118 protein-coding genes and 2 pseudogenes are annotated in these 110,812 nt (G+C 62.6%); 77 read left to right on the top strand and 43 right to left on the bottom strand.

Annotation, left to right across the window (positions count from 1 at the left end):
- Positions 1–244: 244 nt before the first annotated feature.
- A complete protein-coding gene (locus AC244_RS25090; RefSeq protein ID WP_053251543.1) occupies positions 245–1,051 on the bottom strand; it encodes a class II glutamine amidotransferase in 807 nt (268 codons plus the stop codon).
- A 280-nt stretch (positions 1,052–1,331) separates the two neighbouring features.
- Here AC244_RS25090 and AC244_RS25085 point away from each other — a divergent pair, with 280 nt between their 5' ends.
- The 7 genes from AC244_RS25085 (at position 1,332) to AC244_RS25055 (ending at position 10,226) form a co-directional block, all read left to right on the top strand.
- Positions 1,332–2,462: a Gfo/Idh/MocA family protein gene (locus tag AC244_RS25085; protein ID WP_053251542.1), complete on the top strand. Its 1,131-nt coding sequence runs from the start codon at positions 1,332–1,334 to the stop codon at positions 2,460–2,462.
- A 116-nt stretch (positions 2,463–2,578) separates the two neighbouring features.
- The gene (locus AC244_RS25080; RefSeq protein WP_053251541.1) at positions 2,579–3,442 is read left to right on the top strand and encodes a MurR/RpiR family transcriptional regulator; all 864 of its coding nucleotides are present in this window, start codon (positions 2,579–2,581) and stop codon (positions 3,440–3,442) included.
- Positions 3,443–3,557: 115 nt separating this feature from the next.
- A complete protein-coding gene (locus AC244_RS25075) occupies positions 3,558–5,495 on the top strand; it encodes a bifunctional 5-dehydro-2-deoxygluconokinase/5-dehydro-2-deoxyphosphogluconate aldolase (RefSeq protein ID WP_053251540.1) in 1,938 nt (645 codons plus the stop codon).
- An 88-nt stretch (positions 5,496–5,583) separates the two neighbouring features.
- Complete coding sequence (iolD, locus tag AC244_RS25070; protein WP_053251539.1) at positions 5,584–7,437, top strand: 3D-(3,5/4)-trihydroxycyclohexane-1,2-dione acylhydrolase (decyclizing); 1,854 nt, start codon at positions 5,584–5,586, stop codon at positions 7,435–7,437.
- Positions 7,438–7,679: 242 nt separating this feature from the next.
- Positions 7,680–8,579 carry a myo-inosose-2 dehydratase gene (gene iolE / locus AC244_RS25065; protein WP_053251538.1) on the top strand — a complete coding sequence of 300 codons (900 nt, stop codon included), beginning with the start codon at positions 7,680–7,682 and terminating at the stop codon, positions 8,577–8,579.
- Between the two features lie 213 nt (positions 8,580–8,792).
- Positions 8,793–9,593, top strand: coding sequence for a 5-deoxy-glucuronate isomerase (gene iolB / locus AC244_RS25060; protein ID WP_053251537.1), 801 nt, complete (start codon positions 8,793–8,795; stop codon positions 9,591–9,593).
- 228 nt (positions 9,594–9,821) lie between these two features.
- Positions 9,822–10,226: a GFA family protein gene (locus AC244_RS25055; protein WP_053251536.1), complete on the top strand. Its 405-nt coding sequence runs from the start codon at positions 9,822–9,824 to the stop codon at positions 10,224–10,226.
- A 6-nt stretch (positions 10,227–10,232) separates the two neighbouring features.
- On the opposite strand, the gene AC244_RS25050 is transcribed toward AC244_RS25055, so the two are convergent.
- The gene (locus tag AC244_RS25050) at positions 10,233–10,937 is read right to left on the bottom strand and encodes a DUF2268 domain-containing putative Zn-dependent protease (protein ID WP_053251535.1); all 705 of its coding nucleotides are present in this window, start codon (positions 10,935–10,937) and stop codon (positions 10,233–10,235) included.
- A gap of 221 nt (positions 10,938–11,158) precedes the next feature.
- Here AC244_RS25050 and AC244_RS25045 point away from each other — a divergent pair, with 221 nt between their 5' ends.
- The 4 genes from AC244_RS25045 to AC244_RS25030 all read left to right on the top strand — a co-directional run bounded on the left by AC244_RS25045 (position 11,159) and on the right by AC244_RS25030 (position 14,343).
- Positions 11,159–11,971 carry an AraC family transcriptional regulator gene (locus tag AC244_RS25045; RefSeq protein WP_053251534.1) on the top strand — a complete coding sequence of 271 codons (813 nt, stop codon included), beginning with the start codon at positions 11,159–11,161 and terminating at the stop codon, positions 11,969–11,971.
- 182 nt (positions 11,972–12,153) lie between these two features.
- Entirely contained in the window at positions 12,154–13,056 is a 903-nt protein-coding gene (locus AC244_RS25040) for a DMT family transporter (RefSeq protein ID WP_053251533.1), read from the top strand.
- A 35-nt stretch (positions 13,057–13,091) separates the two neighbouring features.
- Positions 13,092–13,820, top strand: coding sequence for a B3/4 domain-containing protein (locus AC244_RS25035; protein WP_053251532.1), 729 nt, complete (start codon positions 13,092–13,094; stop codon positions 13,818–13,820).
- A gap of 154 nt (positions 13,821–13,974) precedes the next feature.
- Entirely contained in the window at positions 13,975–14,343 is a 369-nt protein-coding gene (locus AC244_RS25030; protein WP_053251531.1) for a hypothetical protein, read from the top strand.
- 48 nt (positions 14,344–14,391) lie between these two features.
- Here the strand turns inward: AC244_RS25030 and AC244_RS25025 are convergent, their stop codons facing one another.
- Complete coding sequence (locus AC244_RS25025; protein WP_053251530.1) at positions 14,392–15,975, bottom strand: peptide chain release factor 3; 1,584 nt, start codon at positions 15,973–15,975, stop codon at positions 14,392–14,394.
- 96 nt (positions 15,976–16,071) lie between these two features.
- Here AC244_RS25025 and dut point away from each other — a divergent pair, with 96 nt between their 5' ends.
- A complete protein-coding gene (gene dut, locus AC244_RS25020; protein WP_152976092.1) occupies positions 16,072–16,539 on the top strand; it encodes a dUTP diphosphatase in 468 nt (155 codons plus the stop codon).
- Positions 16,540–16,603: 64 nt separating this feature from the next.
- On the opposite strand, the gene AC244_RS25015 is transcribed toward dut, so the two are convergent.
- On the bottom strand, positions 16,604–17,041 hold the full coding sequence (locus AC244_RS25015; protein WP_053251528.1) for an Lrp/AsnC family transcriptional regulator: 438 nt from the start codon (positions 17,039–17,041) through the stop codon (positions 16,604–16,606).
- Between the two features lie 133 nt (positions 17,042–17,174).
- Here AC244_RS25015 and AC244_RS25010 point away from each other — a divergent pair, with 133 nt between their 5' ends.
- Both AC244_RS25010 and AC244_RS25005 read left to right on the top strand, forming a co-directional pair.
- Complete coding sequence (locus AC244_RS25010) at positions 17,175–18,089, top strand: DMT family transporter (RefSeq protein WP_053251527.1); 915 nt, start codon at positions 17,175–17,177, stop codon at positions 18,087–18,089.
- Positions 18,086–18,391 (top strand): NIPSNAP family protein, encoded by a 306-nt coding sequence (locus AC244_RS25005; RefSeq protein ID WP_053251526.1) that lies wholly within the window; start codon positions 18,086–18,088, stop codon positions 18,389–18,391. Before AC244_RS25010 ends, AC244_RS25005 begins: the two co-directional genes overlap by 4 nt.
- Positions 18,392–18,479: 88 nt before the next feature.
- Here the strand turns inward: AC244_RS25005 and AC244_RS25000 are convergent, their stop codons facing one another.
- The gene (locus AC244_RS25000; protein WP_053251525.1) at positions 18,480–19,112 is read right to left on the bottom strand and encodes a LysE family translocator; all 633 of its coding nucleotides are present in this window, start codon (positions 19,110–19,112) and stop codon (positions 18,480–18,482) included.
- A gap of 217 nt (positions 19,113–19,329) precedes the next feature.
- On the opposite strand from AC244_RS25000, the gene AC244_RS24995 reads away from it, so the two are divergent.
- Together AC244_RS24995 and cysK are read left to right on the top strand one after the other, a co-directional pair.
- Positions 19,330–19,947, top strand: coding sequence for a LysE family translocator (locus AC244_RS24995; RefSeq protein ID WP_053251524.1), 618 nt, complete (start codon positions 19,330–19,332; stop codon positions 19,945–19,947).
- Between the two features lie 137 nt (positions 19,948–20,084).
- Positions 20,085–21,053: a cysteine synthase A gene (cysK, locus tag AC244_RS24990; RefSeq protein ID WP_053251523.1), complete on the top strand. Its 969-nt coding sequence runs from the start codon at positions 20,085–20,087 to the stop codon at positions 21,051–21,053.
- Positions 21,054–21,145: 92 nt separating this feature from the next.
- Here cysK and AC244_RS24985 read toward each other — a convergent pair whose 3' ends face one another.
- Positions 21,146–21,343: an SRPBCC domain-containing protein gene (locus AC244_RS24985; RefSeq protein WP_152976091.1), complete on the bottom strand. Its 198-nt coding sequence runs from the start codon at positions 21,341–21,343 to the stop codon at positions 21,146–21,148.
- A 131-nt stretch (positions 21,344–21,474) separates the two neighbouring features.
- Positions 21,475–23,007, bottom strand: a complete 1,533-nt coding sequence (locus AC244_RS24980; RefSeq protein ID WP_053251521.1) for a YifB family Mg chelatase-like AAA ATPase — start codon at positions 23,005–23,007, stop codon at positions 21,475–21,477.
- Between the two features lie 448 nt (positions 23,008–23,455).
- Here AC244_RS24980 and AC244_RS24975 point away from each other — a divergent pair, with 448 nt between their 5' ends.
- Together AC244_RS24975 and AC244_RS24970 are read left to right on the top strand one after the other, a co-directional pair.
- Positions 23,456–24,124 (top strand): TylF/MycF/NovP-related O-methyltransferase, encoded by a 669-nt coding sequence (locus AC244_RS24975; RefSeq protein WP_234717028.1) that lies wholly within the window; start codon positions 23,456–23,458, stop codon positions 24,122–24,124.
- Between the two features lie 62 nt (positions 24,125–24,186).
- The gene (locus AC244_RS24970; RefSeq protein ID WP_053251520.1) at positions 24,187–24,561 is read left to right on the top strand and encodes a hypothetical protein; all 375 of its coding nucleotides are present in this window, start codon (positions 24,187–24,189) and stop codon (positions 24,559–24,561) included.
- 220 nt (positions 24,562–24,781) lie between these two features.
- Here AC244_RS24970 and gshB read toward each other — a convergent pair whose 3' ends face one another.
- The 8 genes from gshB to rsmI form a co-directional block, all read right to left on the bottom strand.
- The gene (gene gshB / locus AC244_RS24965) at positions 24,782–25,729 is read right to left on the bottom strand and encodes a glutathione synthase (RefSeq protein ID WP_053251519.1); all 948 of its coding nucleotides are present in this window, start codon (positions 25,727–25,729) and stop codon (positions 24,782–24,784) included.
- Positions 25,730–25,920: 191 nt separating this feature from the next.
- A complete protein-coding gene (locus AC244_RS24960) occupies positions 25,921–26,913 on the bottom strand; it encodes an endonuclease/exonuclease/phosphatase family protein (protein WP_053251518.1) in 993 nt (330 codons plus the stop codon).
- On the bottom strand, positions 26,910–28,025 hold the full coding sequence (locus tag AC244_RS24955) for a sn-glycerol-3-phosphate import ATP-binding protein UgpC (RefSeq protein ID WP_053251517.1): 1,116 nt from the start codon (positions 28,023–28,025) through the stop codon (positions 26,910–26,912). Before AC244_RS24955 ends, AC244_RS24960 begins: the two co-directional genes overlap by 4 nt.
- 63 nt (positions 28,026–28,088) lie before the next feature.
- Positions 28,089–28,931: a sn-glycerol-3-phosphate ABC transporter permease UgpE gene (gene ugpE / locus AC244_RS24950; RefSeq protein WP_053251516.1), complete on the bottom strand. Its 843-nt coding sequence runs from the start codon at positions 28,929–28,931 to the stop codon at positions 28,089–28,091.
- Between the two features lie 10 nt (positions 28,932–28,941).
- Entirely contained in the window at positions 28,942–29,937 is a 996-nt protein-coding gene (locus AC244_RS24945; RefSeq protein WP_152976090.1) for an ABC transporter permease subunit, read from the bottom strand.
- Positions 29,938–29,942: 5 nt separating this feature from the next.
- A complete protein-coding gene (locus tag AC244_RS24940; protein WP_053251515.1) occupies positions 29,943–31,241 on the bottom strand; it encodes an extracellular solute-binding protein in 1,299 nt (432 codons plus the stop codon).
- 265 nt (positions 31,242–31,506) lie between these two features.
- On the bottom strand, positions 31,507–31,875 hold the full coding sequence (locus AC244_RS24935) for a YraN family protein (RefSeq protein WP_053251514.1): 369 nt from the start codon (positions 31,873–31,875) through the stop codon (positions 31,507–31,509).
- Positions 31,865–32,794, bottom strand: coding sequence for a 16S rRNA (cytidine(1402)-2'-O)-methyltransferase (rsmI, locus tag AC244_RS24930; RefSeq protein ID WP_053251513.1), 930 nt, complete (start codon positions 32,792–32,794; stop codon positions 31,865–31,867). Before rsmI ends, AC244_RS24935 begins: the two co-directional genes overlap by 11 nt.
- 255 nt (positions 32,795–33,049) lie before the next feature.
- On the opposite strand from rsmI, the gene dnaN reads away from it, so the two are divergent.
- The 7 genes from dnaN to AC244_RS37665 all read left to right on the top strand — a co-directional run bounded on the left by dnaN (position 33,050) and on the right by AC244_RS37665 (position 38,230).
- Positions 33,050–34,168, top strand: a complete 1,119-nt coding sequence (dnaN, locus tag AC244_RS24925; protein WP_053251512.1) for a DNA polymerase III subunit beta — start codon at positions 33,050–33,052, stop codon at positions 34,166–34,168.
- A 221-nt stretch (positions 34,169–34,389) separates the two neighbouring features.
- Complete coding sequence (pmtA, locus tag AC244_RS24920; RefSeq protein WP_063934144.1) at positions 34,390–34,992, top strand: phospholipid N-methyltransferase PmtA; 603 nt, start codon at positions 34,390–34,392, stop codon at positions 34,990–34,992.
- A gap of 12 nt (positions 34,993–35,004) precedes the next feature.
- Positions 35,005–35,589, top strand: coding sequence for a histidine phosphatase family protein (locus tag AC244_RS24915; RefSeq protein WP_053251511.1), 585 nt, complete (start codon positions 35,005–35,007; stop codon positions 35,587–35,589).
- Positions 35,590–35,596: 7 nt separating this feature from the next.
- Positions 35,597–36,301: an orotidine-5'-phosphate decarboxylase gene (gene pyrF, locus AC244_RS24910; protein WP_053251510.1), complete on the top strand. Its 705-nt coding sequence runs from the start codon at positions 35,597–35,599 to the stop codon at positions 36,299–36,301.
- Positions 36,302–36,441: 140 nt separating this feature from the next.
- Positions 36,442–36,729, top strand: coding sequence for a DUF1330 domain-containing protein (locus AC244_RS24905; protein WP_053251509.1), 288 nt, complete (start codon positions 36,442–36,444; stop codon positions 36,727–36,729).
- A 120-nt stretch (positions 36,730–36,849) separates the two neighbouring features.
- Positions 36,850–37,830: a complex I NDUFA9 subunit family protein gene (locus AC244_RS24900; RefSeq protein ID WP_053251508.1), complete on the top strand. Its 981-nt coding sequence runs from the start codon at positions 36,850–36,852 to the stop codon at positions 37,828–37,830.
- A 238-nt stretch (positions 37,831–38,068) separates the two neighbouring features.
- Positions 38,069–38,230 (top strand): hypothetical protein, encoded by a 162-nt coding sequence (locus tag AC244_RS37665; RefSeq protein WP_115418676.1) that lies wholly within the window; start codon positions 38,069–38,071, stop codon positions 38,228–38,230.
- A gap of 198 nt (positions 38,231–38,428) precedes the next feature.
- Here AC244_RS37665 and AC244_RS24895 read toward each other — a convergent pair whose 3' ends face one another.
- A complete protein-coding gene (locus AC244_RS24895; RefSeq protein WP_053251507.1) occupies positions 38,429–39,235 on the bottom strand; it encodes an undecaprenyl-diphosphate phosphatase in 807 nt (268 codons plus the stop codon).
- A gap of 162 nt (positions 39,236–39,397) precedes the next feature.
- Between AC244_RS24895 and AC244_RS24890 the strand changes: the two genes are divergently transcribed.
- From AC244_RS24890 to AC244_RS24845, 10 genes are all read left to right on the top strand, one after another.
- Complete coding sequence (locus tag AC244_RS24890; RefSeq protein ID WP_053251506.1) at positions 39,398–40,090, top strand: glutathione S-transferase family protein; 693 nt, start codon at positions 39,398–39,400, stop codon at positions 40,088–40,090.
- 10 nt (positions 40,091–40,100) lie between these two features.
- Positions 40,101–41,273 (top strand): tRNA epoxyqueuosine(34) reductase QueG, encoded by a 1,173-nt coding sequence (gene queG, locus AC244_RS24885; RefSeq protein WP_053251505.1) that lies wholly within the window; start codon positions 40,101–40,103, stop codon positions 41,271–41,273.
- On the top strand, positions 41,261–42,136 hold the full coding sequence (locus AC244_RS24880; RefSeq protein ID WP_053251504.1) for an SDR family oxidoreductase: 876 nt from the start codon (positions 41,261–41,263) through the stop codon (positions 42,134–42,136). The genes queG and AC244_RS24880 overlap by 13 nt, the downstream gene beginning before the upstream one ends.
- 472 nt (positions 42,137–42,608) lie before the next feature.
- On the top strand, positions 42,609–42,983 hold the full coding sequence (locus AC244_RS24875) for a septal ring lytic transglycosylase RlpA family protein (RefSeq protein ID WP_053251503.1): 375 nt from the start codon (positions 42,609–42,611) through the stop codon (positions 42,981–42,983).
- 512 nt (positions 42,984–43,495) lie between these two features.
- A complete protein-coding gene (locus AC244_RS24870) occupies positions 43,496–44,785 on the top strand; it encodes an RsmB/NOP family class I SAM-dependent RNA methyltransferase (RefSeq protein ID WP_053251502.1) in 1,290 nt (429 codons plus the stop codon).
- A 210-nt stretch (positions 44,786–44,995) separates the two neighbouring features.
- Positions 44,996–46,276: an imelysin family protein gene (locus AC244_RS24865; RefSeq protein WP_053251501.1), complete on the top strand. Its 1,281-nt coding sequence runs from the start codon at positions 44,996–44,998 to the stop codon at positions 46,274–46,276.
- Between the two features lie 48 nt (positions 46,277–46,324).
- Positions 46,325–47,866 (top strand): di-heme oxidoredictase family protein, encoded by a 1,542-nt coding sequence (locus tag AC244_RS24860; RefSeq protein WP_053251500.1) that lies wholly within the window; start codon positions 46,325–46,327, stop codon positions 47,864–47,866.
- Positions 47,866–48,990, top strand: coding sequence for an imelysin family protein (locus tag AC244_RS24855; protein ID WP_053251499.1), 1,125 nt, complete (start codon positions 47,866–47,868; stop codon positions 48,988–48,990). Before AC244_RS24860 ends, AC244_RS24855 begins: the two co-directional genes overlap by 1 nt.
- Positions 48,991–49,196: 206 nt before the next feature.
- Positions 49,197–50,186, top strand: a complete 990-nt coding sequence (locus AC244_RS24850) for a magnesium transporter CorA family protein (protein WP_053251551.1) — start codon at positions 49,197–49,199, stop codon at positions 50,184–50,186.
- 82 nt (positions 50,187–50,268) lie between these two features.
- Positions 50,269–51,390 (top strand): DUF1513 domain-containing protein, encoded by a 1,122-nt coding sequence (locus tag AC244_RS24845; RefSeq protein WP_053251498.1) that lies wholly within the window; start codon positions 50,269–50,271, stop codon positions 51,388–51,390.
- Between the two features lie 83 nt (positions 51,391–51,473).
- On the opposite strand, the gene AC244_RS24840 is transcribed toward AC244_RS24845, so the two are convergent.
- Complete coding sequence (locus tag AC244_RS24840; RefSeq protein WP_053251550.1) at positions 51,474–52,028, bottom strand: GNAT family N-acetyltransferase; 555 nt, start codon at positions 52,026–52,028, stop codon at positions 51,474–51,476.
- An 84-nt stretch (positions 52,029–52,112) separates the two neighbouring features.
- Here AC244_RS24840 and AC244_RS24835 point away from each other — a divergent pair.
- The 4 genes and pseudogenes from AC244_RS24835 to guaA all read left to right on the top strand — a co-directional run bounded on the left by AC244_RS24835 (position 52,113) and on the right by guaA (position 55,398).
- A pseudogene (locus AC244_RS24835) lies at positions 52,113–52,564 on the top strand (TspO/MBR family protein).
- Positions 52,565–52,653: 89 nt separating this feature from the next.
- Entirely contained in the window at positions 52,654–53,106 is a 453-nt protein-coding gene (locus tag AC244_RS24830; RefSeq protein ID WP_025425594.1) for a PaaI family thioesterase, read from the top strand.
- The gene (locus AC244_RS24825) at positions 53,103–53,741 is read left to right on the top strand and encodes a 5'-methylthioadenosine/S-adenosylhomocysteine nucleosidase (RefSeq protein ID WP_053251497.1); all 639 of its coding nucleotides are present in this window, start codon (positions 53,103–53,105) and stop codon (positions 53,739–53,741) included. Before AC244_RS24830 ends, AC244_RS24825 begins: the two co-directional genes overlap by 4 nt.
- Positions 53,742–53,835: 94 nt before the next feature.
- Positions 53,836–55,398 carry a glutamine-hydrolyzing GMP synthase gene (gene guaA / locus AC244_RS24820; protein ID WP_053251496.1) on the top strand — a complete coding sequence of 521 codons (1,563 nt, stop codon included), beginning with the start codon at positions 53,836–53,838 and terminating at the stop codon, positions 55,396–55,398.
- Positions 55,399–55,529: 131 nt separating this feature from the next.
- On the opposite strand, the gene AC244_RS24815 is transcribed toward guaA, so the two are convergent.
- Positions 55,530–56,093, bottom strand: coding sequence for a TetR/AcrR family transcriptional regulator (locus AC244_RS24815; RefSeq protein WP_234717027.1), 564 nt, complete (start codon positions 56,091–56,093; stop codon positions 55,530–55,532).
- A 137-nt stretch (positions 56,094–56,230) separates the two neighbouring features.
- Between AC244_RS24815 and AC244_RS24810 the strand changes: the two genes are divergently transcribed.
- From AC244_RS24810 to AC244_RS24785, 6 genes are all read left to right on the top strand, one after another.
- Positions 56,231–57,286, top strand: coding sequence for an SDR family oxidoreductase (locus AC244_RS24810; RefSeq protein WP_053251494.1), 1,056 nt, complete (start codon positions 56,231–56,233; stop codon positions 57,284–57,286).
- A gap of 76 nt (positions 57,287–57,362) precedes the next feature.
- Positions 57,363–57,767 carry a nuclear transport factor 2 family protein gene (locus AC244_RS24805; protein ID WP_053251493.1) on the top strand — a complete coding sequence of 135 codons (405 nt, stop codon included), beginning with the start codon at positions 57,363–57,365 and terminating at the stop codon, positions 57,765–57,767.
- A 183-nt stretch (positions 57,768–57,950) separates the two neighbouring features.
- Positions 57,951–58,280 (top strand): ArsR/SmtB family transcription factor, encoded by a 330-nt coding sequence (locus tag AC244_RS24800; protein WP_053251549.1) that lies wholly within the window; start codon positions 57,951–57,953, stop codon positions 58,278–58,280.
- Positions 58,277–58,741 carry an SRPBCC family protein gene (locus AC244_RS24795; RefSeq protein ID WP_053251492.1) on the top strand — a complete coding sequence of 155 codons (465 nt, stop codon included), beginning with the start codon at positions 58,277–58,279 and terminating at the stop codon, positions 58,739–58,741. The genes AC244_RS24800 and AC244_RS24795 overlap by 4 nt, the downstream gene beginning before the upstream one ends.
- A 171-nt stretch (positions 58,742–58,912) precedes the next feature.
- On the top strand, positions 58,913–59,326 hold the full coding sequence (locus AC244_RS24790; RefSeq protein ID WP_053251491.1) for a GFA family protein: 414 nt from the start codon (positions 58,913–58,915) through the stop codon (positions 59,324–59,326).
- Between the two features lie 139 nt (positions 59,327–59,465).
- Positions 59,466–60,041, top strand: a complete 576-nt coding sequence (locus AC244_RS24785) for a 2'-5' RNA ligase family protein (RefSeq protein ID WP_053251490.1) — start codon at positions 59,466–59,468, stop codon at positions 60,039–60,041.
- Between the two features lie 146 nt (positions 60,042–60,187).
- Here the strand turns inward: AC244_RS24785 and AC244_RS24780 are convergent, their stop codons facing one another.
- On the bottom strand, positions 60,188–60,814 hold the full coding sequence (locus AC244_RS24780) for a glutathione S-transferase family protein (RefSeq protein WP_053251489.1): 627 nt from the start codon (positions 60,812–60,814) through the stop codon (positions 60,188–60,190).
- A 165-nt stretch (positions 60,815–60,979) separates the two neighbouring features.
- Here AC244_RS24780 and AC244_RS24775 point away from each other — a divergent pair, with 165 nt between their 5' ends.
- Positions 60,980–62,041 carry a succinylglutamate desuccinylase/aspartoacylase domain-containing protein gene (locus AC244_RS24775; protein ID WP_053251488.1) on the top strand — a complete coding sequence of 354 codons (1,062 nt, stop codon included), beginning with the start codon at positions 60,980–60,982 and terminating at the stop codon, positions 62,039–62,041.
- A gap of 51 nt (positions 62,042–62,092) precedes the next feature.
- Here the strand turns inward: AC244_RS24775 and AC244_RS24770 are convergent, their stop codons facing one another.
- On the bottom strand, positions 62,093–62,566 hold the full coding sequence (locus AC244_RS24770) for an Lrp/AsnC family transcriptional regulator (RefSeq protein ID WP_234717026.1): 474 nt from the start codon (positions 62,564–62,566) through the stop codon (positions 62,093–62,095).
- Between the two features lie 229 nt (positions 62,567–62,795).
- Here AC244_RS24770 and tatA point away from each other — a divergent pair, with 229 nt between their 5' ends.
- From tatA to AC244_RS24745, 5 genes are all read left to right on the top strand, one after another.
- The gene (tatA, locus tag AC244_RS24765) at positions 62,796–63,965 is read left to right on the top strand and encodes a tyrosine aminotransferase (RefSeq protein ID WP_053251486.1); all 1,170 of its coding nucleotides are present in this window, start codon (positions 62,796–62,798) and stop codon (positions 63,963–63,965) included.
- 28 nt (positions 63,966–63,993) lie between these two features.
- Positions 63,994–64,614, top strand: a complete 621-nt coding sequence (locus tag AC244_RS24760; RefSeq protein ID WP_053251548.1) for a YitT family protein — start codon at positions 63,994–63,996, stop codon at positions 64,612–64,614.
- 84 nt (positions 64,615–64,698) lie between these two features.
- Positions 64,699–65,058, top strand: coding sequence for an ArsC family reductase (locus tag AC244_RS24755; protein WP_053251485.1), 360 nt, complete (start codon positions 64,699–64,701; stop codon positions 65,056–65,058).
- A 16-nt stretch (positions 65,059–65,074) separates the two neighbouring features.
- Positions 65,075–65,548: a Cys-tRNA(Pro) deacylase gene (ybaK, locus tag AC244_RS24750; protein WP_053251484.1), complete on the top strand. Its 474-nt coding sequence runs from the start codon at positions 65,075–65,077 to the stop codon at positions 65,546–65,548.
- Positions 65,549–65,615: 67 nt separating this feature from the next.
- Positions 65,616–66,203, top strand: coding sequence for a dual specificity protein phosphatase family protein (locus AC244_RS24745; RefSeq protein ID WP_152976089.1), 588 nt, complete (start codon positions 65,616–65,618; stop codon positions 66,201–66,203).
- 4 nt (positions 66,204–66,207) lie between these two features.
- Here AC244_RS24745 and AC244_RS24740 read toward each other — a convergent pair whose 3' ends face one another.
- Entirely contained in the window at positions 66,208–66,663 is a 456-nt protein-coding gene (locus AC244_RS24740; RefSeq protein WP_053251546.1) for a MarR family winged helix-turn-helix transcriptional regulator, read from the bottom strand.
- Between the two features lie 85 nt (positions 66,664–66,748).
- On the opposite strand from AC244_RS24740, the gene AC244_RS24735 reads away from it, so the two are divergent.
- From AC244_RS24735 to AC244_RS24720, 4 genes are all read left to right on the top strand, one after another.
- Positions 66,749–67,423, top strand: a complete 675-nt coding sequence (locus tag AC244_RS24735) for a glutathione S-transferase family protein (RefSeq protein ID WP_053251483.1) — start codon at positions 66,749–66,751, stop codon at positions 67,421–67,423.
- Positions 67,424–67,517: 94 nt separating this feature from the next.
- A complete protein-coding gene (locus AC244_RS24730; RefSeq protein WP_053251482.1) occupies positions 67,518–68,396 on the top strand; it encodes an MBL fold metallo-hydrolase in 879 nt (292 codons plus the stop codon).
- Positions 68,397–68,476: 80 nt separating this feature from the next.
- On the top strand, positions 68,477–69,730 hold the full coding sequence (locus tag AC244_RS24725) for an aminopeptidase (RefSeq protein ID WP_053251481.1): 1,254 nt from the start codon (positions 68,477–68,479) through the stop codon (positions 69,728–69,730).
- The gene (locus AC244_RS24720) at positions 69,666–70,529 is read left to right on the top strand and encodes a pyrroline-5-carboxylate reductase family protein (RefSeq protein WP_321166232.1); all 864 of its coding nucleotides are present in this window, start codon (positions 69,666–69,668) and stop codon (positions 70,527–70,529) included. Before AC244_RS24725 ends, AC244_RS24720 begins: the two co-directional genes overlap by 65 nt.
- Positions 70,530–70,605: 76 nt before the next feature.
- On the opposite strand, the gene AC244_RS24715 is transcribed toward AC244_RS24720, so the two are convergent.
- Complete coding sequence (locus AC244_RS24715) at positions 70,606–71,484, bottom strand: EamA family transporter (protein WP_053251479.1); 879 nt, start codon at positions 71,482–71,484, stop codon at positions 70,606–70,608.
- Positions 71,485–71,582: 98 nt separating this feature from the next.
- On the opposite strand from AC244_RS24715, the gene AC244_RS24710 reads away from it, so the two are divergent.
- Positions 71,583–72,077: a MarR family winged helix-turn-helix transcriptional regulator gene (locus AC244_RS24710; protein WP_053251478.1), complete on the top strand. Its 495-nt coding sequence runs from the start codon at positions 71,583–71,585 to the stop codon at positions 72,075–72,077.
- Between the two features lie 9 nt (positions 72,078–72,086).
- Here the strand turns inward: AC244_RS24710 and AC244_RS24705 are convergent, their stop codons facing one another.
- The 3 genes from AC244_RS24705 to AC244_RS24695 form a co-directional block, all read right to left on the bottom strand.
- Positions 72,087–72,677 carry an NAD(P)H-dependent oxidoreductase gene (locus tag AC244_RS24705; protein WP_053251477.1) on the bottom strand — a complete coding sequence of 197 codons (591 nt, stop codon included), beginning with the start codon at positions 72,675–72,677 and terminating at the stop codon, positions 72,087–72,089.
- A 156-nt stretch (positions 72,678–72,833) separates the two neighbouring features.
- Positions 72,834–74,432 carry an exodeoxyribonuclease VII large subunit gene (gene xseA / locus AC244_RS24700; RefSeq protein ID WP_053251476.1) on the bottom strand — a complete coding sequence of 533 codons (1,599 nt, stop codon included), beginning with the start codon at positions 74,430–74,432 and terminating at the stop codon, positions 72,834–72,836.
- 83 nt (positions 74,433–74,515) lie between these two features.
- Entirely contained in the window at positions 74,516–76,330 is a 1,815-nt protein-coding gene (locus tag AC244_RS24695) for a hypothetical protein (protein WP_053251475.1), read from the bottom strand.
- A 167-nt stretch (positions 76,331–76,497) separates the two neighbouring features.
- Here AC244_RS24695 and AC244_RS24690 point away from each other — a divergent pair, with 167 nt between their 5' ends.
- From AC244_RS24690 to AC244_RS24675, 4 genes are read left to right on the top strand one after another with little or no spacing between them, the layout of a single operon-like run.
- Positions 76,498–77,496, top strand: coding sequence for a glycosyltransferase (locus AC244_RS24690; RefSeq protein ID WP_053251474.1), 999 nt, complete (start codon positions 76,498–76,500; stop codon positions 77,494–77,496).
- A gap of 28 nt (positions 77,497–77,524) precedes the next feature.
- Complete coding sequence (locus AC244_RS24685; protein ID WP_053251473.1) at positions 77,525–78,220, top strand: class I SAM-dependent methyltransferase; 696 nt, start codon at positions 77,525–77,527, stop codon at positions 78,218–78,220.
- Positions 78,221–78,240: 20 nt separating this feature from the next.
- Positions 78,241–78,603, top strand: coding sequence for a transporter (locus tag AC244_RS24680; protein WP_053251472.1), 363 nt, complete (start codon positions 78,241–78,243; stop codon positions 78,601–78,603).
- Positions 78,604–78,628: 25 nt separating this feature from the next.
- On the top strand, positions 78,629–78,835 hold the full coding sequence (locus AC244_RS24675; RefSeq protein WP_053251471.1) for a hypothetical protein: 207 nt from the start codon (positions 78,629–78,631) through the stop codon (positions 78,833–78,835).
- 4 nt (positions 78,836–78,839) lie between these two features.
- Here the strand turns inward: AC244_RS24675 and AC244_RS24670 are convergent, their stop codons facing one another.
- Positions 78,840–79,619: a helix-turn-helix domain-containing protein gene (locus tag AC244_RS24670; protein WP_053251470.1), complete on the bottom strand. Its 780-nt coding sequence runs from the start codon at positions 79,617–79,619 to the stop codon at positions 78,840–78,842.
- Positions 79,620–79,815: 196 nt separating this feature from the next.
- On the opposite strand from AC244_RS24670, the gene AC244_RS24665 reads away from it, so the two are divergent.
- On the top strand, positions 79,816–80,223 hold the full coding sequence (locus AC244_RS24665) for a hypothetical protein (RefSeq protein ID WP_053251469.1): 408 nt from the start codon (positions 79,816–79,818) through the stop codon (positions 80,221–80,223).
- A 300-nt stretch (positions 80,224–80,523) separates the two neighbouring features.
- On the opposite strand, the gene AC244_RS24660 is transcribed toward AC244_RS24665, so the two are convergent.
- Entirely contained in the window at positions 80,524–81,510 is a 987-nt protein-coding gene (locus AC244_RS24660) for a Gfo/Idh/MocA family protein (RefSeq protein ID WP_053251468.1), read from the bottom strand.
- 177 nt (positions 81,511–81,687) lie between these two features.
- On the opposite strand from AC244_RS24660, the gene AC244_RS24655 reads away from it, so the two are divergent.
- Positions 81,688–82,638 (top strand): aldo/keto reductase, encoded by a 951-nt coding sequence (locus AC244_RS24655; protein WP_053251467.1) that lies wholly within the window; start codon positions 81,688–81,690, stop codon positions 82,636–82,638.
- 16 nt (positions 82,639–82,654) lie between these two features.
- Entirely contained in the window at positions 82,655–83,128 is a 474-nt protein-coding gene (locus tag AC244_RS24650; protein WP_053251466.1) for a GNAT family N-acetyltransferase, read from the top strand.
- On the opposite strand, the gene AC244_RS24645 is transcribed toward AC244_RS24650, so the two are convergent.
- Complete coding sequence (locus AC244_RS24645) at positions 83,080–83,715, bottom strand: hypothetical protein (RefSeq protein ID WP_053251465.1); 636 nt, start codon at positions 83,713–83,715, stop codon at positions 83,080–83,082. The two genes, AC244_RS24650 and AC244_RS24645, sit on opposite strands and share 49 nt — an antisense overlap.
- 109 nt (positions 83,716–83,824) lie before the next feature.
- A complete protein-coding gene (locus tag AC244_RS24640) occupies positions 83,825–84,715 on the bottom strand; it encodes a LysR family transcriptional regulator (protein ID WP_053251464.1) in 891 nt (296 codons plus the stop codon).
- A gap of 200 nt (positions 84,716–84,915) precedes the next feature.
- On the opposite strand from AC244_RS24640, the gene AC244_RS24635 reads away from it, so the two are divergent.
- The 3 genes and pseudogenes from AC244_RS24635 (at position 84,916) to AC244_RS37830 (ending at position 86,776) form a co-directional block, all read left to right on the top strand.
- On the top strand, positions 84,916–85,911 hold the full coding sequence (locus AC244_RS24635) for an aldo/keto reductase (RefSeq protein ID WP_053251545.1): 996 nt from the start codon (positions 84,916–84,918) through the stop codon (positions 85,909–85,911).
- Between the two features lie 105 nt (positions 85,912–86,016).
- A complete protein-coding gene (locus AC244_RS24630) occupies positions 86,017–86,376 on the top strand; it encodes a nuclear transport factor 2 family protein (protein WP_053251463.1) in 360 nt (119 codons plus the stop codon).
- Positions 86,376–86,776: pseudogene (locus AC244_RS37830) on the top strand (VOC family protein). Before AC244_RS24630 ends, AC244_RS37830 begins: the two are co-directional and overlap by 1 nt.
- 47 nt (positions 86,777–86,823) lie before the next feature.
- Here AC244_RS37830 and pheT read toward each other — a convergent pair.
- The 8 genes from pheT to AC244_RS24585 all read right to left on the bottom strand — a co-directional run bounded on the left by pheT (position 86,824) and on the right by AC244_RS24585 (position 94,474).
- Entirely contained in the window at positions 86,824–89,250 is a 2,427-nt protein-coding gene (gene pheT / locus AC244_RS24620; RefSeq protein WP_053251461.1) for a phenylalanine--tRNA ligase subunit beta, read from the bottom strand.
- A gap of 133 nt (positions 89,251–89,383) precedes the next feature.
- Positions 89,384–90,466, bottom strand: a complete 1,083-nt coding sequence (gene pheS, locus AC244_RS24615; RefSeq protein ID WP_053251460.1) for a phenylalanine--tRNA ligase subunit alpha — start codon at positions 90,464–90,466, stop codon at positions 89,384–89,386.
- A 52-nt stretch (positions 90,467–90,518) separates the two neighbouring features.
- Positions 90,519–90,998 (bottom strand): hypothetical protein, encoded by a 480-nt coding sequence (locus tag AC244_RS24610; RefSeq protein WP_053251459.1) that lies wholly within the window; start codon positions 90,996–90,998, stop codon positions 90,519–90,521.
- A 91-nt stretch (positions 90,999–91,089) separates the two neighbouring features.
- A complete protein-coding gene (gene rplT, locus AC244_RS24605) occupies positions 91,090–91,494 on the bottom strand; it encodes a 50S ribosomal protein L20 (RefSeq protein WP_025425551.1) in 405 nt (134 codons plus the stop codon).
- Between the two features lie 39 nt (positions 91,495–91,533).
- Positions 91,534–91,737 carry a 50S ribosomal protein L35 gene (rpmI, locus tag AC244_RS24600; protein WP_025425550.1) on the bottom strand — a complete coding sequence of 68 codons (204 nt, stop codon included), beginning with the start codon at positions 91,735–91,737 and terminating at the stop codon, positions 91,534–91,536.
- A gap of 172 nt (positions 91,738–91,909) precedes the next feature.
- On the bottom strand, positions 91,910–93,277 hold the full coding sequence (locus AC244_RS24595; protein WP_053251458.1) for a sensor histidine kinase: 1,368 nt from the start codon (positions 93,275–93,277) through the stop codon (positions 91,910–91,912).
- Positions 93,274–93,939, bottom strand: a complete 666-nt coding sequence (locus AC244_RS24590) for a response regulator transcription factor (protein WP_053251457.1) — start codon at positions 93,937–93,939, stop codon at positions 93,274–93,276. The genes AC244_RS24595 and AC244_RS24590 overlap by 4 nt, the downstream gene beginning before the upstream one ends.
- A gap of 7 nt (positions 93,940–93,946) precedes the next feature.
- Positions 93,947–94,474 carry a PepSY domain-containing protein gene (locus AC244_RS24585; RefSeq protein ID WP_234717025.1) on the bottom strand — a complete coding sequence of 176 codons (528 nt, stop codon included), beginning with the start codon at positions 94,472–94,474 and terminating at the stop codon, positions 93,947–93,949.
- Between the two features lie 216 nt (positions 94,475–94,690).
- Here AC244_RS24585 and AC244_RS37660 point away from each other — a divergent pair, with 216 nt between their 5' ends.
- Positions 94,691–95,437: a hypothetical protein gene (locus AC244_RS37660; RefSeq protein WP_053251455.1), complete on the top strand. Its 747-nt coding sequence runs from the start codon at positions 94,691–94,693 to the stop codon at positions 95,435–95,437.
- A 206-nt stretch (positions 95,438–95,643) separates the two neighbouring features.
- Here AC244_RS37660 and infC read toward each other — a convergent pair whose 3' ends face one another.
- A complete protein-coding gene (infC, locus tag AC244_RS24575; RefSeq protein ID WP_077503129.1) occupies positions 95,644–96,180 on the bottom strand; it encodes a translation initiation factor IF-3 in 537 nt (178 codons plus the stop codon).
- A 218-nt stretch (positions 96,181–96,398) separates the two neighbouring features.
- Between infC and AC244_RS24570 the strand changes: the two genes are divergently transcribed.
- Both AC244_RS24570 and AC244_RS24565 read left to right on the top strand, forming a co-directional pair.
- On the top strand, positions 96,399–97,208 hold the full coding sequence (locus AC244_RS24570; protein ID WP_053251453.1) for an alpha/beta hydrolase: 810 nt from the start codon (positions 96,399–96,401) through the stop codon (positions 97,206–97,208).
- A gap of 286 nt (positions 97,209–97,494) precedes the next feature.
- On the top strand, positions 97,495–98,115 hold the full coding sequence (locus tag AC244_RS24565) for a transglutaminase-like cysteine peptidase (RefSeq protein WP_053251452.1): 621 nt from the start codon (positions 97,495–97,497) through the stop codon (positions 98,113–98,115).
- A 178-nt stretch (positions 98,116–98,293) separates the two neighbouring features.
- Here the strand turns inward: AC244_RS24565 and mbfA are convergent, their stop codons facing one another.
- Positions 98,294–99,277: an iron exporter MbfA gene (gene mbfA, locus AC244_RS24560; protein ID WP_053251451.1), complete on the bottom strand. Its 984-nt coding sequence runs from the start codon at positions 99,275–99,277 to the stop codon at positions 98,294–98,296.
- 163 nt (positions 99,278–99,440) lie between these two features.
- Between mbfA and AC244_RS24555 the strand changes: the two genes are divergently transcribed.
- The gene (locus AC244_RS24555) at positions 99,441–100,250 is read left to right on the top strand and encodes a lipo-like protein (protein ID WP_053251450.1); all 810 of its coding nucleotides are present in this window, start codon (positions 99,441–99,443) and stop codon (positions 100,248–100,250) included.
- Positions 100,251–100,265: 15 nt separating this feature from the next.
- Here AC244_RS24555 and AC244_RS24550 read toward each other — a convergent pair whose 3' ends face one another.
- Together AC244_RS24550 and efp are read right to left on the bottom strand one after the other, a co-directional pair.
- On the bottom strand, positions 100,266–101,507 hold the full coding sequence (locus AC244_RS24550) for an SAM-dependent methyltransferase (RefSeq protein WP_053251449.1): 1,242 nt from the start codon (positions 101,505–101,507) through the stop codon (positions 100,266–100,268).
- A gap of 299 nt (positions 101,508–101,806) precedes the next feature.
- The gene (efp, locus tag AC244_RS24545; protein WP_053251448.1) at positions 101,807–102,376 is read right to left on the bottom strand and encodes an elongation factor P; all 570 of its coding nucleotides are present in this window, start codon (positions 102,374–102,376) and stop codon (positions 101,807–101,809) included.
- Between the two features lie 177 nt (positions 102,377–102,553).
- Between efp and epmA the strand changes: the two genes are divergently transcribed.
- The 6 genes from epmA to AC244_RS24520 all read left to right on the top strand — a co-directional run bounded on the left by epmA (position 102,554) and on the right by AC244_RS24520 (position 108,424).
- Positions 102,554–103,606, top strand: a complete 1,053-nt coding sequence (gene epmA / locus AC244_RS24540) for an EF-P lysine aminoacylase EpmA (RefSeq protein ID WP_053251447.1) — start codon at positions 102,554–102,556, stop codon at positions 103,604–103,606.
- A complete protein-coding gene (locus AC244_RS24535) occupies positions 103,603–104,655 on the top strand; it encodes a lysine-2,3-aminomutase-like protein (RefSeq protein WP_053251446.1) in 1,053 nt (350 codons plus the stop codon). The genes epmA and AC244_RS24535 overlap by 4 nt, the downstream gene beginning before the upstream one ends.
- An 88-nt stretch (positions 104,656–104,743) precedes the next feature.
- Entirely contained in the window at positions 104,744–104,866 is a 123-nt protein-coding gene (locus AC244_RS38635; RefSeq protein ID WP_268750778.1) for a hypothetical protein, read from the top strand.
- Position 104,867: 1 nt separating this feature from the next.
- Positions 104,868–105,761 carry an RNA polymerase sigma factor SigJ gene (gene sigJ / locus AC244_RS24530; RefSeq protein ID WP_053251445.1) on the top strand — a complete coding sequence of 298 codons (894 nt, stop codon included), beginning with the start codon at positions 104,868–104,870 and terminating at the stop codon, positions 105,759–105,761.
- 196 nt (positions 105,762–105,957) lie between these two features.
- Complete coding sequence (locus AC244_RS24525; protein ID WP_082367095.1) at positions 105,958–107,400, top strand: MFS transporter; 1,443 nt, start codon at positions 105,958–105,960, stop codon at positions 107,398–107,400.
- Positions 107,401–107,608: 208 nt separating this feature from the next.
- Positions 107,609–108,424, top strand: a complete 816-nt coding sequence (locus tag AC244_RS24520) for a class I SAM-dependent methyltransferase (protein WP_053251444.1) — start codon at positions 107,609–107,611, stop codon at positions 108,422–108,424.
- A 162-nt stretch (positions 108,425–108,586) separates the two neighbouring features.
- Here the strand turns inward: AC244_RS24520 and AC244_RS24515 are convergent, their stop codons facing one another.
- Positions 108,587–109,252 carry an OmpA family protein gene (locus AC244_RS24515; protein WP_053251443.1) on the bottom strand — a complete coding sequence of 222 codons (666 nt, stop codon included), beginning with the start codon at positions 109,250–109,252 and terminating at the stop codon, positions 108,587–108,589.
- Between the two features lie 206 nt (positions 109,253–109,458).
- Between AC244_RS24515 and AC244_RS24510 the strand changes: the two genes are divergently transcribed.
- Positions 109,459–110,097 (top strand): exopolysaccharide biosynthesis protein, encoded by a 639-nt coding sequence (locus AC244_RS24510; RefSeq protein WP_053251442.1) that lies wholly within the window; start codon positions 109,459–109,461, stop codon positions 110,095–110,097.
- Positions 110,098–110,179: 82 nt separating this feature from the next.
- On the opposite strand, the gene AC244_RS24505 is transcribed toward AC244_RS24510, so the two are convergent.
- A complete protein-coding gene (locus AC244_RS24505) occupies positions 110,180–110,533 on the bottom strand; it encodes a hypothetical protein (RefSeq protein ID WP_053251441.1) in 354 nt (117 codons plus the stop codon).
- Positions 110,534–110,812 lie beyond the last annotated feature (279 nt).

Raw genomic sequence — 110,812 nt, 5'->3', positions numbered from 1 at the left:
ATCGGGCTTCGCTTGCGCAAGCGGCCCTGGCGACTGTTCGGGTTCGATGGAACGGCGGGCGAGGACCCAAGCTCTCCCACGGGCTTGCTGTCCCAAAGGTGCTTCGGTCTTTCGCCCGCTACCGCATTGTCCATTACACCTGCGAATGCGGTGATAGGGAAGTTACAAAGGTGGCGGCAGCCGGATGAGGGGCAGCGCCCCCACCTACGCGGCAGCGTTGACGCGACACACGGAAAGCAACACCTCAGGCCGAACGATGCTTCCGCACCGGCGCGCCCTGCGTTGAGAACAGTCGAACGTCGACGCCGTTTTCGCCGACGATCACCGCCGTGCCGTCAGGGATTTCGACCCAGGCGCTGTCGTCGTCGTTGAGCGGTTCGGAGACAAGACAGTAGCCGCCGCTCGGGCCCATGGGCGCCGCATAGAGCGTCGGCGCCTTCCAGTCGGAGGCATAGCGCACGGCATAGAGATCATGACCGTCGGAAAAGGCGGCGGTAAAGCGCACCAGCACCTGGCGCTCCAGATGCGATGCCAATTGTTCGACGAAGGCCAGCGCCTCGGCAATCGCGCCGAGCGGATTGTGGTCGAGGCCAAACTGCATGGCGAGCAGGAACAGGAGTTCGGAATCCGTCGTGCCGGTGCGCGCCGAATAGAGGTCGTTGTCGAGCATGCTCTCCATCGGCCGGCGCAAATGCTCGAAATCGCCGATCTGGCCGTTGTGCATGAACGACCAGCGGCCGAAGACGAAGGGATGACAGTTGTCGCGCCGCGTGCCGCCGCCGGTCGCGGCGCGCACATGGGCAAGGAACAGCGGCGAGCGGATCTGCCGGGCGATGCTCTTCAGGTTGCAGTCGGACCAAGCGGGGAGAATGTCGCGGTAGCGCCCGGGTTCGGGGTGATCGCCGTACCAGGCAATGCCGAAGCCGTCGCCGTTGGTCGCCGTCTTCGCGCGGGTGGCGCAATGGGACTGCTCGATCAGCGAGTGCGCCGGAGAGGTCACCAGTTCCTCGAGATAGAGCGGCTCCCCGCGATAGGCTGCCCAGCGGCACATACTGAAATCACTCCGGCTTCGCCCTGTTCATACGGACGCGATTCGTTAACCATGAGGGATGTTCCGACGAAACATGGTAAAAATGCGTTAACAAATTCGTCCAAGCTCTGCAGTCATACTATCTCCGGACACTCGATCCGGCTGTTTCGACCGAAACATCAGCCAAGGCGCCTCCGTGGAGCCTCAATGCGTTTTCGAACAAATATTCCATATTGACAAATCTTGCACATTTCATTTCATTCTGCGCCACGACACAGGTCGTTGACCCCGGAGGAATGGCATGAGCAGCAAGAAGAAACTGGGCGTCGGCCTGATCGGCACGGGCTTCATGGGCAAGGCGCATGCGCTCGGCTTCACCATCGCCGCGCGGGTGTTCGACCTGCCCTTCGAGCTGGACCTGGTTTCGGTTGCCGATGTCACCACCGAAAGCGCGGAAAACGCCCGCCGGCGCCTCGGCTTTCGCAAGGCGACGGCCGACTGGCGCGAACTTTTGACCGACCCGGACATCGACATCATCGACATCACCACGCCGAACCTGCTGCACAAGGAAATGGCGCTGGCGGCCATCGCCCATGGCAAGCATGTCTACTGTGAAAAGCCGCTGGCACCGACGGTCGCCGACTGCGCCGAAATGGTCGCCGCCGCCGAGAAGGCCGGCGTCGTCACCCAGGTCGGTTTCAACTACCTGAAGAACCCGCTGATCTTCCTCGCCAAGGACATCATCGAAAGCGGCGAGATCGGCGAGATCCGCTCGATGCGTGGCGTCCATGCCGAAGACTTCATGGCCGATGCCTCCGTGCCGTGGGGCTGGCGGCTGAACCCGGCGAGCGGCGGCGGCGCGCTTGCCGATATCGGCAGCCACATCATCGCCTCCATGCGTCATCTCGTCGGGCCGATCAAATCGGTGCTCGCCGAAACCATCATCCAGATCCCGCAACGTCCCGTCTCAGTCGGCGCGAGCGAGATGCGCGCCGTCGAGGTCGACGACATCACCCGCGCCTTCGTGCGCTTCGAAAACGGCGCGACCGGCAGCTTCGAGGCAAACTGGATCGCCACCGGCCGCAAGATGCAGCACGATTTCGAAATCTACGGCTCCAAGGGCAGCATCGTCTTCACGCAGGAACGCCTGAACGAGATTCGCGTGTATTACAGCGGCGACGATATCCGCGCCCGCGGCTTCCGCACCATCTGGGCCGGGCCCGAGCATCCTCCCTATGGTGCCTTCTGTGTGGCACCCGGACACCAGATCGGCTTCAACGATCTGAAGGCCATCGAGGTCAACGAGTTTCTGGAGGCGATCGCCAAGGGCAAATCGCCATCGACCGATTTCCGCGAGGGCTATGAAGTTCAGAAGGTGCTCTCGGCCACCTATCAGTCGGCAAAGACCAACGAATGGGTGCAGATCGGCTGACGAAAGGCTAGAATGGAAGAGGCAGGAAAAAATGGAATGCCTGTTCTATCCCAGTGGTCACTAATCGATTAGTGTGAGGTCATAACGCAACACGGTCAGACTGGAGACGGACAAGAATGGCGACGCCTGAAACGACGACGGAGGTCCCGCAGGATTTCGAAGCGCTGAAGGCAGTTATTCTGGAGCGAAAGGCGCAGCTGCCGAAACGGCTGAAGCAGGTGGCCGCCTATTCGCTCGACAATCCCGACGAGATTGCCTTCGGCACCGCCGCAAGCATTGCCACCTCGGCCGACGTCCAGCCGTCGACCCTGGTGCGCTTTGCCCAGCACTTCGGCTTCGAGGGCTTCTCCAGCCTGCAGCAGATTTTCCGCGCCCGCCTGCGCGAGCGCACGCCCGGTTACGAAGACCGGCTGAAGGCGCTCAGCGAGAACGATCACAGCAAGCTCGAGAGCGGCTCGATCTTCAACGGCTTCGTCGCCGCCGCCCACCGCTCGCTCGACAACATCGCAACCTCGGTCGACCCGGAAGCCTTTGAACGGGCGGTCGATATTCTCGCCAAGGCCGAGACGATCTACCTGATCGCCAAGCGCCGCTCCTATCCGATCTCCAGCTACATGGCCTATGCCTTCGGCAAGTTGAAGGTGAAGTATCAGCTGGTCGGCACGGCCGCCGGCATCGACGACGACATGCTGGCGATGGCCGGCAAGAACGACGCCGCGTTTGCGGTCAGCTTCTCCCCTTACGCCTCCGAAAGCGCCACCCAGGCGCGGCTGCTCGCCGAGCGCAAGGTGCCGGTCGTGTCGCTGACCGATTCGGCGTTCTCGCCGCTGGCCGAATCCTCCAAGGTCTGGTTCGAACTGGTCGAGGCGGACCATGCCGGCTTCCGCTCGCTTTCCGCCAGCATGGCCTTCGCCATGGCGCTGACGGTCGCCATTGCCGAGAAGCGCCGCCGCCTGATCGACGAGGCCAGGACGGAATAGAACGGATAGAATGAAAATTCTATATTGACGAAACGCCGGAATTTATGTTTCATACCTGCATCACCCACAGAACGAGAATGGTCGGGGCCGCAAAGGCGTCCGCGGGGAGGAAGCAGTGAGCCAGAACGTTTCGTCACAGGGAGCAAAGCCGCTCGACCTCATCACCATAGGCCGGGCCTCGGTCGACCTTTACGGCCAGCAGATCGGCACCCGGCTTGAGGACGTTTCGAGCTTTGCCAAATCGGTCGGCGGCTGCCCCTGCAACATCTCGGTCGGCACGGCACGCCTCGGGCTGAAGTCGGCGCTTTTGACCCGCGTCGGCGACGAGCAGATGGGCCGCTTCATCCGTGAGCAATTGACCCGCGAGGGCGTCGAAACCCGCGGCATCGTCACCGACCCGGAGCGTCTGACCGCACTCGCCATCCTCGCCGTCGAGAACGACAAATCCTTTCCACTGTTGTTCTACCGCGACAACTGCGCCGACAATGCGCTGTGCGAAGACGACGTTTCCGAGGACTTCATCCGCTCGGCCCGGGCCATCCTGGTTTCCGGCACGCACTTCTCCAAGCCCAACACCGATGCCGCCCAGCGCAAGGCGATGCGGATAGCCAAGGAAACCGGCGCGAAGATCGTCTTCGACATCGACTATCGCCCGAACCTCTGGGGCCTTGCCGGCCATGACGCCGGCGAAAGCCGCTATATCGCCTCCGACCGCGTGTCGGCGCACCTCAAAACCGTTCTTGCCGATTGCGACCTGATCGTCGGCACCGAGGAAGAGGTTCTGATTGCATCAGGCGAAAGCGACCTGCTCCAGGCACTAAAGACGATCCGGGCGCTGTCGCAGGCGACCATCGTCCTGAAGCGCGGCCCGATGGGTTGCATCGTCTATGACGGCCCAATCTCCGACAATCTCGAGGACGGCATCGTCGGCAAGGGTTTTCCGATCGAAGTCTACAACGTGCTGGGTGCCGGCGACGCCTTCATGTCCGGTTTCCTGCGCGGCTGGTTGAAGAACGAACCACACGCGACCTCCGCCACCTGGGCGAACGCCTGCGGCGCCTTTGCCGTTTCCCGCCTGCTCTGCGCGCCGGAAATCCCGACCTGGACCGAACTGCAGTTCTTCCTGGAGAAGGGCAGCAAGGAACGGGCGCTGCGCAAGGACGAGGCGATCAACCACGTGCACTGGGCGACCACCCGTCGCCGCGAGATCCCGCTGTTGATGGCGCTGGCGATCGACCATCGCAGCCAGCTGGAAGATGCGGCTGCCGGCAACCCCGAACTGCTTGCCCGCATCCCGGCCTTCAAGGTGCTGGCCGTCAAGGCTGCCGCACAAGTGGCCGCCGGCCGCTCCGGCTTCGGCATGCTGATCGACGACAAGTACGGCCGCGACGCGCTTTACGCCGCCGGCGCCCACCGCGACTTCTGGATCGGCAAGCCGATCGAGCTTCCGGGCTCGCGGCCGCTGCAGTTCGAATTCAGCCAGGATCTCGGCAGCCGCCTGATCGACTGGCCGGTCGACCACTGCATCAAGGTGCTGTCCTTCTACCACCCGGATGATCCGGCCGAGATGAAAGCGACGCAGGTTGCCAAGCTGCGCTCGGCCTTCGACGCGGCGCGCAAGGTCGGCCGCGAAATCCTGATCGAGATCATCGCCGGCAAGCACGGCAAGCTTGATGACCAGACCATTCCGCGCGCGCTCAACGAGCTTTACGATGCCGGCCTCAAGCCCGACTGGTGGAAGCTGGAGCCGCAGGCAAGCCGAAGCGCCTGGGCGGCGATCGATGCCGTCATCGAAAAGCGCGATCCGCTGTGCCGTGGCGTCGTGCTGCTCGGCCTCGAAGCACCCTATGAGGCGCTGAAGGACGGCTTTGCGGCGGCCCGCACGTCGAAGACGGTGAAGGGTTTTGCCGTCGGCCGCACGATCTTTGCCGATGCCAGCAAGGCCTGGCTCGGCGGCACCATGACCGACGAGCAGGCGATCGCCGACATGGCTGGAAAATTCAAGGCGCTGGTGGATCTCTGGCTGCAGCTGGGTGAAACAAAGGCGGCATAGGATCGGCGGGGTTCTTGGACCAATACCGATCTAAGGAATGATGCAGTGGGCGAAACGGGATGATTTCGCCACGAGGAGGAAACAGAGTATGAGCCAGAAGACCGTGCGCCTGACCATGGCACAGGCCGTGGCGCGGTTCCTGACCCGCCAGATGACTGTCATCGACGGCAACAAGGTGCCGATCTTCGGCGGCGTCTTCGCCATCTTCGGCCACGGCAATGTCGCCGGCGTCGGCGAAGCACTGCATGGCATCAAGGACACGCTGCCGACCTACCGCGCGCAGAACGAGCAGGGCATGGCCAATGCGGCGATCGCCTTTGCCAAGGCGAGCTTCCGCCGCCGCTTCATGGCCTGCACCACCTCGATCGGCCCCGGCGCCCTCAACATGGTGACCTCGGCAGCCCTTGCCCATGTCAACCGCCTGCCGGTCTTGTTCCTGCCCGGCGATGTCTTTGCCAATCGCCGGCCCGATCCGGTGCTGCAGCAGGTGGAGGGCTTTGCCGACGGTACGATCTCGGCCAATGACTGCTTCCGTCCGGTTTCGCGCTATTTCGACCGCATCACCCGGCCGGAACAGATCATCCCGGCGTTGCGCCGCGCCATGCAGGTGCTGACGGATCCGGCCGATTGCGGCCCGGTCACGCTCTCGCTTTGCCAGGACGTGCAGGCGGAAGCCTATGACTATCCGGAAAACTTCTTCGACGAGAAGGTCTGGTCTTCGCGCCGCATCGAGCCCGATGCCAACGAGCTGGCAGCGGCGATCGCGGCGTTGAAGGCGGCGAAAAAGCCGGTGATCATCGCCGGCGGCGGCGTGCTTTATTCGGAGGCCAGCAAGGCGCTTGCGGCGTTCGCGGAAAAACACGGCATTCCTGTCGTCGAGACCCAGGCCGGCAAGTCCTCCCTGCCGCACAGCCATGCGCTCAACATGGGCTCCGTCGGCGTCACCGGCACGTCGGCCTCCAACCAGCTGGCGGAAGCAGCCGACGTCGTGCTCGCCGTCGGGTCACGGTTGCAGGACTTCACCACCGGCTCCTGGTCGCTGTTCAAGAACGAAGGCCTGAAGATCGTCGGCCTCAATGTCCAACCCTTCGATGCGGCCAAGCATGAGGGGCTGCCGCTGGTCGCCGATGCGCGCGTCGGCCTCGAACGGATTTCCGCCGGGCTCGGCAATCACAAGGTCGATGCCGCCTGGACCGACAAGGCCAAGGCCGGCAAGACGGAGTGGCTGAAGGCCGCCGACAAGGCGACGGCGACGACCAATGCGGCTCTGCCTTCGGACGCACAGGTGATCGGCGCCGTGCAGCGCGCGCGCGGCGGATCAGATACGGTCCTCGTCTGCGCTGCAGGCGGGCTGCCCGGCGAGTTGCACAAGCTCTGGCAGGCGGAAACACCCGGTGGCTACCACATGGAATACGGCTTCTCGACCATGGGCTATGAAGTCGCCGGTGGCCTCGGCGCCAAGCTCGCCCGTCCCGACAGCGATGTCATCGTCATGGTCGGCGACGGCAGCTACATGATGCTGAATTCAGAGATCGCCTCGTCGATCATGCTCGGCGCCAAGATCACCATCGTTCTCTTGGACAATGCCGGTTATGGCTGCATCAACCGACTGCAGATGGAAACCGGCGGTGCGAACTTCAACAATCTGCTCAAGGACACACACCACGTCGAGCTGCCGCAAATCGACTTCGCGGCGCACGCCGGCGCAATGGGTGCGGTCACCCGCAAGGTCGGCTCGATTTCTGAGCTCGAAACGGCGCTCATGGAAACGGCCAGCGAACCGCGCACGACGGTGATCGTCATCGATACCGATCCGCTGATCACCACCGAGGCCGGCGGCCACTGGTGGGATGTCGCCGTGCCCGAGGTCTCGGGCCGCAAAGAAGTCAACGACGCGCGCCAGGGCTACGAAAAGGCTCTGCTCTCCCAGCGCTTCGGCTGAGATTGCCCTTTCGGCACCCGCGTTATCCGCGCGGGCGTCGTTTAGTATCTATGCCCCTCACACCCTAACCCTCTCCCCGCCTGCGGGGAGAGGGAACTTCGGAGAGCGCGGCACATCCCTTCTCCCCGCCGGCGGGGAGAAGGTGGCGGCAGCCGGATGAGGGGGCAAGCGCCTCCCGTTCTGCATCCACGAGACAAAACGAACGATCCGCTTGCGCGGACAATGCTATAGGAGGCAAGAAAATGATCCGCTACGGAACCAACCCGATCGCCTGGAGCAACGACGACGATCATTCGATCGGCGCGCATCTGACGCTCGAGGATTGCCTCTCCGATTGCCAGAAGATCGGCTTCGACGGCATCGAGAAGGGCCACAAGATGCCGAACGATCCAGAAGCGCTGAAGGCGAAGCTCGCCTCCTACGACCTCGTCTTCGTTTCCGGCTGGCACTCGACCAACCTGCTCACCCATGACGTCGAGGCAGAGAAGAAGGCGATCCAGCCGCATCTCGACCTCCTGAAGCACAATGGCTGCAAGGTGGCGATCGTCTGCGAGACCTCGAACGCCATCCACGGCGACGACAGCAAATCGGTCGCCAACGACAAGCCGGTGCTGCCGGCGGACCAGTGGAAGAAATTCGGCGCCGATCTGGAAGCAATCGCGCAATATTGCGCCGACCAGGGCATCGATCTCGTCTACCATCACCACATGGGCACGATCGTCCAGACCGGCGAGGAGATCGACCTGCTGATGCAGAACACCGGTCCGGCGACCAAGCTTTTGCTCGACACCGGCCATGCGTGGTTCGGCGGTTCCGATCCGGCGGAAGTCGCAAACAAGTACATGCCCCGCGTCCGCCATATCCATTGCAAAAACGTGCGCACCACTGTCCGCAAGGTCGTCGAGGGCGAAGGCCTTTCCTTCCTCGAAGGCGTGCGCCGCGGCGTCTTCACCGTTCCGGGCGACAGCGAAGGCGGCGTCGATTTCCTCCCCGTCCTGAAAATTGCCGCCGAGCACAACTACGATGGCTGGCTGGTGATCGAGGCGGAGCAGGATTCGGCCGTGCGCAATCCCTTCGAGTACCAGTCGCTGGGACTGAAGTCGCTGAAGGCGTTCGCCAAGGAAGCCGGGCTCGACAAGTAAAGCGCCCTATCGATCATCGGCAGCCCCTCATCCGGCTGCCGCCACCTTCTCCCCGCCTGCGGGGAGAAGGGATATGCCGCACCGTCCAACCCGTCTTGGTAAGAGCGGGGAGAAACACGCTCCAAAGTCCCCTCTCCCCGCCTGCGGGGAGAGGGCTAGGGTGAGGGGCAGGCCGCGAGTGCGGCCGCCAAGAAAAATTCAGGAGACCGTCACATGTCCAAGCTGCTCGTCAAACCAAAAGCCAAATCCGGCCTGATGCAGAACGTCACGCCGGAAAGCGCCGGCTGGACCTATGTCGGCTTCGCGCTCAATCGGCTGAAGCCGGGCGAGACGGCGCAAGGCGAGGCAGGCGACAAGGAAATCTGCCTTGTGCTGGTTTCCGGCAAGGCGAAGGTTTCCGTCGACGGCGAGGATTTCGGCGAGCTCGGCGAGCGCATGACGCCGTTCGAGGGGCAGCCCTATGCCGTCTACGTGCCGAAGGGCAGCCGCTGGCAGGCGACGGCGACAACCGATCTCGATCTCGCGATCTGCTCGGCCCCCGGCGGCGAAGGTTTCAAAGCCAAGGTGATCAAGCCTGGAACGCACCCGCAGATGACCCGCGGCAAGGGCACGAACACCCGCTATGTCACCAACATCATGCCGGAGGACGACAGCTCGGCCCAATCGCTGCTGGTGGTCGAAGTGATCACGCCCGGCGGACACACCTCCTCCTACCCGCCGCACAAACACGACCAGGACGATCTGCCGGCCGAGAGCTACCTGGAAGAGACCTATTATCACCGCCTGAACCCGCCGCAGGGATTTGCCATGCAGCGCGTCTATACCGACGATCGTTCGCTGGACGAGACCATGGCGGTGGAAGACGGCGACGTGACGCTGGTGCCGAAGGGCTATCACCCGGTTGCCGCCGTTCACGGCTACGACGTCTACTATCTCAACGTCATGGCCGGGCCGAAGCGGGTGTGGAAATTTCACAACGCCCGCGAACACGAGTGGCTGTTTACCGGCGTTTAGCAGCGATACCGCGCACCCGGCCGTCAGGACCTAGATCATGTCGCGCAAAAGTGCGTAGCGGTTTTGCGATAACGACATGCGCAGGAACAAGCACTCAAAGCGCAGTCAGCGAATCCTAGAGATCGCGACGCGCTTCAGGGTGTGCGCCGATCGGCCCAGCATGTTGGGTCATCGATGGACGGATGCGTCCGACTGCCCTATTTTACCGCCTCTCAGGGAGGTTGTGCCATGCGGATCGACGGACAATGCCATTGCGGCTTCGTGACCTATGAGGCGGACATCGATCCGGACGATGTTTCGGTCTGCCACTGCACCGATTGCCAACGACTGACGGGATCGGCTTACCGGGTGACCGCGGGCACTGCCCGGGAGAATTTCCGGCTGACCGGCGGCGAGCCAAAACTTTACATCAAGACTGCGGAGAACGGCCGCAAGCGCCTACAGTTCTTCTGCCCGAATTGCGGTTCGCCTATTTACACCACCGGCACGGACGAAGATGCCGAGGAGGTCGGCATCCGCCTCGGGACGATCAACCAGCGCCGCGAGCTTGCGCCGAAATCACAGATCTGGCGCTCTTCCGCCCTGCCCTGGATCGGCGACGTCGGCGCGCTGCCCGGTCACGACAGGGATTAGATTCCGTTAGGCTGCGGCCGTTATCCTGGCTTTCAGCTGCGCCCAGGCTTGGCCGATCACCTCGGGCGCCGGGGTTCCTGTCATCTGCGACGGGCGGGCATCGGGGTTCGCCGCCAGGTAGGCTTTGACCAGATGGTAGCCGATCGAATAGCCAGCCCAGCGCGGAAGCTGCTTGCCATGGCCGCTCCAACCGAAGAACCAGGCGCTGTGGTTATAAGCGTCAGCCCAGAGTTCCAGCTCGGCTTGCTCCATCACCACCAACCAATCCTCGGCAGCGATGGCATGGTTCCACGGATTGCCGTCGCCACCGTTGATCTCCGCGTCGAAGGCGTCTGCCAGACCCTCGGTGACCAAGACTTCTCCCAATCTGAAACCATAACCGCACGTCGCGTGGCGGAAGGAGTGGTGAAGTTCGTGCGTGAGCGTCCTTCGCAGTTCGCCCCTGGCGAGGCTGGTGCCGAAGTTGAGGTTATCCGGATCCAGCGTGACCGTCACGAGCCCACGGCGGTAGCAGGCCCCCGACAACCCAAGCTCAGGGATTGTTTCACCCGGCCGGCGCTCGACGATGACGTCGACGGGCATAGCTCCGTCGGCTGCGGAAACGCTGCCACCGACACGCTCGGCCGTCGACTGCACGTCGGCGAGAATTTGTTCACGCCACGGTGCAAGTGATCCATCGGCTTCGAGGAAGTGAACGCGCAGGTCCAGCATTCGGCAATTCTCCGGTCGTCATCGTCATTCGACGCCGGAATTTAAGCATGCGGCCACCGATTGCAACGCCGGAAGGGCGAAAGCACCGACCCATGCGAGCGCCCTTTGTCGCACCGACCTTGCGGATGTGGCAGACGGTTACAGGTCGAACCCCATGGCCGGAAAGCCGCGACCGTTGTAAGGACATCCGACGGGCCACCTGTGCCCGAACAGGCGAGGCAATGGCAAAGGGCCAGTTCACGATATTCCCCTGCCGCATTGGTGGCGTCGAGGCCGTCGAGGCCGCGTCGGGGCACGTCTTCGCACGCCACACGCATGAGCAATTCGGCATCGGCCTCATCGACCAGGGCGCCCAGAAATCGCTGAGCGGTCGCGGCATGGTCGAAGCAGGCGCCGGCGACATGATCACGGTCAACCCCGGCGAGGTCCATGACGGCGCGCCGATCGGCGATGCCGGACGGTCCTGGCGGATGCTCTATTTCGAGCCTTCCGTGATCGGCGATGCCATGGAGGATATCAGCCAGGGCAGGACGCGGATTGCCGAATTCACCGCCCCCGTCTTCCATGATGTGCGAACGTCGAAACACTTCCAGGCACTCTTCAACACGATCACCGCCGCCGATGGCAATCCGCCGGGGATGCTCGGCGAAGAGTGCGTCCTGACCTTGCTTGCCGACGTTATGCGTGCGCATGACGGGCAAAGGCATGGCGGGCACGTGCCGTCTGCGATGCGCAGAGCGCAATGCCTGATCGACGACGATCCGACAGCGGCCGTCACCCTGTCCGACCTTGCTCAGGCGGCAGGCCTCAGCCGGTTTCAGGTGGTGCGGGGTTTTTCGAGAAGCTTCGGGTTGACGCCGCATGCCTACCTCGTGCAACGCCGCATCGACCTTGCGCGACGGCTGATCGCGCGTGGCGTCCCGCTCGCAGAGGCGGCGGCGGAAGGCGGGTTTGCCGACCAGAGCCACATGACCCGGATTTTCGTGCGCAAGTACGGAATTTCGCCGGGCGCCTACGCCGAAGCCTTCCACTAACCTGAAAGCGCGTCGCGACCTCTCAGATTCGGTTGAAGCGCCTTAAGCTCTTGTTTTTGCGCGCATGTCGTTATCGCAAAACCGCTTCATACTTTTGCGCGACCTGCTTTGACGCCTGCAATTCCGTTCAAGACCGAAAGATCCGGATGAGGTCTCTTGCGCGCCAACGCAGGAGTGACCGCATGACGGAGAAAATTCAGGGATACCTCTATCTCTCACTGGCGATGATCATGGTCGGCAGCACGGTGATCGCCAGCAAATTGATCGCTTCCGGCCTGCCGCCCTTTACCGCAACCGCCTTGCGCTTCGCGGTCGCCTTTCCGCTGTTCGTCGCCTTGATGCGACTGACGCGAACGCCTTGGCCACGGCTGGAGCGGCGCGAATGGCTGATCCTGACGCTGCAGGCAGGCGCCGGCAGCGTCGGCTACACGGTGCTTCTGATTGCCGGGCTGCGCTTCAGTTCGGCGACGGATGCGGGCGTCGTCATCGGCACCCTTCCTGTGGTCTCCGCCGGCATCGCCATCCTGCTGCTCGGGGAACGGCCCAGCCGCTCGACCCTGATTGCGATTGGGCTGGCCGCAACAGGCGTTCTGACCATCGTGCTGCGGCCCGAGGACGGTGCGCCCCATTCGTCGCTCGGCATTGCGCTCGTCTTCGGCGCAGTGGTCTGCGAAGGGCTGTTCATCCTGATCAACAAGCGCATTCGAACGCCGATCGCACCTCTGGCCCTGTCCACCGTCATGGCCGGCATGGGCGTTGCGGTGGCCATCGTACCCGCCCTGTTCGAAGCCCCCTCCGTACACGGCGCCACAACGCATTCGCTTGCCGCTGTGCTTTATTATGCTCTGATCCCGACCGTTGCCGGCTTCATACTCTGGTACGCGGGCTCAGCCAGGGTGAGCGGAACGGAAGCCTCGGTCTTTACCGCTCTCGCGCCCGTCTCCGCCGTGCTGCTGGCATTCGTTCTTCTCGGCGAACCCGTCAGCATCAACCAACTCGCCGGAATCGGCTGCGTGCTTGTCGCCGTCCTCAGTCTTGCCGTGCCCCATTTCTGGTCCAAGACTGCCGGTCAACCGCAGATCTGACGCCGTCATCATCCCCTTCCATTTCGAGGCATCCCATGCATTTCCAGCATTCAGACATCATCTGGCGCGATTTTCCCGAGCTTGCGGCCGGCGCGCTCCATATCGAGCGCATCCGCAGCGATGTTTCGGTCGCCGACGCCGTGGACCGGTTTCAGGCCATTGCCAGGGATGTTCTCGCAGCGAACTCAGAGGGCGAGCTTGCGGGAATTCAGGCGTGGCGCCGGACCTTCACCCGGATGGGATTGAAGCCGACGCAGTACCGCTGCGCATCGGAAGCCTTGCTGCGCCGCTTCAGGAAAGAGGGCGACCTGCCGTCGATCCACCCGCTGATCGACCTTTGCAACGCGGTGTCGCTCGCCTTTGCCATCCCCATCGCCGTCTTCGACCTTTCCCGCATCTCCGGCGATCTCGAAGTAACCCGCGCGGGCGGACACGAGGTCTACACGACCTTCTCCGGTGAAACGGAACACCCCGAACCTGACGAGGTGATCTTTCGCGACGCGGAGGGACGCGCCCATGCGCGGCGCTGGACAAACCGGCAAAGCGGACATTCGGCGATCCGCGCGCAGACCACTTCGGCGCTCATCGTCGCGGAGGCGCTGCATGAAACCGCCGCGGCGGATGTGGCCGAGCTCGTTGCGGCATTGGAGGAAGCCATCGGCGCGACCTGGCATATTCGCCCGACGTCGGCGCTGCTCAGCCGATCGGCGCCGCGCTTTGCCTTTGCCGCACATGAAGATGTCGCTCGCACCGAAAGTCTTTGACGCAGGAGCAAGCGGTCATACTATCGCAGCCTCCCGGCAGCTTGCAGCGCCCACGTCAACAAGGGCGCGATGCTGCCGTTCTTTAAATTTGCCGCATAGTTCCGCCTTTAAATCGACCGGGATTTGAGGATCATGCAGCGAGCAAGAGGTAGCGATGACAGAAGGCACCCGATCGAAACTCGGCCTGGCGCGGCGAATGCTGTTCGACAATGGCGGCCTCGAGGAGATCTTTCGCCATGTGCGCAACCTGGTGGTGGCGACCGTTGTGATTGCCGCGGGCATGCATGCGATCGAGAATGGCCGCAGCCTGGAGATCAAGGGGCTGCCGAACACTGCCTTGGCGGGTTACATCGTCACCGCGATCGGCATCGCCCTGTTCCTGCTCAATCTGGTTGACGGTCTGCACAGGCTGTCGAAGGTGCGGCGGCATCTGGCGCTGCAGATCCTGCTTTTGGCGATCTATGCCTTCGTAACCCTCAGGGTGACGCAGCTGGTGCTGGCTTTGCGCATGTCGACCCTCTGAACGGCCAACGGTCAGCCGGCGCGCGCCGCCGGCTGATATCATCATCGCTCACGCCGCCTTGGCGACGTGGTATTCCTTGATTGCGACCATCTTGATCGCCGGATAACGTTCTGCCTCGTAGCGCAGCGAGAAGCTGTCCTGCGCCAGGAAGACCGGGTCGCCGTCGAGATCGCGGGCAATATCGCCGCGCCGGGCGGTGACGAACTTGTCAAGGTCAGCAGCCTGGTCGGCGGAGATCCAGCGGCAGACGGAAAAGCGCGACATTTCGAAGGAAACCGGCAGGCCATATTCGCCCTGCAGGCGCTCCTTCAGAACGTCGAGCTGCAGCGCGCCGACGACGCCGACGATCGCCGGCGAGCCGTCTTCCGGCGAGAAGAGCTGGACGACGCCCTCTTCGGCCATCTGCTGCAGCGCTTCCTTGAGCTTCTTGGCCTTCATCGCATCTTCCAGACGCACGCGGCGCAGAATTTCCGGCGAGAAGTTCGGCACGCCCTGGAAGACAAGATGTTCGCCTTCCGTCAGCGTGTCGCCGATGCGCAAGGTGCCGTGGTTGGGGATGCCGACGACGTCACCGGCATAGGCCGTGTCGGCCAGCTGGCGTTGCGAGGCGAAGAAGAACTGCGGCGCGCTCAAACCCAGTTGCTTGCCGGTGCGCGCCAACCGCGCCTTCATGCCGCGCTCCAGCTTGCCGGAGCAGACGCGCGCAAAGGCGATGCGGTCGCGGTGGTTCGGGTCCATGTTCGCCTGGATCTTGAAGACGAAGGCCGTCATCTTGTCGTCGGTCGCATGCACCGTCCTGCTGTCGGCAACCTGGTCGCGCGGCGGCGGAGCGATCTCGCCGAGCGCGTTGATCAGGTCGCGCACACCGTAGTTGCGCAGGGCCGAGCCGAAGAAGACCGGCGTCAGGTGACCTTCGAGGAAGGCTTTCTTGTCGAACGGCTTGCAGGCCTCGATCGCCAGCGACGTTTCCTCGATGAAGGCGTCGCGCTCGTTTTCCGGCAGGCGGTGGGCCGCCATCTCAGGGTCGCTGACCTTGGTCAGCACTTCCTGCGTGTCGGACCCGCGCACGGTGTTGTCGGCGAGATGGTAGGAACCGCAGAAGGTCTTCGAACGGCCGATCGGCCATGTCACCGGCGCGCAGTCGAGCGCCAGCTTTTCCTCGACCTCATCAAGGATCTCGAAGGGATCGCGGCTCTCGCGGTCCATCTTGTTGATGAAGGTGATGATGGGGATGTCGCGCATGCGGCAAACTTCGAACAGCTTCAGCGTCCGCGGCTCGATACCCTTTGCCGCATCGATGACCATGACCGCGGCATCGACCGCCGTCAGCGTGCGGTAGGTATCGTCAGCGAAGTCTTCGTGGCCGGGCGTGTCGAGAATGTTGAAGACGTTGCCGCCATATTCGAAGGTCATCACCGAGGTGACGACCGAGATACCGCGCTCGCGCTCGATCTTCATCCAGTCCGAACGGGTCTGGATGCGATCCTTCTTGGCCTTGACTTCGCCGGCGAGCTGGATGGCGCCGCCGAACAGCAGCAGCTTTTCGGTGAGCGTGGTCTTACCCGCGTCCGGGTGGGCGATGATCGCAAATGTGCGGCGGCGGGAGACCGCCTCGGCGAGACTTTCAGCCATACTGTAGATTCCTGTGAGTTGCGGCGTCTTTACAGGCTCGGCCCTCATTATGCAATTGACCGGCGCAGTGAGCGCCCGGCTTATGAATGGATGACCATGCACACGCCCCAGACAAAACCCGCCTTGACCCTCATTCGGCTGCCGCATGCCGAGGCATTGGAGCTACCTGCCTATGAGACCGAGGGCGCCGCCGGCATGGACCTGCGCGCCGCCGTTACGGCCGGCGAGCCGATGACGCTTGCGCCGGGAAAACGGGCACTGGTTCCGACCGGCTTCATCTTCGAGATTCCGGCCGGTTACGAGGCACAGATCCGCCCGCGTTCGGGCCTTGCCTTCAAGCATGGCATCACCTGCCTCAACACCCCGGGCACGATCGACAGTGATTATCGCGGCGAAGTAAAGGTTCTGCTGATCAATCTCGGCGATGAGGATTTCGTCATCGAACGCGACATGCGCATCGCGCAGATGGTGATCGCGCCGGTGACCCAGGTGAGCGTCCGCGAGGCCGACAGCGCCAGCGAGACCACACGCGGCGCCGGCGGCTTCGGCTCCACCGGCGTCTAAAGCATTTCCAGGAAAAGTGCGAAGCGGTTTTCCGTCAGGGAATGCATGACTTCGAAAAGTTCGATCAGATAAGCGGCGGCAGACGCCGCTTGACCGGCGTTGACTTGACGATCGACGTGTTGGTCTGCGCTTTTTCGGCGATACGGTCGAGCAGCGTGTCCAGCTCCCCCATGTCGCGCACGAACAGCTTGGCGATGAAGCAGTCATCGCCAGTGACCTTGTCGCATTCGACGATTTCGGGCGTCTCCTGAATCAATTTCTCAACGATATGCAGCATGCCCGGCATCGGCCGCACGCGAACGATCGCCTGCAGGGGATAGCCGAGCTTCACCGGATTGATGGCGATGGTGAAACCGTCGAGGACGCCGCGTTCTTCAAGCTTGCGCAGGCGGTCGGCAGCGCTTGGCGACGAGAGGCCCGCCTCCTGCGCCAGTTCCTTCAGCGAGACGCGCGCATTTGCCGCCAGAATATCCAGAATGCGGCGATCGACTTCATCGAGCATCGGCAACCTCAAAAGCCAAAATATCGAAATTATCTTCGATGATTAGGAATAATAGTCGAAATGCCTGCGATCTTCCATATAAACCGTCGTGGACGCCGATTAATCTTGGGCCATCAACCGAGGAGCGATCACCATGGGCGCAGACATTAAACGAGGCAGTGCGGAGATGACGGCAGCCATGCTGATATCGGGCACGATCGGCTGGTTCGTGCTGATGTCCGGCCAGCCGGTGACGAGCGTCGTCTTCTGGCGCTGCGTGTTCGGCGCGGCGACGCTGATCGCGATCGCGGCGATGCTTGGTCTGCTCGACCGCCGCCATTTCACCCGGCGGGTCGTGCTTCTGTCGATCGCCGGCGGTATCGCCATCGTCGTCAACTGGTTGCTGCTGTTCGCGGCCTATTCGCATGCCTCAATCTCGATCGCGACGATGGTCTACAACACCCAGCCGTTCATGCTGCTGGGGCTCGGCGCGCTGTTTCTCGGCGAAAAGATCACCGCGACCAAGGTCTTCTGGCTTTCGATCTCCTTTGCCGGCATGCTGGCGATCATCTCGGCCAAGCCCGGCGGCGGCTTTGCGCCGGAGGATTACCTGATCGGCATCGCCCTTGCGATCGGCGCCGCCTTCTTCTACGCGATCGCGGCCCTGTTGACGAAGCTGCTCAAGGGAACGCCACCGCATCTGATCGCGCTGATCCAGGTCGTGACCGGCACGCTGATGCTGGCGCCGATGGCCCTTGCCGCCCCCGCCCCTTCCGGCGGCGAACAATGGTCGATCCTGATCGCCGTCGGCGTCATCCATACGGGCATCATGTATGTGCTGCTCTATGGCGCCATCCAGCGGTTGCCGACGCACATGACCGGGGCGCTTTCCTTCATCTACCCGATCGCCGCCATCGTCGTCGACCGGCTGGCCTTCGGCCATGCGCTGCAGCCGATCCAGATCTTCGGATCGATCGCCATCCTTATCGCCGCCGCCGGCATGAATCTCGGCTGGAAACTTCGGCTGCCCTCCCCTATCAAGCGGAGACGCGAAGGGAGAACCGCATGATCACCTGCTATCTGAAATACGTCATCGATCCTTACAAGCTGGCCGAGTTCGAACATTACGCCAAGCTCTGGATTCCGCTGGTCAACCGGCTCGGCGGCACGCATCACGGCTATTTCATGCCGCACGAGGGCGCAAACAACATCGCGTTGGCGCTCTTCACCTTCCCGAGCCTGGCCGAATACGAGATCTATCGCGGGAAAATGGCCAAGGACCCGGAATGCCTGGAGGCCTTCGCCTTTGCCGAAAAGACGCGCTGCATCGTCAGCTACGAGCGCAGCTTCATGCGGCCGGTGCTCGAATAGGACCACCGGGCCGCGCGACACGGCAAAGTGGCGCGCGGCAGCCACCATCGACAGCGGCTTGTCTGAAGCCTGATAGAGGCATGCTCCCTTACCTACGCGCTTCGGCGGCCATGCTGAGGGCGAAGCCGAACAGTGCCGTGCCCATGGCCCAGCGCTGCACCACCATGAACAAGGGGCGCCCGGCCAGGAAGGCGGCGATCGAGCTTGCCGCCAGCGCGATCATCGCATTGACCGACACACTGGTGGCGATCTGGATCGAGCCGAAGATCATCGACTGCGCCAGCACGTTGCCCGCCTCCGGGCGGATGAACTGCGGCAGCAGCGAGAGATAGAGCACGGCGACCTTGGGGTTCAAGAGGCTCGTCAGGAAGCCCATCAGGAACAGCTTGCGCGGGCCGTCCTTCGGCAGGTTCTTGACCTGGAAGGGCGAGCGCCCGCCGGGTCTGACCGCCTGCCAGGCGAGATAGACGAGATAGCCGGCACCGGCCAGGCGCAAAGCGTCATAGGCAAAAGGCACGGCAAACAGCAGCGCTGTGATACCGAGGGCCGCCGAGACCATGTAGACGACGAAACCGAGCGCGACGCCGCCGAGCGAGATCAGCCCCGCAGCCGGCCCCTGGCTGATCGACCGGGAGATCAGGTAGATCATGTTCGGCCCAGGCGTCAGCACCATGCCGAGGGCAATGAGGGCAAAGCCGATGAGGTGTTGTATCTCGGGCATGACGCGCGCCTTTGTTGCGGATTTCCTACAGCGCCGCGCGTCTTATCAGACGCGCAAAGGTTGCTGCCGTAGAGCTCTACGCATCTGCCGAATCCGGGCAACGCCGGACTTGTCACCCGATCAATTTTGTCGCGAAATTGCCGCTCGCGTGCCGATCCGGATTTCCATTTTCGACGCTCTGCGCTAAGAAACGGCGTCGCCACCGGGAGGAACGATCATGACGCTTGCAGCCCTGCTTGCCTATAGCGGCGCTCTCTTCATCGCAGCCATCATTCCCGGTCCCGGCGTCACCGCCCTCGTCGCGCGGGCGCTCGGCTCAGGCTTTCGCGAGACGTTCTTCATGGGGCTCGGCCTGATCCTCGGCGACATGGTTTACCTGACTGCCGTGGTGCTCGGCCTGGCGCTGATCGCCCAGACCTTCACCACCGTTTTCCTGATCGTCAAGTTCGCGGGCGTGCTCTACCTCGGCTACATCGCCTGGAAGCTCTGGACGGCTGGCCTCCTGCCGCAGGATATCAAGGCGAAGACGTCGGCAAACGCGTCGATGTCGTTTCTTTCGGGCCTGCTGGTCACGCTCGGCAATCCCAAGACGATGCTGTTTTACGTGGCGCTCGTGCCGACGCTGATCGACATTGCGGTGATCGGGCCGCGCGAATACGGACTGTTGCTGATGGCCACATTCCTCGTACTGCTGACCGTGCTTCTGCCCTATATCTTGCTTGCCGCGCGGGCGCGCACGCTGCTCAAACAGCCGAAGGCGTTGCAGGCGCTGAACCGCGTCGCCGCGGGCGTTCTCGCCGGTACCGCCGCCTATATCGCCACCCGCGCCGCCTGAAAAAACATTCCCCGGACAGCGCTTCCGCCGGTGTTTTTTCCTCCGGCGGATCGTCGCGTCGCGTTTACCGTTCTGGAATAGAACGGGCATTGTCCCTATTGTCACAACCAAACGGTTCAAATCCAAGGGAGAAACCCATGTCTGACACGCGCAAGCCCGGCCGCGGCCGCGTCTATTCCTCGATCACGGAAACGATCGGCGACACTCCCATCGTGCGGCTGGACAAGCTTGCCAAGGAGAAGGGCGTCAAGGCCAACCTTCTCGCCAAGCTCGAATTCTTCAACCCGATCGCCTCGGTCAAGGATCGTATCGGCGTTGCCATGATCGAAGCCCTGGAAGCGCAGGGCAAGATCGTACCCGGCCGCACGACGCTGGTCGAGCCGACCTCGGGCAACACGGGCATTGCGCTTGCCTTCGTCGCCGCTGCCAAGGGCTACAAGCTGATCCTCACCATGCCGGAAACCATGTCGGTCGAGCGCCGCAAGATGCTGGCGTTGCTCGGCGCCGAGCTGGTGCTGACCGAAGGCGCCAAGGGCATGAAGGGCGCCATCGCCAAGGCACAGGAACTGGTCGAGACCCTGCCGGACGCGATCATCCCGCAGCAGTTCGAAAACCCGGCAAATCCGGAAATCCATCGCAAGACGACGGCCGAGGAAATCTGGAACGACACCGACGGCAGCGTCGACATTCTCGTCTCGGGCATCGGCACCGGCGGCACCATCACCGGCGCCGGCCAGGTACTGAAGGCACGCAAGCCGTCGATCAAGGTGATCGCGGTCGAGCCGGAGGAATCGCCGGTGCTTTCGGGCGGAAACCCCGGCCCGCACAAGATCCAGGGCATCGGCGCCGGCTTCGCGCCCGCGATCCTCGACACCGGCATCTACGACGAGGTCGTGACCGTCAACAGCGGCGAAGCTGTCGAGATCGCGCAGCTGGTTGCCAGGCTCGAAGGCGTGCCGGTCGGTATCTCCTCGGGTGCTGCGCTAGCCGCTGCCATCGAGATCGGCCAACGCCCGGAAAACGCCGGCAAGAACATCGTCGTCATCATCCCGTCCTTTGCCGAACGGTATCTTTCGACGGTGCTGTTCGAAGGCCTCGGCGGCTAATCAACCTGCTGTCTCTTACGATCGGAAAGGGCGCGCCGCGGGCGCCCTTTTTTAACCTGTGCATCGATCAGCAGTCTCGCTTCAGGGTTCCCTTACTCAGTGAAGCTCGCAAGGTTGGCGAGCGTCGAGCGCAGGCCCGCGTCGTGATCTTCTTTGGAAATCCCTTCGGGCACGTTTTCGCAGGTCACGCTGACACGCGTTCCGTCCGGCATCGGGTCCAGCGCCCAGATGGGACGCATCGTTCCGGCAAGGGCCGGATCGTCGGATTGGAACTCCGTTTCCTGGACCACGCGCCGATCCGCCTCGAGAAAAGGTGCCCCCGCTAAGCACGTTGGCAAGATGAAGCGCGGAATGTCATTGAAATTGAGCACGATACCAGCGTTCCAGAGAAACATCGCATTCGCGAGGGAGCAGACGAGCGCTACGCCGCCGCCTGCAGGCGTTCGCCGGCGATGCGGTAGGAGATCGCTTCGGCGAGATGCAGCCGACCGACGGTTGCGGCTCCGTCGAGATCGGCGAGCGTGCGCGCAACCTTCAGGACGCGGTGATAGCCGCGCGCTGAAAACTTCAGCTTCTCCGCGGCGTCCCGCAGCAATTGCAGCCCCGAAGCGTCGGGCTCGGCGATCCGCTCGATCATCGCCGTCGAGCAGCGGGCGTTGCTGGATGGCTCGCGACTGCCGAGCGCCATAAAACGATCGATCTGCAATTCGCGGGCGCGGGCGACACGTCTTGCCACCGCCGCACTTGCCTCTGCCGCCATCGGCCGGATCAGGTCGGCGGCGCTGACCGCCGGCACGTCGATGCGCAGATCGATCCGGTCCATCAACGGGCCGGAGATGCGGGCCTGGTAATCGGTCAGGCAGCGCGGGCCACGGGCGCAGGTGCGGCCGGGCTCGCCCGCCATGCCGCAGCGGCAGGGATTCATGGCCGCCACCAGCTGGATGGCCGCGGGATAACTGACCCGGTGATTGGCACGGGCGATGATGCATTCGGCCGTTTCGAGCGGCTGGCGCAGCGCATCGAGCACCTGCGGCGCGAACTCCGGAAACTCGTCGAGAAACAGCACGCCGTTGTGGGCAAGCGATGCCTCGCCGGGTCTTGCCCGCATGCCGCCGCCAATCATCGCCGCCATGGTGGCGGAATGATGCGGGGTGCGGAATGGGCGCCGGTCGGACAGCTTGCCGCCCGGCAGTTGCCCGGCAATCGAGTGGATCATTGAAACTTCGAGCAGTTCGGCCGGCGTCAGCGGCGGCAGGATCGATGGCAGGCGCGCCGCCAGCATCGATTTGCCCGAGCCTGGCGGGCCGACCATCAGCAGATTGTGGTTGCCGGCGGCCGCGACTTCGAGCGCCCGCTTGGCGCTTTCCTGCCCCTTGATATCGGCAAGGTCAGGCAGATCGGCAGCACCGGCACGAATGGCGGGTTCCGGCCGGGAGAGAACCTGCGTCCCTCTGAAATGATTGGCAATGGCGATCAGGCTGCGGGGTGCGAGAATATCGATCTCGGCGCCGGCCCAGGCCGCCTCCGGACCACTTTCGGCCGGACAGATCAGCCCCTTTCCAACCGCATTGGCGCCTATCGCCGCCGGCAGCGCGCCGGCGACAGCCGCGACCGCGCCGTCGAGATTGAGCTCGCCGATCACGACATAACCGTTCAGCGCATCGCCGGGAATGGCGCCGAGTGCGGCCATCAAACCGAGGGCGATCGCCAGATCGAAATGGCTGCCTTCCTTCGGCAGGTCCGCGGGCGCAAGATTGACCGTGACTTTCTTGGCCGGCAGCGCCAGGCCTGAGGCATGAAGGGCTGCCTGCACCCGCTCGCGGCTCTCGGCGACGGCCTTGTCAGGCAGGCCGACGATCTGCATGCCGACCCGTCCGGGCGCGACCATGACCTGAACATCGACCGGAACACCCTCTATCCCCTGGAATGCAACCGTACTGACACGCGCAACCATGACCGCCTCTTCGACCAGGGCGGCCCGCCACGCCGCCGCAACCCCTCTCGGTTGCAGCGAAAAATCTTGCACGGATCACGCACAAAAACAAGAACAATAATAGAACATAGCAACACCACGCCGCGCACGCGCCTCATCAGTTAAATCGGCTGATCGTGCCAATTCTTCATTCTTCCATCATTAGACGTGCTGAAACGTAGAGATGGCCCAGCGGCCATGGGCGCGGTAGCCGTCGGTCTCGACGCGTATCGACCGCTTGCGCTCAACTTGGATCCAAGTGGCCACGGTCGGGTTGCCGAAGCTCTTAGACCGACTATTTTATCCTCAAGTTTTCTAAACGAATCAGGGATTGATGATGGTTGGCATCCGCGAACTGAAAAAGCGCACTCGATACTTTCTACATGGGGACAAAACGCTGCCTGGGTATGCCGCTGACGGCTTCAGGACGATGAACAAGAACACGTCGTTCATGGACGAGCCGCGGTTTGCAGCAGCATGGGCCTTTGCCGAGGAAGGCAACCGGGAGGCCTGGAGGAAGCGCGGCCGCGTTCCCGATGTCCGCTGGCGCGCGCACACGTGCTGTTGGGCAGCATCGCGGGCGCTTCGCCTGGAAGGCGACTTCGTGGAGTTCGGAGTGAATGCCGGTCTTCTATCAATGACGGTATGCCGGTATCTCGGCTTTGAAGCGCTGGATCGCAAATTCTGGCTGTTCGACACTTTCGGCGGCATCCCGCATGGGCACATGACGGACGTGGAGCGCCGGCTGGCAACGGAGCGAAACACCGGCATCTACGAGAATGTTTTTGAGATCGCGAAGCACAACTTTGCATCTTTCCCCAATGCACATCTCGTTCGCGGCATGCTGCCCGATACCCTCGAAGGCGTGCCGCTCGCAAAAATTGCCTATCTTTCGATCGACCTAAACGTCGCTCAGTACGAGAGGGATTGCATCGAGCGGGTGTGGGACAATCTCGTACCGGGCGCAACAATCATTCTCGATGACTATGCCTTCCGCGGCAGCGAGGAACAAAACGCCATGTGGAACGACTTCGCGAGGAAAAACGGCCAGACGATTCTGACGCTGCCGACCGGCCAAGGGGTGATTATCGTCCAGTGAACCGTTTTGCTGCCGTTCATGATTCCGTCGGTACAATGCTCGGGCAGTCAAAGGAGAGCTCTATGATCAGGATCATCAAGACATGTGCGATAGCCACCATGGCGTGCACCTTCGTTGTAGGAGCGGCAGCTTCCCAGGATTTGGATATTTATATCGGCGGCGGTGGCCCACGCTACCGTGATCAGCCACGCTACTATGACGAGCCCCGGTACTATGACGAAGACGACGGCTGGGGCGAGCAGCAATATCGCCGCCGTCCGCCGGAAGCATATCAGTGCACACCGCGGCAGGCGCTCAGCAAAGCCCAAAGATATCTCCGCAATCCGCGGGTCGGCCGGACGTCTCAGGACATCATCGAAATTCGCGGGATAGGCAGCCGCGGAGAACGGAATCGCGTCATCTTCGGCACCCGACGCGGATGCCCGCGCATAGGCTAACAAAGCAACGAATCTCAGTCCATGAAGAGCCCGTTTGGCTGGCCTTTTTGGAACGACATTGCTGGGTGCCTGTTTCCACAGAGCGTCTGCTCCAGCTCGGTGGTGGACGCCAGCCAATCAGCATCACGATCGGAATTGACCAGAGTGCGTCTGCGCGCTGGTAACATTTCGTGGCTACGGCGCCCGCGCGCCTGTCGTCTAACGCGTCCCGCCGCCCGCCTTAGGCGCGCTTGCGCTCGATCGCGTCCCAAAGCAGGCTGGCGACGTCGGCGCCGCCGAATTTCTTGACTTCGCGGATGCCGGTCGGCGACGTCACGTTGATCTCGGTCATGTAATCGCCGATGACATCGATGCCGACGAAGAGGAAGCCGCGTTCCTTCAGCGCCGGGGCGATGCGGGCGCAGATTTCCTTCTCGCGCGGCGTCAGTTCGGTCGGCTCGGGCCGGCCGCCGGCATGCATATTGGAGCGGGCGTCATGCTCGGCCGGCACGCGGTTGATGGCGCCGACCGGCTCGCCGTCGACGAGCAGGATGCGCTTGTCGCCCTTGCGCACCGCCGGCAAATATTCCTGCGCGATGAAGGGTTCGCGGAACATCTGGCCGAACATTTCGAGCAGCGACGACAGGTTGCGGTCGTCGCGCGTGGAGTGGAATACGCCGGCGCCGCCATTGCCGTAGAGCGGCTTCAGGATGATGTCGCCCATTTCCTCGCGGAAACGCGCGATCTCGGCGGCATCGCGGGTAATCAGGGTCTTCGGCATCAGATCAGCAAATTCGGTAACGAAGATCTTTTCCGGCGAGTTGCGCACCCAGGCCGGGTCGTTGACCACCAGCGTCTTCGGATGCAGGCGCTCGAGCAGATGCGTCGAGGTGATGTAGGCCATGTCGAAGGGCGGGTCCTGACGCAGCATGATCACGTCCATGGTCGCGAGATCCAGCCGTTCCGGATCGCCGAGCGTGAAGTGATCGCCCTTGACGTCGCGCAACGTCATCGGCTGCACCGTCGCGAACACCTTGCCATCGCGCAAGGACAGCTTCTCGGGCGTGTAGTGGAAGAGGCGATAGCCGCGTGTCTGCGCCTCGAGACTCATCGCGAAGGTGGAATCACCCGCGATGTTGATGCCCGAAACATGGTCCATCTGGACCCCGACATTGACGATTTTCGCCATCTTCCCGTCCCTGTTAGATCAGTTCACGATTTTAATACGTTCGAGCGGAATACGGGCGAAAAACCGCGCATACTTTTCCTCATCCCGCTCTGCTGCAGCGACATTTGCGCGTCTGATAAGACGCGCGGCGCTGTAGAAAAGCCCGCAACATGTAGAGTGCGCGCGCGCCTTAGGCAAGGAGAGGGGCAGGCCTATTCAAAACCCTCGACGACGCAGGTGACAAGATCGTGGTCCGAGAGCGGGCGGCCGTCCGCGTCGAGTGAGGGAATGATCCGACTTTCGCCGATCTTCAGCCCGCGCGACAGAAACCAGTCGAGCTTCATCGCCCGCTCCGGCCAGCGCGTGATCAGGCTCGGTCGGGTCGTCATCAGCAAGATCGGCCCACCATGGCGGGTGAAGCCGCGCGCGGCACTCATGGCAAACAGACCTTCGGCCTCGAAATCACCGCCGGCATGGTTGCCGGTGTTGAGATCGCCGCCGATCAGAACAGGGATGGCCGGGAAGGCTTCATCGAGCGCGTCGATGAGTTCCTTGACCTGGCGCTCACGATAGGGCGCCGTGGTGGCGCTTTCGAGATGGGTGGAAACGGCAACGATAGGGCCGGCTTCCGTCTCGATCACGGCACCGATGGCAAAACGCTCGCCGACGCGCGGCTGATCGCCACCGTCCATGAACCAGAGCCGCTCGCCCCAGAGGCGGATCATGAACGGCTGGCGGAGTGGCACTGCAGCCATCAATGCATTGCCGTGAAAACCCTTCGCGTTGAAGTCGTCCTTGCAGAATTCGAGCTCCGTATCGGAGCCGAGGCCGAGCTCGATGAACTCGACGCCATAGGCATATTGCATCTGGAGCGTGGTTGCGACCTCCGCAGTCGGGTGGCGCTGGCCGGTGCGGGCCATGCCGTTGTCCATCTCCGAAAGCAGCACGACCGGCGCGCCGGTTGCCGCCAGGTGCGCAGCACTTTCCGGCGCAAACAGGCAACGCTCCAGGTTCCAGGCGGCAACGGTAAACGGGAAGGCGAGCGGCGCGCTCGATGACGGCTCTCCACCGATCTCGATGCTGTTCATCTCGGGCAGCGCCGCCATCACGGCATCATGGGCTAAGATCGAACGTTCGATCGTCCTAAATCCGCCGCGGGTTTCCTGCGACGGCACGGTGAGGATGCTGACAGTCTCTTCGATCACAATGCCGGCTCCAGGCTGAGGGGGCGAGCGCTTTCGGCAGTATTGGTGAAAGACGCGCCGCGCTCCAGTCGCTTGCCGTTCTCGGTCGAGAAGAAATGCAGCCGGTCGGTCGCGATCGTCACGGCGAGATCGCCGGACAAGGGGATTTCAGGAGAAAGCGCCACCGTCAGTGCCTGATCTTCGATGGTGCCGTGGACGAGGCGCTGCGCCCCGAGCTCCTCGACATAGTCGACCTGGAACAGCATCGCGTCCTCGCCGACGCCGGCAAGCCGCAGATCCTCGGCCCGCAGACCGACGGTAACCGGCCCTTCGACCGGAGCACGCTCGCCAAGCTCGATCCTGTAGGTGCCGACATGCAGGCGCGAGCCTTCGATGCGGCCCTTGATCAGGTTCATCGCCGGCGAGCCGATGAAGCTGGCAACAAAGGTCGAAGCCGGGCGATGGTAGACATCGAGCGGGCGGCCGATCTGCTCGATCCGGCCCCCGTTCAGCACCACGAGCCGGTCAGCCAGCGTCATCGCCTCGAGCTGATCGTGGGTGACGTAGAGCGACGTCGTGCCGAGACGCTTCTGCAGCCGCTTGATCTCGCCGCGCATGGAGACGCGCAGCTTGGCATCGAGGTTGGACAACGGTTCGTCGAAGAGGAATGCGGCCGGCTTGCGCACGATGGCGCGGCCCATGGCCACGCGCTGCCGCTGGCCACCGGACAGCGCACGCGGCTTGCGATGAAGATAGGGCTCGATCTCCAGCATGCGCGCGGCTTCCGCCACGCGGGCGTCGATCTCGGCCTTCGGCGTCTTGCGGTTCTTCAGGCCGTAGGCGAGGTTCTGGTAGACCGTCATATGCGGATAGAGCGCATAGTTCTGGAAGACCATGGCGATATCGCGCTCGGCCGGATCGACCTCGTTGATGACGCGCGGACCGATCTTGACCGTGCCCTTCGAGATGCTTTCAAGGCCCGCGACCATGCGCAGGAGCGTGGACTTGCCGCAGCCGGACGGGCCGACCAGCACAATGAATTCGCCGTCTTCGATATCGATTGAGACGGACTTCACCGCCTCGACATTGCCGGTATAGATCTTCGAGACCTCGGCTATGGTGATGGCCGCCATGGCTGCCTCCGTTGGTAAATTGCGTTTGAGAGAGCGGCGAAGACGGTTTCGCCGCTCCGTAGTCTACTTGTCGCTTTCCGTCAGGCCCTTGATGAACCCGCGCTGGAAGATCACCACGATCAGGACCGGCGGCAGCATGGCGAGGATCGCGAGCGCAAAGGCCTCGTTGTAGTCGGGGATGTTCGAGCCGACCCAGACGAGCAGGATCTGCTTGATGCCGCGCACCAGCGTGAAGAAGCCTTCATCGGTGGTCATCAATGTCGGCCAGAGATACTGGTTCCAGCCATAGACGAACATGATGATGAAGATCGCCGCCATCATCGTGCGCGACAGCGGCACCAACACGTCGATGAAGAACTTGAACGGGCCGGCGCCATCGATGCGCGCCGCCTCGAGCAGCTCGTCCGGCACCGACTTGAAGAACTGCCGGAAATAGAAGGTGCCCGTTGCCGAGGCGAGCAGCGGCACGATCAGGCCGGTATAGGTGTTGGTCAGCTTCAGCGTGTTCATCACCTCGTAGGAGGGAAGAATGCGCACTTCGAGCGGCAAGAGCAGCGTCGTGAAGATGATCCAGAAGAAGAAGGTCGCGAGCCGGAAGCGGAAATAGACGATCGCATAGGCGGCCAGCATCGACAGGATGATCTTGCCGAGCGCGAAGCCGAGGCCGAGGATCATCGAGTTCATCATCATGTTGAGGCCGGTGATCTTGCCGGTGAAACCGCCCTTGCGGGTGAGCACGGTCTCGTAGGTCTCGACGAAATGGCCGCCCCAGGTGAGGCTGAGGCCGTTGCGATGGATATCCGCCGCCTCGTGCGTCGAGGTCATGAAGGCGACGACGACCGGCGCCACCATGATGAAGACGCCGATGAGCAGGATGACGTGGTCGAAAAACTTGGTGCGATACATCGGCCCCGCCTCAATTGTAGTGCACGCGCCGCTCGATGAAGCGGAACTGGAAAATGGTGAGCACGAAGACGATGAGCATCAGGATGACCGACTGGGCAGAGGAGCCGCCGAGGTCGTTGCCGCGGAAACCATCCATATAGACCTTGTAGACAAGGGTGATCGGATTGTTCGCCGCCTTGTCCTTCACCATCACGTCGATGACGCCGAAGGTGTCGAAGAGGGCATAGGTGACGTTGATGATCAGCAGGAAGAAGGCGGTCGGCGCGAGAAGCGGCAGGATCACCGTCCAGAAACGGCGGAAGCCGGAACGGCAATCCATTGCCGCCGCCTCGCGCACCGCCACCGGAATGCCCTGCAGGCCAGAGAGGAAAAAGATGAAATTGTAGGGGATCTGTTTCCAGACCGAGACGACGATCATCGAGAAAGCTGTGTCGAAATAGTTGAGGCCGACCTTGATGTCCCAGCCGAACCAGCGCGCAAGCTCGACGATCGGGCCGATGTGCTGGTCGAAGAACATCATGCCGATGAGGCCGGCAACCGGCGGCGCGATCGCGTAGACCCAGATGAGCAGCGTCTTGTACGTGGCGTTGCCACGGATGACGCCGTCCGCCTTGACGGCGAGCAGCAGGCCGATCGACAGCGCGAAGAAGGTGACGAGCGTGGTGAAGATCGCCGTGAAGCGCGCGATGCCCAGATACTCGCCGGACTTCAGCACGTCGGTGTAGTTCGTCATGCCGACGAAGGTCGAGCCGAAACCGAAGGGGTCTTCGAGATAGAAGGACGACTGGATCGCCTGGATCGACGGCCAGTAGAAGAACACGAAGATGATCGCCAGCTGCGGCGCCAGAAAGAGGTAAGGCAGGTAAGGCGAAGAGAATTGCACGCGCTTGGCCGCTTCTTCGCTGCCCTTCGCCTTGCCGCCAAACAGCCGGAGGGCGCCGAAGCGACGCCCGTCCGTTCCCGTCCCTCCCCGCGGCGCGGGGAGGAGTTCCGTTCCCGATGTCATCGAGATCAGCCGGCAGTCTTGGCGAAGCGGGCGAGCAGGTCGTTGCCTTCCTTCTCGATGGTGTCGAAGGCGTCCTTGACCGTCGTTTCACCGGAGAAGATGCGGCCGTATTCGCGCTCCATGATTTCGCGGATCTGCGGGTAGAAGCCGAGGCGGTAGCCCTTCGACCAGTCGCCGGCCGGCAGCATCAGCTGCTTGATGCCGACTTCTGCGACCGGCTTTTCCTTGTAGTAGCCGTCCTTCTGGGCGAGCTCATAGGCTGCCTTGGTGATGGCCACGTAACCGGTTGCCTTGTGGTAGAAGTACTGGATCTCAGGCGAGGTCAGGAACTGGAAGAAATCGGCGACGCACTTGTTTTCCTCGTCCGACTTGCCCGACATGGCAAACAGAGCCGCGCCGCCGATAAACGAGTTGGTGCCGGCACCCTCGATCGCATTCCAATAGGGCAAGAAGGTTGCCGAGAACGGCATCTGCGCCGTCTTCTGCAGACCACCGAACGAACCGGACGAACCGATCCAGAATGCGGCCTTGCCTTCTTCGAAGACCTTCTGGTTGTCGTTCCAGCCGGCGCCATAGAAGGCGAAGTAGCCTTCGTCCTTCCAGGCCTTGAGCTTGTCGAACATCATGACCAAGTTCGGGTCGGTGACCTTCAGCTTCGTGTCGGCAACGCTGTCATAGCCGTTATTGTTGGTCGCGAACTGGATGTTGTTGCGCGAGAAGAAGTTTTCCGTGAACTGCCAGGTGAGCTGCGACTGGACGAGCGGAATGTAACCGGCGGCCTTCAGCTTCGGGGCTGCAGCCTCGAACTCTTCCCAGGTCTTCGGTGCTTCGACGCCGGCCTTCTTCAGGGCTTCGTCGTTGATGTACATGATCGGGGCCGACGAGTTGAACGGCATGCCGACGAACTTGCCTTCGCTATCGGCGTAGAAATAACGCACGCCGTCGATGAAGGCGTTGCGGTCGAAGCTGTGGCCGGCCTTGATGATCAGGTCTTCGGCGGGAACGACGGCGCCCTTGGCATTGATGATGGTCGCTGCACCGGCGTCGAAGACCTGCAGGATGTTCGGCTGTTCGCCCGAGCGGAAGGCGGCGATGCCGGAAGCGAGCGCTTCCTCATAGGTGCCCTTCGAAACCGGGGTCAGGGCGCAGGCGCTCTGGGCTTCGTTGAACTTCTGCGAGATCTCGTTGATGACTTCGCCATTGCGGCCGGCCATGCCGTGCCACCAGGTAATATTGGTTGCGGCAAGCGACGAGGTTGCCGAAAATGCAAGGGTGATGGCGGTAAGTGAAATTTTCTTGAACATGACTGGTCCTCTCCACCGGGTTGCGGATGGCAGTGGACTAGTGACCTTCCATGACAGGCCGGTAACGCTTTTATGTCGGGATGATTACAAATATTCGAATATGAACAGCGCAGGATGCGGGCGGAAAACCGCGCACATTTTTCCTCATCCCGCTCCACTGCATAATTCCTTAAATCGGATCCGATTTAAGGATAAAATTATGCAGCCAGTCTAAAGCGGTACAGCGTCCTTTGCGCGTCATATTTGACGCGCGGCGCTGTAGTGGTCAAAACGCGTCGGCCAAGTGTCGCGGCCAGCCCCAGGGTGTCACGGTGATAATGTCGTAACGTACTGAAAGCCTGGCGAAATCGGGCTGGCGTCCGAGCCAGAGATCGCTGGCCGCACGGATGCGGCGTTGGGCCGTTGCGGTGACGGCGAAGACGCCGTCGTCGGCAGAACGGCGGGCCTTGACCTCGACGCAGGCGATGAGATCGCCCCGGCGTGCAATGATGTCGATTTCACCCAGCTTCGTGCGATAGCGCATCGCGACGATCCGGTAGCCCTTCAACATCAGGCAAAGTGCTGCGCGATACTCGGCGAACCTCCCGCGCCTCTCAGCCCTAAGCTTGCGCCGATCGGGGCCGTCAGTCGCCATGGCGGTCCTTGAGCTCGAGCAGGCGGTCGTAAAGTTCCTTGCGCGGAAGGCCCGTCTGCCGGGCGGCTTCGGTCGCCGCCTTGCCGGTCGACATATCGGCAATCAGCCGGGTCAGCAGCGCATCGACGTCGGCTGCTTCCGGCTCCGGAGGAGCGTCCGGCGGGCCGATGACCAGGACGATCTCGCCCTTGACCGCACCGGCGGCGTCATAGAACGCCTTGAGTTCGCCGAGCGTGCCGCGGCGGAATTCTTCAAAGGTCTTGGTCAGTTCGCGGCAGACCGCCGCCTTTCTGCTTTCGCCGAGCACCGCCGCGGCGGCCGCCACGGTGGCGGCGATCCGATGTGGCGATTCGAAGAAAAGCAGCGTCGAGGGCACCGTCGCCAGTTCCTGCAGCCGGTCGCGCTTGGCCTTGTCCTTGGTCGGCAGGAAGCCGGCAAAGAGAAAGGCGTCGTTTGGAAGGCCGGAGCCGACCAGGGCGGCAAGCGGGGCGGAGGCGCCGGGGATCGGCACGACGCGATAGCCGGCCTCGATCGCCAGCTGCGCCAGGCGGTAGCCGGGATCGGAGACGAGCGGCGTGCCGGCATCGGAGACGAGCGCCACCGACTTGCCCTCGCCAAGCGCCGCCAAAAGCCGCGGGCCGACCTCGTCGGCATTGTGCTCGTGGTAGGCATAGGGACGATTGACGATGCCGTAGCGGTCGAGCAGCACGCGGGTGACGCGCGTGTCCTCGCAGGCGAGCACGTCGGCGCCGGCAAGCGTTTCCAGAGCGCGCAGGGTAATGTCGCCGAGATTGCCGATCGGCGTCGCCACGAGATAGAGTGCGACGTCGAGCGGACGCGCGGGAATGCTGGCATTGTGCAGGCGGTAGCTGCGCTGCTTCTGCCCGTCCGTGGCGTCCGACGTCTTATGTTTTTCCAACTGCAGCTTCCTGATAGCGATGCCGGCGCACCGGTTTTAGCCTTTATGAGTGAGCCGACATGGCAGGGCAAGGGCGCCAAGCGGCCGGCCCGCGTGTCATCTGGGGACAGCTCCAGTCAAACCCCTTGCTTTTCAGGCGCTGTTTCTGCCATTTTGCCGGTCCACATCCTTCCGGTCGGTTGGCCGGGACACTCGCAGTTGACGCTGCGGCGGGAGCCTCGCCCGCCCGGCAACGGTTGAAAGCGGTAGCATCCCATGCGCATTACTCTCGAGCGGTCCAATCTTCTGAAGTCGCTGAACCACGTGCATCGCGTGGTCGAACGGCGAAACACGATCCCGATCCTCTCGAACGTTCTTTTGCGCTCCGACGGTGCGAGCCTCGAAATGAAGGCGACCGACCTCGACCTCGAGATCACCGAGGCGACGCCGGCGCAGGTGGAACAGGCCGGCGCTACCACCGTTCCGGCGCATCTGCTCTACGACATCGTGCGCAAGCTGCCCGACGGCTCGGAAGTGCTGCTTGCAACCAACGCCGAAGGCACGGCGATGACGGTCGCCTCCGGCCGGTCGAAATTCTCGCTGCAGTGCCTGCCGCAATCCGACTTCCCCGACCTGACGGCCGGCAGCTTCTCCCACACCTTCCGCCTCAAGGCGACCGACCTGAAGATGCTGATCGACCGGACGCAATTCGCGATCTCGACCGAGGAAACCCGCTACTACCTCAACGGCATCTTCGTGCACACGGTCGAGAGCAAGGGCGACCTGAAGCTGCGCGCCGTGGCGACCGACGGTCACCGCCTTGCGCGCGCCGACGTCGAGGCACCGTCCGGCTCCGAGGGCATGCCGGGCATCATCATCCCGCGCAAGACCGTCAGCGAGCTGCAGAAGCTGCTCGATAATCCCGATCTCGTCGTCACGCTCGAAGTATCGGACGCAAAAATCCGCCTGACAATCGGCTCGATCGTGATGACCTCGAAGCTGATCGACGGCACCTTCCCGGATTACCAGCGCGTCATCCCGGCCAACAACGACAAGGAACTGCGTGTCGATTGCCAGTCCTTCGCCCAGGCCGTCGACCGCGTTTCGACGATTTCCTCCGAACGCGGGCGCGCCGTGAAGCTGGCACTGGCCGACGGCCAGATGACGCTGACGGTCAACAACCCGGATTCGGGCAGCGCGACGGAAGAGCTGCCGGTCGGCTACGAGCACGACCCGCTCGAAATCGGCTTCAACGCAAAATACCTGCTCGACATCACCTCGCAGCTGACCGGAACCGACGCCATCTTCATGCTGGCGGACCCGGGTTCGCCAACGCTGGTGCGCGATCTGGCGGCCGAAGACGCGCTCTATGTGCTGATGCCGATGCGGGTTTAGTCACCCGTGCCGCGATGAAAAATGCGACCCGTCACGCCGTGCGTGGCGGGTTTTTTGTTGGTGCTGATATTCGTGTGCTGTTGATAAGACGACGCTATTAGGCGCAGACAGACTTGTTTTTGCCGCAGATGAGAGCACATTATATCCGCAATGTCCGCGCCCCGCTCGAATCAGCGAGACCGGACGATCCGTATGAGAGGACGACGGTTTTGAGGGGTTCAATGAATTTGCGCGTGAAGGTGAAGGAACGGCTTGGCCGGAAATTCGACGAGGAGATCCGTTTCTTCAAGGGGTGGATGAGCAATGCGAAGGCGGTCGGGGCAATCCTGCCGACGTCGTCCGTCACCGCCCGCCGCATGGCGAGCGTCATCAATCCCCATTCCGGACTGCCGGTTCTTGAACTTGGCCCTGGAACAGGCGTGATCACCAAGGCGATCCTGGAGCGCGGTATCGCGCCGGAGGATCTGGTGTCCGTCGAGTACTCCACCGACTTCTACCAGCAGCTCAAGGCGAACTTTGCCGACGTCAACTTCATCAATGGCGACGCGTTCGATCTCGAGCAGACGCTGGGTGCGATGAAGGACCGGACCTTCGACAGCGTCGTCTCCGCCGTGCCACTGCTCAATTTCCCGATGCACCGCCGCGTCGAGCTGATCGACGATCTCTTGTCTCGCATCCCGGTCGGTCGCCCCGTCGTGCAGATTTCCTATGGCCCGCTGTCGCCGGTCGTTGCCATGCCCGACCGCTACAGCATCCAGCATCTCGACTTCGTCGTGCGCAACATTCCCCCGGCGCAGCTCTGGGTCTATCGCAAAGCGCACTGACGGAACGCGCCATTGCTCGGCTTCTATATCACGCACCCGCAGGTGCAGATCGATCCGGCAGTCCCGGTACCGAAATGGGGACTGTCGGAGATCGGACGCGCACGCGCGGAAGCGACGGCGCTGCAGCCTTGGGTTCGAACGCTCGGGCGGGTCGTTTCGAGCGACGAGACCAAGGCGATCGAAACCGCGAACCTTCTGGCCGCGGCTGCCGGTGTCGTCGTCGAAACCGATGACACGATGGGCGAAAACGATCGCTCAGCCACCGGCTTCCTGCCGCCCCCGGAGTTCGAGAAGGCGGCGGACTGGTTCTTTGCCAATCCGACAGAAAGCTTCAACGGCTGGGAGCGCGCCGTCGACGCGCAGGCCCGCATCTCAGCTGCCGTCTTTCGCATCCTTGACGAACATGACCCAAAAGTCCCCATCGCATTCGTCGGCCATGGTGGCGTCGGTACCCTGCTGAAGTGCAAGCTGGGCGGCACCGCCATCAGCCGCAGCGCCGACCAGAAGGGCGGCGGCGGCGGCAATCTCTTCGCGTTCCGCCTTGCGGATCGCGCCCTCGCATGCGACTGGACCCCGATGGAATTCTGGCAGGGGTGACCGCGACATGACCAAAACCGCACGCGACCGACTGATCGTCGGCCTGGATCTTCCGACAATCGCCGAGGCCGAAAAGGTCGTCAGCACGCTCGGTGACGATGTGGCTTTCTACAAGATCGGCTACCAGCTGGTGTTTGCCGGCGGCCTCGAGTTCGCGCGCGACCTGGCAGCAGGGGGCAAGAAGGTCTTCCTCGACATGAAGCTGCTCGACATCGACAACACGGTGGCCAAGGGCGTCGAGAACATCGTCAAGATGGGCATGTCGATGCTGACATTGCACGCCTACCCCAAGGCGATGAGGGCAGCCGTCGAAGCAGCCAGGGGATCGGACCTCTGCCTGCTCGGCGTCACCGTACTGACCTCAATGGACGAGCAGGACGTGATCGACGCCGGCTACGAATACGACCCGCACACGCTGGTGCTGCGACGGGCCGAACAGGCACGCATTGCCGGCATGGGCGGCATCGTCTGCTCGGCGGAGGAATCCTCGGCGGTGCGCAAGATCATCGGCCCCGACATGGCGCTGGTGACCCCCGGCATCCGCCCGGCCGGCACTGATAAGGGCGACCAGAAGCGCGTCATGACGCCCGCCGATGCACTGAAGGCCGGATCGAGCCATCTCGTCGTCGCGCGCCCAATCGTCGCAGCGGCAGATCCGCTTGTCGCCGCTCGCGCCATTCTCGCTGAAATGAACGGCGCGCTTTCGCGCTGATCCTGACGCCCTTCTGCAACGGGCCGGCGTTGAGCATCGTGCATCGCCGCCCTCTGCAACCGTTACGCTTGACCTTGGCCGGAATTTGCCGGAAGTAACACTCCCGTCTGCTTCTATTGCCTGAAGACGAGGAGATCAGCATGGCCAAAGGATACTGGATCGCACGGGTCGATGTGCGGGACCCGGAACGCTACAAGGACTATGTGGCGGCCGCAATGCCGGCGTTCGAGAAATACGGCGCCAATTTCCTGGCGCGCGGCGGTGAATTCCAGCGCCTGGAAGGCGCGGTTCGTGCCCGAAACGTCGTCATCGAGTTTCCGTCGCTGCAGGCCGCCGTCGACTGTTATAATTCCCCCGAGTACCAGATTGCCGCCGCGATCCGCCAACAGGTGGCAGACGCCGAAATGGTGGTCGTCGAAGGCATCTGACACGCCGAGCGCCGCAAGCTGCAGCGACGCCAGCCGCCGCGAGGATTGGCCTTCACCTCTCGCGGCTGTTGGGCTATGTAGCAAACAATTCTTCCAAATGAGATCAGGAGTGCGTTTCCCATGACCTTGTCCAACCTTCCGCCGCTGGTGACGATTTTCGGCGGATCCGGGTTCGTCGGCCGTCATGTCGTGCGCGCACTCGCCAAGCGCGGCTACCGCATCCGCGTGGCCGTTCGCCGTCCGGACCTTGCCGGCCACCTGCAGCCGCTCGGCAATGTCGGCCAGATCTCCTTCGTCCAGGCCAACCTGCGCTATCGCAAGTCGGTCGACCGTGCCGTCGAAGGCTCCGACCACGTCATCAACTGCGTCGGCGTTCTGTTCGAAAGCGGCCGTAACACCTTTGACGCCGTGCAGGATTTTGGCGCCCGCGCCGTCGCGGAAGCAGCCCGCGGCGTCGGCGCAACGCTGACGCACATCTCGGCGATCGGTGCAGATGCCAAGTCGGCATCGAGCTACGCCCGCACCAAGGGTCGCGCGGAAGCCGCTATCCTCGAAACGCTGCCGGATGCGATCATCCTGCGCCCGTCGATCATCTTCGGACCGGAGGACGGCTTCTTCAACAAGTTCGCCGGAATGGCCCGGATGTCGCCGGTGCTGCCGCTGATCGGCGGCGGCCACACCAAGTTCCAGCCGGTCTATGTCACCGACGTCGCCGAGGCCGTTGCCCGCGCCGTCGACGGCAAGCTGTCGGCCGGCACGATCTACGAACTTGGCGGGCCTGACGTGCTCACCTTCCGCGAATGTCTTGAGATCATGCTCAAGACGATCGATCGCAAACGTGCGCTGGTCTCGGTGCCCTTCGGCATCGCCTCGCTGATGGGTAGCATCGCGTCGATGGTCCCCCTGATCACGCCGCCGCTGACGGCTGACCAGGTGGTGTTGCTGAAATCCGACAATATCGTCTCGGCGAAGGCGGAATCCGAAGGCAGGACCCTTAACGGCATCGGCATCGCCCCGACCATGCTGGAATCGATCCTGTCCACCTATCTCGTGCGCTATCGCCCGCAGGGCCAGTATACGCGCGGCGGCCGCGCCGGCTAAGGCAGCGGCCCACAACGCCTCTTTCGATCGCCGCCGGCCTTGCCGGCGGCTTTTTGTTGTGTCGTTCAGGCAACAGCGTTGCAGTTCTGCCGCAGTCACAAAAGCGAATAGCATTTACCGCAGATTCAACATGTCCTGATATTGATCAAGACATATCCAACGCATAAAAACCGCCCCGCGCCCCGATCGCAGGTAAGTCTCGGCGGCGACAGCATCACTCTCGAAAGGCATAGCGTCCATGGGCAAGTCGATCGCAATCTTTTTTGCGTGTGCGGCACTGATCATTCTGGCTGGCTCATTCGTCGCGCCGAATACGGTCGCGAGCAGCCGCAAGGGCTGCACGCCGGCCTATGGCGTCGACCCGTGCACGACGGCGTCGATCGACCTTTCCGGCAAGTAAGCCGGCGTCCATCGGGCGACAGACTTCAAGTTTTTGGCGGGGGCCAGGGACCGCGTGCGTTTCATCTGAAACGCACGCGGTTTTGTTTCTACAGCGCCGCGCGTCAAATACGACGCGCGGCGCTGTAACGCTTTAAATTTGCCGCATAATTTCATCCTTGAATCGGATCCGATTTAAGGAATTATGCAGTGGCTGTGCTCAGCCAAGCATCCAGAGGCCGACAAGGCCGGCGGTGCCGACAACGATGCGCCAGATGGCGAAGGGCGTGAAGCCGCGACGCGAGACAAAGTCGAGCAGCGAGCGGACGACGAAGATGCCGGCGACGAACGCCGCGATAAAGCCCACCGCGATCACGGTGAAATCGTCGAACGACAGCGCATCACGGTTCTTGTAGAGGTCGAGCGTGAAGGCGCCGAGCATCGTCGGCATGGCGAGGAAGAACGAGAATTCCGCCGCCGACCGCTTGTCCGTCCCCATCAAAAGAGCGCCGGCAATCGTCGCGCCCGAGCGGGACGTGCCCGGAATCATCGCCAGGCACTGGAACAGGCCGATCTTCAGCGCCAGCGACGGCGGATAGTCCATGACGTCGGTGTAGCGCGGCGTCAGCGGCAGGCGATCGATCGCCAGAAGGATGAAGCCGCCGATGATCAGCACCACGCAGATCAGCATCGGCGTTTCGAACAGCACGGTCTTGATGAAGTCATGGGCGATGGCACCGATGACGGCGGCGGGGAGGAAGGCGAGCAGCACCGCCACGACAAAACGGCGGGCCTTGACGCTCGTCGGCAGCGCCAGCGCGATCGACAGAAGCTTTTGGAAATAGACGAGCAGGATCGCCAGGATGGCGCCGAGCTGTATCAGAACGGCAAAGGTATTGCCCGGCGATCTGAAGCCGAGGAAATGCCCGGCGAGGAGAACATGCGCCGTCGACGATACGGGGATGAACTCCGTCAGTCCCTCGATGAGGCCGAGGACGAGCGCGCTGATGATCGATTGATCCGCCATATATAAAATTTTCCTGACAAGTTTTGGAGTGGGAGGAAAAGGCTGATTCGCTTGTGTTTGCCACCACAAGTTCCTATAGCTTTTTCTGATGAGCCGTGGCCAGACGCATGCGCCGCCACGCTGACGTCCCCTGAAAAAAGACCATAAGAAGCCAGATTATCGATGCCGACACTGTACCATCACCCCATGTCCTCCGCTTCGCGGTTCGTGCGCCTGATCCTTTCGGAATACGGCTACCAGACGGAATTGACCGAGGAACAGCCGTGGGAAAACCGGCGAGACTTTCTGACGCTGAACCCGGCGGGCACGCTACCGGTCTATGTTGACGACAGTATGAGGGCGCTCTGTGGCGCCACGATCATCTCGGAATATCTCGACGAAACGAACGGCATCATGAAACGAGATCGGCGGCTTCTGGCCGAGGATCCGTTCCAGCGTGCCGAAATCCGCCGGCTGGCCGAATGGTTCCTGCACAAGATGGAAGCCGACGTGACGCGACCGCTGGTGCGCGAGCGTATTTACAAACTGCAGATGACGCCCGACCAGGGCGGCGGCGCACCGGACAGCAAGGTACTGCGCACCTCGCGCGCCAATATCCGCCAGCACATGAAATACCTGTCGTGGCTTGCGGGATCGCGTCCCTGGCTTGCCGGAGACCGGATTTCCTATGCGGACCTCGCGGCAGCCGCGACGATCTCGGTGCTCGACTATCTTGGCGAAATCGACTGGTCGGATGCGCCGACCGCCAAGGAATGGTACCAGCGACTGAAGTCCCGCCCCTCCTTCCGCCCACTGCTCTCCGAGCGCGTGCGCGGCGTCACCCCGGTTCCGCACTATGCGGATCTCGACTTCTGAGGATAGTGCCGTGCCCGGCAGTGCTGCCAAGGCTGAAAACCAGGAGCGACGGCGGCAGAAGCTGACGGAATTCCTGAAGGCCGAGGCGGCCGACAAGGGCTTCGACGTCTGTCGCATCACCCGGCCCGATGCCATACCGGAGGCGCCGGGGCGCCTGGTGGAGTTCCTCGACGAAGGCTTTCACGGCACGATGGAATGGCTCGCCGAAACGGCGGAGCGCCGCTCGGATCCGCGAACACTGTGGAGCGATGTACGCTCGGTCGTCATGTTCGGCATGAACTACGGCCCCGAGCAAGACCCGCGCGGCATTCTCGACCAGCCGGACCGCGGCGCGATCTCCGTCTATGCCCAGAACCGCGACTATCACGACATCATCAAGGGCCGCCTGAAAGAGGTCGCGACCCGCTTTGCAGCGCGCGCCGGCGAGGATGTGAAGGTGTTCGTCGACACGGCACCGGTGATGGAAAAGCCGCTCGCGGAGAAGGCCGGCATCGGCTGGCAGGGCAAACACACCAATCTCGTCAGCCGCGAGTTCGGCTCGTGGCTGTTTCTCGGCAGCCTGTTTACCACGGCGGAACTTGCCTTCGACACCGCCGAGCGCGACCATTGCGGCTCCTGCCGAGCCTGCGTCGATGCCTGTCCGACCGCTGCCTTTCCGGCCCCCTACCGCATCGACGCGCGGCGCTGCATTTCCTACCTGACGATTGAACACAAGGGGCCGATCGACCCGGCACTGCGTCCTCTGTTCGGCAATCGCATCTATGGCTGCGACGACTGTCTTGCCGCCTGCCCGTGGAACAAGTTCGCGCAAGAGGCATCGGAGATGAAGCTGAAGGCGCGTGACGACCTGAAGGCGCCGTCCCTTGGCTTTCTGCTGACCCTCGACGACCCGACCTTCCGAACTTTCTTCTCTGGTTCGCCGGTCAAGCGCATCGGGCGGGACCGCTTCGTCAGAAATGTCTTGATCGCAGCGGGCAATTCCGGCGATGAGAGCTTGGTGGCGGCCTGCAAGACGCTGACCAACGATGCCTCGCCGGTGGTGAGGGCGATGGCGGTGTGGGCTTTGTCGCGATTGATCTCGCATGACGCGCTTGCTGCCTATCAGAGGCAATGCGGTGCGGAGAGCGACGAGGAAGTGTTGTCCGAATGGCAAATGGCGGGAGTGAGCCGATGCATGTCCTAGTTCTTGGCGCCGGCTATTCCGGCATGGCGATCTCGCGCGCACTGGCCGGCAAGGCCGAAAGCGTCAGCGGCACGACCCGAAGCGCGGACAAGGCCGCCAAGCTCGAAAAAGCGGGCATCCGCCCGATTGTCTTCGACGGCGACGTGGTTTCCAACGAGCTGGCAACCGCCTTGCGGCAGACGACCCATCTGATCCAGTCGATCGCTCCCGGCCGCGATGGCGACCCGATGTTTCGGCCCGGTAGCGCTGACCTCGCCGAGCTTGCCCCGGCCCTTCGCTGGGTCGGCTATCTCTCGACCGTTGGGGTCTATGGCGACCATGGCGGCCAATGGGTGACGGAAGACATGTTGTCCAAGCCGGTCTCGGCACGCTCGGTGGAGCGGGTCGAAGCGGAAGACGCCTGGCTTGCCTTCGGCGCCCGGAACGACATTCCCGTCGCCGTTCTCCGGCTTTCCGGCATTTACGGCCCCGGACGCAATGCCTTCTGCAATCTTGCCAACGGCACCGCCCGCCGGCTGATCAAGCCGGGCCAGGTGTTCAACCGCATTCGTGTGGAAGATATCGGCGCTGCCACATCCTATCTCTCCGAAAGACTTCAGGGCGGGATCTTCAACATCACCGACAACGAGCCGGCGCCGCCGCAGGACATCGTTGCCGAGGCCGCCCGATTGATGGGCGTCGAGCCGCCACCGGAGATGCCGTTCGAAACCGCCGAGCTTTCGCCGATGGCTCGCTCCTTCTATGGCGAGAACAAGCGCGTCTCGAATGCCCGCATGCGGGAAACCGGCTTCGAATTCGCCTATCCCGACTATCGCGTTTCGCTTGCGCAATTGTGGCAAACGGACAGCTGGCGCGGCGAATGAACAATTGCTGCATGAACAGGTCAACATTTCCCGTTCGCAATGGAACATTCCCGATAGCATGATCGTTAGTAATGGCGATCTCACGGGCCGCTGAATTGTGACCTTCCTGAGATATTCATTCTATACTCTGCGAATTGAATGCAACCACAGCGATAGTATCGTATTTTGAACCATCCGGATTCCGGACATTTCGTTCAATTCGAAATTTTTAATGATTTTTTTCGTTAAGCCGATATCTCGGCTCGCGTGCGTGCCGCGGTTGACGTTCAACCGCTGATTCCAAAGAACTTCCTGGTCGCGCTTAAACTATTTCAAACAATCTTCGATTTTTAATTTTCGTCCTTTTTTAATAGTTCCTAATAGAACGTAAATGGTTGAAGCACGTTTTCGCCATTTTTCGCCCCAATTAGCGATCTTCGACAGAATTAACCAAGAGCTCCAGCCCAAGGGGCTCTAACCGGGGGTCGCCAGTTTGACGCCAGCGAAAATCAAGACTGTTGCTGCGGCAGCGCTGTTCACCGCCGGGATCGGCCTCGTTTCCGTTTCCGATAGCCAGGCAGCAGGCGCCGGTTGCGGCGGCGCGTCCTGGTATGCGCTGACCTCCAAGACGGCTTCCGGCGAACGCATGAACGCCGCCCGCCTCACCGCCGCCCACCGCAGTCTGAAATTCGGCACCAGGGTGCAGGTGGTCAACAAGCGCAACGGCAAGAGCGTCGTCGTTCGCATCAACGATCGCGGCCCGTTCATCCGCGGCCGCGTGCTCGACCTTTCCAAGGCCGCCGCCTCGCAGATCGGCATGATCCGCTCCGGCCACGCCAGCATTTGCTATCGCGTCGTCAATTCCTGATCCTAGAATACTTCCGTCCGGCATCCGTTCCGCGCGGTTCTGCTTTGAGAAATACCGTTCCCCGCGTTTATACCAACCTGCACTGATATTGACCTATTGCGCCGGAGCGATTTTGGTTTCCGGCAATGAGAGAACCGCAACCGGACCCAAGCGGTCCGGTGAGGATTGTCGACGCCGTCCGGAGGCCAAAAGCGCCCGGCCCTTCGGGTGGTCCGTGTGTCGGCCACCGGCAGCGTCGCAATCCTCGACCGATGCTACTGCATAATTCCTTAAATCGGATCCGATTTAAGGATAAAATTATGCAGCAAGGTTAAAGCGTTACAGCGTCCTTTGCGCGTCAGATTTGACGCGCGGCGCTGTAAGGCATCGCTCTACGGTATGCTCCTTGCCGGATGACCGCACACGGTCCCACGCAATAGATCAATATCAGTGCTGGTTGGTATTAATCCTGGCCAGCGTCTTGCTCTTCGATGCCATCGCCGCTACCACGGCGAAAAAGGAGTAGATCGAAGATGCGATTGGGCGGCAGGCTCGCAGGAGCCATCGAAGTTCTTGAGGATATCGAGAAGCGGAAGCGCCCGGTCGCCGACGCACTCAAGGACTGGGGCCTTTCCCATCGGTTCGCCGGTTCGGGCGATCGGTCGGCGATCGGCAACATCGTCTATGACGCGCTTCGCATGAAGCTCTCCCACGCCTATCTGATGGACAGCGACAGCGCCACCGCGCTCGGCCACGCCGTTATGTACCGCCAATGGGGCTTTTCGCCCGAGACGCTGGCGGCCGAACTCGATGGCGACAAGTTCGCCCCCGAGCTGCCGTCTGCCGAAATGGCCCAGGCGTTCGCCACTCGCCGGCTCGCGGACGCCGCCCCCCACATCCAGGGCGACATTCCCGAGTGGGTCCAGGCATCCTTCGAGGAGAATTTCTCCGAGGACTGGCTTGACGAGGCCAAGGCACTCGCCGGGCGTCCCACGCTCGACCTGCGTGCCAACACGCTCAAGGCAACGCGCGCCAAGGTTCTGAAGGCACTGGAGCGCAGCGGCGCCGAACCGGCGACGATCGCGCGCAACGGCATCCGCATTCCGGCCGGCGAAGGCGCCTCGCGTCTGCCGAACGTCACCGCCGAGCTCTCCTTCCAGAAAGGCTGGTTCGAAGTTCAGGACGAGGGATCGCAGATCGTCGCCGACCTCGCCTTCCCGCAGGAAGGCGAGCAGGTGCTCGACTATTGCGCCGGCGGCGGCGGCAAGACGCTCGCCATGTCGGCAGCCATGAACAACAAGGGCCAGGTGCACGCCTACGACACCGACCGCAAACGCCTGGCGCCGATCATCGAACGGCTGAAGCGTGCGGGAACGCGCAATGTCCAAGTGCACGAAGCCGCCGACAGCCTGGCACCGCTTGCCGGCCGCTTCGACCGGGTTCTCGTCGATGCGCCCTGCACCGGCACCGGAACCTGGCGTCGTCGCCCTGATACCAAGTGGCGGCTGAACCAGAAGAACCTTGAAGAGCGCATCTCCCAGCAGGAAGAAGCGCTGGCGAGTGCCGCTCAGTTCGTGCGGCCGGGCGGGCATCTGATCTATGTCACCTGCTCGGTCCTTCCCGAAGAAAACGAAGCGCAGGTCTACGGCTTCTGCGACGACAATCCGGAATTCGAGATCCTGTCGGCCGCCGACATCTGGGCCGGGCTGTTCGGCACAGACAAGCCGCAGCCGTGGTCTGCCGACATGAAGACGGTGACGCTGACGCCTGCCTCGACCGGGACGGACGGCTTCTTTTTCTGCCTGATGCAGCGCAAGGCCTGAACGCCTCGCCGGCGGCTTCGGCACACCGTCAAACCGCCGAGATCAGATTGAAAACGTTCTAAACTATACACTTTGACACCAGTTTACTTTTGGTTCATGACAAGTCGGCTCCGGCGGGTCGGCGGGGGATTTCCGACGACCGTTGCCGAGCGATGACGCCGTCCCGCGGTGTCCGTTCCGGTCCCGCCGGGAGAAGAACAGGAGAGGGTCATGACCAAGAATTTCATCCGCGCCGCGGCGCTGGCGCTCATGACGGCAACGTCGACGCTGGCCCTGCAGCCGGCCCAGGCGGCCACCGATGCAGCCGCCGTGGTAAAGCACTACACCGTCGTTGCGCACGCCAAGTTCGAAGATGCGCTGATCACCGCAGAGGCGCTCGACAAGGCGATCGATGCGCTGATCGCGAACCCCAGCGAAGCAACGCTGAAGGCGGCGCGCGAGGCGTGGCTCAAGGCCCGCAACCCCTATCAGGAAACGGAAGTCTACCGCTTCGGCAACGCCATCGTTGACGAGTGGGAAGGCAAGGTCAATGCCTGGCCGCTGGACGAAGGCCTGATCGACTATGTCGATCCGAGCTACGGCAGCGAGAGCGATGAAAACGGCCTCTTCACCGCCAACGTGATCGCCAGCAAGACGATCAAGATCGACGGCAAGGATGTCGACGCCACCAACATCACGCCGGAACTGCTGGCGGGTACGCTTCAGGAAGCTGGCGGCATCGAGGCGAACGTCGCCACGGGCTATCACGCCATCGAATTCCTGCTCTGGGGTCAGGACCTGAACGGCACCAAAGCTGGCGCCGGCAACCGCCCCTACACGGACTACGACACCAAGGCCTGCACCGGCGGCAATTGCGACCGCCGTGCGGCCTATCTGAAGGCCGCCTCCGCGCTGCTCGTCTCGGACCTGAAGGAAATGGTCGCCAATTGGACGCCGGATGGCGCGGCGACCAAGGCCGTCGAAGCCGATCCGAAAGCTGGCCTCACCGCCATCCTGACCGGAATGGGGTCGCTCTCCTACGGCGAACTGGCCGGCGAGCGCATGAAGCTCGGCATCCTGCTGCATGATCCGGAGGAAGAGCACGATTGCTTCTCCGACAACACCCACAACTCGCACCTGCACGACGCCATCGGCATCCAGTCGGCCTATACCGGCGAATATACCCGCGTCGACGGCACCAAGCTGACCGGCGCCTCGCTTTCCGAACTCGTTGCCGCCAGGGACGCGGCACTCGACAAGGAAATGACCAAGGATCTGGCCACCACGGTCGAGAAGATGCAGGCCATGGCCAAGCGCGCCGAAACCGTCGAGGCCTACGATCAGATGATCGGCGAAGGCAATGCCGAGGGCAATGCCACGGTTCAAGCCGCCATTGACGGCCTCGTTGCCCAGGCCAAAACCGTACAACGCGTCATCGCATCGCTCGATCTTGGAACAATTGAGCTTGAAGGTTCCGACAGCTTAGATAATCCTAACGCTGTGTTCCAATAAGTTGAAAAGGCGGGCCGCGTCGCAACAACGCGGCCCGATCTTCGGTCGATGAACGCACGGACTGTCCAATCCCTGTCGCGACAGCTCGCAGCGCTGCTCTGCCTGCTTGCAACGGCTGTTGCCGCGTCTGACGACGCCTACAACCTGCCACTGACACGCGACGATCTTTCCGAATCCGACCGCAGCCGCGTTGAAACCATCGTCCGACCGACAGCCGACTTTTCCAAAGCCGAGCGGTACGAGGCAATGTCCGGCGGCGCCGGGACCTCGATCGCCCCTGTCGACCAGGACAGCTTCACGCTGTTTTCCGCCAATCTTGCCTTCCCGGACGAGGAGGCCTTCAAGCTGGGCGATGCGCTCTTCGAGAAACTCTGGGTGTCGTCGCCCTCCTCGACCCAGGCGTCGGATGGATTGGGACCGCTCTACAACGCCCGGGCCTGCGAAAGCTGTCATCCGCGCGATGGGCGCGGCCGCCCGCCGGAAGGCTCGCCTGACGCCACATCGATGCTCTACCGTCTGGCGCGCGCGCCGCACAATGATCGCGAGCGCGAGATGCTGGCCAACTACGATCTGCTGAACTTTCCCGATCCTGTCTACGGTGGTCAGTTGCAGGATAGCGCCGTTCCAGGACTTGCTGCGGAAGGTCATATGAAGATGACCTACTCCGAGCTGCCGGTGACATTGGCCGATGGCGAACTCGTGTTCCTGCGCAAGCCATCCTACACCGTCACCGACCTTAGTTATGGCGATCTCGACCCGACAACGACGCTCTCTCCTCGCGTAGCACCGCAGATGATCGGTCTCGGGCTGATCGAAGCCATTCACGAGGCCGACATCCTGGCGGGCGCCGATCCCGACGATCGCGACGGCGATGGCATCAGCGGACGCGCGGCCCTTGTCCGCGACCACAGCACCGGCAACATCGTGCTCGGACGCTTCGGCTGGAAGGCCCAAAACCCGACGGTCCGACAGCAGACGGCGGATGCCTTCGCTGCCGACATCGGCCTGTCGACGCCGGATGCCGATCGTAGCTACGGTGACTGTACCCAGGCCCAGGCCGCCTGCCTTGCAATGCCCACCGGCGTGCAGGCGCGCCTTGGTACGGTCGAGGCGCCGGATCCCGTGCTTGGTCTCGTGGCCTTCTACCCCGCCAACCTCGCCGTCCCTGCCCGCCGCCAGGCGAGCTTTCCGAAGACGCTGCGCGGCAAGCGGGTGTTCTACGACATCGGCTGCACGGCCTGCCATCCGCCAAAATTCGTGACCCGCCGAGATGCCAACCGCAAGGCCCAGGCGTTTCAGTTGATCTGGCCCTACTCCGATTTCCTGTTGCACGACATGGGCGAGGGCCTTGCCGATGGCCAGGCCGTGGGCAGCGCAAACGGCAGCGAGTGGCGCACGCCGCCGCTCTGGGGCATCGGCCTGACGAAAGCCGTCAGCGCTCACACATATCTGCTTCATGACGGGCGCGCCCGCAATTTGACGGAAGCCATCCTATGGCACGGCGGCGAAGGCCAGGCTGCCCGCGATGCCTTCGCCCGTCTTTCCACGCGCGACCGCCGTGACCTCATCGCATTTCTGGAGTCCCTTTGATGCCTCACATGCCCACGCTTGCCCTAGGCCTTTTCCTGGCGGCGATAGCGCCGCCTGCCATGGCGCAGGAGGGAAGCCCCTTGTCGCCCCGCATCATCGATGAAGCGGCCGTGCCGGCCGTGATGGCAAAGGCCGTCGACGATTTCATCATCCCCGGCTATCGCAATCTGTCGGACAAGACGGCGGCCCTGAACAAGGCTTCGGCAGCCCTTTGTGAAAACCCTTCGCCGGCGTCGCAGGAGAACGCGCGAACGGCATTTTCCGAGCTGGTGCAGGCCTGGTCGACGGTCGAAATCATCCGCCTCGGACCGGCACTCGAGCAGAACCGCTTCGAACGGTTCCTGTTCTATCCCGACCGCAAGAGCACCGGCCTGAAGCAGGTGCAGGCCATTCTTGCCAAAAGTGACGAGACGGCGACCGACGTCGCATCGCTCAAGGGCAAGAGCGTCGCGGCGCAGGGGCTGGGCGCGCTGGAATACGTGCTCTATGGCAACGGTTCCGAGGCACTTACGAGCAAGGAGGGCGACTTCCGTTGCCGCTATGGCGTGGCGATCGCGCAGAACCTCAACACCATCGCCAACGAATTCCTGACGGAATGGCAAAAGCCCGACGGTATCCAGTCCGCCTGGAAGAAACCGGGGCCCGGAAATCCTCAGTTTCGCGACAGCAAGGAGGCAGCAACCGAGCTGCTCGGCATCTTCGTGCACGGCGTCGAGATGGTGAAGGACCAGCGGTTGAAGCCGTTCTATGCCGGAACGGTCGACGGCAAGCAGGACAAGGGGCATCCCAAGCTGGCGATCTACTGGCGATCGGAAAACACCATGCCCTCGATCGCCGCCAACTTCCGCGGCCTGCAGACGCTGTTCAAGGTAGCGGACATGGAAAGCCTGCTTCCGGAAGACAGCCGCTCCGTCGCCGGTTCGGCGGACTTCGTGTTCAAGTCGGTCATCGGTATCTCGCAGAACGTCGACGGCCCGATCGGCGAGGCGATTGCCGACGACAAGAGCCGCGCCAAGCTCGACTTTCTCACGCTCAACACCGTCGATCTTCTCGACCGGCTGAACAAGGATTTCGGCGGCGCCATCGGCCTTGGCGCCGGCTTCTCCTTTGCCGACGGCGACTAAACGAGAAGCCTCCAGCCGAGGTGTTGACAATCCCCCCGTTTGGGCGCAAAGCGCTCCCGTGTCCGCTCTCGCGGGCACGTTTCACCACAAGGATCAACTTGCAATGAACCCCGACAGTCGAAGTCGAGCCTTCATGCTCACGACCGCTCGGTCCTGATTGATCAGGGCTTCGTGGCGGTCGGATGACTCGCCCTATGGAGCCCAAAATGCTGCGCATCTACAAAAGCCAGAACAGCCACCTCGTGCTCGTCGATATGCTCGACAGCCTTGCCTCGCCGACGCCGGTCATCTGGTTCGATCTGCTCAATCCGTCCGTGGAGGAGACCCGACTGGTCCAGAGCCAGCTCGGCATCGAAATCCCGACCCGTGACGAGATGCAGGAAATCGAGCTGTCCGACCGCCTCTACCAGGAAGACGGCGCGCAGTTCATGACCATGACGGCGGTTGCCAAGCTCGACAGCGATTATCCGGTCAAGGTCCCCGTGACCTTCATCGTCAAGGGCGTGACGCTCGTGACCGTGCGCCATGCCGACCCGAAACCGTTTCAGACCTATGCCAATAGGCTTCAGAAGGCCAACGGCCAGGGCTGCGAAACGGGCGAAATGGCCATGCTGGGGCTTCTCGAAGCGATGATCGACCGCACCGCCGACGCGCTGGAGCGGGCCGGCAGCGAGGTCGACGGCATTTCGCGTGAAGTGTTCCGCAAGACCAATGCCAGCGCTACCAAGAAGACGCGCGACCTGCAGTCGCTGATCGAGCAGATCGGCCAGAAGGGCGACCTTCTGACGATCATCCGCGAAAGCCTGGTCAGCATCGGCCGACTCGTCGCCTATCATGTCGCCCTCGAAGGCATCGGCCCGCGCAAGGCGGCCAAGGAAAGCCGGCAGCGGATCAAGCTGATCCAGCGCGATGCGACATCGCTTGGCGACCACGCGCTGTTCCTGTCGAACAAGATCAACTTCCTGCTCGACGCAACGCTCGGCCTGATCAATCTGGAGCAGAACCAGATCATCAAGATCTTCTCGGTCGCCGCCGTCGTATTCCTGCCGCCGACGCTGGTCGCCTCGATCTACGGCATGAACTTCGAGATCATGCCGGAGCTTCAGTGGCGGTTCGGATACCCCTATGCCCTGGCGCTGATGGTGCTTTCGGCGATCGTGCCTTTCCTCTACTTCAAGCGGCGGGGCTGGCTCTGAAAGAGTAATCTGCTACATCGTAGCGAAAGGACCGGCAGCGGAATTCTGCTGCCGGCCCGACAAAATGGCAGGCGAGAATGGCATGCGCGCCACCACGGGTCTGATCGACCGACGCAGTTTCATCAAGATGGCCGGCGCCGCCTGGGCGGCGACGCTCGGTGCCCGCGGTGCCTTTGCCCTTGAGCGCGCCGACGCGGTGTTTGCCTCCGCCTTCATGGCGCCGGACGGAAGCTACGGCGTTGCCACGTTGACGGAGGCCGGCGAGATCGTCGAGCGCACGGCGCTTCCGGCACGCGCCCATGGCATGGCCTATTCTGCAGCCAGCAGGCGGACGGTGGCCTTTGCCCGCCGCCCCGGCACCTATGCAATGATCCTTGCGACCGACGGCAGCGCCGAACCGGTGGTCGTTGCCGCCGCCGAAGGCCGGCATTTCTACGGTCATGGCTGCTTTTCCGCCGATGGCCGCCTGCTCTACGCCACCGAAAACGATTTTGCCGCCAACCGCGGCATGATCGGCATCTACGATGGTACGCGCAGCTTCGCCCGCATCGGCGAGATTCCGACCTATGGCATCGGCCCGCACGACATGACGCTATCCGCCGACGGCCGGATGCTGGCCATCGCCAATGGCGGCATCGAGACCCATCCGGATTTCGGCCGCACCAAGCTCAATCTCGACCATATGGAGCCGAGCCTGACATTGGTCGATACCGTGACCGGCGCTCTGATCCAGAAGCATACGCTGCCTGGCGAACTCAGACGGCTCTCCACCCGACACGTCGATATCGGCCCGAAAGGCGAGATCTGGTTTGCCTGCCAGTATGAAGGCGCGCGCGACGACCTGCCGCCGCTTGTCGGCCGTTTCTCTCACGGCGAAGATCTCGCTTTCATATCGCTGCCCGAAAGCACGACGGCGGCGCTCGCCAACTATGTCGGCGCCATCGCCGTCAACCGTAACGAGGGACTGATCGGCCTCACCTCGCCCAAGGGCGGTATTGCCGTGACGCTCGATGCCCGCACCGGCGCCGTTTTGAAGGAGCAGCGCGTGACCGATGCTGCCGGCGTCGCCACCGCAGATCACGGTTTTGCCGTGTCGTCCTATGACGGCCGCTTCAAGGATCACCAGAACCGGGTCGCCTGGGACCAGCATATCGTCCGGCTTACAGTGCCGCGCGTCAAACATGACGCGCCAGGGACGCTGTAACACTTTAAACTTGCTGCATAATTTCCTCCTCAAATCGGTTCCGATTTAAGGAATTATGCAGCGGCCGCAGCTGACAGCAGGTCTCAGGCTGAAAACCGGCCCTCGCCGGCGAGCTTTGCCAGATTGTCCCATTGATAGGCGGTCTGGTCGTGGTTGTCACCGCCGAGGCTCACCTGGCCCTGGCCGACGGCGATCGCGCCCAGGCGCTCGTAAAACGCCCTGTTCGGGTTGCTGGAAAGCACCCAGGCAAACAGCGACGCGCCGCCCAGCTCCCGGCAATGGGCCGCCGCGCTGCGCACCAGCGCCGAGCCGATGCCCGCCCCTTGAAACTCCTTGAGGATATAGAGCGCATAGAGCTCGCGATCGAAACGCGGCGGCATCGAGCGGGCTTTGCCATAATTGGCGAAACCGATCACCCTGTTCGTACTCATGTCGACGGCAACCAGGTGGAAAACGTCGGCAACGCGCATGCGCCTGGCATGGCGCACCGCCTGCTCCTCGATGCTCATGGCATCGAGAAAGGCATCGGAGATCAGCCCGCGAAACGTCGATCGCCAGGTTTCGACGATGACGGAAGCGATCATCATGATGTCGTCCGGTCCGGCTGGCCGGATGTCGATGCGGCGAAAGCTTTTCATGGCAGAGATATAGGTGGCGCATGGGCGCTTCGAAACAGCCATCGCTGCTGGAAAGCACTCAAGGGCGCTCTATCTGCCAATGCCATGAACAAAACCATCGTCTACGCGGTCTTCGTCGCAGCCGTTCTCGGTCTCGGCTTTCTCATCGGCTACAACAACATGCCCGGCGAATGGTATCAGTCGCTGGCAAAACCGGCCTTCAATCCGCCCAACTGGATCTTCGCCCCGGTCTGGTCGATCCTCTAGGTGATGATCGGCATTGTCGGCGCCCGCCTGTTTCTTGACCACCGCCGCACCGCCGCGATGCGATTGTGGCTGGCGCAGATGATCCTCAACGTCCTGTGGTCGCCGCTGTTCTCGGCATGCAGGATGTCTCGTCGGCATTGATCGTCATCATTGCGCTTTTGATCGCGGTCGCCGGCGTCATCGTCGCAAGCTGGCGCCGAGACCGCGTTTCGGCTCTGCTGTTCCTGCCCTATCTCGCCTGGGTGGCGTTCGCGACGCTGCTCAACGGCTCGATTTTCCTCATGAATTGAGCTTGTCGCACTGGTCTGGTCATGCCACTGTCCGTCGATCGATACGGAGGCAATGGGGCCTCCCACGACAACCAGGGCCGTATTGACTGATGGACGACAGCGATCCCCCAGATTTCCGCAGACGCATCAGGGAAAGCTTCGCACGACAGGCGGCCATGGAGACGATCGGCGCGGAACTGACGCTGGTCGAGCAGGGCACGGTCGAAATCGAACTGCCCTTCGACGAGAAGCTGACGCAGCAGCACGGTTTCCTGCATGCGGGCGTGATCTCCGCGGCGCTCGATTCGGCCGGCACCTATGCCGCCTATTCCGTCATCGACCCTGATGCCTCGATCCTGACGATCGAATTCAAGGTCAACCTGCTGTCGCCGGGACGCGGCGAGCGCTTCCTGTTTCGTGGCGAAGTCACCAAGCCGGGCACGACGATCATCGTCTCCGACGGGCGCGGCTACGCGATCCGCTCGGACGGACCGGCCAAGCTGATCGCCTCGATGACCGGCACGATGATGGTGATCCGCGGACGCGAGGGTATCGAAGGATGAATTTTGAAATGAAGGACGTCGCCGGCCGCACGGTTCTCTATGTCATGGCGGTCGATGCCGAATACGGCCCTCATCTGAAGGCGCGGATCGCGCCGCTGATGACCGGCGTCGGACCGGTCGAGGCCGCAGTCACCCTGACGAAGACGCTGGCGGGCCTTGCCGCCCAAGACACTCTCCCGGATCTCGTTGTCTCGCTCGGTTCGGCGGGTGCGGCCAAGCTCGAGCAGACCGAAGTCTATCAGGCGATATCGGTCGGCTACCGCGACATGGACGCCTCGGCGCTCGGTTTCGAGAAAGGCGCGACGCCGTTTCTCGATCTTCCCGCCGTCGTTTCGCTGCCGCACCGCATTCCCGGCATCAAGGAGGCCAGGCTTTCGACCGGCGCCAACATCATCTCCGGCATCGCCTATGACGGCATCGACGCCGACATGGTGGAGATGGAGACCTACGCTGTGCTGCGCGCCTGCCAGTCCTTCGGCGTGCCGCTCATCGCGCTTCGCGGCATTTCCGACGGCAAGGCCGAGCTCAAGCACGTGAGCGACTGGACAGAGTATTTGCACGTCATCGACGAAAAGCTCGCCGGCGTCATCGACAGGCTTGAGACCGCGATCGGCACCGGAGAAGTCCGGCTCTGAAAGCCCGGGATTGTCCGGGTGCAATCTAATCGTTGCGCAGAAGACGGGCTTTCATTAAAGGCTCGCCATGATCAAGCTTGTTTGAAGGCCCGACATGACCCAGACAGCCCATCCCGACACCGTTCTCATCGTCGATTTCGGCAGCCAGGTGACGCAGCTCATCGCCCGGCGCGTGCGCGAATCCGGTGTCTATTGCGAAATCGTGCCGTTCCAGTCGGCGGAAGAAGGTTTTCAGCGGCTGAAGCCGAAAGCCGTCATCCTCTCCGGCAGCCCGGCCTCTACCCTCGACATCGGCTCGCCGCGCGCTCCGTCGGTGATCTTCGATTCCGGTCTGCCGGTCTTCGGCATCTGTTACGGCCAGCAGACCATGTGCGCCCAGCTCGGCGGTAAGGTCGAGAGCGGCCACCACCGCGAATTCGGCCGCGCCTTTCTCGAGGTCGAAAAGGACTGCGCACTGTTCGACGGCGTCTGGTCCCTTGGCTCGCGCCACCAAGTCTGGATGTCGCATGGCGACCGCGTCACCGCGATCCCCGAAGGCTTCGAAGTCGTCGCCACCTCGGCCAACGCCCCGTTCGCCTTCATCGCCGACGAGAAGCGCAAGTACTATGCCGTGCAGTTCCACCCGGAAGTGGTGCACACGCCTGATGGCGCCAAGCTGATCGCCAACTTCGTGCACAAGATCGCCGGCATCAAGGGCGATTGGTCGATGTCGGCTTACCGCGCCAAGGCGGTGGACGCGATCCGCAAACAGGTCGGCGACAAGAAGGTGATCTGTGCGCTTTCGGGCGGCGTCGACAGCTCGGTTGCGGCCCTCCTGATCCACGAGGCGGTCGGCGACCAGCTGACCTGCATCCTCGTCGACCATGGCCTGATGCGCAAGGACGAGGCGAAGAACGTCGTTTCGATGTTCCAAGAGCACTACAACCTGCACCTGCTGCACGTCGACGCCTCCGACCGCTTCATCGGCGAACTGGAAGGCGTCAGCGATCCGGAAACCAAGCGCAAGATCATCGGCCGCCTGTTCATAGAGGTGTTCGAGGAAGAGGCGAAGAAGCTCGGCGGCGCGGATTTCCTCGCCCAGGGCACGCTTTATCCCGACGTCATCGAAAGCGTTTCCTTCACCGGCGGTCCGTCGGTGACGATCAAGTCGCACCACAATGTCGGCGGCCTGCCTGAACGCATGAACATGCAGCTGGTCGAGCCGCTGCGCGAGCTGTTCAAGGACGAAGTCCGCGTGCTCGGCCGCGAACTCGGCCTGCCCGACAGCTTCATCGGCCGCCATCCCTTCCCGGGACCGGGCCTCGCCATCCGTTGCCCGGGCGGCATCAGCCGCGAGAAGCTCGAGATCCTGCGCGAAGCCGACGCGATCTATCTCGACGAGATCCGCAAGGCCGGCCTCTACGACGCCATCTGGCAGGCGTTTGCCGTGCTGCTGCCGGTCCAGACGGTCGGCGTCATGGGCGACGGCCGCACCTACGAGTTCGTCTGTGCGCTGCGCGCCGTCACCTCGGTCGACGGCATGACGGCGGACTTCTACCACTACGACATGGAGTTCCTCGGCCGCGCGGCGACTCGCATCATCAACGAGGTCCGTGGCATCAACCGCGTGGTCTACGACGTCACCTCGAAGCCGCCCGGCACGATCGAGTGGGAATGATCTTGGCTGGTCGTGGCGCGCTCTCCGGCGCGCCACGACTGCCTGCAATCGACTGACGACAAGAAGGACTTCCGCGCCACCGGCAGCCGGAGTCCACAAGCTTCAGACAGAAATAGCGTGATTGCTTTCGCCTAGCCAGGCGGCGTCACCGCCGCACGCAAGAGCCGCATGAACAGCCTTGTGTCGTCTCCAAGGCCTGGCTCCGCCCCTCGCATTTCCTTGATGCCGCTCATCGCCGCGAGAATTATGCCGGCAAGGCTGGCGGGTTGGGCTTCGACAGCGCCAAGGTCGATTTCCCCCTTGGCCGCAGCCTCGTGCAAAGCCAGCGACAAAAGATCGAGAAGCCGCTCCCGCGTCTCCAGCGTAATATCGGCGGCCAGCGCCATATTGACCTCGAACAGCTCCCTTGCTTCGGCACTTCCGCCGAAGGGGGCGATCAGTCCCCGCTGAAAGGTGGCGATCGCCGCTTCAATGCGGTCAAAGACGCTCCCCTGCCCCTTCAGCGCCACCTCGACCTCGGCCATCGTCTGCCGGTGCGCGCGCGCCGAACCGGCTCGAAACAGGTCTTCCTTGCTGTTGAAGCTCAGATAGAGCGAGGCCCGCGAGATTCCGGCAGCGCGCGCAATGTCGGCCATCGTCGCCTTGCGAAAGCCAAAGCGCACGAACACCGGCAACGCGGCATCGAGGATGTGCATCGTTTTCTGTTCAGTCGATATCATGCAGACACATTGACACTTCGAGCCCACAGTGTCAAAAAGACAGCTAGACATGTAAAGTCCATTTGTCCAATTCAAGAAAGGCCGCTATTCCGGCATGGCCAGAAGGAACCTTGATGCGCATTGCCGAAACAAAGGACCAGGATGACACCGTGCTGGTCACGGGCATCGGCGGTTTCCTCGCAGGCCATGTCGCCTTGCAATTGCTGGAGCAGGGCTATCGGGTTCGAGGCAGCCTGCGGAACATGGGAAAGTGTGAGGCCGTCCGAAGCCAGCTTGGCGTGCACGCGCCTGGCGAGTTGCAGCGGCTGGGCTTCGTGCAGGCCGATCTCGATGCAGATGATGGCTGGCGTGAGGCCGTCGAAGGGTGCCGCTATGTCATTCACACGGCATCGCCGTTTCCTCCGGGCTTTCCCGAAAATGAGCGGGCATTGATTGACACGGCGCGCGAAGGCGCGTTGCGTGTCCTCAGCGCCGCACGCCGGGCACACGTCGAGCGGGTCGTTCTTACCTCATCGGTTGCTGCCACCAACCACGGCGACGGGCAGGCGCCCTTTACCGAAGAGAACTGGACCGACCCCGAAAGCCCGCGGGCGACGCCCTACTACAAGTCCAAGACTCTGACCGAGCGTGCCGCCTGGGCATTCGCACACGAGGCCGGCCTCGATCTCACCGTCATCAATCCGAGCGTCATCCTCGTCCCATTGCTCGGGTGCGATTTCGGGACCTCCGTCGGATTGATCTACCATCTGATGACCGGTCGCTTCGAAGGCATCCCGCGCTTCGGCTTTTCGGTCGTGGACGTGCGCGACGTCGCCGATGCCCATATCAGGGCGATGACCAATCCTGATGCCGGCGGTCACCGCTTCATCGTCGGCGGTCGATTTTTCTGGCTCAAGGAGCTGGTGGTTCTCCTTGCCCGCACCTTTTCCGAGCATGCCGCGCAACTGCCGGTCGGCGAAGTCCCGGACGAGATCATCAGGACGATGGCATCAACCGATCCCAACGCCCGCACTATCGTTCACGAGCTTAACCGCGACCTGAGCGTGGACGCGTCGAAAGCCAGGCGCCTGCTGAACTGGCACTCACGCCCGGAGGAGGAGTGCATCTGCGCCAGCGCAAGAAGCCTCATTGCCTTGGGATTGGTGCCCGCCGTTTCCGTCGGCAGATAAGATCAACCCCTAGCGGCAAACGTTCACGACATATGGAGATCAAACGATCTCTCATCCCTTCAGACGGAGAATACCCATGACGCAAGCAGCAACCGACACCGCACGACAGATGCATGAGGCCAACGTTCTGCGCGAAACGGAGCGCGCCCGGCTTCGCGCCCTGGTCAGCGCCGATGTCGCGTTAGCACGCCAGTTTCACGCTCCCGACTTCCAGTTGATAACACCGATCGGCGTATCCCTTTCACGAGACGAGTATCTGGGGGCAATCGCGGCCGGCCGGATCAAGTATCAGGCCTGGGAGCCTGCCGATATTGCCGTCCGCCTCTATGAAGGGTCAGCGGTCATCCGCTATCGCGCCCAGCTCGAGGTCGTCTTCGACGGACACAACGTCCCCCGCAGCGACTACTGGCACACCGATGCATACGAGTATCGCGACGACCGATGGATGGTCGTCTGGTCGCAGGCAACCGCAATCCGCTAGCGACAGGCGCGGCAGACGCCCTTGTGCGTTTGCGGAATGGCCGTCGAAAACCCTCAAGGGGCGTGCCGAGGCATGCCCCTTTTGCGTTTCCGAAGTCCGCCCGCCACTTCGGTTCACCTCGGTCCCACACCACCAAAAACAATAGTATTGACTAATCAATCAGTATGCACTAATCATTTGATCATGATTGAAGCCGCACCCATTACCGCCATCATGCGCGCCCTTGCCGATCCGACCCGGCGTGCCGTGTTCGAGCGCATCGCCAATGCCGACGAAATCACGGTGGTCGAGCTGACGCGCGGCAGCGGCGTGACGCAGGGCGCCATTTCGCAGCACCTCAAGTCGTTGAAGCAGGCGGGTCTCGTCACAGAGCGCCCCGAAGGCCGCAACGTCTACTACCGCGCTGAGCCCGAGGGCCTCGAGCCGCTGGTCGACTGGATGAGCCATTACGGCGCCTTCTGGCGCGAACGGTTTGCAAACCTCCGCACTCTCTTGAAGGAGATCGATCCATGAATGAAGTCGTGTTGCAGCCCCATACGCAGGACATCGTGGTCGACGAGGTCTTCCCCCATGCCCCGGAGACGATCTGGAAGACGCTGACGAGCGGCGCCTTGATGAGTCGCTGGATCATGGCTCCGACAGGCTTCGAGCCGGTCGAGGGCAATCGCTTCACCTTTCAAACGACGCCGGCCGGCGAATGGGACGGTGTCATCCATTGCCAAGTGTTGGAAGTGCTGCCGAACGAACGGTTCGTCTATGCCTGGAAGGGTGGGCACGAAGGTAACGCCGGCTATGGTTCGCGCCTCGACACGGTCGTCACATGGGCGCTTTCCAAGGTCGACAACGGAACCCGCCTTCGCCTTGTCCATTCCGGATTCATGACGCCGAAGAACGACACAGCTTTCAAGAACATGAGCCAGGGCTGGAAGAAGGTCCTGTCGCAGATCGGCGCCGTGACCGACGAACAGGGCTGATCGCGCCGCGCAGACTGCGACGCAGTTTGCAGGCTGAACCGGTATGACGTCAGATCGTCACGCGCGCCGATCGGCTGAGCCGGCCAAAAAAATTGCAATGGAAGAGAACGGCGGGCGGCGCCGATTGCTGCCGCACGCCTGCTTCCCCGTACCCAACCCAGGAGGAATGAGATGAGCAAGGCCTATATCGGAGGATGCGCCTGCGGCGCGATCCGTTACGAGATCTCAGGAGAACCGATTTTCTCGAACGATTGTCAGTGTCGCGACTGCCAGCGCGAGAGCGGCACCGGGCACGGATCGCACCTGAGCTTCAGGCGAGACGGGGTGAAGCTCGAAGGCAAGGCGACGCTCTGGGACATGGTCGCCGACAGCGGCAATGTCAAAACGCGGGCCTTTTGCCCCACCTGCGGTTCGCCGGTCTATATGACCTTTGCCGCAATGCCCGACGTCTTCACTGTGCGCGCGGCGAGCCTCGACGATCCGAGCCGCTACAAGCCGGACGCCGTCACCTATGGATCACGCGGCTATCCCTGGGATCGCCTCAACCCGTCGCTGCCGATGTTTGACAAGATGCCGCCGGTGTAACGGCCCCGGGGAAGGACATCGGAGGTTTTTCGAGGCAGCACCTGGGCGTGCCCTCCCGGCATCCCCATCTGCTAACGATCAAAGAAAAAAACGATGTGCGGTGAAGCAACCAATCGACTTGCTGTTGATGGAGGGTCGCATGCCGATCGATCAGTTTTCTTTGGACCTGGGGTCGCCGCCGCCACGCCGGCCGATCGACCTGCTCTACTTCGCCATACTTCCTGACGCTGCCGCCGCCGACACGGCTTTGCGCTTGGCGGCAGACGATCAGGAGAGGCACGGGGCTGCGGGCGAGATCTACGATCCCGACCGACTGCACGTCTCTCTCCACCGGGTGTGGAAGGAGCCTGGACTGCCGGATGAGGCCATCCGCTACGCCATGCGCCTCGGCGCATGCGTCGACGCGGCATCGTTCGACATCCGGTTCGATCGGCTCGTCAGTATCGACCAGGGTCGTCAATACCCGAGGACATTGACGTGCGGAAACGGAAACGAACTGCTCGATGACCTGATGATCCAGCTTTCCGACGGCAAGACTCTAAAAGGCGAAGTCGTTCCGCACATGACGCTTTATTACGGCGATCGCTCCGCGCCCTACACGGACCTGCGGACGCCCATCACCTGGACGGCGCTTGACTTTGCACTGGTTCACACCCGCAAGGGCTTGGGCGAAACCAAGGTTCTCCGGCGCTGGCCGCTTTCAAGGCGGGCGTAAACCGGAGGCCTCGAGGCGACGGTGAAGGCAATCCGCAGTTTTCTCGATACAGAGTGATTTGGGGCGTCGGGCGCAAGGTTTTTGCGCCGGCTCTTTGCGCGTCGTAGCTGGCCGCGGCGCGACCGCCGTCAAGCCCCGGTTGGACCTCAGGTCGGAGGGATGAAGGGCTGACTGATCGTCTGGAACACGGTCAGTGCCTCCATCCTTTCCCCGTGCGCCCGCAAGGCGGGATAGCTGGAAATCGCGATCAGTTCGGGATGGACCTCGCACAGGAAACGCAGCACCACCGCCACGGCGATATCGGCATGGCCAATGCGCTCCCCGAACCAGAACTCCGAAGCGCCCTCCGACCGGCCGGCCTCCAGGACGGCAAGCGTCGCTTCGATCTGGCTGCGGCAGCGATCGACCCAGAGGGCCGAGACTTCGCCGTGCAGGCGTTTCTCGTAGAAAAGGCTGACGGCCTTGTCGCCGAGCCCTGTTGCGAGGGCAGCAATCTTCAGCGCCCGGTGCCGGGCAGGTTCGGACCTTGGAAACATCGCGCGATCATCGGGAACAAGCCCGTCGAGATAATCGAGAATGATGTGGCTATCGATCAACGCGGTACCATCGTCCAGCACCAGCGTCGGCACGCGTGTCAGCGGGTTGTAGGAGCGAAGCCTGTCAGCATCGCCGAAGGAAGACCAGGGGCGATGCTCGAACTCGATGCCGTAGAGGGTGAGCGCGATGCCGACGCGGCGGACGAAGGGAGAATCATATTGGCCGATCAGGATCATGCGCGGGTTCCCATCTGGTGCGAATGCCGCCAGAAGACAACGGTTACGCGGTGAAAGTCAAAGCCTTGCTCGGTCGCTGCCCAGGAAGTGCTCCCCGTTTCTAGCCACTTGCAGACGCTATCGGGAATGCCGATAAGCCTTCGACACGAGACAAGCGGGGAGACCATGGACATCTCGGAAATCATCATCGCCGGCGACACCGCAGGCATCGAATGGCGACTGCCGGTCTTCCGTTTCAAGGGCAAGAGCCCCGACGCGCCGAAGACCTATATCCAGGCAGCGCTGCACGCCAACGAACTGCCCGGTACGGCGCTTGCCCATTTCCTCCTGCAGATGCTGGCCGAGGCAGAGAAGAACGGCGCTATTCTCGGCGACATCACCGTCGTGCCGCAGGCAAACCCCATCGGCACTGCGCAATCGCATTTCGGCGAACTGCAGGGCCGTTTCGATCTCGGTTCGCGCACCAATTTCAACCGCGACTTTCCGCTGATCGCACTCGGCGAACGCGATAGCCTTCTGACCGATCTCGATCGCTACTCGGCGACGGATCGCCTGAAGCGGCAATTGCTGCATATGGCGCTCGGCTCCGAGCTGATGCTCGACCTGCACTGCGACGACGAAGCGCTGCAATATGCCTATATCGATGACGCCTTCTGGCCGGAAGCCGCCGACCTCGCCGCGGCGCTCGACATGGAAGCGGTGTTTCTTTCCGATGGCGAAAGCTCCGCCTTCGAAGAGGCCGTCGCCTACGCCTGGAAGTATGAGACGGCGGGGCAGAAGAAGACGCAACTGCCCGGGCGACTCTCCGTCACGGTCGAGCTTCGCGGCACACGCGACGTCTATCCCGATATAGCACGCAAGGACGCCGAAGGCCTGTTGCGCTTCCTCGCTGCGCGCGGCGTTGTCGCCGGCGACAGGGCAGCACTTCCCGCCTTCAGTGGCATCGTCGCGCCGCTCGACAACATCGAAATGCTCCGCGCACCGGCGCCCGGCGCCATTCTCTTCCACCGCGATATCGGTGACAAGGTGAAGGCGGGTGATCTGCTGGTGACGATCCTCAACCGCCCCGGACAACCGGATGGCGCCATCGAAGTTCGCGCGCCGCAAGATGGGCTGATCGTTACCCGGGTATCGACAAGGCTCGCCCGTCGCCGCTCGGACCTGATGAAGATTGCCTGCGCAACCGCTTCCAGCGCCGCACGCAAGCCGGGGCCACTGGAAGCTTAGAAAGCCCGCACCGTGGCTTTTATCCGGAACGTCCGCAGGGCGTTCCGGTCTTCACGGCGCCATCGTGGCGGTCATCTTCGGACTGTCGAGCAGGATGGTCGAGCGCAGCGTCTTGATCTCGCCGATCTGCTCGAACTCGCTCCACAGCAGCCGCTTGTAGTCGGCGACATCGCGCACCGCGATCTTCAGCAGGAAGTCGAAATCGCCGGCGACGGTGTGACACTCCACCACCTCGGGCATGCGCGACACCAACTCGATAAAGCGTTGTCCTACCTTGCTTGCGGTTCGCTCCAGCGTGACTTCAAGAAAGGCTTGAAGGCCGACGCCCGCCGCCTTCGGGTCGACGACGACCGTTTGCCGGATAACGCCTGCCGAATAGAGCCGTGCCAGCCGGCGCGAAAGCGGTGCCGGCGATAGGCCGACCCGTGCGGCAAGCTCATTGTTGCTTCGCGACGCATCTTCGACAAGCAGCCGAATAATCCGCCTGTCGATCGCATCGATTTCGGTCGCTCCACGCTCGGCCACGGGACAGCCCTCCCCTCGCATTTTCCACGATCTGAGCAAATCAGCAAAAGAAATGCATCGATCGACGCAATTCCATCTATGCGAATATTGTCTCCGTGGCAAATGCGGCGTCGATTTTGCGCGATCGTTGCCTTAATGAAGAAGCCTGTCGAGCGGTCGGAAGGTGCTACCGGCACGACCTTCTCGACCGCTGATCGCTACTCTGTCACTGCCAAGGGGGAATTCCGGCATGTTCGACGCTCTGACCCGCCAACCCGACGATCCGTTGTTGGCCCTGATCGGGCTCTATCGCAAGGATGAGCGCCCTGGAAAGGTCGATCTCGGGGTCGGCGTCTATCGTGACGAAACCGGCCACACGCCGATCTTCCGCGCGGTCAAGGAAGCGGAAAAGCGGCTTCTCGAAACGCAGGACAGCAAGGCCTATGTCGGCCCCGAAGGCGACCTCGTCTTCGTCGATCATCTCTGGACGTTGGTCGGCGGCGACACGGTCAACCGAAGCCATCTTGCCGGTGTGCAGACGCCGGGCGGCTCCGGCGCGCTCCGGCTTGCGGCCGACCTCATCCGCCAGATGGGCGGCAAGCGCATCTGGATCGGACTGCCGAGCTGGCCGAACCATGCCAGCATCTTCAAGGCAGCGGGCCTTGAGACAGCCGGCTATCCGTTCTTCGACGTGCCGTCCCAGACCGTGCTGTTCGACAATCTGATGAGCGCGCTCGAAGGTGCTTCCGCCGGCGATGCCGTGCTGCTGCATGCCGGCTGCCACAATCCGACGGGTGGCGTGATCACCGAGGCACAGTGGCTGGAGATCGCCGCGCTCGTCGCCGAACGCGGCCTGCTGCCGCTGATCGACCTTGCCTATCAGGGCTTCGGCCGTGGACTGGACGAGGACGTTGCCGGCCTTCGCCACCTCATCGGCATCGTGCCGGAAACCCTGATTGCCGTGTCCTGCTCGAAGTCGTTCGGGCTCTACCGCGAGCGCACCGGCGCCATCTTTGCCGTGACCACCTCATCCGCGTCGGCCGACACGGTCCGCTCCAACCTCGCCGGGCTGGCGCGCACCAGCTACTCGATGCCGCCGGATCACGGTGCTGCCATCGTGCGCACCATCCTGTCGGATGCCGAACTGGCGCACGACTGGAGAGAAGAACTCGAAACGATGCGCCAGCGCATATCAGGCATTCGCCGCTCGCTTGCCGAAGGCTTGCGGGACCGCTGGCAGGCGCTCGGCGCCATCGCCGGCCAGGAGGGCATGTTCTCGCTGTTGCCGCTTTCGGAAGCGGATGTCATGCGGCTCAGGAACGAGCACGGCATCTACATGCCGGGATCCGGTCGCATCAATATTGCCGGACTGAAGACGGCCGAAGTCGATGACGTCATCGGCAAGTTCAAGAACCTCTAGGGACTGAAAAGAAATGAAGGCCGAGCGAATGATCGATGCAACGGAAGTGCCCGCCGAGCGCCACCGCCTCTATGAGGATGCGCTGGCGATCCTGACGGGCACGCTGATCATGTCGCTCGGCGTCATCATCTACAGCAAGGCGATGCTGCTGACGGGCAGCACCTCCGGCCTTGCGCTTCTCTTGCAATATGCGACCGGCGCGCAATTCTGGCTGGTGTTCTCGCTGATCAATCTGCCGTTCTATGTGCTGGCGATCAAACGGCTCGGTTGGATGTTTGCGCTGCGCACCTTCCTTGCGGTCACCCTGGTGGCGCTGTTTTCGAAGTTGACGGCAGGATGGGTGGAATTCGCCAGGCTGGAGCCGATCTACGCGACCGTTGTCGGCGGCGGGCTGATGGGCACCGGCCTGCTGATCCTCTTTCGCCACCGCACCGGGCTTGGCGGCATCAACATTCTGGCGATCTATCTGCAGGAGAAGTTCGGCATCCGCGCCGGTTATTTCCAGCTTGCCGTGGATCTTGCGATCCTTGCAGCCGCCTTCTTCGTGCTGCCTCCGGCCAACCTCGTTCTCTCGGTGGTCGGTGCTGCCGTCGTCAACATGACGCTTGCCATCAACCACAAGCCGGGGCGCTACGCCGGCGTGACCTGAGACACCGGCAAGGTCTTCCCTCTCTCTGAGAGGGAGGCTATCACTCCCAGCACGAATTTGCCGCGAGGCAGGAAAGGCATGGGAATGACGGTCACGATCTACGGCATCAAGAGTTGCGACACGATGAAGAAGGCGCGCACCTGGCTCGAAGGCCAGGGCATTGCCTATCGCTTCCACGACTACAAGGCCGAAGGGATCGATCGCGCCCATCTCGATCGCTGGTGCAAGGAGGCAGGCTGGGAGATCGTGCTCAACCGCGCCGGCACCACCTTTCGCAACCTGGCCGATGCCGACAAACAGAACCTCGATGCCGACAAGGCGATCGCGCTGATGCTGGCGCAACCCTCGATGATCAAGCGCCCGGTGCTCGAGGCCAACGGCAATCTGCTGATCGGCTTCAAACCGGACCTCTACGAAACCCTGTTCGACAAGGCGAACGCCTGACGCCTGGAGCGGCACGATGTCCAAGACCACCCGCGCGACGCAGACACTTGCCAAGGCCGGCGTTGCCTTCACCGTCCACACCTACGACTACGACCCGAACGCCGAACGCGTTGGCCTGCAGGCGGCGGAAGCGCTCGGCGAGGATCCGAGCCGGGTGCTGAAGACGCTGATGGCCGAGGTCGACGGCAAGCCGGTCTGCTGCGTCGTGCCGTCCGATCGCGAAGTCAGCATGAAGAAACTGGCCGCAGCCTTCGGCGGCAAGTCGGCAGCGATGATGAAGCCGGTCGATGTCGAACGTCTGACCGGGTATCATGTCGGCGGCATCAGTCCGTTCGGACAGAAGAAGCTGGTGCCGACCGCGATCGAAGAGGCTGCCCTTGCTGAAGCGCAGGTCTACATCAACGGCGGCCAGCGCGGCCTTCAGGTGCGGCTTGCGCCCGGCGACGCAAGGGCTGCGCTGAAGGCCGTGGCGGCGCCGCTGATCGCCTGACGCTCGCCATCAAAACATCATGGACGCCCGCTAGACCTCAAATTCTCGAGGTCTTTGAAAGCTGTCCATGTTGTCCGGATTGATCCTGCGCTCGAAGCGCTTCGCCCGCCGCCTCACCATTGCGATCGCGGTCGTCGCGTCAGCAGCCGTGCTTTACCTGACGGCGCTGCAATGGACCGGCAATTTCCACACGCTCGTTGCCGGCGAAGTCTACCGGTCGGCGCAGCCGAGCTCGAGTTCGATCGCCGCCTATTCCAAGGCCTACGGCATCCGCACCATCCTCAACCTGCGCGGCGAACACAGCGATGCGCGCTGGTATCGCGACGAAGCGGCGGCCGCCGAGCGCAACGGCATCCGCCTCATCAATTTCCCGATGTCGCCGTCTTCAGCCATCAGCCTGAAGGAAACGGAAGCGCTGATGGCGATCCTGCGCGACGCTCCGAAGCCGCTTCTGATCCATTGCAAGGCCGGTGCCGACCGGACCGGCCTGGTCTCGACGATCTACCTGCAGCAGATTGCGGGCGTGGATGAAGAAACGGCCGAATGGCAGCTATCGCCGATCTACGGGCATGTGGCGCTGCCCTATCTCTCCTCGACCTTCGCGATGGATGAAACCTGGGAGGCGCTGGAGAAATCCTTCGGCCTCGACAGCTAGAGTTCTACCGGAGCTTGGTGAGTAGGCTCGCCAATTGCTGCGCGTCGTCCGCACTCAGTTTCGCGCCGACGTGAGCCTCGATCGAGCTGGAATAGACTTGCCACATGCGCGCGCGCATCGCGCGCCCCTTGTCGGTGATGACCACCCAGCGTCCGCGCCCATCCGCATCAAATGCCTCGCGCCGGACCAGCCCTTCCCGTTCGAGCCGATCGATCAAGCGCGAGAGATTGTACTGGGCAAGCAAAGTGCGGGACTCGATCTCGAAGGGGCGCAGCTTGCCGTCCGCGGCCTGCACCAGTTCCCAGAGCACGTCATACCAGCCGAGCGGCGGCAGACCGGCCTTCTTGAAGTCGGCTTCGATCGCCGAAAGCACGCGCCGCTGCGCGCGCATGAGGCCGATCCAGGCCTGGGTGACAGCCGGGGTCGGGCGCGGCTCTGCATTCTCGGAAAAATCGTTCATAGATGCAATTACATCGATCTTGAAACCATTGGCAAGCATACATACATGTAAATGCATCTACTTTAAACCGCACCGGAGATCGCCCATGAGCAGTACCCTCACCTTGATCAGCCATCATCTCTGCCCCTATGTGCAGCGGGCCGCCATCGCGCTTGCCGAAAAAGGCGTCGCCTTCGATCGCGTCAACATCGATCTCGCCGCCAAGCCGGACTGGTTCCTGAAAATTTCGCCGCTCGGCAAGGTGCCATTGCTGCAGATCCCGCAGGAGACGGGTGAGGCAGTGCTGTTCGAAAGCTCAGTGATCTGCGAGTACCTCGAGGAGACGCAGGCCGGTGCGAGACTGCATCCGGCTGACGCCTTGGAACGGGCGCGCCACCGCGGCTGGATGGAATACGGCTCATCAATCCTCTCTGACCTCTGGGGTTTTGAGACCGCCGCGGATGCCGCCACGTTCGCGCAGAAGCGCCAGGCGATCGCGGTGAAATTTGCAACGGTCGAAACCGTGCTCGGCGACGGCCCCTATTTCGCCGGAGCGGACTTCTCCCTGGTGGATGCAGTCTTTGCGCCGATCTTCCGCTATTTCGACCTTTTCGACACACTGGCCAACCACGGGATCTTCAACGGCCTTGCCCGCGTTTCCGCGTGGCGGCAAGCCCTGGCGGAACGGCCGAGCGTCAGGAAAGCGGTGGCCGCGGATTACGGTGAGCGTTTGATGGCCTTCCTGAAGCACCACGACGCCTATCTGCTGCGCGCGCAATAGGGCGGAGTGGCGTCGAGCGCCGGGCCTTCTTTTTCGGTGCGCGCCGTCCTATGACGGGTGCAAACCTGCCGGAGGAGAAGTGCCCGTGCCTGATATGACGTCGACCCTGACGATATTGCAGCCCTACCCCGGCATCTTCGCCTATTACGACGGGCGGATCGCCGGGACCCGGCTGCACTCCGACGGACCAAACTGGCTGGACGATGGCGCCTATGCGCTGGGCGTCGCGTCCTATGCGATCGTCGATGGCGGTGACGCGCTCGTCTACGACACCCACATCTCCGTGCCCCATGCAGAAGCCATCCGCGCTCACCTCGAAAGCCTCGGCGTGACCTCGATCCGGGTCGTGCTCAGCCATTGGCACAAGGACCACGTGGCGGGAAACGCGGCCTTTGCCGATTGCGAGATCATCGCATTGGCGTTGACGGCGGCACGGCTCACAGAGAACCGCGAGAAGATCGAAACGGCGACGCCGCCGATCCATCCGCTCGTCATGCCCAACCGCCTGTTTGAAAACAGGCTTGAGCTGAAGGTCGGGCAGCGGAAGGTGGAACTGCATCATTTCGCCATTCACAGCGCCGATGGCAATGTCCTCTGGCTGCCGGAGGAAAAACTGCTGCTGGCCGGCGACACGGTGGAAGACTGCGCCACCTTTATCGCCGAAGCAGAGCATGTCGCCACGCATATCGCCGAACTCAAGCGCCTGCGCGACTGGCCGATCGCGCGCATATTGCCGAGCCACGGCGATCGCGAGCGTATTGCTACGGGTGGCTACGGGACGGATCTGATCGACGCGAACCGAAGCTATCTCGACCGTTTGCTGGACGCGGCCGCGGGCGAAACCGCGATCGGGCCACTCAAGGACTTTGCCGCCGATGAGATCACCGCCGGCTCGATCCTCTATTTCGAGCCCTATGAGGAGGTTCACGACAGCAATGTCACCAGAATGCGCGCGGCGACCACGGCCATTTGACGTTTGCAACCGTCAGCCTTCATTTTCGCCGCAAAGCGCACTAAGTTTTGTTCTTCCGATTTCATAGAGACAGGCAGATCATGCCCTACCCCGCCAACACCCCCACTCCGATCGATCCGGTCAAACTCGACAAGCTCGCGGAAGTCGCCATCAAGGTCGGCCTGCAGCTGCAGAAGGGCCAGGACCTGGTGATGACGGCGCCGATTGCCGCCATGCCGCTGGTGCGCGACATCACCAAGCACGCCTATAAGGCCGGCGCCGGTCTGGTGACCACCTTCTATTCCGACGAGGAAACGACGCTTTCCCGCTATGCCTATGCGCCGGACGAAAGCTTCGACCGGGCCAGCGACTGGCTCTATGAAGGCATGGCCAAGGCCTTTGCCGGCGGCGCGGCGCGGCTCGCCATCTCCGGCGACAACCCGATGATGCTGGCCGCCCAGGACCCGGGCAAAGTCGCGCGCGCCAACAAAGCCAATTCCATCGCCTACAAACCGGCGCTCGAAAAAATCACGAACTTCGACATCAACTGGAACATCGTCTCCTTTCCGAACCCCTCCTGGGCGCGGCTGGTGTTCCCCAACGATCCCGAGCCGATCGCGGTGGAAAAGCTGGCCAACGCCATCTTTGCCGCTTCGCGCGTCGATCTCGACGATCCGGTCGCCGCCTGGAGCGCGCATAATGCCAACCTGGCGCGACGCTCCGCCTGGCTCAACGGCGAACGCTTCGCCTCGCTGCATTTCACCGGCCCCGGCACCGACCTCGTCGTCGGGCTGGCCGACGGCCATCTCTGGTGCGGCGGCGCGTCGGAAGCGAAAAACGGCATCATCTGCAACCCGAACATTCCGACCGAAGAGGTCTTCACGACGCCGCACGCGCTGCGCGTCGAGGGATATGTCTCCAGCACCAAGCCGCTGTCGCATCAGGGTACGCTGATCGACAACATTCAGGTCCGGTTCGAAGGCGGACGTATCGTCGAGGCGAAGGCATCGCGCGGCGAGGAAGTGCTGAACAAGGTGCTCGATACCGACGAAGGCGCGCGCCGGCTCGGCGAAGTGGCGCTTGTGCCGCATTCCTCGCCGATTTCGGCAAGCGGCATCCTGTTCTACAACACCCTGTTCGACGAAAACGCCTCGTGCCATATCGCGCTCGGCCAGTGCTACTCGGGCTGCTTCGTCGACGATACCAGCCTGACGCCGGAGCAGATCCGCGCCCAGGGCGGCAATTCGAGCCTGATCCACATCGACTGGATGATCGGCTCCGGCCAGGTCGATATCGACGGTCTGCGCGCCGACGGCAGCCGCGTGCCGGTCATGCGTCAGGGCGAGTGGGCTTGACGCAGTTTGGCGTCATCGGTGGTGGCGGCTGGCTGGGCAAGGCCCTGCTGCTGCCGCGCTTGCCGATGGTGTGATCGCCGGGGAGGCGTTGACCGTCTCCTCGCGCACTGGCGCCGTCTCGGGCTTCGAACCTTGGCCGGGTGTCCGCCAGACGAAAAACAACGCCGCGCTCGCCGCCGATGCGGATGTGGTGATGCTGTCCGTGCGCCCCCAGGATCTGGACGCCATCGCGCTCGATCTCTCGGGCAAGCTGGTCATTTCGGTGATGGCGATGGTTTCGCTTGCCGACCTTGCCGACCGCTTCAACGCCCGTCGCATGATCAGGGCGATGCCGAACGCTGCCGCCGAAAGGCGGCTGTCCTTCACCCCATGGCTTGCGAGCCCCGATGTGACGGATGCGGACTGCGCTTTCGCCGAAAGGCTTTTCCAAGCGTCCGGCAAGTCGCAAAGGATCGCGACGGAAGCGGAGCTCGACTATTTCACGGCGCTGACCGGCTCCGGCCCCGCCTTTCTTGCCGCCTTTGCCGATGCAATGATCTGCGATGCCGTGACGAAAGGCATCGAGGGGAGTGTCGCCGAGAGCGCGGTACGCCAACTTTTCCTCGGCGGCAGCACCTTGCTCTTCGAGAGCAGGCAGACGCCGGCCGAAATCGTGCAAACCTTTCTAGACTACGCCGGCACGACCGCAGCCGGGCTTGAGGCCATGGCTGCCGCCGATATCCGCACGCCGATCGCCCGGGGTTTAACGGCCGCCGCGGCAAGGGCGGCGGCTGGCCCCGGCAACGGAGACCTCGGTTAGGCTTTTCCGCAGGGCGCCTGCCTTGTCCAACCTCAGCGCTTGCCCGGACAGGTGGAGCGAACTGCAGGCTCTCCGTTTACGCACGGGCCGGGCGAACCCGGGGCGCCAATTGCGCCCGCTGACTCAGCCACACGCTGACGAGCACGACGAGAATGCCCATAGCCTGGACCGGCGTCAGGCGTTCGTCGAGAACGCCCCAGCCGAGCAGGATCGCGACGACCGGGCTCAGGAAGCCGAGCGGCGCCACGGCCGAGGGCTCGAGGCGCGACAGACCCCGGAACCAGAGCAGATAGGTGAAGGCAGCGCCGATCAGACCGAGATAGGCAAGGCCGGCGACGTTCGCCGCCGTCAGGGCCGGCAGGGCCGGCTCGAAGAAGAGAGCCACGGGCACCAGCAGCAATCCGCCGGCGGCGAGCTGCCAGGCGGTGAAGGTCAATGGCGGCACCGGCGGCGCCCAATGGCGGCTCAAAACCGTGCCGAAGGCCATGGAAACGGCACCGGCAAGGCCGGCGACGACGCCGAGCGGATCGAGCGTTGCACCCGGCGTCAGCACGAGCAGGCCGACGCCGACGATGCCGGCGACGCCGGCAACGATGCTGAGCGCGCGGATCGGCGAGCCGAGAAAGACGCGCGACAACAGGATGACGATCAGCGGCTGGATCGCGCCGACGGTGGCGGCGACGCCGCCGGGCAACCGGTAGGCGGACACGAACAGCATCGCCCAGAAGAACGAGAAATTGAGCGCGCCGAGCAGGAACGTGCGCGGCCACCAGATGCCTGAAGGCAGCTGGCGGACGATGAGGAGGAGCAGGAGCCCCGCCGGCAGGGCGCGCAACATGGCGACCGTCAAGGGGTAACCCGGCGGCAGCAGTTCGGTCGTGACCAGATAGGTGCTGCCCCAGATGGCAGGCGCCAGGGCGGTCAGGGCAAGGTCGGTATTGCGGTTGGCGATCATGTCTTGGCCTCAAGTATCTCTACATCAAGATATATCCGTTATAACCGATATTATCTTGACGTCAAGATATCGTCGCCTTACGGATTTCGAACGAACGGATGGAGGTTGGGATGGATCACGTCGACAGGATTCTAGCGCAGTGGCAGCGCGAAAGGCCGGACCTGGATATCTCAGCCATGGGTCTTCTCGGCCGCTTCACGCGGCTGCGCAACCATATCGGGCGCGAGATCGAAAAGACCTTCGCCGAGCGCGGATTGACCTCGGCCAGCTTCGACGTGCTTGCGGCCCTGCGGCGGTCCGGACCACCCTTTCAGCTCTCGCCCGGCGACCTGCTGGCAACCACCATGGTCAGTTCCGGCACGATGACGAACCGCATCGACCAGCTGGAAAAGCAGGGCCTCGTCCAGCGGCTCGACAATCCAGATGACCGCCGCGGCGTGATCATTGCGCTGACGCCGGAAGGTCTGGAACGCGTCGACGAGGCTGCGACCGCGCATGTCACCAACCAGCATCGCGTCGTTGCAAGTCTTGCGCCGGACGAGCGCGAAGCGCTCGATGCGCTGCTGCGAAAGCTGCTCGCAACCTTCGAATAGAGCTGGCGATCAGATGCGTCCGGCGAGTTGCCGCACGCGCGCAAGGTGACGCTTGCGCTTCCCGTCGGTCGCCCGGTCCATATCGTGCAGGCTGACCATCCGGAAATCGAGGCCCCTGGCGCAGAAGGCGGCGATTCCGCGCTTCAACAGCCGCCGCACGGGGTTGCCCATATAGAGGTGCACCACCCACCAGGGCGACCCCGTTGTCGTCAGCGCCCAGAACAGCTTGATGTTCTTTAGCCGCGGGATGATGCGGCCGCCGGCCGGATCGTTGTCGAAGGCGACTCCCGGCACAAAGACCCGATCGAAGAAACCCTTGAGGATCGCCGGGAAATTGAACCACCATTGCGGAAAGACCAGGACGATCCCGTCCGCCGCCTGCAGCCGCGCGATCCACCCGGCCGTCAAGCTGGCGTCGTAGCTGTCGGTGAAATAGCTGCCGCGCTCCGCCTTGCTCAATCTCGGATCGAAGTCCTCGCGATAGAGATCGAGCAGATCGACGGAATGGCCCCCGGCAACAAGCGCCTGCTGCGCTTCGCGGGCGACGCTGGCGGCAAAGCTGTCTTCCAACGGGTGGGCAAGCACGAGCAGAATACGCATCCGTTGTTCCTACTGCATGAGCCTTAAATCAAAATCAGAATACGAAAAACGTACCGTACCGCTGCCGGAGCCATACACGACAAGTGGACTTGGGCAAAAATAAACTCCGCGTTGCCAAAGCCAGGCGTGCCGCGACACCGGACCCCGAAGGCGTTGCTAGAACAGGCTGCCCTGCTTCGACGGGTCGCCGCTGGGACCGCCGGCTTTCGGCTGCTTCTTCCTCGTGACCGCCTGGGCTGACGGCTCGCCACCCTCGCCGGCGATGGCTGAAACGCTGCCGTCGGCAAATTCCAGCGACAGCGCCATGCCCGGCAAAACGGCAGCGGCCTGGCGAACGGGCCCACCCTCCCCGTCGCGCACCAGCGCAAAGCCGCGCTGCAGGACGTTGCGATAGGAGAGCGATTGCAGGATACGGTCCTGCGCTGCGATGACACCCGTCAATCGGCGGATATCCGTGCGGATCGCCGCGTCGGAGCGCGCGACGAGGCCGGCGACACGATCCGTCGAGCGGTGGATCTGGGCCAGCAGGCGCGACGGCAGCGCGCGCAGCGACGCATCCGCCGCCGATACGCGCGACTGCCCACGATGAACCTGTCGTTCGATGACGCGCTCGGCGCGGTTCATCGCATCGCTTATCCGTTGCCGGCGATCGCCGAGCCGTGCCTTGACCAGGTCCGGCCGCAGCTCGGTGGAGGCGCGCTCGAACAGCCGGCGCTTGTTCGCGGTGTTCATCATCAGGCCGCGCCCGAGACCGAGGGCAGCCTCATCGAAACGGCGGCGCGGCAGCGCCAGCAACTGATCGAGTGACGGCAGCGCGCGGGCCAGCGACCGCACGGCCTGGCGGCGATTTTCCATCTGCCTTGCCATGCCGGCCTTCAATCGCGCCGAAAGGCCGGAAACTTCCGCCTCCAGATCGGCTTTAACCGGCACGGCCATTTCCGCCGCCCCCGTCGGTGTCGGCGCACGCTGGTCGGCGGCATAGTCGATCAGCGTCCAATCGGTCTCGTGACCGACGGCGGAAACCAGCGGGATGGCAGAGGCCGCCGCCGCGCGCACGACCGCCTCATCGTTGAAGCCCCAGAGATCTTCGAGGCTACCGCCGCCGCGCGCGACGATCAGGACATCAGGGCGGGCGATCGGCCCGCCGGGTTCACATTCGTTGAAGCCGCGAATGGCCGCCGCCACCTCGTCTCCGGAGCCTTCACCCTGAACCCGCACCGGCCACACGACGACATGCACAGGGAACCGGTCGGCGATGCGGTGGAGAATATCGCGAATGACAGCGCCGGTCGGCGAGGTGACCACGCCGATCACGCTGGGCATATAGGGCAGCGGCCGCTTGCGTGCCGCGTCGAACAGGCCCTCGGTGGCGAGCTTGCGCTTGCGCTCCTCCAGCAGGGCCATCAATGCGCCGGCACCGGCCGGCTCCAGCGTCTCGATGACGATCTGATATTTCGACGAACCGGGGAAGGTCGTGACCTTGCCGGTGGCGATCACTTCCATGCCCTCTTCCGGGCGGAAGCGCAGCCGCGAGAAGGTGCCCTTCCAGATTACCGCATCGATGCGCGCCCGATCATCCTTGAGCGCGAAATAGGCGTGCCCCGAAGAATGCGGCCCACGATAGCCCGAGATCTCGCCGCGCACGCGGACCTGATCGAAGGCCTGCTCGACCGTTCGCTTGATCGAACCGGAAAGCTCGGAGACCGAATACTCGGTGAGATTGCTCGGAGAATCGTTGTCGAAAATGGAGCTCATGCCTTTTTGTAACCGACCCGAGGCCGAAGGTCAGCAAAGCCGTGCGCCTTTCTACCGGTTTCTTCCTCCGACGTCCCTGCTCGCTATGGCTTTAGCGCGTATAGCAAAATGCTGGATTTCTCAGAAACCGGCAGCGGCGTCAGAAACTCCGGAATCCGACCGGCGGCGATCTGCCCGTAGAGCCCCTGAGGTTCCCGCTTGATGATCATGCCTGTCTGAACATCGTTGCCGCAAAATGCCAGTATCGGGTCGTGCAGCTTGCTCAGCATCACCTTGGCATCAGATGGGGGTGCCAGCCCGATCTTCAGCTCCATAAGCATGCCATCGGCATTGCGATGATAGGGGGCGGCCAAGACACGGTGGCTCGTGTATCGAAGGAGCGAGGCGCCGATATCCGAAGGGCCAACGATCATCGATGGCGGAAGACCGCCGATAGCTGAAAGAGCTGCCGGCGTCAGGCAGTTTTCGGTGTTGGACGCCTGCTGCGCCTCCAGAGCGCCAAGGCCGTTGTGTGCCAAGGCGCCGCCGATTGCCCAGACTGCGGGCACGGAAAAAATCAGAGCAAGGACATAGGCGAGCGATGCGCTCACCCCCTTGGTTCCACCCTGCGACCAGGCTCGCATATCCACGAGCAGCGGTGAGAGCGGCAGGATTGCCAGAAGGTTGGAAAACGCCATCGCTCGCACCTGGACCATCGCGATAGCAAGATTGGCAGCAACAAGGGCGATGAGGATGAGATGCAGCCTTACCCGATCGCCCCGCCAAATGCGCCAGACACAGACGATCGATGCAAAGGCCCCGCAGAAATAGTAGGCGCCGACGCTTGCCGGCCGGTGCGCCAGCACTGCCGAAAAGGACTGCGCCTCGGTCACATTGTCGAGCCAAAGCTCGACCAACAACGGGTCAAGGTCGGCAAGCGGGTTGCCAAGACATTGGGGCGCAACAGCAAGTGCGACAGCTAGGACGGAACAGGCACTGACGGCCAGTGCGGCAAACCGCGTGTATCTTCCGCGCTCGCTAACAAATGCAGCAGATGCAGCGAGTACACAGCCGCCGACAAGTGCCAGCGAATAAAATGCGATCGACAGGTTGTCACAGGTTGCCACGCGATAGAGGTGAGGCGGCATCGTGAGGAGGAATACAGTGCTCAACGCAGCGGCCAGCGAGATGCCGAAGGCGATGGTCGCACGAGCAACGTCACGTCCGAGGAGCGCCCATTGCAACGCGACAATGGCGCAAACGACCGCCACAAGCGGCGTCGTCTCGGCGCCGATGGCAATTGCCAGCGCCGCCGCCGCGCCGGCAATCGCGTAGCTACGCACACCATGACGCATGTCGACCAGCATTGCGGCCATGACTGCAGCCAGGATCAGTTGGACGTTGTGGTGATCGATGGCGCCGCCCAGAAACCGGTTGCTGGTCACCACAAAGATCGCCGTCAGACCGAGGCAAAAATGCATGCATTGCGTTCCGCCGATACGACGGCCGGCGAGCCCCATGAACACCAATAATGGAATGGCGAGGAAGATCGGCCAGATCGCAAGCGCCAGCACTTCGGCCCTGTCGGCGCCGAAGATCGGCCTGAGCAAAGAAATGAGCCCGGCTATCGGCAGGTCGATCAGGCGGGACCAATGCATCTGCGTGCCGCCATCCAGGCCTAGACGAAGCTGGACCAGGTCGAACCAGCCCTGACCGTTGAGCAGGTCGCGAACCTGAACCAGCCGCATGGCGTCATCATTGTCGCGGCCCACATAATCCGAGGCGCGCAGGAAACGGACGGCCAAAAGCAAAACTACGGGCACGCCGTAGAACAGGGCCATCCAAGGCAAGCTCGACCAGAAGCGCATTTTTGCGTTCGCTGCCGCCGGGTCCTGACGTGTCGTAATTCTGTCCAGCATCTTCTTACGCCCCTGTCCTCCCTGCAACCTAATCGGGCGGGATCAAAAAACGGTAAAGCTTATCGGGTTCGCGAAGACAGGGGCGCTGGCGCGCATGTGTACCTTGGCGTGTTGTTAACCGGCGACGCCTATCATGCCCCCGATACCTTTTAGATCGAGCTGCGCCGATGTTTGAACCCTTAAGCATTGCTGTCCTTCTGCCCTGCTACAACGAAGCTTCGACCATCGGCGGCCTTGTGCGCGACTTCAGAGCTGCGTTGCCGACGGCCAGCATTCACGTCTTCGACAACAACTCGACGGACGGAACCGCGTTAGAGGCAATGCTTGCCGGCGCGACTGTCGTTCGCGAAAGAAGGCAAGGCAAAGGGCACGTCGTTCGACGGATGTTTGCCGATATCGATGCTGATATCTACGTGATGGCGGATGGCGACGGCACCTACTCGCCAGCTGACGCGGAAGACCTGATCCGCACGCTGATTACCGAACAGGCGGACATGGTCGTCGGGACGCGGCGCAATATTCGCGAGGATGCCGGCAGGCAAGGCCACGCGCTCGGCAACAAGCTATTCAACTACCTCTACCGGTCGATCTTCGGTACGGACTTTAGCGACATCTTTTCCGGCTATCGCGTTTTCTCGCGACGGTTCGTGAAGAGTTTTCCGGCGATATCCGCCGGTTTCGAGATCGAGACCGAGATGTCGGTCCATGCCTCGCGGTTAAAACTGCCGGTCAGCGAACTGGAGCTGGACTATGGCCGACGTCCCGAAGGCTCGCATTCCAAGCTCTCCACTTTCCGCGACGGAGCCAAGATCCTCTGGATGTTCGCGATGCTGATGAAGGAAACGCGACCCTTCGCCTTCTTCGGCCTGGTCAGTCTCACTTTCATGGCAACGAGCCTGATTTTCATGACGCCGGTGCTGATCGAATATTTCGAGACCGGGCTGGTACCCCGCATGCCGACATGGGTGCTTTCGATGGTGCTGCTGTTGATATCGATCATGATGTTCACCGCCGGCCTGATCCTGGACTCCGTATCGCGGGCGCGCACCGAGCAGTTGCGGCTGCATTACATGGCGACCGACCGGCGCGCTGCGCGAGAGGCTGTCGTTGAAAAACCGGCAGTCCCGCCGCTCCGTGCCCAACGGCGCGGACCCGACGCGGCCTAAGCTCACGAGATATATGGAACAACAGTCGATGAACCGCGAAACGACCAACCGCATACGCTTCGTCATCGAAGACATACTGCCGCCGTTCCTCAGGGACTCACGGCTGTTCAAGGGCATGGCGAGCCTCGCCTGGGGTGAGCATATCGCCCACCTCGCTCGCTTTCGCGAACGTGCCCCTTTCCTGACGGCTTTAGAATACGAGCAACTCTACAGGCAGCATCCGCGCGTTCACGAAGGAACCGACAACTCGGAGGCCTGTGTTCGCAAGATTGCAGCCGAGGTGCGCGGCAAATCCGTCTGCGATGTCGGTTGCGGCACCGGTGTGCTGCTGAAGCACATCCGAAGCGCGAACCCCGATCTGCAGCGCCTGACCGGCGTCGACTTCGCCATCGATGACGCAGCCGCGATCGAGGGCGTGGAATACGTCGCGGCGATGATCGAAGAGCTTCCATTCGATGACGGCGAATTCGATACCGTCGTCTGCACCCATGTCATCGAGCACATTCTCGACTATCGCAAGGCGATCGCCGAACTGCGCCGGATCACCCGGCAGCGGCTGATCATCGTCGTTCCGCGCGAGCGCGAATATCGCTACACCTTCAATCCGCATTTCAACTTCTTCCCCTACACGCACTCCTTCCTGCGGGCGATGCACCCGGTCCCGGCGCGGCACGCGTGCATCGATATCGGTCGCGATATTTTCTATTGCGAAGACAAGGCCTAGTGGATGCGAGGCAACCTGCGATGAATCTCAATCTCGCCCCTGCCGTCTGGTTTGGCCTGTTCTTCACGCCGGTCCTGATCTCGGCCGGACAGATCCTTTTCAAGCTGACGAGCGCCAAGACGGGAAGTCCCGACGCGCAGGGTCTGCTGGCGCTCATTTTCAGCCCGACGCTGCTGACGGCCCTCATCGTCTACGGCTTCGGCACGATCATCTGGATCTTCACCATCAAGTCGGTGCCGCTGACGATTGCCTACTCGTTCATGGCCCTGACCTTCTGCATCGTGCCGCTGCTTGCTGCCGTCTTCCTCGGCGAAGCCTTGACGCTGCGCTATGTCGGTGGCGCGGTGCTGATCATCAGCGGCATGATCATCATCAATTCCTGACGGCGATGCCAGCAATGTGCGTTTCATGATCATTATCGCCACCTTCGTGCTCGGTATGCTTGTCGCTGGGCTCCGCTCGCCTCGGACATGCCTGTTCGTCGCCGGCGCGCTTTGCATCCTGGCGGGTGCAGGCGGAGACTGGGTAGAGGTCGCAGCGGCGATCGGCGGCTACAACATGGGGATTGCCCTGACGCTGTGCGGCGCCAGCGCCGCGGGCGTGCACAACAGCTGAAACGTCATCCCTTTCGTTCGAAGAAGGTTCTCGTTTCCTCGTCGGCCGGGAAGAAGGATTCGATCAGCACACCTTCCACCAATGCGTCCTGCGTCGAGCCGAAGGTCTGGAGCGTGGTGATGAAGCTCAAGGTCACCGGCCCGACGCGCAACCCGACGGGCAGAACCGGCAACCGATCGGTATCCGGATAGTTCTCGACCGCGCGCTTGACGGCGGGATCGGCCGCCAGTTTCTCCAGCCTCTTGCCAAGGCGACTGCGAGGGCCTTGCAGCCACGCTTCGGTGCGAACGCGCTGGACGAGGTCCGCGGCCGCGGCCTCCCAATTGACGACCAGGGCGCGGACATTCTCCGACGAGAGAAAGGCATCGAGAAAGTTCTGGCCGGGGTTGAAGGGCACATCAGCCGAGACGGCCAGTGCCGCCAGCGCGGGATTGACGATCAGGAGTGTGTATTCGTGATCGAGCACGAGGCCCGGATAAGGATCGTGACGGGCGAGGATGAGCCGGATGGCATTGGCGACGGCCGGCGGCATGGCATCGAGCCCCGCCGCCGGACGCGTCGTCATGCGTGGACGGAACCCGGCAGCCGAAAACAGCGTGCCCTGGTCACGGGCGGGAATGTCGAGCACCGACGCCAGCCGCAGGATCATGCCTTCGGATGGCTTCGAGCGGCCGGTCTCGAGGAAGGAGAGGTGCCGCGTCGAGATACCGGCGGCGACGGCCAGGTCGAGCTGGCTCATGCGGCGATGCCCGCGCCATTCCTTCAGGTGACTGCCGAATTCCATCGATGCCGATCTCCGTTGCGCCGGCAGATTGGCGCAGGCGCGGCGTAAAATCCATTACCTCCGGGGTAATGGAACCAATTATGTCGGAGTAAGGTTTCCATTACCCCTGGGGTAAAGCATCCATTACCCCAGAGGTAATTGGTTTCATGATCTCAAGGCGGCAACATCCGGCCATCGACAACGAACGGAGCCGAAAATGCTGACCCCCTCCAACCGCAGCCTGCTCAACAAGACCTTCCTCGCCGACGGCGCATTTTCCCTCTTCGTCGGCGCCGTCCTCATCCTCGACGCGGCACCGCTCGCCGCCCTCATAAGCCCCGCTGCCACACCGCTGATGATGAAGCTGCTCGGCGTCGGGCTTCTCGCCTGGGGGATCTTCCATCTCTCGGCGGCCCGCAATGGTGGCCCGGTGTCGGCAGCCGCCCGCGTCAGCATCGCCGGCGACATCCTCTGGCAGGTCGCAAGCCTCGCACTGCTTGCGACCGCGTTTAACTCGCTCTCGGCAATCGGCGTCGGGCTTGTGATCATCGGCATCATCGGCGTCGGCGACTTCCTGTTCTTCAAGGTGAAAGGCCTTGCCAGGGAGCGGGCGGCGCTGGCCTGATCTCCGCGAAAACGGAAAAGCCTGCTGACGAACTCCCGCTCGGTGCAGCGCTGATCGCCAATAGCACCGCTCTCTCCGTCATGCTCGGGCTTGACCCGAGCATCCGGCGCCCTCAAGCCATCGCGCCGTGGAGGCAGGGCTGGATCCTGGGGTCAAGCCCGAGGATGACGGCAGAGGGGTCGAACCGCGAAATCAGCTTGTCATCAGTCCCAGCCCGCGGACTCGCGCCAGCGGGCTTTTGTCGTTCCTTGGAGTGTTTCGGCGTTAGACGGAGTCGCGGAGACGCTGAGTCTAGCCGGATCAGATCTTTTCCCAGCCGTCCTTGTCGCTGGCGCGATAGATCGCGTCGATGAGCTTCTGGTTGAGCCGCGAGTTTTCGAGCGTCACGACTTCCTCGGCTTCTCCCTTTGCAGCGCGCGCAAAAGCTTCGGCCTGCAGCTTGTACTGGCGCGCATCCTGGAAGCGGAAAAGCTGTGACTGGGCGTGGTTCTGGTTGGTCAGTTCCACTTCCTCGCGGCCGTAGCGATCGGCATTGAACGGCGACTTCACCTCGATGAAACCCTTGTCGCCGTGGAACACCATGACCTGGCGGGCGGCAAGCTGCGTGGAGATGTAGAAGCTCAGTTCGAAATCACCGAAGTCGGCGCGCACGCTCGAATAGATGTCGGTGCCGAATTCCGGGTCGCGGTCGGTGCTCGCCTGCACGCGCACCGGCTCCTTGGCCGTGACGAAACGGGTGGTGATCGTCGGGTAGACGCCGATATCCGGCAGGCCGCCGCCGCCGAGCGCCGGAATGTTGCGCATATTGCCGGGGTCGCGGTTGAAATAGGTGAAGGCGCCCTGCACATGCCGCAGCCGGCCGATAGCACCATCAGCCAGCAACGAGCGGACCTTGCGCCAGACGGGGCTGTAGGTGACCATGAAGGCTTCGGCGATCAGCACTTTGTTGCGGTCGCGCGCGGCAATCAGCGCATCGATCTCGGATGCCCGAAGCGCAATCGGCTTCTCGCAGAGCACATGTTTGCCGGCATTGGCGGCCTTGATCGTCCATTCCACATGCTGCGACGTCGGCAGCGGGATATAGACCGCATCGATCGTATCGGAGGCGAGCATCTCCTCATAGGATCCGAAAGCATGCGGCGCGGAAAAGCGGTCGGCCATGGCGCGCGCCTTTGAAAGGTCGCGGCTCGCGACTGCCGAAACGACGCAGTTCTCGGCGTCCTGGATGGCAGGCACGACGAGATCGCGACCGATCTTGGCCGTGGACAGAATTCCGAAACGAAACATGGTGGGGCTCCTTTATTTGGAGACAGAGACTAACGGCGAGGTACGTACCTATCAAGCGGCGACAAATGATAAAAAAAACAGGCGGCAGGTGACAATCTTTGTTCGCTTGCCTTATGTTCCTGCCGGCAATCCTCCCGATCGCGCACTTGCTTTCATCCAGTCCAATGGAGCGAAACCATGGAAAAACGTAGACTTGGCCGCACCGACCTTTCAATCGCGCCGCTCGTCTTCGGCGGCAATGTCTTCGGCTGGACGGCGGACGAAAAGACGTCCTTCGCCCTGCTCGACGCCTTCTTCGAAGCCGGCCTCAATGCCATCGATACCGCCGACGTTTACTCCTCCTGGGCACCAGGAAACCAGGGCGGCGAATCCGAGACGATCATCGGCAAATGGTTGAAACAGTCCGGTCGCAGCCGCGACCAGGCCGTGATCGTCACCAAGGTCGGCTCCGAGCTTGGGCCGGACCGCAAGGGCCTGTCGCGCCGCTGGATCCTGCAGGCGGTCGAGGATTCCTTGAAGCGTCTGCAGACGGACTATATCGACCTTTACCTGTCGCACTGGCCCGATCCCGAAACCCCTTACGAAGAAACGCTTGCCGCCTACGACCAGCTGCTGTCTGAGGGCAAGGTGCGCGCCGTCGGCGCGTCGAACCTGAACTCGCTGCAGCTGCGCGAAGCGCTCGATGTCGCCGCCAATGGCGGCCTGCCCCGCTATGCGGTGCTGCAGCCGGAATACAATCTCTATGATCGCGACAGCTTCGACGGGCCGTTGCGCGATCTCTGCATCGGCGAGGAGATCGGCGTCATCAGCTATTTCGGGCTGGCGCGTGGCTTCCTCTCGGGCAAGTACCGCACCCACAAGGACCTGGAAGGATCGGCGCGCGGCTCAGGCGTCGAAAAATATCTTGATGGCCGCGGCATGCGCATCCTCGGCGTGCTCGATGAAATCGCCGAAGAAATCGGAGCGACACAGGCCGAGATTGCGCTCGCCTGGGTCAGAAACCGCAAGGGCATCACCGCGCCCATCGCCAGCGCTACCAATCTCGACCAGTTGGCGAGCCTCATTCGTTCGACCCGGCTGACATTGAGCGACGAGGCGATGCGCCGACTCAACGACGTCAGCGAATAGGAGCAAGGCAAGGACCGTGGCATTGAGCATACGGGCGGCGACCGCCGGCGATGAAACGCATTGGCGCCGCCTGTGGGCCGGCTATGTCGCCTTCTCCGGCACGGAGCTGGCGGAGGATATCATCAGCCTGACCTGGAGCCGCCTCATCGACCCCGCAGCACCGCTCTTTGCCCGGCTGGCGATCCTCGATGGCGAACCGGTCGGTTTCGCCATCTGCCAGGAACAGCTCGCCACCTTCTTTCGGCGTCCCATCGGCTACATCGAGGATCTCTATGTCGATCCGTCGGCGCGCGGCCGGGGCGTCGCCCGTGCCATGATCGACGACCTGGTCGCGCTCTGCCGAACATCGGACTGGGACCGGCTCTATTGGTATACGGAACGCAACAATGCCGCGGCGCGGCGGCTCTATGACCGTTACTCGGCGACCGACGACCACGTGCGCTACAAGCTGAACTTCGGCACGTCCGCCGGCGCTGGGAAGAGCGCATAGAACGCACTATGGCTGCCGTGCTGGTTTGCCATGCCCGGCTTGGTCAGCATGCCGCGCGGCTCGGCGAAGCTTCTGATCCGGCGCGCCGGCTGCTCGTGCCACTGGATGTTGAATGCCCAGAGTTTCGGAAAGAAACAGAGCGACGAATAGGGTAGATGGTCGTGGATCCACCAGGCGATCGACTGCCAGCCGCCGATCTCTCCGCGACGGTCCCAGACCCAGGGAATGACGATGCAGGCGGATGCACCGATGCATCCGTCCGCATCGCGCATATCCCAAATGTGGTCGGCCGCCGACGCCGCATTGCTCGAGCAATTGAGGCCGTGGGCGTTGCCAAAGCCGTTGACCGCGCGGTTTCGGTAGCCGGAGCGAATGGTCACTCGGCCGAAGGTCGCCTCCAGCGGCTCCAGCAGTTCTTCGCATAATCGCCGCCCCGCCTCGATCGCCAGTTCGGGATCATCGGGTATGTTCGGGATGCGATGGAAATCGGCAATCTCGGAATGCAGGAATTCGCGCAGGAAGAAGTTTTTCGACAGCCGCACGCGCCCGAGATCTTCCAGCGCCTTTATCGAACCGGGTTTCTTCACTGCACTTCCCCTCATGACATTCCGCGTGAGCGCGACTGTGCCGGGCCGACAGGCAATTGCAAGTCCGATGCAAACTCCAACAGGCGGGCGATGAAGCCCGCCACTCGACCTAACCAACATGCTTGAAGAAATCGATGAAGGCGCGAAGCGCCGGACGCATCTGGCGCCGACTGGGATAATAGAGAAACGGCCCGGCATAGGGCGCACACCAGTCTTCGAGCACTCGGATCAACCGCCCTTCGGCGATCGCCGTTTCCACCCGCGAGAGGAAGAGATAGGCAAGCCCGGCCCCGCCCATTGCCGCCTTGATGATCGGCCTGTCTTCGCCAAGGATAAGCGGCCCTTCGACCGCAACCGTCAACTCTTCACCTTGCCTCTCGAACTCCCAGCGATAGAGCGTCCCGTTGGAAAAGCGCCGCCGGATGCAGCGGTGGCCGGCGAGATCGCGCGGATGCTGGGGCCGACCGAAACGCTCGAAATAATCGGGCGAGGCAACCACCGCACTTTCCAGCTCCGGCCCGACCCTGACGGCGATCATGTCGGCTTCGAGGCTTTCGCCCAGCCGGATGCCGGCGTCGTATCCCTGCTCGACGATATCGGTAAAGCCATCTTCGTTGGCGATCTCCAGCACGATCTCGGGATAGCGGTCGAGAAAGGCGCCAAGCTGGGGCGCCAGAATGAGATCGGCGGCAAATCGCGGCGCGGTGATGCGCAAATTGCCGGCCGGCCGGTCGCGCGCATCGGTGGCAGCCTCCAGCGCATGGGCGATCTCGTCGAGTGCGGGCGCCAGCCGCTCGAGCAGCCGTCGCCCTTCCTCGGTCGGCGCGACGCTGCGGGTGGTGCGCGCCAAAAGCCGGACGCCGAGGCTCGCCTCCAGGCTGCCGACGGCGTGGCTGACCGCCGAGGGCGCGACAGCGAGCTCGCGGGCAGCACCGCGAAAGCTGCCATGAGCGGCGACGGCAGCAAGGACAGCAAGTTGGGAGAGTTGGGTTCTGTTCATTGATCTAAATAATAGAACAGCCCGTGAGAATTGACAGCGATTTTCACCCGCCTGCCGCCGCTCTATCCTTTGACCATCGTCGCGGCCAAGCGGCACCGAGAAGAGCGGCACGCAGGAGTGCCGTTTGGAGCCGGCTGGCCATGCGTTCGCGCGCCGCCTTGGCGCGCCTGCGTGGCCGCCCCTACCCGAAAGGACACGACATGAAGACCCGCAAACTCGGGAATGAACTGACCGTTTCGACCATCGGTCTCGGATGCATGGGCATGAGCTTCGCCTATGGCGGTGCCGACGAGGCGGAATCGGTCCGCACGCTGCAGCGCGCCGTCGACCTCGGCGTCACCTTCTTCGATACGGCCGAAGTCTACGGGCCTTACGAAAATGAAAAGCTTGTCGGCAGGGCGCTGAAGCCCTTGCGCGACAGGGTGACGATCGCCACCAAATTCGGCTTCCGTATAGAGCCTGGCAAACCGGCGGCCGAGGCGATCAAGGGCATCGACGGCCGGCCGGAAAACGCAAGGGCCGTGGCCGATGCCTCGCTCAAGAGGCTTGGGATCGATGTGATCGACCTCTATTACCAGCACCGCGTCGACCCTGAGGTTCCGATCGAGGAAACCGTCGGCGCGATGGCCGATCTGGTGCGGCAGGGCAAGGTGCGGACGCTCGGCCTTTCCGAGGCAAGCGCCGAAACGATCCGTCGTGCCCACAAGGTGCATCCGATCGCGGCGGTCCAGAGCGAGTATTCGCTTTGGTCGCGAGACCCGGAAGAGGACGTGCTTGCGACCTGCCGCGAACTCGGCATCGGCTTTGTACCCTACAGCCCGCTCGGCCGCGGCATGCTGACGGGCACGATCCGCAAGGCGGACGATCTGGCCGCTGACGATTTCCGTCGCTCGTTGCCGCGTTTCCAGGCGGAAAATCTCGGCGCCAACGCCGCCCTTGTCGACACGCTGGAAGCGCTTGCGCGCGAAAAAGGCGTTACCGCCGCCCAGTTGGCGCTCGCCTGGGTGATCAACCAGGGCGACTTCATCGTGCCGATCCCCGGCGCGCGCAAGCTCAACCACCTGGAACAGAATGCGGCCGCGGCCGATATCGTGCTCACTGCCGAGGTACTTGCCCGGCTCGGCGATGCCCTGTCGCCGGCGCTGGTTGCCGGCAAGCGGTATACGGATGCGTCGCTGGCGCTCACCAATCGTTGAACGCACATGCCCCGCCTCCTTGCCGAGGCGGGGCATCTTCCCATCGAATTTTCCGCCGCCCGCACTACCTCTCCTGTCGTGACCAACAATTCCGGAGGATCGGGAATGTCCGACGAGCAGGCGATCAGCGCGGTGGTGCATCTCTATGTCGACGGCATGGCCTTTGCCAACGAAGGTGCGTTGCGCAAGGCGTTTCACCCAGACGCGGCGATCATCGGCAATTACAGAGGCGCGCTCGAATGGATGACGCGCGACGGCTTCATCAAGGCGGTTCTGGACCAGGGGAGCGCGCCGCCCGGAACCCAGCCGGAGATGGATGTGGAGATGACCGACATCAGCGGCGACGCGGCAACCGTCAAGGTGGTCGACAGCTTCGCCGGCGAGCGCTTTTCCGACTATCTGTCGCTGGTCAAGATCGACGGACGCTGGGTCATCGTCAATAAGATTTACCACCTTCACCCCTGATGACGGGATCAGCCGAGAGCCCCGAACCCGCCGGTCAAATCATGGCGCTCGACCATGTCCAGCTGGCCATGCCTGCGGGGCTGGAGGATGTGGCACGGGGCTTCTATGAGGGGCTGCTCGGCCTTGCCGAAGTGACGAAGCCATTGACTCTTGCCGGTCGTGGTGGCTGCTGGCTCGAACGGGGGGAGGCAAGAGTTCACCTCGGCCGGCCTTCTCGCCCGCGCGCAAGGCCCATCCAGCCTTCCTTGTCGACGATCTTTCCCGGCTTGCTCTGAGGCTCGAGGCCGCGGGCGTACCGATCACGCATGACGAGCCACTTGCCGGATATGTCAGGTGTTGCGTCAGCGATCCGTTCGGCAATCGCATCGAGCTGATGCAGCGGTCGACTGACACCGCATGAAAAAGGCCGCTGCGAGCAGCGGCCTTTTTCATAGTTACGAACGGCTTTCAGGCGCGCAACACGCCGCCCGTCGTCTTGGTGACGTTGGCGACGATCTTGGCCGTCAGAGCCTCGAAGTCCTCGTCGGTGAGCGTGCGCTCGACCGGCTGGATCGTCACTTCGATAGCGATCGACTTCTTGCCTTCGCCCAGCGAAGCCCCCTCGAACACGTCGAAGACGCTGACGCTGGTCACCAGTTTGCGGTCGGCGCCGGACGCCGCGCGCAGAATGGCGCCTGCCTCGACGCCCTTGTCGACGACGAAGGCAAAGTCGCGCTTGACGGCCTGGAAGGGCGAAAGGTCGAGCGCCGGCTTGGTGCGGGTCGCCTTCTTCTTCGGTTCCGGCATGGCATCGACATAGATCTCGAAGCCGCAGAGCGCACCGGAGACGTCGAGCGCCTCGAGCGTCTTCGGGTGGAATTCGCCGAAGGAGCCAAGCACGATCTTCGGGCCGAGCTTGATCGTGCCGGAGCGACCGGGGTGGTACCAGGCCGGACCGCCGGCTTCGAACTGGATATTGCCCATCGGCACGCCGCAGGCTTCCAGCACCGCGATCGCATCGGCCTTGGCGTCGAAGACGTCGACCTGCTTGCCGCCGCCCTTGGCCGCATTCGACCAGAGCCGTCCGGCGCCGTTGAGCGATGCGGTGCCACGACGCACACCACCGGCAACGCGGCGCTGCTGATCCGGGCCGTCGCCCTCGTAGGTACCGGAGACTTCGAAGAGCGCAACGTCGCCAAACCCCTTGTCGGCATTGCGCTGCGCCGCCGTCAGAAGACCCGGCAACAGCGACGGGCGCATATCCGACATATCGGCGGCGATCGGGTTGGCAAGCTTCAAGGCCGGCGCACCACCGCCGAAGAGCTTGGCATGATCCTCGGAAATGAACGACCAGGTGACGGCCTCCAGCATGCCGCGGCTTGCGAGCGCACGCTTGGCAAGGCGGGTGCGGATCTGCAGCGTCGTCAGGATCTTGCCGTTGACGGTGCCATGGCGCGGCAAGGGTGCTGCAACGATGTTGTCGACGCCGTGAATGCGCATGACCTCCTCGACGAGATCGGCCTTGCCGTCGACATCCGGGCGCCAGGACGGCACCGACACATTGACACGATCTCCCGAACCCTCGACGCCGAAGCCGAGCTTCTTCAGGATCGTCACGCTCTCTTCCGACGAAACCTCAAGCCCCGTCAGGCGCTTGACCTCGGACATCGGGAAATCGACGATCTTCGGGCTATAGCCCGCATAGCCGACAACCTCTGCCTTTGCCGGCTTGCCGCCGCAGAGTTCGAGAACCAGCTCGGTGGTACGCTCGAGACCCGGCACCATGTATTCGGGATCGGCGCCGCGCTCGAAGCGGTAGCGCGCATCGGTGATGATACCGAGCGTACGGCCGGACTTGGCAATGTTCATCGGATCCCACAGCGCCGATTCGATCAGCACGTCGGTGGTGTTCTCGTCACAGCCGGAGTGTTCTCCGCCCATGATGCCGCCGATCGACTCGATGCTCTTTTCGTCGGAGATGACGACATTGTTCGGGCCGAGCTTGTATTCGCGCTGGTCGAGCGCAAGCACGGTTTCGCCTTCCTTGGCGCGGCGGACGGTCAGGTTGCCCTTGACCTTGGCAGCGTCGAAGACGTGCATCGGCCGGCCCTGGTCGAAGGTCATGTAGTTGGTGATGTCGACCAGCGCATTGATCGGACGCAGACCGATGGACAGCAGCCGCTGCTGCATCCACTTCGGCGACGGTCCGTTCTTGACGCCGCGCACCAGGCGCAGGCTGAAGCCTGGGCAAAGGTGACGGTCTTCGCCAAGATCGATCGTCAGCTTGGCCGTCGTTTCGCCTTCGACCGAAAAGGACGGTGCGGCGCGGGTCTTCAGCGTACCGAGACCGGAGGCTGCAAGGTCGCGGGCGATGCCATAGACGCTGGTGCAATCCGGGCGGTTCGGCGTCAGGTTGATCTCGATCATCGGGTCGTCGAGGCCGGCATAGGCGGCATAGCTCGTTCCGACCGGCGCATCCGCCGGCAGGTCGATGATGCCGTTGTGGTCGTCGGAGATCTCAAGCTCCTTTTCCGAACACATCATGCCGCGGCTTTCGACGCCGCGAATGTTGCCGACGGAGAGCGTGGCGTCGATCCCCGGCACGTAGGTGCCCGGTGCGGCGAAAGCGCCGACGAGGCCGGCGCGGGCGTTCGGTGCGCCGCAAACAACCTGAACCGGCGCGCCGGAGCCGGTATCGACCATCAGCACCCTCAGCTTGTCGGCATTCGGATGCTGCTCGGCGGAAACGACCTTGGCGATGACGAACGGCTTGAAGGCGGCCTTGTCGTCGACATCTTCGACTTCAAGCCCGATCATCGTCAGGCGCGCGCAGATTTCGTCCAGCGAAGCGTCGGTTTCAAGGTGGTCCTTGAGCCAGGAAAGCGTGAATTTCATGATTTCACCTGTGTCCTCGAGCGTTTCCGGCTTAAACCGGGTTGCGGAAACGCTCTATCCCTTTGTTTTTACGCATTACCTGACGGAAAACCGCTTCGCACTTTTCCTGGAAATGCTCCAAATTTCAGCGCGATCAGGCCGAGAGGCCGCCGAACAGCGTCGGCATGTCGAGCGGGCGGAAGCCGTAATGGTTCATCCAGCGGACATCGGCGTTGAAGAAGTCGCGCAGGTCCGGCATGCCGTATTTCAGCATGGCGATGCGGTCGAGGCCCATGCCCCAGGCAAAGCCCTGATACTCGTCCGGATCGAGCCCACCGGAACGCAGTACGTTCGGGTGAACCATGCCGCAGCCGAGGATTTCCATCCAGTCGGTGCCCTCGCCGAACTTGACGATCGGGCCGGAACGGTCGCACTGGATGTCGACCTCGAAGGACGGCTCGGTGAACGGGAAGAACGACGGGCGGAAGCGCATCGTTACCTGGTCGACCTCGAAGAAGGCCTTGCAGAACTCTTCCAGCACCCAGCGCATGTTGGCGACATTCGCGGACTTGTCCACGACCAGGCCCTCGACCTGATGGAACATCGGCGAGTGGGTGGCGTCGGAATCCTGGCGATAGGTCTTGCCGGGGATGATGATACGGATCGGCGGATCCTGGGCTTCCATGGTGCGCACCTGCACGGGCGAGGTATGCGTGCGCAGTACCTTGCGCTCGCCCTTCTCGTCTTCATTGAAGAAGAAGGTATCATGCATCTCGCGGGCCGGGTGGCCTTCCGGGAAATTCAGCGCCGTGAAGTTGTAGTAGTCGGTCTCGATATCCGGGCCTTCGGCGATCGAGAAGCCCATGTCGCCGAAGATCGCGGTGATCTCGTCGACGATCTGGCTGATCGGATGGATGCGACCGCGCTCGGCCGGCGACGAGCGCACCGGCAGGCTGATATCGACCGTTTCACGCGCGAGGCGCTCGGCGATCGCCTGGTCCTTCAGCGCCGACTTGCGGGCGGTGATCGCGTCGGCGACCGTGTTCTTCAGCGCGTTTATCTGGGCGCCACGGGTCTGGCGCTCTTCCGGCGTCATCGTGCCGAGCGTCTTCAGGAGCTCGGAGACCGAGCCCTTCTTGCCGAGCGCGCCGACACGCACCGCCTCGATCGATCCTTCGTCGCCGGCGGCATCGATATCCGCCAACAGTGTCCGTTCCAGTGTTTCCAGTTCGCTCATTCTGTCCTGCCTCGATGCGGGAATGGGTTCGGTTCTATATCGGTTGTTGTCTTCAGGATTGTGATTGCGTCGCGCTCGCCAGGTAGTCCGTCGCCGCCACAAAGCGCATGAGGTCATGGCCGTTCTGGATGCGCAGGAGGAAGCGCGCCAGTGGCAACAGTCGCGTGAAGAACGACAGGCCCAGATGAGAAAGCGCCAGCGCGGTCATGCCGCGATAGAGGATGTGCGGCGTCTTGAAGCCGGCGGTGGAAAACGCGGTGATCTGCCGGACCTCGCGGTCGAGCATGCCTTGCGGATCGAGAATGGGGGCCGGCCGGAGGATGGTGGCGCCGGTCAGGCGCGAAGCGAGCCACTGCAGGCGCTGGCCGAGACGGGCCTCGAGGCGCTGGTAGCGCTTGATCCAGACCACACGATCCTTGAGGCGGCACCGTTCGACGCGGGACGATCCGCCGGCAAGTGCTGCCAGCAGAGCCGCCATGTCCTCGTCGTCAAGCTCCGGAACCGCAAGCAGTTCCCTTCGATCGTCGTGCACTTTCGTCTCGCCAAATAAGAAAAACCCGCGCTAGCCCTGCCAGCGCGGGTTTCCCAACAAAATTCAAGAACGGTTTTGGGAAAACGCTGGCTTAACGAACAGCGCTTTCAAACTCGTTGGTCGTACCGGCTTCCTTGAGGTAGGCAAGTGCCTTCTTGGAAGCTTCGACGAGGGCGCCGAATGCTGCCGGCTCATGGATAGCCATGTCGGACAGAACCTTGCGGTCGACTTCGATGCCGGCCTTGTTCAGGCCGTCGATGAAGCGGCCGTAGGTCAGGCCGAATTCGCGGACGGCAGCGTTGATACGCTGAATCCACAGAGCGCGGAAGTTGCGCTTGTTGACCTTGCGGTCGCGATAAGCGAACTGCTTCGAACGATCAACCGCAGCCTTTGCAGCGCGGATGGTGTTCTTGCGGCGGCCGTAGAAGCCCTTGGCTGCCTTGAGTGTCTTCTTGTGCTTGGCGTGAGCGGTTACGCCGCGTTTTACACGTGCCATGTCATGATCTCCTTAACGTGTCCAAAATGCCTGAAAGTCTTAGAGACCGTTGGGCAGGTAGTTCTTGATGACCTTCTTGCCATCGGGCTCCGCGAGAACCATGGTTCCACGTGCGTCGCGGATGAACTTGTTGGAACGCTTGATCATGCCGTGGCGCTTGCCAGCAGCAGCTGCACGAACCTTGCCGGTCGCGGTGATCTTGAACCGCTTCTTGGCAGACGATTTCGTCTTCATCTTGGGCATTTTGCTACTCCATTTTTCTTAAGAATTCGAAACGGACAGACGAGGTCCATTTCCAGCGTTAAGAACGGCCACGGCATGCCCTGCCGGACCGTTCGGACGGGGGCTTATACCCGGACATCCCCAAAAGCGCAACTGGGGAATCGAAGAAGCGTCACAGAAGCGACATGGAACGTCAAACCGGATCGCGCGGGCGCTTGCGCCCGCTGGCCGTTTCGAAGCTGAGCACCGCCTCCAGCCCGCCGAGCGGCGACTGCCCAAGGGTCAGCGTCGCGCTATAGGCATCGGCGATATCCGCGCTGATGGCAAGTCCCAGCCCGGTGCCAGGCACCTGGCCGGCTTCGCCATCCGCGACGCGGGCGCCCCGCTGCATGACCCTTTCGCGATCACCGTCGGCGATGCCCGGTCCGTCGTCTCCAACAACAATGTGCAATCGATCCTCGGTGCGCGCTGCGGAAACGCGGATGCGCGAGCGCGCCCATTTGGCAGCGTTGTCGAGCAGGTTGCCGAGGCATTCCGCCAGATCGGCCGGATCGATATCGAGAGACAAAGACGGATCGATCGTCATCTCCCAGACGATGCCGCGCTCGGCGGTGACCGGCCGCAACACGCTGACGAGTTTGCCCGCCATGCTGGAGACCGACGTGGTCGCCATGCGCTCGACACCCATTCGGGCGGCCTGAAGCTGGCGGTCGGCGCGCTGGCGCACAAGATCGACCTGCTGCAGCGCCACACGGCGCTCGGCATCGGGCAGGCTTTCGGCCAACTGGGCGAGCACGGTCAACGGCGTCTTCAGGCCATGGGCGAGATCGCTGGCGCGGGCGCGGGCGCGCTCCAGGGCGGTTTCGCGCTCGGCCAGAAGCAGGTTGATCTCGTTGACGACAGGCCCGACCTCGCTCGGGCCGGCCGAACCGAAGTCCCGTTCGCTGCCGGCGCGCACCAGCGCCGCCCGCTCGCGCAGCCTTCTAAGCGGTGCAAGGCCGAGAGCGCCCTGCAGGAAGGCAGCGCCGGCGAGCACGGCGGCAGTTGCGAGCAGCATCAGCCGCAGCCGCCCATGAAAAGAGTCGAGCGCATCGTCGAGCTCCTGGCGAGCGAAGCCGGCCTGAACGGAAAAGCGCTCGGCGTTGGGGCCGTCACCGAGCGCCAGCGTCTGGGCATGAACAAGCATCGGCGCGCCGTCGGGACCTTCGAGTTCCACAAAGCCTTCGTAACGGCCCGCGGATCGAGCCGTGGTATCGATGACGGTATCCCAAAGGGACCGGGATCGGATCGGCGTGCCCGCTTTCGGCGTGAGCTGCCAGTAGCGCCCGCCGGCCGGCAGCGAAAAACGAGGATCCGCCGGCTCGCGCGGCAGAGCAAGTTCGCCGTTCCTGACGACCACCTGGGCGGCGACCGTGTCGACGACGGTCGCCATTTCGGCGCGATAACGGCCGACGACGTAATCGGTAAAAAGCCGCGACAGCGAGAACCAGACCACCAGCAGCACCACGCCGACGGCGATCAGCGCGCCAATTGCCAGTCGCAGCCGAAGCGAACGGATCATCTGCTATCGTCCGGAAGCAGATAGCCGAAGCCGCGCCGCGTCTCGATCGCCGAACTCTCGGTCTTCCTGCGCAGCCGCGCAATCATCGCCTCGACGGCATTCTTGGCGGCATCATCCTCGCGACCCTGCACATGGCTTGCCAGTTCGAGCTGCGTCAGAACCTGGCCCTTGCGCTCCACGAACAGCGCGATCATGCGATATTCGAGCGGGCTCAACTCGAGAACCTGACCATCGAACGTGACGCGCCGCGTCGTTTCGTCGATGGTGAAGCGCCCCGCCGAGCGCACGGACTGCAGCCGCGGGCCTGCGCGCCGGAGCAGCGCACGCAATCTTGCGACCAGCTCCTCGGCACGAAACGGTTTTGGCAGATAGTCGTCGGCGCCGGCTTCGAAACCGTCGACACGCTCCATCCAGGAGCCGCGCGCCGTCAGCACCAGCACCGGCGTTTCCAGCCCCGCCTGGCGCCAACGCTTGAGGATCGACAGGCCGTCCATGCCGGGCAGGCCCAAATCGAGGATGATCGCGGCGTAAGCACCGTTTTCGCCCCGCTCCCAAACGTCCGGGCCGTGGGCCAGCGTGTCGACGCCGTAGCCTTCGGCCTCGAGCTTCGTCACCACATGGGTGGCAATGTTGCGATCGTCCTCGGCGAGAAGAATGCGCATTCTGCCCTCAGAATCCGAAGATATTCATGAATTTTCCGGTGCGCGCATTGATGCGCAGATTTCGGATCGTGCCCTGCTGGTCACGCGTGCGCAGCCTGTAGACTTCGGCATTGTCATATCGCCTCAGGTCCACGGCAATGACCGCACCAAATTTGTCCTCGTCGACGAGCCGAAGCACATCCTTCAGCGCCAGGATGCGCCCCTTCTCCACGCCGTCGCGGGCCCGCTCCTGATCGCTGCGCCGGCCGCTGCCGGAGTTGCCGTCGTCATCGTCCTCATCGCCGCCGCCGGGGCCGCTATTGTCGTCGCCATCATCGTCCCCGCCGCCGTGACCGCTGTTGTCGTCGGAATCGCCGCCGCCGTGGCCACTCGACCCGCTGCTACCGCTCCCGCTGCTACCGCTGCCGCTGCCGCTGCCGCTGCTGTCGTTATCGTCGACGCCGTCCTTGGCAAAGGCGGAAAAGACGCCCGCCTGAGGCGCAAGCGAAAGCAGCACAGAACAGCAAAGCAGTGCGAGCAGATTTCGTCGTGTCATCGGCATGGTTTCGTCCAGTTCCACATTTTCAAGCCTTGCGAAAGCGCCGCGTCATTCCCGACATTGTCCGGCGCCATACTCCCCCAAGGCGCATTCCCTCCATGCGCTTGCAAATTCCTCTCGCCCGCCTCCCTGCAGACTGATCCCCAGCGCTGTCAAGCGCAAGAGGTCGCGTGCGCCGGTCCGAACCGCGCCGGGCCGAACATGGAAAAGCACATGACCCCCTGCGTCGGTTCCGGCGCAGGGGGTCATGCGTTCCTTGGGCCAATCCGCTGGGCGGGCGTTAAGCGGAATGAGCCCATCATTCCGGTGCACTACGGGGGCGGATGCACCGGACATCAGTTCGGATCAAAGCGCCGATGCGGGCCTGATCGAAACGGTAGTAATTGGACCCGGATTGCGGCGGGCATCGCCACCACCCGGCTTCACGGTCACGACGCGAACCCCATCCTCGATTTCGATCTCGACCTCCAGAACCCGGCCAAGATCGTCGACGGCGATCAGCGATCCGTTGAGCAGACCCCTCAGGCTCTCCTCAGAAACACTCAGCGGAACTTCAGGCCGGTCAACGTCGTCCCGGTTGCCGGGACCGCGGTTGTCAACGCGATCATCATCGTCGTCGTCATCATCATCATCATCGTCATCGCGATCGTCGTCATGACCGTGTCGGCCGTGGCGGTCGTTATCATCATCGTCATCGTCGTCGCGGTTGCCGGGACCGCTATTGTCATCCCGATCATCGCGATCGTCGTTGTCGCGGTCGTCATGGCCGCCATCATCGCTGCCGCCGCGACCGCTGCTGTCGTCATCGTCGGCAAGCGCGGCGGTGGCGAACGGATGCGCCGGACCGGTCGCGATCAGCGAGAACCCAACGGGTGCGGACACGAGCCCACAAACACCCATGGTGGAAACAAGCAAGGCTTTTCGAAGCGTGACGTACATGATCTTTCGTCCTTCTCCTGATTTCGATCATGGAAGAATGACATGCCGCCACTGACAGCTCGCTGAGGCCGGCTGTCAGCATTCTGTCAGCAAAGGCGCGGAGAGTGGCACCGGGGCAGACGCGCGGTGCTGCGGAGGAAATCGGGGCGCCCTCAAACGCAAAAAGCCGCCCCGAGGGCGGCTTCCTACCTGATACGTCGCACGGACGACCCGTACGTCAGCGGCGGTCAACGCGGAGCGAGGACCATCATCATCTGGCGGCCTTCGAGCTTCGGCTCGGCTTCGACCTTGGCGATCGTCTGGGTGTCGTCCTTGACCTGAAGCAAGAGCTTCATGCCGAGTTCCTGGTGCGCCATTTCGCGACCGCGGAACTTCAGGGTCACCTTGACCTTGTCGCCTTCTTCGAAGAAGCGATTCATCGCCCGCATCTTCACTTCATAATCATGCGTGTCGATGTTGGGACGCATCTTGATCTCTTTGATCTCGACGATCTTCTGCTTCTTGCGCGCTTCGGCCGCCTTCTTCTGGTTGGCGTACTTCAGCTTGCCGAGATCGAGGATCTTGCACACCGGCGGTTCGGAGTTCGGCGCGATCTCTACCAGATCAAGACCGGCCTCTTCCGCCATGCGGAGCGCCTGGTCGATCGGGACGGCACCGATATTCTGGCCTTCGGCATCGATAAGCTGAACCCGGGGTACCCGGATTTCCTTGTTTGAGCGCGGTCCCTCCTTGACGGGGGCGTCCGTTTTGAACGGTCTGCGAATGGTCGTACTCTCCTCGAGCTGTTTCCGAAATGCGGTTCAATTATTAGTCGGCGCGGCCTTGGCCGAAATGCTTCAATCTGCCGCCGACGGCAATGTGTGAATTGCGACGGGAGAGTCAATAGCATGGCTCGCAGGGAAAATCACCACCTGTCGAAGCCAAGACGAATCTGTTTTAGAAAGAAATTCGCCGCCAATCCGGGCATTTGGAGAGAATTGAGATGCAAATGACGCCAGCAGAAACCGAAACAACCTTCATCGAGGTTGGCAAGGATGCCGCCCGTCGCCGCATCGCCATGAAGATCCTGCGCACACAAAAGCCCTCCGATCGGCCGGCGCTTGTGTGGCTCGGCGGTTACCGCTCCGACATGACCGGCACGAAGGCCATAGAGGTCGAGCGCCTTGCCCGCGACCGGGCAACCGACTGCATCCGGTTCGACTATTCCGGCCATGGCGCCTCCGGCGGCGCCTTCAAGGACGGCACGATCTCGCGCTGGCTGGAAGAGAGCCTTGCCGTCGTCGAGCATGCGGCCCCCAGGCAACGCCTGATCCTGATCGGCTCATCGATGGGCGGCTGGATCGCGCTGCGGCTGATCCAGGAACTGCGCCTGCGCGGCCTTAGCGAACGCATCGCCGGACTGGTGCTGATCGCCCCTGCCCCCGACTTTACCGCCGAGCTCATCGAGCCGAACCTGACGGAGATCGAGCAGCGCTCGCTTGCGGAGCGCGGCTATTTCGAGGAGCCGTCCGAGTATAGCCCCGAGCCCAACATCTATACGCGGGCCCTGATCGAGGATGGCCGCGACAATCGCGTGCTCGTCGGCACCATCACCACCGGCTGCCCGGTCCACATCCTCCAGGGCATGCGCGACCCGGATGTGCCCTACACGCACGCGCTGAAACTGATGGAACATCTTCCCGCCGACGACGTCGTCATGACGCTCATCCGTGACGGCGACCATCGTCTTTCGCGCGAGGAAGACATTGCTAAAATGAAACAGGCGATCGGAAATATGCTGCCATTGGCTTAAGCCGTTAGGCCGGCGCCCGACGCTCCTTCTACCCCCCATCTTCGAGCCGATGCGCTGCAGATTGCCTGCTGCGCAGGGCTTTGCGCTGCATTTCGGCAACGGCTTTAACCATAAAGTCCAATGCCCGAATCAGTAGATTGACTCAACGGCCTCAACTCTATTAACTCTTTATTAACGATTAGAGCAGCGTGAGGCGGAAGACCTGAACAAGCTGCCTTCAACTCAGGATTGCGCGAATACGTCCGGACAGAAGAGCCCGGCATACCGCGTTACGCAGGGGATTTGTATGGCGTCTTGGACTGGTGTTAAGGGAAGTATCGCGGCGTTTTGCGCACTTTTCATTTCAGCGAACACGGCAATTCCCGCACAGGCGGGATCCTCTCCTTGGATGCAGACCGGCTCGGCTACCTCGCAGCCGATCGGACATTACGAGTTCTGTCAGAAGCACAAGGGCGAATGCAGCGTCAAATCGAAGGCGAGCGTGGCGCCGCGCGTCACCGAGCGCGGCTGGGCTACAATCCGTCAGGTCAACGCTTCCGTGAACCGCGAAATCACGCCGGTGACCGATCAGGAACTCTTCGGCAGGGATGAAGTCTGGGTCTATCCGCAGGACGCCGGCGATTGCGAGGACTTCGTCCTTGAGAAGCGCAAGCGCCTGATGCGCAAGGGCTTTTCGGCGAGCGAGCTCCTGGTCACCGTCGTGCGCAAGCCTGATGGCGAAGGCCATGCAGTCCTGACCGTGCGCACCGCCCAGGGCGATTTCGTCCTCGACAATCTTGAGAACGGCGTGAAGCTCTGGACGCAGACGCCCTACCGCTACCTCAAGCGTCAGGCCTCTTTCAACAGCGGTCGCTGGGTCACCATCGACAATGGCGCGGAAGTGGTCGTCGGCTCGGTCGGCAACTGATTACGCAACATCACCGCTTTACAAAAATGGGCCGGTCAAACCGGCCCTTTTTCGTTTCAAGCGGTGCAAGAGCGTTTCCGGTTTAGACAGAGTCGCAGAAACGCTCTATCTCTTTGTTTTGACGCATTTCCTGACGGAAAACCGCTTCGCACTTTTCCTGGAAATGCTCCAGGCCTGATCAGGCGTTGCCGATCAGGATGCCCGCCGCCAACACCAGGCTGCCGCCGAGTACAACCTGGAATGCGGCGCGCAGGAACGGCGTTTCCATATAGCGGTTCTGAATGAACGCGATCGCCCAAAGCTCGAAAAAGACCACGATTGCGGCCGTGATGGTCGCCGTCCAGAAATGCGGAATGAGATAGGGCAGCGCGTGCCCGAGACCGCCGAGCGCCGTCATGATGCCGGAGGCAAGGCCGCGCTTGATCGGCGAACCGCGCCCGGACAGCTTGCCGTCGTCGTGCGCCGCCTCGGTGAAACCCATGGAAATACCGGCGCCGACCGAAGCGGACAGGCCGACGAGGAAGGTCTGCCAGGTATCCTGCGTCGCAAAGGCGGCCGCGAAGATCGGCGCCAGCGTCGACACCGAGCCGTCCATCAGCCCTGCCAGTCCCGGCTGAACGTAAGTCAGGACGAACTGTCGGCGTGCCGTCTGATCCTCTTCCTCGCGGACATCGTCCGGCGTGTGTTTTTCACCGAGCCTGCGGGCAAGCGATTCATGCGATTTTTCCGCGATCGCCAGGTCGCCCAGCAGCTTGCGCGTCGCGGCATCCTGGGTTCGTGCTGCCGCCTCGACATAGAAGCGGTGCGCCGTCTCCTCCATCGCCTCGGCTTCCGCGCGCGCCTTCTCGATCGGCATTTCAGCGATCAGCCAGTCGGGCTTGCGATCGGGAAAGTCGCGCACATGCTCACGGCGGACCAGCGGGATCCGGTTGCCGAAGCGCTGGACATGCATGTCGATCAGCCATTGCCGGTGGTGGCTCTCCTCCTCCGCCATTTCCTCGAACACTTTTGCCGAGTGCGGATATTTTTCTCTCAGCGCATCCGCATAGGCGAGATAGATGCGGCCGTCGTCTTCCTCGGAGGAAATCGCCAGTGCCAGGATTTCCTGTTCGTTGAGAGAGAGAAACGGACGCTTGGAGCGGGAGAAGAGGCGGGAAAACATCAGCGAAAACCTTCTTTAGAATAATTCTAAAATAGAAACCCTGGGGATGTGCGTCAAGGCCAAAGCCATGCAATCACGAGACAATCACTCGACAGAGTGTCGCGGCTCGGCCACCATGCAGACGCATGCTTATCCCCTTCCCGTCGCTGGAGCGACTGCCTCCATGAAGACCATCTACCCGCTTTCCGAAAGCAAGGAGACGTTTCTGGACCGGCTCGGCGCCCGCATGGCCGCAAGGCTGCAGACACAGACCCTTGGCTATGAACCCTACACGCCATCCGATCAGGAAACCCTGGCACGCACGTTGCGCCCGGGCGACGTCCTGTTGATCGAAGGCAACCAGAAGGTTTCCGCTGCGATCAAATATTTGACCCAATCGACCTGGTCGCATGCGGCATTTTTCGCCGGCGACCAGATGCCGCTGACGCTCGACCAGGCGACCCTGCCGGTGATCGAAAGGCCACAGCTGATCGAGGTGAATATCGGCGAAGGCTGTGTCGCCGTGCCCTTGAAGAAATATGCGTCGTTCAACACGCGCATCTGCCGACCGGTGGCGCTGACGCCCGACGATCGCACCGCGCTGGTCGGCTTCATGATCTCCCGGCTCGGCATGAAATACGACCTGAAGAACATTTTGGACATGCTGCGCTATTTCATGCCGGCACCGCCGGTGCCCGTGCGCTGGCGCCGGCGCCTGCTGGCGCTTGGCTCGGGTGATCCGACGCGGGCGATCTGCTCGACGCTGATTGCCGAAGCCTTCGAGCAGATCCGCTATCCGATCCTGCCGGGGGTCACGCGCGTGCCTGGGCGCGCGTCGGCGGCCTCCACCTATTCACGCGAAGAGATCCTGCATATCCGCCACTATTCGCTCTACACGCCACGCGACTTCGACCTTTCGCCGTTCTTCTCGATCGTCAAGCCGACGCTCGAATTCGGCTTCGACTACAAACGGCTGCACTGGAACGGAGACTGATCGGCCGAAGAGCCGTCAGATGTTGAGGTCGAGCGCGTGTTCGCGGGCCATGAAATCGCGCTGGCGATCGGTGATGTAATCGCGCACGATCGGTGCCGCGTCGCGTGAGCGCGACAGCTGCATGTGAAAGACGAGCTGGCTGCCGGTGCGGAACATCATTTCGGCACTGATCAGATAGAACTCCCACATGCGCGCGAAACGCTCGTCATACATCGCGATCACCTTGTCGCGGTTGGTCTCGAACCGCGCGCCCCAATGCGCCAGCGTCGTGGCGTAGTGCACGCGCAGGAACTCGAGATCGGTGACCCAGAGACTGTTGCGCTCGACGACGTCGAAGACTTCCGAGAGCGCCGGCGAATAGGCGCCGGGGAAGATGTATTTGCGGAGCCACGCGCTCGCCATGCCGGGCGGGCTCATGTGGCCGATCGAATGCAGCACGGCAAGGCCGTCATCCGGCATCAGCGCATTCAGCTTCTTGAAGAACTCGTCGTAGTGATGCACGCCGACATGCTCGAACATGCCGACCGAAACGATACGGTCGAACGGTCCCTGCACATCGCGATAGTCCTTGAGTTCGAAGCGAACGCGGTCGGCGAGCCCGGCAGCCGCAGCCCTTTGCGTTGACAGCGCCTGCTGCTCCTTCGAAAGCGTCACGCCCAGCACTTCGACATTTTCGAGCTTCGCCAGGTACATCGCCAGATCACCCCAGCCGGAACCGATATCGAGCACCTTCATGCCCGGCTCCAGGCAAAGCTTGGAGGCGAGCAGCCGCAGCTTGTTGCGCTGGGCCTTTTCCAGGCTCTCATTCGGCTCACGGAAATAGGCGCAGGAATAGAGCATGTTGTCGTCGAGGAACAACTTGTAGAAGTCGTTGCCGAGATCATAGTGATGCGCGACGTTCTCTTGCGCCTTGCCCTTGGGATTTGCCTGCTGGCGCTTGCGAAAGCGCATCTTCACTGCGCGCAGCACCTTCTGGATCGGATAGGAGCCGAGCGAAAGCCGGTTGATCGAAAACAGCGTCAGGAAGTCCTTGAGCGTCGAGCCTTCCTCAAAGCGCATGGTGCCGTCCATGTAGGCCTCGCCGGCCGCCAGTTCGGCATTGAAGACAAGGCTGCGATAGAGCTTCTTGTCCGTGAGCCGCATCGTGACTTCGGGTCCCGGCGCGCCGGAGAAAATGTGTCTTTTGCCATCGGCGTCGATCACCGTCAGGCGACCCTTGCGAATGAACGACTTCATCATATGCGACAATGGAAACATGCAGACCCTCTCGTGACAGATACGCCGTAGCGCCGGCATCCTAGCACCCGTTTTTCGAAATGCTCCCCCTAAATTTGCGGTTGCTGATCCGGCCGCTGCCACCGCCAGCAGGCTCCGCGGCATCGCGCGTCTGATAACGTCTCAAGGACGCTGTAACGCTTTGAACTTGCTGCCTGGTTTCGCCCCTGAGACGTCAACGGCTGAAGGAGCCCTACAGCAGAAACGACAACGGGGACGGCAGGTTGAACCTGCCGTCCCCGTTCGATGCGATCACTCGATCGTGCCAGTCCCCGATCGTGTCAGTCCTTGGCGCGCTCGACATAAGAGCCGTCTTCGGTCGCGATGACGACGCGGGTGCCGGCCTGGATATGCGGCGGAACGAGCGTGCGAACGCCGTTCGAAAGAACAGCCGGCTTGTAGGACGACGATGCCGTCTGGCCCTTGACGACCGGTTCGGTCTCGGTGATTTCGAGCGTCACGTGGCGCGGCAGGTCAATAGCGATCGCCAGGCCTTCGTGGATCGAAAGAATACAGGCCATGCCCTCCTGCAGGTAGGCCTTGAGGTCGCCGATGTCGTCGGTGGTCATGATCAGCTGGTCGTAGCTTTCCGGGTTCATGAAGTGGAAGCCTTCGCCATCTTCATAAAGGAAGGTGTGCTCGCGGTCTTCGACGAAGGCACGCTCGACCTGTTCGGTCGTGCGGTAGCGCTCGGAGACCTTCACGCCGTCCGAAATGCGGCGCATGTCGACCTGGGTAACCGGCGTGCCCTTGCCCGGATGGAAGTTCTGCGCGGTAAGAACGACATAGAGCTTGCCGTCAACGTCGAGAACGTTGCCCTTGCGGACAGATGAAGCGATGACCTTGACCATTAGTCTTCCTTGTAACAGAGGTATGCGCGACACGGCGCGCCGGGAAAGCCGGCCCCGAAAGACGCGAAAATTATGATATCGCGCCGCCACTACCCTAATTTCGTGCAAATAGCCAGCCTGCGCCGGCATTGGTGCGAAGAAAGCGTAGGGCGCGAAGAAAGCCTGGATCGAACGACCATGTCGCATGCCTCACCCTGGTGGACGCCGCACGTCCATGCCGACCGGCGCCCGTTTCTTCTCGGACGCAACCGGATCCAGTCGGCGCTGCGCCGGTTTTTTGACGAGCGCGACTTCATTGAAGTCGATACCGCGACACTGCAGGTCTCGCCGGGCAACGAAGCCCATCTGCACGCCTTTGCCACCCAGGCGCTCAACCACGACGGCTCCGCCCACCCGCTCTATCTGCACACCTCACCGGAGTTTGCCTGCAAGAAGCTGGTCGCCGCCGGCGAAAAACGTATCGCCTGCTTCGCCCATGTCTACCGCAACCGCGAGCGCGGGCCGCTGCATCATCCGGAATTCACCATGCTCGAATGGTACCGCGCCGGCGAGACCTATGAGACGCTGATGCGCGACTGTGCCGATATCCTGGCACTCGCGGCTGAGACGACCGGCACCGGCCAGTTCACCTTCCAGGGCCGCACCTGCGATCCCTTCGCCGAGCCGGAGCGCCTGGCAGTGGCCGAAGCCTTCGCACGCTTCGCGGGTATCGACCTGCTCGCCTCGATCGCCTCCAATGGCGAAACGGACCGGGAGACGCTTGCCGCTGCCATGACATCGGCCGGCCTGCGGGTTGCCGCCGACGACACCTGGGCTGACCTGTTCAGCCGCGTGCTTGTCGAAAAAATCGAACCGCATCTCGGCTTTGGCCGCGCGACAATCCTCGACGAATACCCGGCCGCCGAAGCTGCCCTTGCCCGGCCGACGGCGCGCGACCATCGCGTTGCCGAACGCTTCGAGCTCTATGCCTGCGGCGTCGAACTCGCCAATGCCTTTGGCGAACTGACCGACGCTTCCGAGCAGCGCCGCCGTTTCGAGATGGAAATGGCGGAAAAGGCCCGCGTCTATGGGGAGACCTACCCGCTGGACGAGGACTTTCTGGCGGCGCTGACGATCATGCCGGAAGCCAGCGGCATCGCGCTTGGCTTCGACCGGGTGGCGATGCTGGCAACGGGTGCATCGCGCATCGACCAGGTGCTCTGGGCACCGGTAGCGGAGACGCAGGCATGAACGTTCACCGCCCGATCAAGACGGCCGGCGACCTCGTCGAGGCCGGCCTTATCAAACCGTCGCAGCAAGACGCGGTTTCGCGCGTCGCCGAGCGCTACACAGTCGCCATCAGTCCGACGATCGCGGAGCTTATCGACCGCGATGATCCGAACGACCCGATCGCCCGCCAGTTCGTGCCGGATGCGGCCGAGCTGACGCTGCTGCCGGAAGAGCGTGAGGATCCGATCGGCGACAAGCCGCACAGCCCCGTTACCGGCATCGTGCATCGCTATCCCGACCGGGTGCTCCTGAAAGCCGTGCATGTCTGCCCGGTCTATTGCCGCTTCTGCTTCCGCCGCGAAATGGTCGGACCGCAGGGACTGGGCACACTGACGCCAGCCGAACTCGATGCGGCGATCGCCTATATCGTCGAACATGAGGAGATCTGGGAGGTCATCTTGACGGGCGGCGACCCGCTGGTGCTTTCGCCGCGTCGTCTTGCCGAAATCATGGAGCGACTGAAGCCGATCGCTCACGTCAAGATCGTGCGGTTTCACACCCGCGTGCCTGTCGTCGAACCCGAACGCATCAACGCCGATCTCGTCGCAGCGCTCAAGGCAAGCGGCAAGGCAACCTATGTGGCGCTGCATGCCAACCATCCGCGTGAAATGACGCAGGAAGCGCGCGACGCCTCGGCCCGGCTGATCGATGCCGGCGTCGTCATGGTCAGCCAGTCGGTGCTCTTGAAAGGCGTCAATGACGATGCGGACGTGCTTGCCGCCTTGATGCGCGCCTTCGTCGAGACCCGGATCAAGCCCTACTATCTGCACCATCCGGATCTGGCGCCGGGCACCAGCCATTTCCGGCTGTCGATCGAGGAAGGTCAGGCGCTGGTCGCGTCGTTGCGCGGCCGGGTCTCCGGCCTCTGCCAGCCGGCCTATATCCTCGACATTCCCGGTGGCCACGGCAAGGCGGTGATCAGCGCGGCGTCGATCGCCGCGGACGGCGGCGGCTGCTACACGGTCACCGACTTCCGCGGCGAGCAGCACGCCTATCCGCCAAAAATCTGAGAAAAATTTCAAGACGGCGTCACAGGTGCGCAAAGCCAATCGTCAGATGGTCAGGAGCGACTGATCACCCCCCGATGGAGTTGAGACCATGACCGATACGAAAGCCGTCCGTTACGAACAGGAAATCCCGGATGTGCCGGGAGATTGCGTCATCGCCTCGACGGCGGCGATGATCGACCCTTGCAACCATATCCAGATATCGAGGGACTGAGATGGGCGGCGCAAACAGCACGAAAATTTTCGAAGAGGCACGTCCCCGCCTTCTCGGCCTCGCCTACCGGATCCTCGGTTCGCGCGCGGATGCCGAAGACGCGGTGCAGGACACGTTCATGAAGTGGCAGGATGCCGATCAGAGCGCGATCGAAAGCCCGGCCGCCTGGCTGACAACCGCCTGCACCCGCCGCTGCCTCGACCTCTTGAAGGCGGCGCACCGCAAGCGCGTCGATTATGTCGGCGCCTGGCTACCCGAGCCGATCCACACGGCAAGCGACGACAATGCCGAGGAGAAGCTGGCGCTGACCTCGTCGCTCACCACCGCCTTCCTCTTGATGCTGGAGCGGCTGACGCCGAAGGAGCGGGCCGCCTATCTGCTGCACGAGATCTTCGGCCAGCCCTATGAGGAGGTCGCCGAAACGCTCGACATGCAGGAGGCGGCCGCACGCAAGCTGGTGTCGCGCGCCAAGACCAATATCGGCGTGGAGAAGAGCCGTCACCAGACGCCGCGCGAACGCCAGGACGAACTGCTGTCGGCGTTCCACGCCGCCATCCATGGCGGCAACATTTCCGGCCTTTCGAGCCTGCTGTCCGCCGATGTGCGCCTGACCGCCGATGGCGGCGGCAAGGTGGCGACGGTCCTCGGCGTGCTCTCGGGCAAGGAAACCGTGCTTGGCTTCATCGCCGACCGGCTCACCGAATACTGGGCGCACTACGTCTGGGACGTTGCCGAGATCAACGGCGGCCGCGGCATTGTGCTCCGGGGCGAAACCGAAAATGATATCGCCGCCAGCGTTTCCTTCGGCTATGACGGCGACGGAAACGTCAACGACATCTTCATCGTCCGCAATCCGGACAAGCTCACCCATCTCGGTGACGCTGCGGTTCACTGAATCAAAACATTTCCAGGAAAAGTGTGAAGCGGTTTTCCGCCAGGAAATGCGTGAAAACAAAGAGATAGAGCGGCTCGAAGACCCTGTTTGAGGCGGGAGCACTCTATCGCTACAGACGGGGTAACGACGCGCGCGCAGCGATGCGCGACGCGTTTGTCACCCGGCCGTCGTGACGCATAGGAAAAGGGGCAGACAGATGCTCGACAAGACACGTGAATCCACTGAAAAGGCCGAGAGCGGCTGGCTCGCGCTGCTGTCGGGCGAAAACGCCATCCATTCCGTCGTGCTGAGCGGCGGCGTGGCTCTGCATGCCCTGAACATCTATGTCGTCACCACCATCATGCCGTCGATCGTGCGCGAGATCGGCGGACTCGAATATTACGCCTGGAGCACGACCGTCTTCGTGGCCGCATCGATCCTCGGCGCAGCACTTTCGGCCCGGCTGCTTGCCGCGGTCGGCGCAGGCTCGGCCTATGCGATCGGCGCGCTCGTCTTCGGCCTCGGCACGCTCATGTGCGCTTCGGCTCCCGATATGCTGGTGCTGCTTGGCGGCCGGGCGATCCAGGGCTTTGGCGGCGGCCTGCTCTATGCGCTCGCCTATGGCGTCATCCGCCTGGTCTTTGCGCCGGCGCTGTGGACCCGCGCCATCGGCCTGATCTCGGCGACCTGGGGGACGGCAACGCTCATCGGCCCGGCCGTCGGCGGCATGTTTGCGGAATTTGCCACCTGGCGTGCTGCCTTCTGGTCGCTGCTGCCACTGACCGCGCTTCTGGCAGCACTCGCCTTCTGGACGCTGCCGCGCAACGCTTCGTCCGAAGGCAAGCGCACACCGCTGCCCGTGCTGCAGCTGCTGCTTCTGGTCGGCATCGTTCTGGCGCTTTCGATCGCAAGCACGCTGTCCACATCGGGCGAACAGCTCGCCTCGGTCGGCGCGGCCATCCTCATGTTCGCAGCACTTTTGCTGGTCGAACGCCGGGCTGTCGGCAAGCTTCTGCCAAGCGGCAGCTTCACCATAACCTCCCCGCTGGCGGCCCTTTATGCTACGATCACGCTGTTGATGATCGGCATGCAGCCGGAGATCTACGTGCCGTACCTGCTGCAGGAATTGCATGGGCTGTCGCCGCTGGTTGCCGGCTACATCGCCGCGCTGATGTCGATCGGCTGGACCGCCGGGTCGATGACGAGCGCGCACTGGCATGGCGACAGGGCGCAACGCACGATCTTCGCCGGACCGGGCTTCGGCTTTGCCGGCCTGGCGCTGATCGCCGTGTTCATGCCGACGGCTAGCGCCGCCTTTGCCGCGATCGCCGCACCGCTTTCGGCCGGCATCATGGCGGTCGGCTTCGGCATGGGCTTCGCCTGGCCGCATATCGTGACGGCCGTCTACGAACTGGCGCCGCAGGGCGAGGAAGAGAAGGCATCGAGTTCGATCACCACCGTGCAGCTTTTCGCCGCCGCACTGGGTGCTGCCCTTGCCGGGCTGACCGCCAATCTGGCGGGTATCGAGGCGAGCACCACCGACGGGGTTGCGCGCGCGACGCAATGGCTGTTCTGGCTGTTCGCGCTGGCACCGGCACTGGCGATCCTGACGGCGAGGCGCGTCCGGCGGGCGCGCGCCGCAAAGGTAACGGGAGCTTAGAGCGTTTCCGTCCTAAACGGAGTCGTAGAAACGCTCTATCTCTTTGTTTTTCGCATTTCCTGACGGAAAACCGCTCCGCACTTTTCCTGGAAATGCTCTGGGCCACGGATACGCCCCATGGTTTCCGAGGCCGTGTGCAGCAAGTTTAAAGCGCTACAGCGTCCCTTACGCGTCATCTTTGACGCGTGGCGCTGTAGAGGAGGGAACGATGGACGCCGACGAGATCGGCCTTAGCGGCACCCGAGAAACGCTGCTGATCACACTGCAGGCAAAGGCGGCCGAAAGCGCGCTTGCCGATTCGCTCCTGCACGACCATTTCGCCGCCGATGCCATGCGGCGCCTAGGGCAAGCCGATCAGCGTCTTGACGTCGGCCTCGACATGACGATCGGCATCGCCGTGCGCGCCTATCTCCTCGACCGATGGACGCAGGCGTTCATCGACAGGCATCCGGATGCAACCGTCCTGCATCTCGGTTGCGGCCTCGATTCCCGCGTTTTCCGTGTCGATCCGCCGGCAGAGGTGCGGTGGTTCGACGTTGATTTTCCTGACGTGATCGCGTTGCGCCGCAGCCTCTACCCGGATCGCGCCAACTACACGTTGATCGGATCTTCAGTGACGGAGGCGGCATGGCTTGCGAACATACCGGATGACAGGCCGGCGATGGTCGTCGCCGAAGGCGTCCTGCCCTATCTCGCGGCAGAGAACGTCTACGATTTGCTCCGGCGCCTCTTGGAGCGCCTGCCGGCGGGCGAGATCGTCTTCGACGGCTACAGCCACCTTGGCCTTCAATTGCTGCGCTTCAATCCCGCCATTCGCGCCACCGGTGCTGCGCTTCGCTGGGGCATCGAGGATCCGCGCATGCTGGAGTTGCAGGTCCCAGGCCTCAGTCTGCTGGAAGAGGTCAGGGATTACGATCCGGTCCAGATAGAAAGGATGTCCGCCGCCACGCGGATCGCCATGCAGTTCCTCAGCATCATGCCCGTGCTGCAGCGGATGGGACGGCTTCTACGCTACCGTTTCTAAAGCATTTCCAGGAAAAGTGCGAAGCGGTTTTCCGTCAGGAAATGCGTCAAAAACAACGAGATAGAGCGCTTCCAGGGCCCCATTTAGCGGCAGCCCCAACGACGAAGGGCCGCACCGGTGACGGTGCGGCCCTTCGAAATCAAGAGTATCGATGTGACCCGATCAGCCCTGCTTGATCGGCGCGATCGAGATTTCGACGCGGCGGTTCTGCGCCCGGCCGGCTTCGCTGCCGTTGGAGGCGATCGGCCGTTCCTGGCCGAAGCCCATGGTGGCCATGCGGCGCTGGTCGACGCCCTGGCTTCCCAGATAGTTGGCAACGGATGCTGCGCGGCGCTCGGAGAGGCCCTGGTTGTAGGAGGCGCTGCCGGTGGAATCGGTATGGCCGTCGACGTCGATCAGCGTCTTGTTGAACTTGCGCAGCACGATCGCCACCGAGTTCAGCGTGTCGTAGAAGGCCGGGATCACCTGGTCGCGGTCGGTGGCGAAGGTGATGTTCGACGGCATGTTCAGGATGATGCGGTCGCCGGCGCGGGTAACGGAAACGCCCGTCCCCTGCAACTGGGCGCGCAGTTCCGCTTCCTGGCTGTCCATGTAATTGCCGATCAGGCCGCCGCCGAGCGCGCCGATACCGGCACCGACGAGGGCGGCATCACGCCGTCCGGCAGAACTGCCGCCGACGAGAAGACCGGTCGCTGCACCGAGACCCGCGCCGATCAGCGCGCCGCCGGCGGTGGTCGACATCTTCTGCTCACCCGTATAGGGATCGGTGGTCGTGCATCCCGAGAGATAGATGGCCGCAACAGCCAGTATGGCGCATTTCTTGATCATAGAATCAATGGTCCCCATTCGTGCTCAAAGGTGCTTCATACTAGCGATTGCGGCAGGAAGATGAAGAGGCGTCCCACTGATGCCATGGTTTGACGACAAATGGCGCCAGGGCCACAGTCATAGTCACGACAAGGCCGGATACTAACCGATCCTTCACACGCTCTTGATAACAAGCGCGTTCGGGGAAAATTGAGGCGGACTATCTGATGGCAATCGAGTTTGGCGACACGCAGCGCAGTCTCAGCGACACGCTTAACGGGATGATCGGTTCCATTCGCGGCAACACGATCACGCTTCGCGATCTGATGACGGGCATCGGCGAACAGGGCTTTCTCTTGCTGTGCGCACTGCTGACGCTGCCGTTTCTGCTGCCGGTGTCGATTCCGGGCGTCAGCACCGTCTTCGGCGCCGCCATCATCCTGATCTCGATCTCGATCACGCTCAACCGCCTGCCCTGGATGCCGCAGCGCATCCTCGACCGGAAGATCGAGACGGAAAAACTGGTGCCGACGCTGCAGAAGGGTGCGGCACTCGTTTCCAAGCTCGATCGTTTCGTCAGGCCGCGCTTCGGTTTCCTGACGCAAGGGACGCTGATGAACCGCTTCAACGGCCTGATGATCATGGCCGGAGGCGTGCTGCTGATGTTTCCGCTCGGCCTCATCCCGCTGTCGAACACGCTGCCCGGCATTGCCATCCTGCTGTTGTCGCTCGGCATCATCCAGCGCGACGGACTGATGGTTGCTGGCGGCTACCTCTTCCTGATCGCAACCACGATCTACTTCACCGTACTCGCCTATATGGCCTTTGCGGCCGGCCAAGGCCTGTCCACCTTCTTCGTTTCCTAATACGCATCGCCACAGCGAGCCTGACGCGTCGCGATCGACGCGCCGGTTGCCAGTCGGGCCGGTTGGCCGGAGCGGCGGGATGTCATGCCGATGCCGCCTCGAAGCTCTTGTAGCTGGCGGAATCGGTCTGGATGCCGAGCTTTTCCATCAGCGCCGCACGATCGAGGTTGAGGCTTCTATCGAACTCGCCAATCGCTGCTGCGACCTTCGGGGCAAACTCCTCGCTGGCAAATTCGATCATGGTGCAGAAGTTGAACTTTCCCGGACCGGCATGCTGCTCGAGGAACAGATCCTCGACGTAACCGTCCTGGCTGCGGATCACCTCGAGGGTCTTTTCCACCAGTTCCACAAACTGCGCCCGCGCGGCAGTCGGCACCACAAACTTGTTGATGCGGTAAAGCGGCGCGACGACGCCCGCCTTTGCATTGCTGCTCATTGCACTCTCCTTGAGTATTTTTTCAAAACCCGTCGGTGACGGGCAGGAACACTCGTACGACCTCAAGTAAAGTTGAGGTCAACAGGGTCTCGCGAAAAAATCCGCCTTGCGGCCACCGCGATGAATGTGGGCAGCACGCAGCCTTGTGCCCCTATCGCCACGCGATAAGCTCGGCTTTTCGAAACAGCGGGGAGATCGTCCAATGCCGTCAATGACCGTGGAATTGCGCAATGTCGAAGGCACAGAAGCGGCCCTGGGTTGGGCGGGTGGGCACACGAT

The sequence above is a fragment of the Ensifer adhaerens genome, from assembly GCF_001270265.1.
Taxonomy (GTDB): domain Bacteria; phylum Pseudomonadota; class Alphaproteobacteria; order Rhizobiales; family Rhizobiaceae; genus Ensifer; species Ensifer adhaerens_B.
This window is presented reverse-complemented; position numbering and strand designations above follow the sequence as displayed.

Excerpts from the sequence above, each read along its gene's own strand:
- AC244_RS25090 (WP_053251543.1), bottom strand. The coding sequence starts at position 1,051 with ATGTGCCGCTGGGCAGCCTATCGCGGGGAGCCGCTCTATCTCGAGGAA.
- AC244_RS25085 (WP_053251542.1), top strand. The coding sequence starts at position 1,332 with ATGAGCAGCAAGAAGAAACTGGGCGTCGGCCTGATCGGCACGGGCTTC.
- AC244_RS25080 (WP_053251541.1), top strand. The coding sequence starts at position 2,579 with ATGGCGACGCCTGAAACGACGACGGAGGTCCCGCAGGATTTCGAAGCG.
- iolD (WP_053251539.1), top strand. The coding sequence starts at position 5,584 with ATGAGCCAGAAGACCGTGCGCCTGACCATGGCACAGGCCGTGGCGCGG.
- iolE (WP_053251538.1), top strand. The coding sequence starts at position 7,680 with ATGATCCGCTACGGAACCAACCCGATCGCCTGGAGCAACGACGACGAT.
- iolB (WP_053251537.1), top strand. The coding sequence starts at position 8,793 with ATGTCCAAGCTGCTCGTCAAACCAAAAGCCAAATCCGGCCTGATGCAG.
- AC244_RS25055 (WP_053251536.1), top strand. The coding sequence starts at position 9,822 with ATGCGGATCGACGGACAATGCCATTGCGGCTTCGTGACCTATGAGGCG.
- AC244_RS25050 (WP_053251535.1), bottom strand. The coding sequence starts at position 10,937 with ATGCTGGACCTGCGCGTTCACTTCCTCGAAGCCGATGGATCACTTGCA.
- AC244_RS25045 (WP_053251534.1), top strand. The coding sequence starts at position 11,159 with ATGGCAAAGGGCCAGTTCACGATATTCCCCTGCCGCATTGGTGGCGTC.
- AC244_RS25040 (WP_053251533.1), top strand. The coding sequence starts at position 12,154 with ATGACGGAGAAAATTCAGGGATACCTCTATCTCTCACTGGCGATGATC.
- AC244_RS25035 (WP_053251532.1), top strand. The coding sequence starts at position 13,092 with ATGCATTTCCAGCATTCAGACATCATCTGGCGCGATTTTCCCGAGCTT.
- AC244_RS25030 (WP_053251531.1), top strand. The coding sequence starts at position 13,975 with ATGACAGAAGGCACCCGATCGAAACTCGGCCTGGCGCGGCGAATGCTG.
- AC244_RS25025 (WP_053251530.1), bottom strand. The coding sequence starts at position 15,975 with ATGGCTGAAAGTCTCGCCGAGGCGGTCTCCCGCCGCCGCACATTTGCG.
- dut (WP_152976092.1), top strand. The coding sequence starts at position 16,072 with ATGCACACGCCCCAGACAAAACCCGCCTTGACCCTCATTCGGCTGCCG.
- AC244_RS25015 (WP_053251528.1), bottom strand. The coding sequence starts at position 17,041 with ATGCTCGATGAAGTCGATCGCCGCATTCTGGATATTCTGGCGGCAAAT.
- AC244_RS25010 (WP_053251527.1), top strand. The coding sequence starts at position 17,175 with ATGGGCGCAGACATTAAACGAGGCAGTGCGGAGATGACGGCAGCCATG.
- AC244_RS25005 (WP_053251526.1), top strand. The coding sequence starts at position 18,086 with ATGATCACCTGCTATCTGAAATACGTCATCGATCCTTACAAGCTGGCC.
- AC244_RS25000 (WP_053251525.1), bottom strand. The coding sequence starts at position 19,112 with ATGCCCGAGATACAACACCTCATCGGCTTTGCCCTCATTGCCCTCGGC.
- AC244_RS24995 (WP_053251524.1), top strand. The coding sequence starts at position 19,330 with ATGACGCTTGCAGCCCTGCTTGCCTATAGCGGCGCTCTCTTCATCGCA.
- cysK (WP_053251523.1), top strand. The coding sequence starts at position 20,085 with ATGTCTGACACGCGCAAGCCCGGCCGCGGCCGCGTCTATTCCTCGATC.
- AC244_RS24980 (WP_053251521.1), bottom strand. The coding sequence starts at position 23,007 with ATGGTTGCGCGTGTCAGTACGGTTGCATTCCAGGGGATAGAGGGTGTT.
- AC244_RS24975 (WP_234717028.1), top strand. The coding sequence starts at position 23,456 with ATGAACAAGAACACGTCGTTCATGGACGAGCCGCGGTTTGCAGCAGCA.
- AC244_RS24970 (WP_053251520.1), top strand. The coding sequence starts at position 24,187 with ATGATCAGGATCATCAAGACATGTGCGATAGCCACCATGGCGTGCACC.
- gshB (WP_053251519.1), bottom strand. The coding sequence starts at position 25,729 with ATGGCGAAAATCGTCAATGTCGGGGTCCAGATGGACCATGTTTCGGGC.
- AC244_RS24955 (WP_053251517.1), bottom strand. The coding sequence starts at position 28,025 with ATGGCGGCCATCACCATAGCCGAGGTCTCGAAGATCTATACCGGCAAT.
- ugpE (WP_053251516.1), bottom strand. The coding sequence starts at position 28,931 with ATGTATCGCACCAAGTTTTTCGACCACGTCATCCTGCTCATCGGCGTC.
- AC244_RS24945 (WP_152976090.1), bottom strand. The coding sequence starts at position 29,937 with ATGACATCGGGAACGGAACTCCTCCCCGCGCCGCGGGGAGGGACGGGA.
- AC244_RS24940 (WP_053251515.1), bottom strand. The coding sequence starts at position 31,241 with ATGTTCAAGAAAATTTCACTTACCGCCATCACCCTTGCATTTTCGGCA.
- AC244_RS24935 (WP_053251514.1), bottom strand. The coding sequence starts at position 31,875 with ATGGCGACTGACGGCCCCGATCGGCGCAAGCTTAGGGCTGAGAGGCGC.
- dnaN (WP_053251512.1), top strand. The coding sequence starts at position 33,050 with ATGCGCATTACTCTCGAGCGGTCCAATCTTCTGAAGTCGCTGAACCAC.
- pmtA (WP_063934144.1), top strand. The coding sequence starts at position 34,390 with ATGAATTTGCGCGTGAAGGTGAAGGAACGGCTTGGCCGGAAATTCGAC.
- pyrF (WP_053251510.1), top strand. The coding sequence starts at position 35,597 with ATGACCAAAACCGCACGCGACCGACTGATCGTCGGCCTGGATCTTCCG.
- AC244_RS24905 (WP_053251509.1), top strand. The coding sequence starts at position 36,442 with ATGGCCAAAGGATACTGGATCGCACGGGTCGATGTGCGGGACCCGGAA.
- AC244_RS24900 (WP_053251508.1), top strand. The coding sequence starts at position 36,850 with ATGACCTTGTCCAACCTTCCGCCGCTGGTGACGATTTTCGGCGGATCC.
- AC244_RS37665 (WP_115418676.1), top strand. The coding sequence starts at position 38,069 with ATGGGCAAGTCGATCGCAATCTTTTTTGCGTGTGCGGCACTGATCATT.
- AC244_RS24895 (WP_053251507.1), bottom strand. The coding sequence starts at position 39,235 with ATGGCGGATCAATCGATCATCAGCGCGCTCGTCCTCGGCCTCATCGAG.
- AC244_RS24890 (WP_053251506.1), top strand. The coding sequence starts at position 39,398 with ATGCCGACACTGTACCATCACCCCATGTCCTCCGCTTCGCGGTTCGTG.
- AC244_RS24880 (WP_053251504.1), top strand. The coding sequence starts at position 41,261 with ATGCATGTCCTAGTTCTTGGCGCCGGCTATTCCGGCATGGCGATCTCG.
- AC244_RS24870 (WP_053251502.1), top strand. The coding sequence starts at position 43,496 with ATGCGATTGGGCGGCAGGCTCGCAGGAGCCATCGAAGTTCTTGAGGAT.
- AC244_RS24865 (WP_053251501.1), top strand. The coding sequence starts at position 44,996 with ATGACCAAGAATTTCATCCGCGCCGCGGCGCTGGCGCTCATGACGGCA.
- AC244_RS24860 (WP_053251500.1), top strand. The coding sequence starts at position 46,325 with ATGAACGCACGGACTGTCCAATCCCTGTCGCGACAGCTCGCAGCGCTG.
- AC244_RS24855 (WP_053251499.1), top strand. The coding sequence starts at position 47,866 with ATGCCTCACATGCCCACGCTTGCCCTAGGCCTTTTCCTGGCGGCGATA.
- AC244_RS24850 (WP_053251551.1), top strand. The coding sequence starts at position 49,197 with ATGCTGCGCATCTACAAAAGCCAGAACAGCCACCTCGTGCTCGTCGAT.
- AC244_RS24845 (WP_053251498.1), top strand. The coding sequence starts at position 50,269 with ATGCGCGCCACCACGGGTCTGATCGACCGACGCAGTTTCATCAAGATG.
- AC244_RS24840 (WP_053251550.1), bottom strand. The coding sequence starts at position 52,028 with ATGAAAAGCTTTCGCCGCATCGACATCCGGCCAGCCGGACCGGACGAC.
- AC244_RS24830 (WP_025425594.1), top strand. The coding sequence starts at position 52,654 with ATGGACGACAGCGATCCCCCAGATTTCCGCAGACGCATCAGGGAAAGC.
- AC244_RS24825 (WP_053251497.1), top strand. The coding sequence starts at position 53,103 with ATGAATTTTGAAATGAAGGACGTCGCCGGCCGCACGGTTCTCTATGTC.
- guaA (WP_053251496.1), top strand. The coding sequence starts at position 53,836 with ATGACCCAGACAGCCCATCCCGACACCGTTCTCATCGTCGATTTCGGC.
- AC244_RS24815 (WP_234717027.1), bottom strand. The coding sequence starts at position 56,093 with ATGCACATCCTCGATGCCGCGTTGCCGGTGTTCGTGCGCTTTGGCTTT.
- AC244_RS24810 (WP_053251494.1), top strand. The coding sequence starts at position 56,231 with ATGCGCATTGCCGAAACAAAGGACCAGGATGACACCGTGCTGGTCACG.
- AC244_RS24805 (WP_053251493.1), top strand. The coding sequence starts at position 57,363 with ATGACGCAAGCAGCAACCGACACCGCACGACAGATGCATGAGGCCAAC.
- AC244_RS24800 (WP_053251549.1), top strand. The coding sequence starts at position 57,951 with ATGATTGAAGCCGCACCCATTACCGCCATCATGCGCGCCCTTGCCGAT.
- AC244_RS24795 (WP_053251492.1), top strand. The coding sequence starts at position 58,277 with ATGAATGAAGTCGTGTTGCAGCCCCATACGCAGGACATCGTGGTCGAC.
- AC244_RS24790 (WP_053251491.1), top strand. The coding sequence starts at position 58,913 with ATGAGCAAGGCCTATATCGGAGGATGCGCCTGCGGCGCGATCCGTTAC.
- AC244_RS24785 (WP_053251490.1), top strand. The coding sequence starts at position 59,466 with ATGCCGATCGATCAGTTTTCTTTGGACCTGGGGTCGCCGCCGCCACGC.
- AC244_RS24780 (WP_053251489.1), bottom strand. The coding sequence starts at position 60,814 with ATGATCCTGATCGGCCAATATGATTCTCCCTTCGTCCGCCGCGTCGGC.
- AC244_RS24775 (WP_053251488.1), top strand. The coding sequence starts at position 60,980 with ATGGACATCTCGGAAATCATCATCGCCGGCGACACCGCAGGCATCGAA.
- tatA (WP_053251486.1), top strand. The coding sequence starts at position 62,796 with ATGTTCGACGCTCTGACCCGCCAACCCGACGATCCGTTGTTGGCCCTG.
- AC244_RS24760 (WP_053251548.1), top strand. The coding sequence starts at position 63,994 with ATGATCGATGCAACGGAAGTGCCCGCCGAGCGCCACCGCCTCTATGAG.
- AC244_RS24755 (WP_053251485.1), top strand. The coding sequence starts at position 64,699 with ATGACGGTCACGATCTACGGCATCAAGAGTTGCGACACGATGAAGAAG.
- ybaK (WP_053251484.1), top strand. The coding sequence starts at position 65,075 with ATGTCCAAGACCACCCGCGCGACGCAGACACTTGCCAAGGCCGGCGTT.
- AC244_RS24745 (WP_152976089.1), top strand. The coding sequence starts at position 65,616 with ATGTTGTCCGGATTGATCCTGCGCTCGAAGCGCTTCGCCCGCCGCCTC.
- AC244_RS24740 (WP_053251546.1), bottom strand. The coding sequence starts at position 66,663 with ATGAACGATTTTTCCGAGAATGCAGAGCCGCGCCCGACCCCGGCTGTC.
- AC244_RS24735 (WP_053251483.1), top strand. The coding sequence starts at position 66,749 with ATGAGCAGTACCCTCACCTTGATCAGCCATCATCTCTGCCCCTATGTG.
- AC244_RS24730 (WP_053251482.1), top strand. The coding sequence starts at position 67,518 with ATGACGTCGACCCTGACGATATTGCAGCCCTACCCCGGCATCTTCGCC.
- AC244_RS24725 (WP_053251481.1), top strand. The coding sequence starts at position 68,477 with ATGCCCTACCCCGCCAACACCCCCACTCCGATCGATCCGGTCAAACTC.
- AC244_RS24715 (WP_053251479.1), bottom strand. The coding sequence starts at position 71,484 with ATGATCGCCAACCGCAATACCGACCTTGCCCTGACCGCCCTGGCGCCT.
- AC244_RS24710 (WP_053251478.1), top strand. The coding sequence starts at position 71,583 with ATGGAGGTTGGGATGGATCACGTCGACAGGATTCTAGCGCAGTGGCAG.
- AC244_RS24705 (WP_053251477.1), bottom strand. The coding sequence starts at position 72,677 with ATGCGTATTCTGCTCGTGCTTGCCCACCCGTTGGAAGACAGCTTTGCC.
- xseA (WP_053251476.1), bottom strand. The coding sequence starts at position 74,432 with ATGAGCTCCATTTTCGACAACGATTCTCCGAGCAATCTCACCGAGTAT.
- AC244_RS24695 (WP_053251475.1), bottom strand. The coding sequence starts at position 76,330 with ATGCTGGACAGAATTACGACACGTCAGGACCCGGCGGCAGCGAACGCA.
- AC244_RS24690 (WP_053251474.1), top strand. The coding sequence starts at position 76,498 with ATGTTTGAACCCTTAAGCATTGCTGTCCTTCTGCCCTGCTACAACGAA.
- AC244_RS24685 (WP_053251473.1), top strand. The coding sequence starts at position 77,525 with ATGAACCGCGAAACGACCAACCGCATACGCTTCGTCATCGAAGACATA.
- AC244_RS24680 (WP_053251472.1), top strand. The coding sequence starts at position 78,241 with ATGAATCTCAATCTCGCCCCTGCCGTCTGGTTTGGCCTGTTCTTCACG.
- AC244_RS24675 (WP_053251471.1), top strand. The coding sequence starts at position 78,629 with ATGATCATTATCGCCACCTTCGTGCTCGGTATGCTTGTCGCTGGGCTC.
- AC244_RS24670 (WP_053251470.1), bottom strand. The coding sequence starts at position 79,619 with ATGGAATTCGGCAGTCACCTGAAGGAATGGCGCGGGCATCGCCGCATG.
- AC244_RS24665 (WP_053251469.1), top strand. The coding sequence starts at position 79,816 with ATGCTGACCCCCTCCAACCGCAGCCTGCTCAACAAGACCTTCCTCGCC.
- AC244_RS24660 (WP_053251468.1), bottom strand. The coding sequence starts at position 81,510 with ATGTTTCGTTTCGGAATTCTGTCCACGGCCAAGATCGGTCGCGATCTC.
- AC244_RS24655 (WP_053251467.1), top strand. The coding sequence starts at position 81,688 with ATGGAAAAACGTAGACTTGGCCGCACCGACCTTTCAATCGCGCCGCTC.
- AC244_RS24640 (WP_053251464.1), bottom strand. The coding sequence starts at position 84,715 with ATGAACAGAACCCAACTCTCCCAACTTGCTGTCCTTGCTGCCGTCGCC.
- AC244_RS24635 (WP_053251545.1), top strand. The coding sequence starts at position 84,916 with ATGAAGACCCGCAAACTCGGGAATGAACTGACCGTTTCGACCATCGGT.
- AC244_RS24630 (WP_053251463.1), top strand. The coding sequence starts at position 86,017 with ATGTCCGACGAGCAGGCGATCAGCGCGGTGGTGCATCTCTATGTCGAC.
- pheT (WP_053251461.1), bottom strand. The coding sequence starts at position 89,250 with ATGAAATTCACGCTTTCCTGGCTCAAGGACCACCTTGAAACCGACGCT.
- pheS (WP_053251460.1), bottom strand. The coding sequence starts at position 90,466 with ATGAGCGAACTGGAAACACTGGAACGGACACTGTTGGCGGATATCGAT.
- rplT (WP_025425551.1), bottom strand. The coding sequence starts at position 91,494 with ATGGCACGTGTAAAACGCGGCGTAACCGCTCACGCCAAGCACAAGAAG.
- rpmI (WP_025425550.1), bottom strand. The coding sequence starts at position 91,737 with ATGCCCAAGATGAAGACGAAATCGTCTGCCAAGAAGCGGTTCAAGATC.
- AC244_RS24595 (WP_053251458.1), bottom strand. The coding sequence starts at position 93,277 with ATGATCCGTTCGCTTCGGCTGCGACTGGCAATTGGCGCGCTGATCGCC.
- AC244_RS24590 (WP_053251457.1), bottom strand. The coding sequence starts at position 93,939 with ATGCGCATTCTTCTCGCCGAGGACGATCGCAACATTGCCACCCATGTG.
- AC244_RS24585 (WP_234717025.1), bottom strand. The coding sequence starts at position 94,474 with ATGACACGACGAAATCTGCTCGCACTGCTTTGCTGTTCTGTGCTGCTT.
- AC244_RS37660 (WP_053251455.1), top strand. The coding sequence starts at position 94,691 with ATGACCCCCTGCGTCGGTTCCGGCGCAGGGGGTCATGCGTTCCTTGGG.
- AC244_RS24570 (WP_053251453.1), top strand. The coding sequence starts at position 96,399 with ATGCAAATGACGCCAGCAGAAACCGAAACAACCTTCATCGAGGTTGGC.
- AC244_RS24565 (WP_053251452.1), top strand. The coding sequence starts at position 97,495 with ATGGCGTCTTGGACTGGTGTTAAGGGAAGTATCGCGGCGTTTTGCGCA.
- mbfA (WP_053251451.1), bottom strand. The coding sequence starts at position 99,277 with ATGTTTTCCCGCCTCTTCTCCCGCTCCAAGCGTCCGTTTCTCTCTCTC.
- AC244_RS24555 (WP_053251450.1), top strand. The coding sequence starts at position 99,441 with ATGAAGACCATCTACCCGCTTTCCGAAAGCAAGGAGACGTTTCTGGAC.
- AC244_RS24550 (WP_053251449.1), bottom strand. The coding sequence starts at position 101,507 with ATGTTTCCATTGTCGCATATGATGAAGTCGTTCATTCGCAAGGGTCGC.
- efp (WP_053251448.1), bottom strand. The coding sequence starts at position 102,376 with ATGGTCAAGGTCATCGCTTCATCTGTCCGCAAGGGCAACGTTCTCGAC.
- epmA (WP_053251447.1), top strand. The coding sequence starts at position 102,554 with ATGTCGCATGCCTCACCCTGGTGGACGCCGCACGTCCATGCCGACCGG.
- AC244_RS24535 (WP_053251446.1), top strand. The coding sequence starts at position 103,603 with ATGAACGTTCACCGCCCGATCAAGACGGCCGGCGACCTCGTCGAGGCC.
- AC244_RS38635 (WP_268750778.1), top strand. The coding sequence starts at position 104,744 with ATGACCGATACGAAAGCCGTCCGTTACGAACAGGAAATCCCGGATGTG.
- sigJ (WP_053251445.1), top strand. The coding sequence starts at position 104,868 with ATGGGCGGCGCAAACAGCACGAAAATTTTCGAAGAGGCACGTCCCCGC.
- AC244_RS24525 (WP_082367095.1), top strand. The coding sequence starts at position 105,958 with ATGCTCGACAAGACACGTGAATCCACTGAAAAGGCCGAGAGCGGCTGG.
- AC244_RS24520 (WP_053251444.1), top strand. The coding sequence starts at position 107,609 with ATGGACGCCGACGAGATCGGCCTTAGCGGCACCCGAGAAACGCTGCTG.
- AC244_RS24515 (WP_053251443.1), bottom strand. The coding sequence starts at position 109,252 with ATGATCAAGAAATGCGCCATACTGGCTGTTGCGGCCATCTATCTCTCG.
- AC244_RS24510 (WP_053251442.1), top strand. The coding sequence starts at position 109,459 with ATGGCAATCGAGTTTGGCGACACGCAGCGCAGTCTCAGCGACACGCTT.
- AC244_RS24505 (WP_053251441.1), bottom strand. The coding sequence starts at position 110,533 with ATGAGCAGCAATGCAAAGGCGGGCGTCGTCGCGCCGCTTTACCGCATC.